Below are 112,147 nucleotides of genomic sequence, written 5' to 3' on the forward strand. Positions count from 1 at the left end.
AGAAACCGCGCTGCGTGCCGAGTCATTGGGCGTGCGTGTGGTGCTGATACGTACCGGGCTGGTGCTGTCGGACCGGGCCGGTTTCCTGCAACGCCTGTTGCCGCCCTTCAGGTTCGGCATGGGCGGGCCTATCGGCAACGGCAGGCAGTGGATGCCGTGGGTTCACATCGATGATCAAATTGCGGCGATTGATTTTCTGTTGAATCTGAATGAAGCAAAGGGTCCTTATAATGTCTGTGCGCCGTCACCGGTGCGCAACCAGCAGTTTGCCAAGACACTGGCAGGCATTCTGCACAGGCCAGCGTTCATGCCCATGCCTGCACTGGCCTTGAAAGTGTTGCTGGGTGAGCTCTCGGTGTTGCTTCTCGGCGGCCAGCGCGCCAGGCCGGAGCGTTTGCAGGAAGCCGGTTTCACGTTTAGATACACCGAACTCGACACTGCCCTGCAGGAATTGCTGGGCCGCCACTGAAAGCCTTTGAAATAGGATGTTGCATGACTGATCACGCTTTGTTGCTGGTCAACCTGGGTTCGCCTGCCTCTACTCAAGTGGCCGACGTGCGCAGTTACCTAAACCAGTTCCTGATGGACCCGTATGTGATCGATCTGCCATGGCCGGTGCGCCGGCTGCTGGTGTCGCTGATTCTGATCAAACGCCCCGAACAGTCCGCTCACGCCTACGCCTCCATCTGGTGGGATGAAGGTTCGCCACTGGTGGTGCTGAGCAAGCGGCTGCAAGCGGCCGTGAAGAAAGAGTGGTCGCATGGCCCGGTCGAGCTGGCGATGCGTTACGGCGAGCCCTCTATCGAAACCGTGCTGACACGCTTGTCGGAGCAGGGCTTCAAGAAGGTGACGCTGGCCCCGCTTTATCCGCAGTTCGCTGATAGCACGGTGACCACAGTCATCGAAGAGGCCAAGCGCGTGGTGCGGGCCAAATCGCTGAAAATGCAGTTCTCGGTGCTGCAGCCGTTCTACGACCAGCCCGAGTACCTGAGTGCGCTGGTAGAAAGCGTGCGCCCGCACCTGGAGCAGTCTTACGACCACCTGCTGCTGAGCTTTCATGGTTTGCCCGAGAGGCACCTGCACAAGCTTGATCCGACCGGCAAGCACTGCCTGAAAGACGATTGCTGCATGACCGCGCCAGCCGAAGTGCTTGCCACCTGCTACCGCGCTCAGTGCATTCAATCGGCGGCAGCGTTCGCAAAGCGCATGGGCATTCCGGATGGCAAGTGGTCGGTGTCGTTCCAGTCGCGTCTTGGGCGCGCCAAGTGGATCGAACCCTACACCGAAGCACATCTCGATGAGCTGGCGGCGCAAGGCGTGAAGAAGCTGCTGGTCATGTGCCCGGCGTTCGTGGCGGACTGCATCGAGACGCTGGAAGAGATTGGCGATCGCGGGGCAGAGCAGTTCAAGGAAGCGGGAGGCGAGGAGCTGATACTGGTGCCGTGCCTGAACGACGATCCGAACTGGGCAAAAGAACTGAGCAGGCTATGCGAGCGTGCGCCGTTGATGTTGTGACGTGCTGAACATCAAAGGTGGACGCAGAGCGCCCAGAACTGCATGCCCACGCGGAGCATGGGCACGATAGTGTTCTGCAAGCGCCAGGCGTTACGGCAACTGATCATCCAGTTGCTTGTTCTTCCAGCTGTCATTCCCGGGCAATATCAGGTTCAGGACGATCGCGGTCACGGCGCACAGGGCGATGCCTTTCAGGCCGAAATCGTTCGGGCCGTTGCCAGTGCCGATCAGCACGCCGCCGATACCGAACACCAGGGTTACTGAAACGATCACCAGGTTGCGTGCTTCGGCCAGGTCGATCTTGTGGCGGATCAGCGTGTTCATCCCCACTGCGGCAATCGAGCCGAACAGCAGGCACAGAATCCCGCCCATCACTGGTACCGGAATGCTTTGCAGCAGTGCGCCGAACTTGCCGATAAACGCCAGGGTAATCGCGAAAAACGATGCCCAGACCATAATCTGCGGGTTGTAGTTTTTAGTCAGCATCACCGCGCCGGTCACTTCAGCGTACGTGGTGTTGGGTGGTCCGCCAAACAGACCGGCAACAGTTGTCGCCACGCCGTCACCAAACAGGGTGCGATGCAGGCCCGGTTTCTTCAGGTAATCGCGACCGGTCACGCTGCCGACTGCTATAACGCCACCGATGTGTTCGATGGCCGGGGCCAGCGCGACCGGGACGATGAACAGAATCGCCTGCCAGTTGAATTCCGGCGCCGTAAAGTGCGGCAGTGCGAGCCAGGCTGCGTCAGCAATCTTTTTGGTATCGACCACGCCGAAATAGAACGACAGCGCAAACCCCACCAGCACGCCGGAAATGATCGGCACCAGACGGAAGATACCCTTGCCGAATACTGCCACGATCAAGGTCGTCAGCAGCGCAGGCATCGAAATCAGCATGGCGGTCTGATAAGGAATCAGCACTACGCCATCGCCGGTCTTGCCCATCGCCATGTTGGCTGCGATCGGCGCCATGGCGAGGCCGATCGAGATGATCACCGGCCCGATCACTACCGGCGGCAGCATGCGGTCGATGAAACCGGTGCCTTTGATTTTCACCGCCAGACCAAGAAAGGTGTAGACGAAGCCTGCCGCCATGACACCGCCCATGGTCGCGGCCAGACCGAATTGGCCTTTGGCGAGAATGATCGGCGTGATGAACGCAAAGCTCGATGCCAGAAAGACCGGCACCTGGCGCCCGGTGACGATCTGGAACAACAGCGTGCCGAGACCTGCAGTAAACAACGCGACGTTGGGGTCTAGCCCGGTGATCAGCGGCATCAGCACCAGCGCGCCAAATGCCACGAACAGCATTTGCGCGCCTGACAGAATGGTGCGCCACAGTGGATCGTTGAACTCCTGCTGCGTCATCGGGTTACGCGTCCTTCTGTTTTGTGCCGAAAATCTTGTCACCGGCATCGCCCAGACCGGGAATGATGTAGCCGTGTTCGTTGAGGCGCTCGTCGATGGACGCGGTGTAGATCATCACATCCGGGTGAGCCTTCTCGACCGCAGCAATGCCTTCCGGCGCAGCCACCAGCACCATCGCACGGATTTCCTTGCAGCCGGCTTTTTTGAGCAGGTCGATGGTCGCGACCATTGAGCTGCCGGTCGCCAGCATCGGGTCGATGATCATGGCCAGACGCTCGTCGATTTCCGGTACCAGCTTTTCCAGGTACGTATGGGCCTGCAGGGTCTCTTCGTTGCGGGCGACGCCTACAGCGCTGACCTTGGCGCCCGGAATCAGGCTGAGCACGCCGTCGAGCATGCCGATGCCGGCCCGCAGGATGGGCACAACAGTGATTTTCTTGCCAGCGATCTTCTCGACCGACACGGTACCCGCCCAGCCCTGAATATCGTAGTTTTCAAGGGTAAGATCGGCTGTCGCTTCGTAAGTAAGCAGAGCGCCGACTTCCTGAGCCAGCTCACGGAAATTCTTGGTGCTGATATCGGCGCGGCGCATCAGACCGAGCTTGTGGCGGATCAGCGGGTGACGGATTTCACGAATGGGCATGGGGGAAAGCTCCAGCGGGGCAAAAAATCGGCCTAGATTAATCTATTCAGCTGTTACTGTCTTAACGCACGTGCAGTATTGTCCTAAGGCTTCGACGTTCGCTACTTTTAGAAGACACTCGCAACGTTAGTCCAGAATCGCTTGCTCTGGCTTGAACGGATGCGTACCTTTGCCCGCTTTTCTTGAACCGCCATAACTGGAGAGCGTCATGTCCGCTGATCTCGAGCATATCCGTCAAATCATGCGCGAGGCTGACTGCCTGTACACAGAGGCCGAAGTCGACGCTGCCATTGCCCGTGTCGGTGCGCAGATCAACGCCGAACTGGCAGACCGCAACCCGGTCGTGTTCTGCGTCATGAACGGCGGCCTGATCTTTTCCGGCAAGCTGCTGACCCATCTGAATTTCCCGCTGGAAGCGTCCTACCTGCACGCAACGCGCTATCGCAACGAAACCACGGGTGGCGATCTGTTCTGGAAAGCCAAGCCCGAAGTCTCGTTCATTGACCGTGATGTGCTGATCATCGACGACATCCTCGATGAAGGCCACACGCTGGGCGCCATCATCGACTTCTGCAAACACGCCGGTGCCCGCGCTGTACACACCGCGGTGCTGATCGACAAGGACCACGACCGCAAGGCCCGCCCGGACCTGAAAGCTGATTACGTTGGGTTGCCATGCATCGACCGTTACATCTTCGGCTTCGGCATGGACTACAAGGGTTACTGGCGTAATGCTGCCGGCATCTATGCCGTCAAGGGGATGTAAGGCATTCTGACGACCGCTTCTGCGAGAAGGGGCGGTCGTCGATTCGCAATTATCTGGAACTCCCGAATGAAGCTACTGATTCCCGGCGCCGTGGCGCTGGTGCTGTTGTCTGGTGTGACAGTCGCAGCGCCCGCTGCGCCGGTTTCAGTCAGCCCCATGCACGAGCAATATCTGCCGCCTGATGACCTGAGCCTGCGTGACGGTGCGCCGGAGCAGCAGCAATTGATGCAGGTCACCGAGTACACCATTGTTGCCGGTAATCAGCGGCAATCCAGTCAGCAGCCGATCCCGGTGACCTCGCCGTTGTCGCTGCGCCTCAACGGCAAGTCGCTGAACAAGGGCGCGTCGATCTCACAGGTGCTGGTGCATTTCGATGGCGGCGAAAGCAAAAGCCTGAAAAAGCCCACCTATGACGAGCCATCCCGAACCCTGACCCTTTATTACCCGCTGTCTCAGTATCGGGTGCTGGTGGACCTGCTGCGCAACGAAAAGGTTTATTGCCAGTACCTGAGCTACGCCAACGGCCATATCTGGGCCGACCTGCACACCACATCAGCACGTACGCGTTGAGCCCTGCGCTCACCGGGGGGTAAACTGCGCACCCGTGAAAGTGTCCGCGACAAGCTGGAGCCTGCAATGCGTAAAGACAAGAAGCAGTTGATTGGGGATGAGATCGGCGATGAGCAGATCAAGTTGTTCCTGAACTTCGAACCGTACGATGCCACCTCGCCGTCACTGCACAAACTGATCAAGGCCTACCGTGGCCTGCGCATCAATGACTTCGAGCGTTTTCTGGTGTTCTTCAAGGAAGCCGGCCACGACTTTGATGGCAAGGACGAACACGGCAACGACTTCATCGGCCTGATCAAGGATCAGCGCAATGCCGATGAGTACATCGAACTGATCGAAAAAGCCCGCGGCTGATAGTTAGTGAACGCCACAATCTCTAGGAATTGCAGGCGCGGACCGCGCGATGCTTCGCTCGTCCGGTCTGCCTGAATCGTAGGAGCGGACTTGTCCGCGATCTGTCGTGAACCGGCAGTAAAACCAGTGCATAGGATACATCAGGTATAACCGAAGTCACCGGTTTCAGGGGGGGGGCAAAGGCACTTGGCCCCCACACCCCCGCTGGCAGAAGCCTACCTTTGCTTACTTGCGCGCCTGATACGCCTTGCCGTAATGCCTCTCCAGCCTGGACTGCAATAGTTCCAGGCCGATCGACATGATCCAGTAGAGCACCGCAGCGGTGGTCAGCATTTCGATGTAGCGATAGCTGGACCGGCCATACGATTGCGCCAGAAACATCACTTCCCAGACCCCCATCACTGAGATCAGCGACGAGTCTTTGAGCATGGAAATGAACTGGTTGGTGGTCGGCGGGATGATGGTGCGCATCGCCTGAGGCAGGGTTACCCGCCAGAAGATCTGTGCCGGACGCAGGGCCAGGGCCAGTGCAGCTTCACGCTGCCCGGCAGCAACGCCAATGATGCCGGCGCGGAAGATCTCGCTCAGGTAAGCCCCGTAATTGAGTGACAGGGCTATCACCCCGGCCATGATCGCGCCCGGTACGATTCCCACCTGCGGTAACCCCAGGTAAATCAGCAGAATCTGGATCAGCAAGGGTGTACCGCGAAAGAATGACGCGTAAAAGCTGGCGATACCGAATGCTACTGCGCTGCTGGACAGTCTCGCCAGCGCTGTGACAAAGCCCAGCACCACCGACACGATGATCGAACACAGCGACACAAACAGCGTCAGTGCTGCCCCCTGAAGAAACCCGTTGGGCGCAAGATGCAGGCCGATCAGGTTCGGCAGCTTGTCGAGGATGATCGACAGCTTCAGATCGAAGCTCAGGAAAAACCCGGCGAACAGCACAAACATGACCAGCCAGGTCAGGTAAAGCCGTGTGCGGAACCCGAAGATGCGCTTGAGCAGGCTTTGATCGGCCTGCTCGGGTGGACGTTGCGGCTCGAAGGAAGTCATTTGCTGATGTCAGCACCGATCCACTTTTGCGACAGCTTGCTCAAGGTGCCGTCTTTCTTGAGTTCAGCAAAGACTTCACGCACTTTGGCATCCCATTCCGGGTCATCTTTCTCGATGGCCACCGAGTTGGGCTCTTCGTACAGCGACTCGTCCGCCAGCTTGAAACGTTTGTCTTGGTCCAGGCGCGGTTTTGCCGTCACCAGGTTGGTCAGTATCGCGTCCAGACGCTTGCCCGCGCCCAGCCCGAGGTCCTGAAACGCTACGTTGTCGTTGTCGTAAGGGGCGATCTGCACGTCTTCGAACGGGTATTGCAACGGCTTGTCTTCCGCGCCGTCGATCACCAGGTTCTTGTTCAGGTAGCTTTCGTAGCTTGATGCGCTGGTCAGGCCGACCTTTTTACCGCTCAGGTCCTTGGCCGAGTGAATGCGGTCATCCGTAGCGTTGACCACGATCACCGCTGGCGATGCGTAGTACTCGACCGGAAAACTGAAGACTTCAGCGCGGGCCTTGCTTGGGGTCATTGAGCAGACGCAGATGTCATAGCGCCCACTCCAGTGGCCTGCAGCGATCACGTCCCAGGAAGGTGTCTCAAGGCGCAGCTTGACGCCGAGTTTTTGCGCCACGGCCTTGGCGACGTCCACATCGAAGCCGTCCAGTTCGTTCTTGTCATTCAGGAAGGAGAAGGGCGGGTAACTTTCCATGAGGACGTTAACCAGCTCTTTGTTTTTCTGCACGCGGTCCAGCGTAGCGCCAGCCAGGGCTTGAGTCGAGGCAGCCAGAGTCACAAGGCCAATGCCCAGCAGAGCGCGATAGTTCACAGATATCCCCCGAAAAAGTGTTTGTAGTTTGATGTAAGGGCCGTATTAAATACGTTATACAAGACTGACTCATAATGAGTTTTTTTCATATACATATAAGCAGATCACCTATGACCCAAGGCACCACTGTAATTCTCGATGGCGGCATGGGCCGCGAGCTACAGCGTCGCGGCGCGCCTTTTCGTCAGCCCGAATGGTCGGCACTGGCGTTGAGCGAGGCGCCTGAGGCGGTCAGTGCGGTACACACCGCTTATATCGACAGCGGCGCGCAGGTCATCACCAGTAACAGTTACGCGGTTGTTCCGTTTCATATCGGTGAAGAGCGTTTCGCCCGCGAAGGTCAGGCACTGGCTGCGCTGGCCGGGCAACTGGCGCGTGCGGCAGCCGATGCGTCGGGCGGCCGCGCGCGGGTGGCGGGTTCCATTCCACCGCTGTTCGGCTCCTATCGTCCTGACCTCTACAAGCCTGAACAGGCGGCCGACGTGCTCAAGCCGTTGGTGGCAGGGCTCTCGCCCCACGTCGATCTGTGGCTGGCCGAGACCCAGAGCTGCATTCTGGAAGCGCAGACCATTCGTGCCGGTCTGCCTGCCGATGGTAAACCGTTCTGGCTGTCGTTCACCCTTCAGGATGAAGACACCGATGAAGTCCCGCGCCTGCGTTCCGGCGAGCCGGTTGCCGACGCCGCCAAGGCTGCTGTCGAGATGGGTGTTGCAACGTTGTTGTTCAATTGCAGCCAGCCTGAAGTGATCGGTGGCGCGATCGATGCGGCGCGTGAGGTGTTTGAAGCGTTGGGCGTCGATATCGCTATCGGCGCCTACGCCAATGCCTTTCCCCCGCAACCCAAGGACGCCAAGGCGAACGACGGTCTGGATGAATTGCGTGAAGACCTCGACCCTGAGGGTTATCAGCAGTGGGCGGCGGACTGGGTGAAGCGCGGTGCCACGCGCATTGGTGGTTGCTGCGGAATTGGCCCGGAGCACATTGCGGTGCTGTCGCGAAGTCTCTGATCCCGGCAAGCAACCGGCAAACAAAAAGCCCCGTGACTCGCCAGGTGTCACGGGGCTTTTTGTGGGCAGGCCTGGTGATTTACGGCGTATTCAGCTTGTGCCGCTCGTCGATGTGCCCCTCAGTCGTGGAGAAACTCTGCACCTGGCTGCTTTTATCCAACAGTTCCAGGGCTTCGTCGTTCCGGGTGCTGACACGCTCATACAGCTGCGCATCGGTTTCCAGAATCTTTTCCCGGGCCGGGAAAATCTCGTCGAGCTTGCCAGCCCATTCAGTGCGGGTTTTTTCCGGGAAGCAGCGTTCCAGAAGTTCGAGCATGATCGACACGGTCACCGAGGCGCCAGGTGAAGCGCCGAGCAGGGCGGCCAGCGAACCGTCGCTTGCAGAAACCAGCTCTGTACCGAATTGCAGCACACCGCCCTTTTTCGGGTCTTTCTTGATGATCTGCACCCGCTGGCCAGCTACTTCCAGGCGCCAGTCTTCAGCCTTGGCTTCCGGGTAGAAGCGCCGCAGCGATTCGAGGCGTTGCTCCATCGACTGCATCACTTCGCTGACCAGGTATTTGGTCAGGTCCATGTTGTCGCGAGCGACTGCCAGCATCGGCTTGATGTTGGCGATGCGAACCGAGAGCGGCAGGTCGAGGAACGAGCCGTGCTTGAGGAATTTGGTGGTGAAACCGGCATAAGGTCCGAACAACAGGGACTTCTTGCCGTCGACCACGCGAGTGTCCAGATGCGGAACCGACATCGGCGGCGAACCGACGGCTGCCTGGCTGTAGACCTTGGCCTGATGGTGCTTTACCACTTCCGGGTTGTCGCATCGCAGCCACTGGCCGCTGACCGGAAAACCGCCGAAGCCTTTGCTCTCTTCGATGCCTGACATCTGCAGCAAGGGCAGCGCTGCACCGCCGGCACCGAGGAACACGAACTTTGCGTCGATCTCACGCGTGCCGCCGCCGTTCACGTCCTTGACGGTCACTGTCCAGCCAGCACCCTTGCGGGTCAGGTTGGTGACTCGGCTGCGGTACTTGATTTGCGCGTCCGGCGCGCGGGAGAGGTGATCAAGCAACTGGTTGGTCAGCGCGCCGAAATTGACGTCCGTGCCGTTCATCATGCGCGTTGCGGCGACTTTCTCATCTGCCGGGCGGCCGGGCATCATCAGCGGCATCCACTCAGCCAGTTTCGCCTTGTCCTCGGTGTACTCCATCGAAGAAAACGCGTGATGCCTGCTCATCGCTTCAAAACGGGTCTTGAGGAAGGAGATGCCTTTTTCACCCTGTACGAAGCTCAGGTGAGGGACCGGATTGATGAATGATTTTGCCGAACCGAACGTGCCTTTGCGCATCAGGTGAGCCCAGAACTGTTTCGAGACCTCGAACTGGGTATTGATGTGCACCGCTTTCTTGATGTCGATGGAGCCATCTGCCGCAGGTGGCGTGTAGTTCAACTCGCACAGACCAGCGTGACCGGTGCCGGCGTTGTTCCAGGGGTTGGAACTCTCTGCAGCACCGGAATCCATCAGCTCAACGACTTCCAGCTTGAGGCCGGGGTCGAGCTCTTTGAGCAATACCGCCAGAGTGGCACTCATGATGCCGGCTCCGACCAGTACTACGTCGACTGCTTCGTTATGCGCCATTAACGCGTCTCCAAAATCTGCAGCACCAAATTGACGGCATACGATCCTGAGGCTGTTTGCCAGGTGTCGGGGCTTGAATCAAGGTAGTGCCCTCGTTTTCCTGGCCAGGATCGCCTGACCGATTCTTCGCAATTTTTCGCATCTAAAGCGCAGGTCCCGGTCAGGTTCGTTGATGGTTCATTATTAGCTCATGAACGCATTTTCAAGCCTGCAAGGCCATTCGACCAACGTCAGGGAGCCTGTCGCAAGACGGGCCCGCGACTAGGACGTCAGGCGCCGGACATGGAGGCGCAGTCGCGGCCGGTCCCGTTCAAAAAGGCCGGTTCAGACGCTGATGGTGCATGTTCAACCGCATACCTATTCATTTGCTCGCCACACTCTTGTGAAGTAGTGAAACTCGTTTTTCACGTCCTTTTGGGAACGTGAACCAAACCTCAAAATGGCTGCGATGACAGCGCTGGCAGGTCAGGTGCATAAAGAGTGAGGCGCTGGCAGGTGAGAAAGGTTCGATATGATTCGAGCATTCTTCACCTTTCATCGAGCACACTCGTGCGCAAATGACCTGTGTGGGCGGCTCTCTGTGGGCGATACGGAGGTGCTAATACAGTGATTAGCGATGCTGCGAGGCCCGATCAGGAGACGTCCTTATAATCGGGGGAAGATTATAGCGATGAAATGACAGGAATTGATCGGTTTAAATGACTTTTATTCGCCGTCGGGTCAGGCGGTGAGCAACTGACCGCGAGTTGAACGCGCGCTACGCTGCGCAACGCGTGCGCTGGCGGGCAGTGGCTGATTCAGCCAGCTCAGTCGCTGCTCGGTCACTTCGACCCACTCGATGCCGGATGGACGCTGGGCGCAGTGTTTGAACGCGCGGCAGATGCCAGCCTGGTCGATGTGGGCATAGTGGCGATGCTGACGACGGGCAGTGAACAGAGAACGGAACAGATTCATGGCGCAGCTCCTGTGACGTGGATGAACGTCTGTGCGATGAGGGCGAGTCTGCCGCGCGCATGTTACGCCCTGATTACATCGTGAGGCTTCGACCAGCAGCGGCTTGCGGCAATCCGGGCTTACCCGTCAGAGGCCACTGGTGAGTGCAGTGCGCACGCCGCTATACTGCTGCACATTCAGTGTCTGGCCCATGGAGAAATGAGCATGCTGCGTCGCATTTTGTTCGGTTTGCTTGCTGTAAGCAGTTTGACCCTGGTGGGGTGTGCCCACAGTCCGCAACAATTGAGTCCTACCCCCAAGATCAATGCTCAGCTTGCGGCCGTAGGTCGCGGCCAGCCTGTGGTGGTGCGCGTGGTCGACGGCCGTCCAGGTCCGACCCTGGGCACGCGTGGCGGGATGTACCCGGAAACCAGCGCTATCAGCGTCAACGGCGCGGACATCGTGCCCAAGTTGCAGGCCCAGGCCGAAGCAGCCGTACGTCTGCTGGGCTTCACGCCAACCCAGGGCGGCAGTGCTCCGCAGTTGACGGTGACCCTGGCGGACCTGAAATATCAGTCGCCTAAAGAGGGGCTGTACGTGACCGAGGCGACCATCAGTTCGACTTTCCGCGCTGACGTGCGCAACAACGGTCGTACCTACAGCGGTCGCTACGCAGCGTCCCTGGACCAGCGTTTCGGCATGGCGCCGAATCAGGAAACCAACACGAAGCTGGTCAGTGACGTGTTGAGCGACGCGCTGACTCGCGTGTTCCAGGACCCGACCATCGGTTCTACCCTGTCGCAGTAAGCGTCGGCGCTAAAAAGGCGCTAAACAAAAAGCCCGGCCCTTGTAGAAAGGGCCGGGCTTTTTGGTTTCTGGTTCAAGCCGCCTGCTGGTAAAAATCCAGAAAGCTGAAGCCGGTGTCCTGATCCAGATCCGGCAGATCATGATGAACGTGCCCACTCAGAGCGCAATAGACCAGCCAGTGGCGATCCTGAACGTTGAAGGCCAGACCACCGATCAACTCCTGCTGCTCATCGCTCTGGGCAATGAGGTACAGGCGGTCCTGATTGTTTGCATGCAGCATGACAAGCTCCAAAAAGAGTGAAGTCCGTTTCTCGAGGAGCCACACAATGCAGCCGCCGCGTTACGCTTGGGTGACAGCGGCAGAGAATTTTCATGCAGGATATTTCCGAGAGGCCTTCAAGATCGGACGCAGAGCGTCCAGAACAGCATGCCCACGCTGGAGCATGGGCACGATAGGCGATCTTTTGGGCATCTATCTTATGGCAGCGCCAGCCCGGCCTTGACGCGGTACTGGTTGCGGACCGGCGTTGCATATTGCTGGATAAGGTAAGGGCGGTGCTCAGGAGGCACACCTGCCAGTCGGCCGTCCCACTCGTCTCGGGCGCGCTCCAGCTCATCGGCCGGGAATAGAGCCTCTGCCTTTGGCACCTCTATCGCCGGATCGGCATCGTTCCATTGTGCATAAGCCAGGTAATGCACCGGAAAGAGTCGGTAGCCGCCGAGAATTTGCCGGTCCATTTCGATGGCCAATTGCTTGGTGTCCTCGAAATGCTCGGTTATCGGCGGTGCGAAGTTCACGTGTACCCGGCCCTTGTAGCCCGTGATTCCCAGCGCGATGCTGACATCGTCTTCGCCGGGCGTCTTGGCGTAGGAACCCGTCGTCGCCCGAATATAAAGCTCGCGGGCCTTGGCGCTGTCGCACGGATCGTACTCGTAGCTGATCGATACCGGGATCAGTTTAAGAGAGCGAATCACGTCGCCAAATGGTTCTTCCTTGCGGCTCATGTGGAACATCTTGAGGATCGCCGATTCGGTTCGGTCATCTCCGTCCTTCGCCCGCCCCTCAGCCTGAGCGATCCAGATCGACTGGCAATCCTTGGTGATCGAATGGTTGATGTAGGCCGACAACAGCTGGTAGGCCGCCATTTTCTCGCGGCGCCCGATGATTGAGCGATGCACGATGAAACTCTTGTTCAGGCGCATCAGGTCGCTGACAAACGGCTTTTGCAGCAGGTTGTCGCCAATCGCAATACGCGGTGTAGGCAAGCCTGCGTGGTACACGGCATAGTTGACGAACGCCGGGTCCATCACGATATCGCGGTGGTTGGCCAGAAACAGATAGGCACAACCGGACTTGAGCTGCTCCACGCCGGTATAGGTCACGCCGTCGGTAGCGCGTTCGATGGTGTGGTCGACATAGTATTCGACCTTGTCCTGCAGGGAGGCGACCGAGTCGATACCTGCGAACTCACGGCGCAGCTTGCGCGCCAGGGTAGGTTGCAGGATCCAGCCGAGTGCGCCCGCGAGGCGGGGGAAGCGGAATTTGGTCAGAATTGCGAGAAAGGCTTTGTCGCTCAGCAGGCGTGCCAAGACGGCGGGGACTTCTGCATCGTTGTAAGGTCGAATGGCATCGAATTCGCCCATCATGCTCTCTTGTCGGAAACGTGTAGGGTAAAAGAAGACAGTTTTGTTAAAACAGCCGTCTGAAGAATAGGCCAATTATACGCATAACTGATCCCGGAGACCCTGATGCAGGAATTACAGAGCTACGACTGCCCTTATTGCGGCGAACCTGTCGAGGCGGTGCTGGACTTGTCGGGTGGTGATCAGCAGTACATCGAGGACTGCCCGGTGTGTTGCCGCCCGATCATTTTCGATCTGCAGACCGATGGCCAGGACTGGAATCTGGATGTTCGCAGCGAGAACGAATGATGCAGAAAATCTACGAGCCCGAGAACCTGATGGAGGCCGAATTGCTGCAGACAATGCTCGCCAGTGAGGGCATCAGGGCGCATCTGGCCGGCCGTGACCTGCTCGGTGCGATGGGCGAGCTGCCAGGGCTTGGGCTTCTGGCAATCAAGGTGGAAGATGCGCAGGTCGAACGGGCGCGTGAGCTGATCACTGCGTACAATAGCGCTTCGCCCGTGTCTGGCGATGAGCCGGATGATTTTCCCGATGTACTGGTGTGCTGAGCACCCTCAAAAGAGTCTGATTAGCCCCCATGTGTGGACGCTTCGCCCTGTTTCGCTGGACCCCTGCCTTTGCTGCCTTGCCCGGTTTTCCGGCTGACCAGAAGGCGCAATGGAACATTTCGCCAGCGGACTGGGTGTTGATCATGCGCGCTGCCGAAAACGATCAGGGGATAGAACTGGTTCGAGCCCGTTGGGGTTTGACCCCGGCCTGGCTCACCGACTTGTCGAAAACTCCCGCTCATGCGCGTGCCGAAACCGTCGCCGAGCAGCCGATGTTTCGCGACGCATTTGCCCACCGCCGCTGCCTGCTCCCGGCCAATGGTTTTTACGAGTGGCGTGGCACAGTGCGCAAGCGCCCGTTCTGGCTGACGCCGGGCGAGGGCGCCGCGTTGTTTTTTGCTGCTATCTGGGAAGCATATCCGGTGCAGGGGCACACGTATCTGAGTGTGGCTGTGGTCACCCAGGCCGCCGCGACCCAGCGCCGTCCGCTGATCCTGGATGCCAAAGGCCAGAAAGACTGGCTGGCTGCCGACACTCCGCTCCCGACCCTTCAGGCGTTGCTGGCCGCGCCGCAGCTTGCCCTCAGAGAACGTCCCTTGGCGAACCTGGTCAACGACCCCAAGCTCGACGCCCCCGAATGCCTGACTCCCTTGAGTTAGGCGAGCAGGGCTAAAAGCGGCGAATAAAACAAATCCGATATCCGCCTCGAAGCGCATCTGATACAAACGTGCACACACGTCCGGGAACCTTCCACCTCTCTCGAAACCGAACATGCCATTTGGTCTGTATCTGGCGCGGAGGTCTGCCCCGGGAATGACCGTTTCACAAACAAGGAGATTCACCATGCGTCAGTCATTTGCCCTCTGTGCCTTGAGCGCTGCGTTGCTGCTCGGCGGGTGCCAGGCAGTCAATACCACCAGTGGCGACTCGGTCGGTGTGGAGCGCAAACAGTACATGTTCAGCATGCTTTCCACCGATGAAGTCAACAAGATGTACGCTCAGTCCTATCAGCAGACGGTGGGTGAGGCGACCAGCAAAGGTATCCTCGATACCACCAGCGCCAACGCCAAACGTGTCCACGCCATTGCGGATCGGCTGATTGCCCAGGCCCCGAAACTGCGGCCCGACTCGGCGCAATGGAAGTGGGAAGTCAACCTGATCAAAAGTGACGAGCTGAACGCCAACTGCGGCCCTGGTGGCAAGATCTTCGTTTACACCGGTCTTATCGACACCCTGAAACTGACTGACGATGAACTTGCGGCTGTCATGGGCCACGAGATTGCTCATGCCCTGCGCGAGCATGGCCGCGAAGCGATGTCCAAGGCATACGGTGTGGCGATGGCCAAGCAGGGTGCTGGCGCCTTGTTGGGGCTTGGTCAGGACAGCCTGGCGCTGGCCGACACCGTGGTGAACTACAGCCTGACGCTGCCCAACAGCCGCAGTAACGAAAACGAAGCCGACCTGATTGGTCTGGAGCTGGCCGCGCGTGCCGGTTACAACCCTAACGCCGCCATTACCCTGTGGCAGAAAATGACTCAGAACTCAGGCGGTTCGCAGCCCGAATTCATGAGCACTCACCCGGCGTCGGAAAGTCGTATTTCTTCACTGCAGGCGGCGATCCCCAAAGTGATGCCGCTGTATCAGCAGGCTGCCAAGTCCTGATTGAATGATTGTCCTGCGCTGCGGCATTCGCCGCAGCGTCCTTGCAGTGCCGATCAAACCCAGCCGCTGACCTGCATCGCCTTGTAGACAGCCACCAGTGCCAATACGAAAAACGCGCACGCCGCCAGACGGCGGATCAGCGTCAGCGGCAACTTGTCGGCTGCAAAATTACCCGCCAGAACTACCGGGACATTGGCCAGCAGCATGCCGATGGTGGTGCCGAGAATGACCAGCCACAGGTGCGAATATTGCGCCGCCAGCATGACGGTGGCGATCTGCGTCTTGTCGCCTATCTCGGCGATGAAGAACGTTATCAGCGTGGTCATGAACGGGCCGAATTTTCGCGCTGTGCTGGCCTCGTCATCGTCCATCTTGTCCGGGACCAGTGTCCACAGCGCCGTGGCGGTAAAGCTGGCGGCAAGAATCCAGTGCAGGACTGCGTCGGAAAGGAACGTGCTGAACCAGGCGCCCACAGCGCCAGCTGCCGCATGATTGGCCAGTGTCGCGGCGACAATGCCGGCGATGATCGGCCAGGGTTTGCGAAAGCGTGCGGCGAGAACAAGCGCTAGCAGCTGCGTCTTGTCACCGATTTCGGCGAGTGCGACGACAGCGGTGGGGACCAAAAATGATTCCAGCATCAGGATTCCTTGGGGGCGGGTCGACACGGCTATGACACGTACAGCCTTCCCGCCCCGGGTAAGGTGTTCGTGTCATAGGTCTGGTCAAACCACTGATCCGTCTGAGCGGATTCCGGGTCGCACGTACCATGGTCTGAGGACCAAGTATGTTGATACGTGCCGGACGAGCATGGCGCTCGTGGGAGACTACTCCCCTAGGACGGAGCGGATTCTGCCTTCGCGAATACGTTTGGGCAAGCGCTTATTTTCAAGAGCGTTTGGCGCTGTAGATCTTGAAACCATTGCCTTGAGCCTTGACGTGGCAGAACCCTACATGCTCTTCGATCAGTGGCTGATAACGCAGAAAGTTATTCGCAACCACGCGCAGTTCGCCACCTGATTTCAGATGTTGGCGTGCTTTTCTCAGCAGGTTTTCTGTTGCCATGTAGTCGGTATGCACCCCGACATGGAACGGTGGATTGCTCAAAATGGTGTTCAAACCCATCGGTGCGGCATCGATTCCGTCCCCGGTCAGGACTTGTGCTTCCAGGCCATTGGCGGCAAGGGTCAAGCGCACACTGGCGGTGGCGAATGCATCCACGTCGAGCATGATCACTTCGTTGTGCGGGTAGCGGCGCTTGACCGCTGCGCCGAGCACGCCGGCGCCACAACCGAAGTCGAGCAGGTTGCCACTGGGCAGTTTGTCGATGTTTTCCAGCAAGAGCGCCGAGCCACGATCAAGACGACCATGACTGAACACGCCCGGCAGGCTGACGACTGTCAAAGGGCCATCCTGCAGTTCGATATGGTAGGGCTTGGCGAGGCTTTCCAGTGCAACGGCTTGCGGGGCGTGTTCGACGGTGACCTGCCAGAGCTGGCAGTGGCGGGCGCTGTCGAGTTTGCGCGCGCGTCCGAAGGGGCTGAGTTGTTTGGCGGCGGCTTCGATCCCGCCACGTTTTTCACCGACCAGAAACAATTCACGTCCGTCGAGGCGGGCGGCTAGCGCGTTAAGCAGGTAATCGGTCAGGTCACGGGCTTTGGGCAGAAACAGTACGGCGGCATCAAAAGCAGCCTGTGGAACCTCGACGCCGAAATCGACGCGCCCCTCGAAACGCGCGTCCAGCGCAGCTTGATCGCCCGCATGCCAGCACCATCCACGCGCATCCGGCAGTTTTCCGAGCAGGTCGTCGGCGGGCAAGCCGACCAGCAACAGCGGGCCTTGAAACAGCTCGGGCTGACGGAGTAACACTTCACTGCGCGGGTCCATGGACTGGCTCCTGAAAAAGCGCGCAGTCTAACAGGATACGGCGGGGCAAACGCAGAGCGTCCAGAACGGCATGCCGACGCTTAGCGTCACACGACAGGCGTCCGAAATAACGTCGCACGATAGTAGAGGTTATCGTTCCTCACGCTCAGCGGGGGAATACCGTTCACGACGCTCTGCGTCGCAAAAAGGCTGGCACCTTTTAGGCAGGCATCAGACAGCGTAATCTGCCGAGTCAGACTTGAACCCTCCAGGAGGTCCCACATGTATTTGGCAGAATTTCTCACCGTCGCGCTAATCCACCTGCTGGCCGTCGCCAGTCCCGGCCCCGACTTCGCGGTCGTGGTGCGGGAAAGCGTGACGCACGGGCGCAAGGCGGGCACCTGGGCGGCGCTTGGCGTTGGCTCGGCCATCTTCCTGCATGTGGGTTATTCGTTGCTGGGCATCGGGATTATCGTTTCCCAGTCCATCGTGCTGTTCAACGCTCTGAAGTGGGCTGCCGCCGCGTACCTGCTGTACATCGGCATCAAGGCCCTGCGCGCCAAACCGGCTGCGGCGAATGACGAGGCGTTGACCAAGGCCGTCCTTGGCGAGCGCACCGCTCGCGGCGCCTACATCAGTGGCTTTGTCACCAATGGCCTGAACCCCAAGGCGACGCTGTTTTTTCTGTCGCTGTTTACCGTGGTGATCAACCCGCACACGCCGCTGCTGGTGCAGGGCGGCTATGGCGTTTACCTCGCGATAGCAACGGCCTTCTGGTTCTGCCTTGTGGCGCGGCTGTTCAGTCAGGCGCGGGTGCGTGCCGGTTTCGCGCGCATGGGGCACTGGTTCGACCGAATCATGGGCGGTGTACTGGTCGCGCTGGGGATCAAGCTGGCACTCACCGAGGTGCATTGAAACGTACAGGCCAGAGGGCCTTCGTCTCCCGGGGCGCAGGCCGGGCCGCTGCGCCCGAAGGCCCATTCGAGGCAGCATAACGTCAGGTCGATGCTCTTCAAAAAATCATACCTTTGAGCGATTCCGATGGCAGCCGACGGCTCTAGAGTCCATATTTCCAGCCTTGCCCGTGGACTTTGAAAAAGGTACCCATATGTTACAGACTCGCGTTCTTCCGCCAGCCGATGGCGCTTACCAGTACCCTCTGTTGATCAAACGCCTGTTGTTGTCCGGCAGCCGTTATGAAAAGACGCGTGAAATTGTCTACCGTGATTCCGTTCGCTACACCTATGCGACGCTCAACGAGCGCATCTGCCGCCTGGCCAACGCACTGACTGCCGCAGGTGTCAAAGCCGGCGATACGGTGGGCGTCATGGACTGGGACAGCCACCGTTATCTGGAGTGCATGTTCGCGATTCCGATGATTGGTGCGGTGATTCATACCGTCAACGTTCGGCTCTCTGCGGAGCAAATCGCCTACACCATCAATCATGCTGATGACCGCCTGTTGCTGATCAACAGTGAGTTCGTGGGGCTTTACCAGGCGATGTCTGGACACCTGAGCACCGTCGAAAAGACCCTGTTGCTGACCGATCAGCCGGAAAAGACCGCCGAGCTGCCCAATCTGATTGGCGAGTATGAAGCGTTACTGGCTGCAGCCAGCCCCACCTACGAATTCGAGGATTTCGACGAGCATTCGGTCGCGACCACGTTTTATACCACTGGCACCGCCGGCAATCCCAAGGGCGTCTATTTCACCCACCGCCAACTGGTCCTGCACACGCTGGGCGTGGCAACCATCATGGGTTGCATCGACAGCACCCGGCTGCTCGGCACCGATGATGTCTACATGCCCATTACGCCGATGTTCCACGTGCATGCCTGGGGCATTCCGTATGCAGCGACCATGCTGGGCCTCAAACAGGTCTACCCAGGCCGTTATGAGCCTGAGTTGCTGGTAGAGCTGTGGCGCCGAGAGAAGGTCACTTTTTCGCATTGTGTGCCGACCATCCTGCAAATGCTGCTCAACGCCAAGTCTGCTCAGGACGTCGATTTCGGCGGCTGGAAAATCGTCATTGGCGGCAGCTCACTGAACCGCAGCCTGTATCAGGCGGCCAAGGCCAAGGGCATTCAGCTCACTGCCGCCTATGGCATGTCGGAAACCGGCCCCCTGATTTCAGTGGCGCACATCAACGAAGAGCTGAAGGCCGGCAGTGAAGACGAGCAGATAACCTACCGAATCAAGGCTGGCGTTCCGGGGATGCTGGTAGATGCTGCGATCATCGATCAGCAAGGTAATTTTCTCCCGGCCGATGGCGAAACCCAGGGCGAACTGGTGCTGCGCGCACCGTGGCTGACCGAAAGCTATTTCCGTGAACCCGAGAAAGGTGCCGAACTGTGGGCGGGCGGATGGTTGCGCACGGGCGATGTGGCCACGCTGGACGGCATGGGGTTCATCGATATTCGAGATCGTATCAAGGACGTTATCAAGACCGGAGGCGAGTGGATCTCTTCTCTGGAACTCGAGGATTTGTGCAGCCGACATCCTGCGGTTCGCGAGGTCGCGGTGGTGGGAATAGCCGATCCGCAATGGGGCGAACGACCCTTCGCCTTGCTGGTGATTCGTGACGGTCATCAGCTGGATGCCAAGGGGCTGAAAGAGCATCTCAAGCCTTTTGTCGAGCAAGGTCACATCAATAAGTGGGCCATTCCCGGCCAGATCGCGCTTGTTACGGAAATTCCCAAGACCAGCGTCGGCAAGCTTGATAAAAAGCGCATGCGTCTGGATATCGCAGACTGGCAAAATAACAACAGCGCGTTTCTTTCCAGCCTTTGACGCCGGTGTCAGCCGTAGCTGCTGGTGCGGCGCGTGTCTGCGCCGCAGGTTCTGATCGGTGACTTGCCAAATTTTCAATTTCAGCCATCCTCCCCGCCATACGCTTTGCGTGCCTTCCCGGAAACGGGCGGGCCAGACGCGCTGGTCCTGCAAATCACACTTTAGAGTGATCTAGTGGCCAGCCCTGCTGGCTATAGTCGGCACAGGGAACGAGCAAGAGCGGACCTGGCAACGTGAGTTGATTCGATGACCGAGTCGGTTTTGAGTTATCCCACGGCCATAACAATAAAACACACGGAGTAGCGTCGATGACAACCACATACCCCTTCTGGCGCCGGGCAAAACTGCCGCTGGCCGTTAGCCTTGCTTCGTCACTGGCCGGCCCGGCGTTCGGCGTGACATTCAACGTTGGCGAGATCGAAGGCAGCTTTGACTCCTCGCTGTCGGTGGGCGCCAGCTGGTCGACCGAAAACGCCAACAAAAACCTGATTGGTGCCAACAATGGCGGGCGTGGGTTGTCGCAGACCTCCGATGATGGTCACTTGAATTTCAAGCGTGGAGAGACGTTTTCGAAGATATTCAAGGGTATTCATGATCTGGAACTGAAATACGGCGATACCGGTGTTTTTCTGCGCGGTAAGTACTGGTATGACTTCGAGCTTAAGGATGAAAATCGCGAGTTCAAGGACATCAGCGATTCAGGCCGTAAAGAGGGTGCCAAGTCCTCCGGGTTCCAGCTGCTCGACGCTTTTGTGTATCACAACTATTCGATCGCGGATCAACCGGGCGCCGTGCGTTTCGGCAAGCAGGTCATCAGTTGGGGCGAAAGTACCTTCATCCAGGGGGGGATCAACAGCGTCAACCCGGTCGATGTCTCGGCCTTTCGGCGTCCAGGTTCGGAAATCAAGGAAGGCCTGATTCCGGTCAACATGTTCTACCTGTCCCAGAGCTTGACCGACAACCTGTCGGCCGAAGGCTTTTATCAGCTGGAATGGGACCAGACGGTCGTCGACAACTGCGGCACCTTCTTCTCGCAGCCGGACGTGATCGCCGATGGCTGCAACAACAACCTCGCGGTACTGCGCAGCCGCAGCGGCCTGAACAGTTCGTTGAGTGCCGCCGGACTGCCGGCGGGTGCGCGTGGTGCAGTGTTCAACTCGCTGTCGCAGCAGGGCGTGGTGTTCGGCAACCCGGATGAAGGCGCCGTCGTGCGCCGTGGCCCTGACCGCGATGCGCGAGACAGTGGCCAGTTCGGGTTTGCCTTGCGTTATAACTACGAACCGCTGGACACCGAGTTCGGTGCCTACATGATGAACTACCACAGCCGTGCGCCGATTTTCAGTGGACGCGGTGGCTCGGCTGCATCGTTCAGCCCGCAAGGGCTGGTCGGCTCGCTGGTGCGCAACGGTCTGCCTGCAAGCACTGCTGCAGCGCTTGCCCCGACCCTGCTGCCGGTGGTGGTGGCGGGCAACTCCAGCTACTACGTCGAATACCCTGAAGACATCCGTTTGTATGGTTTGAGCTTCTCGACCACCTTGCCTACCGGCACCGCGTGGAGCGGCGAGATCAGCTACCGCCCGAACGCACCGATTCAGGTCAATACAACCGACATCCTGTATTCCGGCATTTCCCCGCTCAACCCGAATGTATCGCTGCTGAACGGGCAACCGAATACCGATCAGCCCGGCTACCGGCGCAAGGAAATCACCCAGCTGCAGACCACGTTCACCCAGTTTTTCGATCAGGTCATGGGCGCAGAGCGTCTGACCCTGGTGGGCGAAGTGGGCTGGACTCACGTCGGTGGCCTCGAAAGCACCTCGAAAATCCGCTACGGCCGCGACCCCGTTTATGGGCCGGGTCCATTGCCGGGCGGCCAGTGCGCAACCCTGAACGCGGGTACGCTGACTGGTGCCGAGCAGAACAACCTGACCCGTTACTGCGAAGACGACGGCTTCACCACGTCCAACTCCTGGGGTTATCGCGGGCGCGCCATCTGGGATTACAACAGCGTTTTTGCCGGGGTCAACCTCAAGCCCAGTGTTGCCTGGTCACATGATGTGAAGGGTTATTCGCCCGGCCCTGGTGGCAACTTCGAAGAAGGACGCAAGGCCGTCAGCCTCGGCCTTGACGCCGAGTACCAGAACACCTACACCGCGAACCTCTCCTACACCAACTTCTTTGACGGCAGATACACCACCGTCGATGACCGGGACTTCGTGGCGCTCAGCTTTGGCATGAACTTCTAAGCACATGTTTTCAGGATGACGACGAACATGAAAATAACAAAAAATCTGTTGCAAGCCGGTGTATTGGGGCTGTCATTGCTGGCCACCGGGGTGATGGCGGCGGTGTCCGCATCGGACGCGGCAAAGCTGGGTACAGCCCTGACACCCATGGGGGCGGAAAAGGCCGGTAACGCCGCCAATACGATTTCAGCCTGGAGCCCGATGCCGAAAAACGCCGGGGCGGTCGATAGCCGCGGTTTTCTTGCCAACCCTTACGCCAGTGAAAAACCGTTGTTCATCATCAAGGCGGCCAACGTCGAGCAATACAAGGACAAGCTGGCGCCTGGCCAATACGCCATGTTCAAACGTTACCCGGACAGCTACCGTATCCCGGTTTATCCGACTCATCGCGGTGCCACAGTGCCGGATGAAGTGTTTGCTGCGATCAAGAGAAACGCCACCACCAGCAAGCTGGTCGGTGGCGGCAGTGGTCTCGAGAATTTCGATACGGCTGTTCCGTTCCCGATTCCTGCCAGCGGTGTCGAAGTCATCTGGAACCACATTACCCGTTACCGCGGCGGCAGCGTGAAGCGTCTGGTTACCCAGGCTACTCCGCAGCCGAACGGCTCCTACAGCCTGGTGTACTTCTCCGACCAGTTCGTGTTCCGCGACAAGATGAGGGATTTCGATCCGAAAAATCCAGGCAACGTATTGTTCTACTTCAAGCAGGAAGTGACTGCCCCGGCACGTCTGGCCGGTGGTGTGCTGCTGGTACACGAAACCCTGGATCAGGTGGCCGAACCTCGCTCGGCTTGGCTGTACAACGCCGGTCAGCGACGTGTGCGCCGCGCGCCGCAGGTGTCCTACGATGGGCCGGGCACGGCGTCCGACGGGTTGCGGACCTCCGATAATCTGGACATGTACAACGGTGCCCCTGACCGCTACGACTGGAAGCTGATTGGCAAGCAGGAAATGTACATCGCAGCCAACAGCCACAAGCTGGACGACCCGACGCTCAAGTATGCCGACATCATCAAGGCCGGCCATATCAACCAGGACCTGACACGCTATGAACTGCGCCGCGTCTGGCACGTGACCGCCACCCTCAAGGAAGGTCAGCGGCATATCTATGCCAAGCGTGACTTCTTCATCGACGAAGACACCTGGCAGGCTGCAGTCATCGACCATTACGACGGGCGAGGTCAGCTATGGCGCGTGGCTGAAGCGCACTCCGAAAACTACTACGACAAGCAGGTGCCGTGGTACGCGATCGAGACCCTGTATGACTTGCAGTCCGGTCGCTACGTGGCGCTGGGCATGAAAAACGAAGAGAAGAAGGCCTATGAGTTCGGCTTCACGGCCGGTACCAGCGACTTCACCCCCAACGCGCTGCGTCAGGAAGGCGTGCGTTGAGCAGAGGGTTGTAACGCAGGTCGATACAGGCCGCAGGCCGATCAGTGACCGATACACAGGAAGGCCCCTTGAATGGGGCTTTTTTGCGCCTGTGTATCGGCCTTATAAGCTGTAGGAATTTTGTTACAGTCTTTTCGGTGATGAACTTTCAAAAGTGCAGATTTAACCGCTAGTCTCCGAACACCGCGATGCCGAAACACTGATCCCCACACGAGCCGGCCATGACTGATCTGTCCCGAATGCAAGGGTTCACAGACAGCGCGATTCCTGCGTTGGAGGGGCGTTTTTTTCGCCCACCACTTCCCGAAGGTTACGTTCCCCGTTCCCGCCTGTGCCAGCGCCTCGACGAGGGGCTGGGCGGTCGGTTGCTGCTGGTGTGCGCCCCGGCCGGTTTCGGCAAGAGTTCGCTGGCAGTCGAGTTCTGTGAGGGGCTGCCGGGTAAATGGCAAAACGTGTGGCTCGGACTGAGCGCACGCGACAGCGACCCTGGCCGTTTTCTGGAGCGGCTTCTGGCTAGCCTTCAGCAGTTGTTTCCACAGTTGGGCGCCCAGGCGATGGGGCTGGTGAAGATGCGTCAGCGTCATCAGCCGTTCGCATTCGAAGAATGGCTCGACAGCCTGCTCGACGAGCTGGCCCTGCATTTGCTGTTGAGCAAACCGCTGTTGCTGGTGCTGGATGATTACCACCTGGCTCAAGGCCCGGTGCTTGACCGCTGTTTGCAGTTCTTCCTCAACCACCTGCCGGTCGGCCTGGTTGTGATGGTCACCAGTCGGCAGCGTCCGGAGTGGCACCTTGCACGTTTGCGTCTGACCCGGCAGTTGCTTGAAATCAATGAACAGGACCTGCGCCTGACCCATGCGGAGTCCGTTGCCGTGCTGGCCCGGCCAGGTCGTTCGCTGGACGGCGAGGCGCTGCAAAGCCTCATTCAGCGCAGCGAAGGCTGGGTGGCCGGTTTGCGATTCTGGTTGCTGGCAGCTTCCGAAGCTGACGACGAAAGCGCCTTGTCGCAGGCGCTGCGTGGCAGTGAGGTATTGATTCGCGAGTACTTGCTTGAAGAAGTGATCGACTGCCTGCCAGCCGATGTTCAGGCTTTTTTGTACGACACTGCCTGTCTGGAGCGTTTTTGCGCCGAGCTGTGCAATGCGGCGCGGGACACCCATGACAGCGGCGAAATACTGCGCTACCTGCAGGCGCATCAAGTGTTTCTCGTGCCGCTGGACGAGCAGGGCCACTGGTTTCGCTATCACCACCTGTTTTCCGATCTTTTGCGCGCGCGACAGGCAGCAGGCCCGCAGCCCACTCGTCTGCACCTGAATGCCTGCCGCTGGTTCAGTGCTCAGGGCCTGCTCGACGAGGCGGTCGAACAGGCCCTGCGCGCAGGGCATCTGGACGTTGCGGCCAATCTGGTGCAGAACCTTTCTGAAGAACAACTGCTGGCCGAGCAGAATGTCGGCATGTTACTGCGTTGGAAAATGGACCTGCCGGATGAGCTGCTGACCAGTACCCCGCGCTTGATCGTCCTTTACGCATGGGCGCTGGGGCTGGCCTGTCAACTGGATGCTGCCGAGGAACTGGCCAATCAACTGAGCCGGTTTCTACCTGCGCCTTCGGCAACTGCTCAAAAATCGATGCTCGCTCAATGGCTGGCCCTCAGCGGTGTCATTGCGCGGGGACGCGGCGACAGTGAGCAGGCCGGACGCTATTGCGCCGAAGCCTTGCTGAGCCTGCCTGAAAAACGTTACGGACAGCGATTGGTCTGTCTTTCGACGTTGGCCAACCTGGCGGTTGCAGAGGGCGACCTGTGGCGAGCGAGGGTGCTGAACCGAGATGCGCTCGAGCTGGCCCAGAGGGTCGCCAATCCGCTGTTCGAAGCCCTGGCGCATTATGACCGCGCCAGAGTCCTGCAGGCCCGGGGCGAGGTACTTCGCGCGCTGGAGGAAGTTCGGCGCGGTCTGCAGCGCCTCAAAGGGCTTTCCACTGTGCGCTTGTATGCCGTGCGTGCACGCCTGACGCTGTATGAAGGCTATTTATCGACACTGCGTCTGCAGGTTAGCGAAGGGCGGGTATTGTTACTGGCCGGGCTGGCCGAAGCGCGTGCCTGTCGAGACATCAGTGTGCTGATAGGGCACTGCGTGATTGCCACAATGGACGGTTGCGATGGCCGGTTTTCCGAAGCGTTCGCCGAACTGGCCGAGGCCGAGCGGCTGATGCACATTTGGGATGTGCCGCCTGTCTACTACCTGGCCATGATCACGCTGGTCAAATGCGAGCTGTGGTTGCTGCAGGGACGTAGTGACTTGGCCGAGGCGTGGCTGCTGCGTCTGACCCAGACCTATAACGGCGGCCTGGGTGTCGCAGCCCCGGAGTGTCATCCGCAGTTGCCGCAACACATTGAACTGCAGCGTTCCGTGCTGGAACGAACGCAGGGCGATAGTGTTACCAGCGAACAGCGCTTGCAGGCACTTGAGCAGCGTGCGCGGTGCGTGGGTGCGCAACTGCTCGAGTTGATCGCCATGACTCAGCAGATCGACCTTTTGCTGGGTCAGTCGCGTCTCGACGAGGCTCGGGGGTTACTGCTGCGCTGCCTGCATGCGGCTGCCGGTGGGGCGCTTTTGCCGTTCAGAACGCTGCTTGGCGAACATGCCCAGTGGCTGCACGAGCAGTTGCTGCAAGCGCCGCCTTGCAAAGTGCGCAATGCGCTGCTGGAAAAATTCCCTGCGTGTTTCATACCGCTGACGCCTGAGCCTGCTCATGGCAGCGACTGCCTCAGCGTGCGTGAACTGGGTGTGCTGCAATTGATTGCAAAAGGTTGCTCGAATCAGGAAATCAGCGAGCAGCTGTTCATTTCCCTGCACACCGTCAAGACTCACGCCAGCCACATCAACAGCAAACTGGGGGTCGAGCGGCGCACACAGGCGGTGGCGCGGGCGAAGATTCTGGGCCTGCTAGGGTAACGGACGGTCGGATCAGCTTGGGCTTCCTGCCCACATTGCATCAATGTTCTTCAGCCCCCAGTCAGCGGGCAACTCGATTTTAACGATCACGTCGTGTTCTGCGGGGTCCTCCAGATCAAGAATCTGTGCCGCAAAAGTCTTGCCGGTATGAGCTGACATGAACACCTTCACGATCGGCTTCAGCAAGGACTGGCCGCTCTGGTCGATCACTATGCCCAGACGTCCGCTTTCCAGTCTCACCAGCGTGCCGACAGGGTAGATACCCACGGTCTTGACGAAGCTTTGAAATACCGCTTCATCAAAGTGGCCTTTCCAGGTGGCCATCTGGCGAATCGAATGGGCAACGCCCCAGCCTTTTTTGTACGGGCGTTCTGAGGTGATGGCGTCATACACATCGCAAACCGCGCCCATACGCGCAAAAATGCTGATCTGATCGCCTTGCAGGCCGTGTGGGTAACCTGTGCCGTCGACTTTTTCATGGTGATGCAGGCACACATCCACCACCGCTTCCGCGACCGGTTGACTGTTGTTGAGGATGCCCACACCCAGTTCCGGGTGAGCCTTGATAAGCTCGAATTCTTCATGGGTCAGTCGCCCGGGTTTGTTGAGCACGTCCGGGTCAATCATCATCTTGCCGACATCGTGCATCAGACCGGCCACGCCCGCCTGACGTATCTGTTCGTCCGGCATGCCCATGCGCCTGGCCAGTGCGACCATCAGCGCGCAAACGGCCACTGAATGCATGTAGGTGTATTCGTCGGCCGTCTTCAGGCGCGACAGGCTGATCAGCGCATGGGGGTGACGCAAGATGGAGCTGGATATTTCTTCGACCAGCAATTGCATGTTTTCTGCGTTCATCGCCTTGCCCATGCGGGCTTCGGTGAACATGTGCATGACCGCGTCTCTTGCCTTTGCGCAGATCATCCGGGCGCGCAGCACCTCCTTGTCGAGGCTGACCGGGTCGGTATCAGACACAAATGTCTCAAGCTCGGAAGAACCGCCGGCGGCAGGTGGCTCGATGACGCGACATTTACCGGTTTCTATCCAGACTTCCTTGGTGCCCGAGGCTTTAATGCGCTTCAACACCTCGGGATCATCGAGCATGACGTCGACCAGACTCGTCCAGAAAGGGTCATTGGTCAATCGACGGCAGAATTTGTGAATGTGCATGCCCAGAACAAGCTGGCTAACGGGAATTTTTTTCAACATGATCAGGGACCCGCGTGCAGAGGCATGAGCGTGCAAGGTGCGACACAGCGTGTATGCAACCGACCGCCGGAGGGTGTGCGCAGTGTGTGCCCGTTATGGATAGACATGATTTCACCTCACCGAGTGCACTGATCATGACGATCTCAAACTGCCAGTATACGGGGCGGTCAGGTAAAAAATCATGTCTATTTACGGCCTGCCGATCACTCCTCGAAAGCTTCACATTCTGCGCAATGTAACGCCACGCGCGCACGTCTCTGAGATGGCATGCTTGCGCAAATGTCCTGGTCTCTGACTGGCGCCCCGATCCCTGATGACCAGCACTTCGCTGCTGCCAATAGGGGCCTGAAAGCCCGTACGGCGGGCGGTTCAGCCGGGGTTAAGGAATTTTTGACAGTTGGCATGCTCTAATCCGGTTACCAGCGTTCGTCAAAACCAGGAGCTCCTGAATGTTTACCTCGCGTCGTTTGATTATTGTTGCCACTGCCGTTGCCATGCTTTCGGGCTGTGCGACATCCAACCCCTATGACAATCAAGGACAGGCGCAAAGCTCCGGTGGCATGAGCAAAACAGCCAAATACGGTGGGCTTGGCGCATTGGCTGGTGCTGTCGCTGGCGCGGCCATCGACCACAACCATCGTGGCAAGGGCGCATTGATCGGCGCCGCTGTTGCGGGCGCTGCTTCCGCAGGTTATGGCTATTACGCAGACAAGCAGGAAGCTGCATTGCGTGAGAGCATGGCCAATACCGGGGTAGAGGTGCAGCGTCAGGGTGACCAGATCAAGCTGATCATGCCGGGTAATATCACTTTCGCGACCGACTCTTCGGCGATTGCCAGCAGCTTCTACTCGCCGTTGAACAACCTGGCGAGCTCGCTGAAGCAGTTCAACCAGAACAACATTGAAATTGTCGGCTACACCGACAGCACCGGTAGCCGTCAGCACAACATGGACCTGTCACAGCAACGTGCCCAGAGCGTGGCTACCTACCTGACATCCCAAGGCGTCGATCAAACTCACCTTTCAGTGCGCGGTGCAGGGCCTGATCAACCGATCGCCAGCAACGCCGACGTCAACGGCCGCGCCCAGAACCGCCGCGTAGAAGTCAACCTCAAGCCGATCCCTGGCCAGCAGTACTGACACGCGCCGCTGCGTTCGCCTCAGAGCGGACGCAGCGCCTCTGTAATTGCAGCCTCTCGCGGAGCACGGGCCGGTTCAGGCCTACACTCAGGGGGCGGAGTGCTCTTGGTGACGCTCTACGTCACACGTCTGCGCCGCGATGCTCTGGGTACTGCTCGTGCAGCCTGTCCAGCAGTCGGTCTTTTTCTTCCCACAATGCATTGATCCACTGCTGGAATTCCAGACGGTACTCGCCATCCTGGTCGTAGTTTTTGCCTAGAAACTCCTGCGGAATTTTGATTTCTTCGAAGTGGGCGACGACTTCCTTCACGTTGCCGCACAGCAGATCCCAGTAACCGGGTTGTCCGCCGGGGTAGTGGATGGTCACGTTGATGATCGATGCCAGCTGTTCGCCCATCGCATCAAGCACAAAGGCAATGCCGCCAGCCTTCGGTTTCAGCAGATGACGGAAGGGCGATTGTTGCTGCGCGTGTTTGCCGGCTGTAAAGCGTGTGCCCTCTGCAAAGTTGAAAATCCCTACCGGGTTATGACGAAACTTCGCGCAGGTGCGGCGGGTGGTTTCCAGGTCTTTGCCTTTCTTTTCCGGGTGCTTGGCCAGATACGCTTTGGAGTAGCGCTTCATGAACGGAAAACCCAGGGCCCACCATGCCAGGCCAATCACCGGCACCCAGATCAGTTCCTGTTTGAGGAAGAATTTCAATGGGCGGATGCGCCGGTTGAGTACGTACTGCAACACCATGATATCCACCCAGCTCTGATGGTTGCTGGTGACCAGATACGAGTGCTGGTAATCCAGCCCTTCCAGGCCGCTCAGGTGCCAGCGGGTGTGGCAAAGCAGTCTGATCCAGGCATTGTTGGTGCCGATCCAGGTTTCATGGATGTGGCTCATCAACCAGTCGGTGAAACGCTGGGCGGCGGAGAAGGGCAGGCAGAGCTTGAAGATGGCGACCACGAACAGCACCGAACAACAGACGATGGTGTTCAGCGCCAACAGCAGCGAAGCAATGACGCCGCGCAGTGGGGCAGGCAGGAAATCCATGACAGGCAGTGCTCCGGAAGTTGTCGAGCGCCGCAGGCTGTCCTGCGGCATCTCGGTGTGTATCAGGAAAGTGTGTCGGCCTGTATGGCCGTCAGTGCGATGGTGTAGACGATGTCATCAACCTGCGCGCCGCGGGGCAGGTCGTTCACCGGTTTGCGCAGCCCCTGCAGCATCGGCCCAAGGCTTACGCAGTCGGCACTGCGCTGAACCGCCTTGTACGTTGTGTTGCCGGTATTCAGATCCGGGAACACGAAGACATTCGCGCGTCCTGCCACCGGGCTGTCCGGCGCCAGTTGCCGGGCGACGTCTTCATTGGCTGCGGCATCATACTGCAGAGGCCCGTCGATCAGTAGATCACGGCGGGTTTCCCGTGCCAGCTGAGTCGCTTCACGGACCTTCTCGACCTCTTCACCGCTGGCCGAGTTGCCGCTGGAGTAGCTGATCATCGCCACGCGCGGCGAGATGCCGAACGCGGTCGCCGAGTCGGCACTTTGCAGGGCAATTTCGGCCAGCTCGCTGGCACTCGGGTGCGGGTTCATGATGCAGTCGCCATACATCAGCACCTGCTCGGGAAACAGCATGAAGAACACCGAGGAAACCAGCGTGCAGCCCGGTGCGGTCTTGATCAGTTGCAGGGCCGGGCGGATGGTGTTTGCGGTGGAATGAACAACGCCTGACACCAGCCCGTCGACCTCGTCGAGCGCGAGCATCACTGTGCCTATCACCACCGGGTCTTCAAGCTGTTGCTCGGCCATCGGCGCGTTCAGGCTCTTGCTCTTGCGCAGTTCCACCATCGGCGCCACATAGCGCTCGCGAATCACCTCGGGGTCCAGAATCTCGAGCCCTGGCGGCAACTCGATACCGTGCGCCCTGGCCACCGCCTGCACTTCCTCGGGCCTGGCCAGCAACACGCAACGAGCGATACCGCGGGCCTGACAGATTGCTGCAGCCTGAATGGTCAGCGGTTCGTTGCCTTCCGGCAGGACGATGCGCTTGTTGGCCGTCTGTGCGCGCTGGATCAACTGATAGCGAAACACAGCAGGCGACAGCCTCAGCTCGCGCGGGGTGCCGCAACGCTGGTGCAGCCAGCCGGCATCCAGATGGCTGGCGACGAAATCGGTGATGTTTTCCGCGCGTTCGCGGTCATCGATAGGGATTTCCTTGTTCAACTGATTGAGGCGGTTCGCCGTGTCATATGAGCCGGTGCTGACAGACAGCACCGGCAGACCGGCCTGGAGCGCGCCCCGACACAGTTCCAGGATGCGCGGGTCGGGCAGGGTATCGCTGGTCAGCAGCAGGCCCGCCAGCGGGACACCGTTGATGGCCGCCAGACTCACGGCCAGAATGATGTCGTCGCGGTCGCCCGGCGTGACCACAAGCACACCTGGCTTAAGCAGCGGGACGGTATTGAGCACGGTGCGCGCGCAGATAATGATTCTGGACATGCGTCGCTGGTCGTAGTCACCCGCGTTCAGTACCTGCGCGCCGAGCAGTTCGGCCACGTCGCGGGTGCGCGGTGCATTCAGTTCGGCGCGATAGGGGATGCAGCCCAGCAGCCGGAAATCGCCATTACGCAGCAGCGGCGAGTGGTCTTTCAGGCGCGCGGCGAAAACTGCCATGCTCTCGTCCGTGCGGACTTTGTTGAGGATCACGCCAAGCACCTTCGGGTCCTTGGGACCACCAAACAGCTGGGCCTGCAGTTCGACCCGCCCCGAAAGCTCGGTCAGCACTTCGTTTTCCGGTGCCGAAACCAGAATGACTTCGGCATCCAGGCTCTTGGCCAGGTGCAGGTTGACCCGAGCGGCGTAACTGGCGCTGCGAGTCGGCACCATGCCTTCGACGACCAGCACATCCTTGCCGACAGCTGCCTGTTGATAAAGATTGATTATTTCTTCGAGTAGCTCGTCCAGTTGACCGTCACCCAGCATGCGCTCGACATGCGACAGTGCCAGAGGCTTGGGCGGCTTGAGCCCATGCGTTCGGGCCATCAGTTCGGTCGAGCGCTCTGGCCCCAAGTCACCGGGGTGCGGTTGGGCAATCGGTTTGAAAAAGCCCACTTTCAGGCCTGCGCGCTCCAGGGTGCGCACCAGGCCGAGGCTGATGGAGGTCAACCCCACACCAAAATCCGTGGGGGCGATAAAAAACGTCTGCATACGGGCTTCTCGATTGGGCAGTGCAAGGGGCGCAGCAGATATGGAACAGCGGCTGGCCAAAAAAGTCTGGAAATCGTCTGGTGCGAATTCTCGTCGGCAAGATTATCGTTATCTGCGGCATTCGCACACTGCCGCATCGCAAGGCCTGCCAGTCACCTGTCGCTGCGCACCGGGTACTGGATCGGAGCAGGCACCTGCCAGCGTTGCGACTGAAGTTGGCGCTGCATATGGCAGCAGGACAGTAGCGCATTTCAGCAGGCTTGCTCGTCCTGTCTCCAATCGAAAACAGTTGAACTTTCCAATCCGGGCCGTCCGTCAGAGTTGCGTTCGCTTTCGGGCGATGGCTTGGTTAAACTTGATCATTCTTCAATCTTAAGCAAAAGGTCTTGTCCCCATGCCGATCGCCGCCAATAAGGCTGTCTCCATTGACTATACCCTGACCAACGACGCTGGTGAGGTCATCGACAGCTCTGCCGGTGGTGCGCCGCTGGTTTACCTGCAAGGTGCAGGCAACATCATCCCGGGCCTCGAAAAAGCCCTTGAAGGCAAGGACGTCGGTGACGAACTGAAAGTTGCCGTCGAACCAGAAGATGCCTACGGTGAATATTCCGCCGAACTGGTCAGCACCCTGAGCAGCAGCATGTTCGAAGGTGTCGACAAACTGGAAGTCGGCATGCAGTTCCATGCATCGGCACCCGATGGCCAGATGCAGATCGTGACCATTCGTGATCTGGACGGTGATGATGTTACCGTTGACGGCAACCACCCGCTCGCTGGTCAGCGCCTGAACTTCGACGTGAAGGTCGTGGCCATTCGCGACGCCAGTGAAGAAGAAATGGCTCATGGCCACGTTCACGGTGAAGGCGGCCATCAGCACTGATTTTTGCTGTCAGGCTCAGGTCACTGAAAAGGCGCCCTGGCTGTTCTGCGATGACGATTTCGTTACGCGTTCGGCCAGGGTGCCTTTTAAAGTTGTGGCCGAGGGCTACTTGTTTCAAAAGAGGTTCTCATGAGTGCTTTTCACGACATCAAATTGAAGGCGCTGGGTGGTCAGGAACTGCCACTGGCTGATTTCAAGAACAAAGTTGTTCTGGTGGTCAACGTTGCCTCCAAATGCGGGCTTACACCTCAGTACGCGGCGCTTGAAAACCTGTATCAGCAGTACAAGGACAAGGGGCTGGTGATATTGGGGCTGCCCTGCAACCAGTTCGCCGGACAGGAACCGGGTACCGAGCAGGAAATTGCCGAATTCTGCCAGCTCAACTATGGCGTGACCTTCCCGTTGGGCGAAAAGCTCGAAGTCAACGGGCCAAATCGGCATTCGCTTTACCGTTTGCTGGCAGGCGAGGGGGCCGAATTTCCAGGGGATATCACCTGGAACTTCGAAAAGTTTCTGGTTGGCAAGAATGGTGGTGTCAGCGCACGTTTCTCGCCACGCACACCACCAGACGATGCTGCCGTGATCCAGGCGATCGAAAAGGCCTTGGCGCACAGCTGAATACCTGGTCGGGAAGGCAATCCTGCTCGCCCGACTGACCTACTCATACCGGTCATACCGGCTTCTGAACCAAAATCATCTAAATCAATAGTACTGGGCCACTGCATACGCCCAGCGATACCCTGCGCGTCTTACTCTGGCGCGTTCCGCTGGTAGTCATAGACTCTTTTCCCCTTGGAGTTCCGCATGTCGGCAGAAGCCTTGTTCACACCTTTTCGTCTGGGCAGTCTTGAGTTGTCTTCAAGGGTGGTGATGGCGCCGATGACCCGGTCGTTCTCGCCGGGGCATGTGCCCAATTCCGATGTGGTCGAATACTACCGGCGTCGAGCGGCGGCAGGGGTTGGCCTGATCGTGACCGAAGGCACGACGATCAATCACAAGGCTTCCAACGGCTACCCGAACGTTCCGCAGTTTTTCGGTGAGGCGCCCTTGGCCGGCTGGAAAAAAGTGGTCGACGCTGTCCATGCCGAGGGCGGCAAGATCGTACCGCAGCTCTGGCATGTGGGCGCGGTTCGTCGTCTCGGCACAGAGCCGGATGGCAGCGTGCCTGCTTATGGACCGATGGAGAAAATCAAGGACGGTCAGGTACTGGTGCATGGCATGAGCAAACAGGACATCGATGAAGTTGTCTCTGCTTTCGCCCAGGCGGCAGCCGATGCCAAGGCTATTGGCATGGATGGTGTGGAGATCCATGGCGCTCATGGTTATCTGGTTGATCAGTTCTTCTGGGAGGGCAGCAATCAGCGCGCTGATGAGTACGGCGGCAGCCTGGGCGACCGTTCGCGTTTCGCCATCGAGCTGATCAAGGCCGTGCGCGCGGCTGTAGGGCCTGATTATCCGATCATCTTCCGTTTCTCACAGTGGAAGCAGCAGGACTACACCGCGCGTCTGGTGCAGACACCTGAAGCGTTGGGCGAATTTCTTCAGCCATTGTCTGAGGCAGGCGTGGATATCTTCCATTGTTCTACCCGACGTTTCTGGGAGCCTGAATTCGAAGGCTCCGAATTGAATCTGGCAGGCTGGACACGCAAGCTGACCGGCAAGCCGACCATCACCGTTGGTAGCGTAGGGCTGGATGGCGAATTTCTGCAGTTTATGGTCAACACTGACAAGGTCGCCCAGCCAGCCAGTCTCGAAAACCTGCTTGAGCGGCTGGGCAACGACGAGTTCGACCTGGTGGCGGTAGGGCGGGCGCTGCTGGTCGACCCGGACTGGGCCGTCAAAGTCCGCGACGGGCGTGAGCAGGACATTCTGCCGTTCAGTCGAGAGGCACTGACGACACTGGTCTGATACTTTTCCCGCGCACCGGTCTGATCTCTTTGGTATTTGCGCTTGGGCATGCCTCGCGCAATTGTCGTTCGAACTGATCGATGATAGCCGTCCAGCCTTGGCGGCTAGCATGCTGCCGTGCATTCAGGCGCACTCGGCGCAGGGTTTCGCTGTCTTCAAGCATCCAGCGGGCGGCGTCTATGAATGCGGCCTCGTCGCCCGGCATCGCCAACGCGCCGTTATGCCCATGACGAATGTGCTGCCCGGCAGCCGCTTCGTCATAAGCCACGACACCCAGCCCTGACGCCAGCGCTTCGAGCACCACATTGCCGAACGTTTCGGTCAGGCTCGGAAACAGAAACATATCACCCGAGGCATAGTGCGTCGCCAATACTTCTGCGCGTTGAGTCCCGCAGAAAATCGCGTCGGGTATCTGTTGTTCGAGCTGGGCACGCTGTGGTCCATCGCCGACCACGATCAGCTTGAGAGTGCGCTGCGGGTAGCTTTCCTTGAGCGCTTCGAAGCTGGCCTTGAGCAAGCCCAGGTTCTTTTCCGGCGCAAGACGCCCGACATGCAGGACTCCCACATCGTTCGCTTGCAGCCCCCAACTGTCGCGCAGCGTCTGCGAACGCCTCGACGGGCTGAACAGCTGGCTGTCCACGCCGCGAGATAACAGCTCTATCCGCTCGAAGCCGCGACGCTCAAGCTCGACTTTCTGGCTGATACTCGGCACCAGCGTGACGCGCGAACGGTTGTGGAACCAGCGAAGGTAGTGCGTCAGCAGGCGGGTTATGAAACCCATGCCGTACTGTTGAGTGTATTGCGGGAAGTTGGTGTGAAAACCGCTGATTACCGCAATCCCCAGACGCCGCGCAGCCCTCAGCGCCGATAGCCCCAGCGGGCCTTCAGTGGCGATATACAACACGTCAGGCCGACGCCGCTGCCAGCGCCGCAAGAGCTTGTGCATCGAAGACTGACCCCATTGCAGCCCTGGGTAGCCGGGTATCGGCCAGCCCCGGCACAACATCAGGTCGTCGGCCGCGCCAGAAAGAAGCTCTTCACTCTGGCGTGGGCGAACCAGCTCGACCCGGTGCCCGCGCAACCGCAACCCGTCACAAAGCCGCCCCAGTGTATTGGCAACGCCGTTGATCTCGGGAGTGAAGGTTTCAGTGATAAGGGTGACATTAAGAAATTGGCTCATGAGAGCAGTTTCGGCTGGTTATATTTCGGTTATGTGGCGGTTGTGTGATGGATTGGTGATGGGGCGTTGGCAAGAGGGTTAAGCTGGTTTAAAACTGCGCTGAATAGCTAACAGGGAAAAATAGTGGCTGTAAATGGCTTTCTATAAAGTCCACGATTGGTTTTGGTGGTGTCCTACAAATATTTAAATGCTTTCCTAAAGGTATGTAGTTCGCTTGAACAGGTGTTGATATTATCCGTCTCCCTAGTAATGTCTGGTCATCGAACTTTGTGGTTCGTTACTTTCGAACTGGAAAGACTGATTTTTCAGTTGCTCTTGCGTACCAAAAAATTTGGGAAAATAAAATAAAATTCAACACTAAAAAGTTGGAGCGGGTTCGTTCGGCCTCAGGAATGGCTTTGGCGCTTTTAGCCTGTTCAAATCTTGCATTGGCTGGGAACTATCAATCATCGGTCGCTCTGCCGGTTATTCATTCAAAGGGCTACCTTCACACTGCCGAGCTGCCAGTGAGCAGGCATGCGCCTGCGGCGGCAGCGATCAAAAATGTCAGTTGGAACTGGAACGTGGCGGGTTGGCCTCAGCGGCTTGAGGTCCATTTGTGTCAAGGGGACAGCTTGTGCTTGAACGTCTCACGCCAGCGAACGGGCTCCACAGCGTTTTTCGATAATCAGTTGGCAAGTCGCAAGTTTTATTACACGATGAAGATTGGAAATGCAGGAAGGGTCCCTGTAGCTGGACAACAAGGACGAATCACTGTCGATTGGTGATTCTTCAAAGTTGCCCTCCCCTCAGGAGGGGAGGGCACTCATGCTACCAATTTGCCATGTCTCGGAATGCTTCAGGAAGAGCGTCATTAAAGTTTAATATTTTCTCAAGAATTTTAGCAGCAGGCGTACCTTTCAAGTATTCCTCTTCATAAAGAGTTGTTCTCTCTCTCTGCATCCAGCGCTCTGTTTTCTGGAAGTAAGCGCTTGACTCGGGTGTCACGATTTCTCCAGTGGCACAGTAACGAATGACAGGATAATCAGATAGATCCACACCTTCACCATTCAATGAGTTGTGAGCATATTGCTTGGCAAGGAAGCTTGCTTCATTTGGGTTGTTTTCAGCTTGTGCCATCAGTTTGTGCCTGAGCTCTCCCCCTCGGAAAATTGTCTTTCCGCAATGGGGCGTCTCTTTATCGTGGATGGCTTTTTGGAGCGCGTTAGCGAAGATTCCAGGTGTCGATGTGGTGGTAAGTGATGTTGTTTTTTGGCGTATCCCCAACGGTGTAACATTCAGAAACGGCGTGGGACTACTGCAGGTCATTTCAGCGTTCCTCTTTTGCTTTCCATTGCTGCGGGCATAGGAAAGAAGTCTTTGTCCTCCACAGCGGATCTGCGTTGGCTGATATCCATGGTATTCATGAAGCGAGTCGAGCGCGGCGTCGCTGGCTTGCCGAGTGCTGCGGGATCTGCAACCGAAGATTTTTCCTCTTCCTGAGCGTGTCTATCTCTCAATATCTGAGCAAACCTATCTGATCGCGATTGCGGGATGGTCTCGAGACCGGCAGGTCGGGTGGTGTTGATTGTGTTGATTGTGTTGGCTGTTGCAATATTTACGGTGTTTTCCATTGTTCTACAGCTCCTGTTGTTTAGAGGCAATAGAGCAAGCGCAATGCCAATATAGATAATTGGTTGAGTACTACACACTTGAGTCAAGCGGGAGGGATGCTGATTTAGTTAGCCTACAGAAACGGACTACATAACACTTTTTGAAACGCTGGCAACGTTTGGTCTTTAGCGGCAACAGTTTGCCGGCAGCCATTTATTAGCTTTTGGCTTTGATTGTGAGACTTGGAGTTTTCTTTTGTAGGAAACGTCTTTATGTTTATCTTTTTTGCAGGGTTTCTGTTGGTCTGATAGAGTCGGCCCCTTTTCAGAAGGACATAAAATGTCGGATTTAATGTATGCACCCCCCAAAGCCAGTCTGGATAAGGATGAATCGGACAGTGCCGGCCCAGAGTTTTATGTCGTGTCGTTACAGAAATTTCTCATTCTGTATTTTTTGACATCCGGTTTTTACGCGACTTACTGGTTTTATAAAAACTGGTCGCTGAACAAGAAGTTTTTGGGCAGTAATGTGTGGCCCGTGGCGCGTGTTATGTTCGCCGCTATTTACGCTTTTCCACTGTTTCGTAATGTGGATAGAAGTCTGCGGCGACAGGGGCTTGGTCACATGGCGTACTGGCCGGTTAGCGCTTCGGTGTTGCTTGCCTTGACTATTGCGGGAATCCTGCTGGCGCAGGGTGTGTCAGGGAACTTGCGATTTGAGCTGGTCGGTGGCTGGCTGGTATGGGTCGTTCTGTTGGCCACTGCGCAGACGCTTAATATGATGCTGGTGCAGTCAAAGATAAATCTCGCCGCGCATGATCCGGATGGGAGCAGCAACTCAAGATTGACACTTGCCAATGGATTGTGGATTGTTATCGGATGTGCCATATGGTTGGTCAGTATACCGACCTATCTTTCCGCTTCTACTTTAGGTTAGACAGTTTTGATACCAGAAGAAGTACCGGACAGCTAATCCATTAGCTGTCCGGTGCTCTTTCAGGCGTTGTCGTCACTCGGCCTGTCAATCAGAACGATCAGCCCAGGTCGTTGACCAGTTGGCCGATCAATTCGCCTACCTTGGCCAGATCCGGTGCAGCCAGGCGATGTTCGTCAGCATACGAATAAGCGACGCTGAACAGACCTGCTGTGCGGGTGGAATAAGACGGAGCGTCTTTTTCGAAAACGCGAGCGATTGCTTCGGCAGTCAGGGAATTGGAGCTGATGACAATGCGCTCTTCGGGGTCGTTTACGCCGTTGATGTAAACGTTGTCCGGATTGATCGACCATTCGGCCAGTTCAATTACCAGAAAAGCACGAATCTTTTCTTCGACTGTTGCGTTTTCGGCGGCAAATGCAGCGGGGTTTACCGGGGTGTTCATGATTTAACTTCCTTGTTAAGTTCATGTGTCGCATGTTCTATGGAAGCGAGCTTCACATGAACGGGTTGGTTGAGGCCCTATTTAGCCCCGGTCGCCAGTGCTGTGTGCGGTAAATAGTTATAGCGCATGAATTTTTTTGCCCTTCAGTCAAGCCGGGCGCGCGGTGCACGCCTCGGCAAGTCTGCATTCAGCCGCGTGCGTGTGTCACCGGCAGTGCATCGGCGCCGCGTTCACGCACCCAGAACAACGTGGCGCCTGCCACTGCGGCGGGCATCATCAGCAGGTTGACCACCGGGATAAGCAAAGCGACGTAGACGATGCCGCCGAAGCTCAGGCTCTGCCAGCGTTTGCTTTTCAGCCAGCCGAGCATCTCGTTCCAGCCCAGTTTGTGGTTGTCGGCCGGGTAGTCGATATACTGGATCGCCATCATCCATACGCCGAACAGCAGCCACAGCGGTGCGGCGATAATGTTGGCCACCGGAATAAATGACAGGATGAACAGCCCGAGCATGCGCGGCAGCATATAGCCCAGCTTGCGCGCTTCGCGGGCCAGTGTGCGTGGGACCATTGCGACCAGTTCGGCCCAGCTGAAGTCCGGCGATTCATCCACGCCGCGAATCACGGCTTCGACTTTTTCAGACAAAAATCCGTTGAAAGGCGCGGCTATTATATTGGCGACCATGGTGAAAGTGAAAAACACCATCAGCAGTACCAGCGCCACGAACAGTGGCCAGAGGATATAGCTGAGAAAACTCAGCCAGTGAGGCAGGGTGGGCATGAATGTATCGACCCACAGCTCGAACTGATGCACCGCCAGGTAGATCAGGCCGCAGAACAGCACCAGGTTGATGCTCAGCGGCAGCAGGACAAACAGGCGCAGGCCGGGACTGAGAACCAGTTTCAGGCCTTCCCTAAGGTATTGCGGGCCGGACAGGGCAGGAGCGGGCATGGCAGCCTCCGAATGCTGAAAGGCGTGACCTTACCGGCTTTGTGATAGCCGTGAAAGAGCTGATAGATGTTGACGGTCAAGACCGTTCGCCGCGTGTAGCGCGCGTCGCGAGTACGAGTGCCCACGCGAGTACACTCTTGTCTGCCGGTCGCTCTATAGAAGTGACCTATGGGGTGGATTGTGAAACGATATTTCCTTAACCTCTGCTACCCCGATAGGCTTGGCAGCAATTTCAAGACTTGTCTCAGGAGTCAGAACTTTCAGGACCTGCCGGGTTGATGCACTTCCCCAAGTGTTTCGGCAGTCCTTTTTTATCCAGCGGTACGACCGCGGCGTTATACAGCCGGTCGACAGGAGTGTGTCATGTCAGACGTACGTCATTCCCGAGTGATTATTCTCGGCTCCGGCCCTGCCGGTTACAGCGCGGCGGTTTATGCTGCCCGCGCCAATTTGAAGCCACTGCTGATCACCGGCATGCAGGCTGGCGGTCAATTGACCACGACCACTGAAGTCGACAACTGGCCGGGTGACCCCCATGGCCTGACCGGCCCCGCGCTGATGGAGCGCATGCGCGAACATGCCGAGCGTTTCGAGACCGAAATCGTCTTTGATCACATCAATTCCGTGGACCTGGCCGGCAAGCCCTTCAGCCTGCAAGGTGATAGCGCAACCTATACCTGCGACGCACTGATCATCGCCACAGGCGCAAGCGCTCGTTATCTGGGCCTGCCTTCGGAAGAAGCGTTCATGGGCAAAGGCGTTTCCGCCTGTGCGACCTGTGACGGTTTCTTCTATCGCAACCGTGAAGTGGCCGTTGTCGGCGGCGGCAATACCGCCGTGGAAGAGGCCCTGTATCTGGCCAACATCGCCAGCAAAGTAACGCTGGTTCACCGTCGTGAGACGTTCCGTGCCGAGAAGATCCTGATCGACAAGCTGCACGCGCGTGTTGCCGAAGGCAAGATCGAACTCAAGCTCAATGCCACGCTGGATGAGGTGCTGGGCGATAACATGGGCGTGACTGGTGCGCGTCTGAAAAACAATGACGGTAGCAGCGACGAATTGAAAGTCGACGGTGTATTCATTGCAATCGGCCACACGCCGAACACCTCGTTGTTTGAGGGGCAGTTGGCCTTGAAAGATGGCTACATGGTTGTGCAGGGTGGCCGTGAAGGCAATGCAACTGCAACCAGTGTCGAGGGTGTATTCGCGGCAGGCGACGTGGCTGACCACGTTTATCGCCAGGCGATCACCTCTGCCGGTGCCGGTTGCATGGCTGCACTGGACGTCGAACGTTACCTGGACGGCTTGGCCAACGTTTCGTTTTAATCAGCCATACTTGCCGCACATGACTCGCATGCCAATGCTCTGCATTGGCATGCATCTGGTTGGGCTGCGTGTCACAGATCTACGTCGCGTCGCGCGTCCCAGTCTGGACATTCCCACCCTGAGGGTGAGGAACGATAGCCATGGGGCTCCGATCAAACCTTGCGCTTGAGCGGCTCGCCTGCAAATTGCACACCCGCCAAACCCTTCGCGATCAGCGCACGGATGTTGCCGTGATCGCTGTCTTCCGGCGTCGCTTGTACCGAGCGATAGTGTTCGCCAAATGCCAACAGCGCTTCCTCATCACTCAAGCCTTCCAGTAACGCCAGGCCCAGTGTCTTGCATGAACCTTCGTTCTGCCCGGCAGCGTTTTCAACGTCGCCATTTTTGAAAGGCTGAGGCTGGTAATCGTAGCCTGCTGAAATAAATGCCAGCGTGTCAGCAAACATGTGTTCGCCGCTGTGCAGGCTGGCACGCAGGGTGTTCAGATCAGTCATGTCTGGTTTCCTTGGCAAACGCGGCCTGCTGTTCGGTGCTGGCTTCTTTCTGGTACTGGGCTTTCCATTCGCTGTACGGCATGCCGTAGACCACTTCGCGAGCATCGTCGAGGCTGATGTCGATGTGTTTTTCATCGGCAGCGGCCTTGTACCATTTGGACAGGCAGTTACGGCAGAAGCCGGACAGGTTCATCAGGTCGATGTTCTGGACATCCTTGCGGCTGTCCAGATGTGCGACCAGTCGGCGAAAGGCTGCGGCTTCGAGTTCGAGGCGTTCTTGTTCGGTCATGACGGGCTCTGTTCAGTCAGTAAGTCGCGTCATGATAAGAGTTTCAGCGTTGACCGGCGAGCGTGATCGACACCGATTCGGCGAAACGCAGGGCATGTGGCTTGTCGACTTCCACTTCGGCGTAGATAACCGCCTGGTGGGTCATCACCAGGTCCAGCACTTCCTGCGTCAGTCGTTCCAGCAATGCAAAGCGATTGCCCTCGACATGCTGAATGATGGCTTTGGTGATCGTGCGGTAGTTGAGCGCATGCTCGATATCGTTATCGCGAACAGCTTCCTGTGCCGCGTAAAGAATCGTCAGGTTGATCAGCACGTCCTGCTTGTTGACGATCTCGTCCTCGTTTATACCGATATAGGTACGCAGGCGCAGGTCCTTGACGCGGATGCGGGCGGTGCCGGGCTCGAGTCTTGCCATTATTGTCTGCTCCGTCCGATCAGTTGCAGAAACTCCATACGGGTGGTGCTCGACTCGCGGAAGGCGCCCAGCATGACCGAAGTGTTCATGGTCGAATTCTGTTTTTCCACGCCGCGCATCATCATGCACATGTGCTGGGCTTCAATGACCACCCCTACACCTGCTGCGCCTGTGACGTTCTGAATGGCATCGGCAATCTGCTTGGTGAGGTTTTCCTGGATCTGCAGGCGCCTTGCAAACATGTCAACGATACGAGCGATCTTCGACAGGCCCAGTACCTTGCCGGTCGGAATATAGGCCACATGCGCCTTGCCGATGAAGGGCAGCAGATGGTGTTCGCACAGTGAATAAAGCTCGATGTTCTGGACGATGACCATTTCATCGTTGTCGGAGGCGAACAGCGCACCGTTGACGATTTCTTCGACGCTCTGGTTGTAGCCGTGACACAGGTATTGCATCGCCTTGGAAGCGCGCTTAGGTGTGTCCAGAAGACCTTCGCGGTCCGGGTTTTCACCCAGTCCGAGCAGAATGTCCCGGTAATGCTGTGGCAGTGATGAACTCATCAGAAGGTCCTCGGGGCGGCTTACTTTACGTGCCGTCCGCCGTTTACGGTCAGTGTTGTGCCGGTGACATAAGTGCTGTCCAGAAGGTAGCGCAGGCTCTGGTAGATCACTTCTGCACCAGGCTCTATGCCCATGGCCGATTTGGCCAGGGCGTTGGCGCGGTAGGCCGCATCGTCCTTGGGTTGGAACATCAACAGCGCCGGAGCTATGCCGTTGACTTTGACAAGCGGGGCGAACCGGGCGGCGAAGGACAGCGTGAGGCTTTCCAGCCCTGCCTTGGTTGCGCAATAGGCAATGTGCTTGCTGCTGCCCTTGCGAGTCACGTCATCGCTGATATGCACGATGTCGGCAACTTCGCTCGCGGTGAGCAGTGCCTCGCAATGAAGATTGATCAGATAGGGCGCCAGCATGTGAACACTGAACATCCGGGTAAAGTTCTCGGCTTCGTCGCCCGGTGCCTCTGCCAGCCACTCTGACGCGTTGTGCACGATCGCGCGCAGGCTGGAGGTGTGCGCCTTAAGCAACTCGATGAAGGCCATGACCCCGGCTTCGCTCGAAAAGTCGCCATGGATCGCCACTGCACCTGCCTGACGCAACTCGGTCACGCTTGCGTGCTCGGTGCGATAGCTGATGATCACCCGATGCCCATGCTCCAGAAGTCGCAGCGCACAGTGCTGGCCGACACGCTGGCTGGCGCCGGTAATCAGGATGGGTGCAGAAGATAATGGCATCGACAGCTCACGTATCAGAGGTCCGGGAAGGACGCGGGTTTTACGGTCGATTGTGTCTTCCGGTTGAGAGGCAAAGTTATACCAGAGAATTTTTTTGTACAACCCTGCCCAACATTAAACTCGCCCACAACGCTGTCCAGACCTGCTTGCCGTCCGCTTATCGAGTGGGGAGAGCCTGTTCTGAGCAGATCAAGACCTGTACCTGAGCACGGAGCGTGTACAGGTCTTGAAGGGGGGCTATCGAGGGGAGGGTGACTGCGTTGACTGTGCAGGCGATGCAGGCGTGGTGTGCAACCAGGAGGCGAGCAGGCGTGTGGACAATGGAATAAACAGATAGACCATCAGCGGGGTGAGCACCGCCGTGCTGATCATGATTCGCGGCAACAGGTCCAGATGGTTGAGCAGCGGACCCAGCAGAAAGTTGAAGATCAACGACACCGGAAAGAACGCCAGCCAGATAGCCACGGCCTGCTTCCAGCGTGGCGGGCGCTGATCGACCGCGCCGAACCAGCCATCGATCCCGCTGACCCGGTGCTCGGAAGGTTGTGCAAACAGGCCGCTGCCGCGCACCAGCCAGGAGCGCCGAGAGGCTGAATGCTCCCAGGCGTGCATGGTGTGCTGATCGGTGAAGCGGAAAATGATCTGAAATTCGTCATCTCCGGGCGGCGGCGCTAACACGCCTGACCCCAGGTAGCCTGGAAAATCCGTAGCTAAAAGCTCGCCTTCATGCAGCCAGGCCATCATTTCCTGGTAACGACCGTGCGCGACCCGGCGGGCAACCATCAAGGTGACGGGTGAGGTAGACATCGTGTATCTCCGGTAGAGGCGTGAGGTTCCCGGGTAGGGAGGTCACATGCCGCGATCCGGGGTGGTGGGTCGCGACAGCTTCACTGAAAAGCAAGCAAGGATTATTCCTGAAACCACGCTGTACCGGTAGCGCTTCGACACATTGACGTTTACTTGTGCAGAGAGGGGTGTTTACGGCGATGCTCTTGCAAGATGTACTGGCGCAGACGCTCGCCATCTTCCTTGCCATGTTTGCTGAAGTGATACGCGCCGAAATTCGTGTCGATCATTCGTTCAAGCTTGCCGCGCATCGGAATCGGCGACTCACCCTCAGGGTTGAACCAGGCCGAAAAATTCCTCGGCAGCTTGCCGTCTTTCCGGTACTCGAGAAGAACCCCCTTGAATGACAGCTCGTGAACCCAGAGTGCCGTCTGCGAGCCCTTTGCTGTTTCAAGCGGTACAGGTTCCGACAGCACGAGGCGCCAAGGACGAATCTTCGGGCCTTCCTCGAAAATGCTGGGCGCACCCAGTTCGAGGTGCAGCGCATGAAACTCGTCTTCCACCAGATGCAGCGGAAAATTCATCTGCTGGTTTTCGAACTGTGCGTGAATCGTGACCTGTTCATGTGCTGCGAGCCGGGTCAGCAGATCCTGGATCTGCACGCCGCCATTGACCAGCAGGCTGCGCGTGCTGTCTCGCACGTTTAACTGCGGGTTACGCTGCATGCTCTGAATGAAATCCAGTTCAGCCTGGGTGAGAAGTGAATCGGGTTGCATGACGGTGCTCGGTCTAACCGGTTATTGAGAACAAAGACCATTGTTTCCGCAAAGTGTTTCAACCGCTGGTCATTTTTTCGAATTTCAGCATTTCTGTTGCTGGGCGATAGCTTCGGGGCAACAGAAAAATCAGACGGCATTCTAAGGCATAATGTTTCAATTTTTTAAGCTGCAAAGGAATAGCCATGAAAATCGCCGTCGTGTGTGGATCCGTCTACGGGTCGTCCGAGGAAGTCGCCAGGCATGCAGCCACGCTGTTGCGGGCCGCTGGGCACGAGACGCTGGTAAACCCCCGGCTTGCGCTGCCGGACTTGCTGACGTTCGGACCGCAGGCTGTGCTGGCCGTGACCTCGACCACTGGTATGGGAGAGTTGCCCGATAACCTCATGCCCCTTTACGTGCAACTGCGTGATCTGTTGCCTGCCGCTTTGCGTGGCTTGCCAGGCGGCGTGATCGCGTTGGGTGATGCCAGTTATGGCGACACTTTCTGTGCCGGCGGCGAGCAGATGCGAGAATTGTTCGCTGAACTGGGCATTGTCGAGTTGCAGGACATGCTGCGTCTGGACGGCAGCGAGAGCGTCACCCCTGAAACCGACGCTGAACCCTGGCTGGCAGCGTTCATTGAGCTTCTTGGCTGAAGCCATCCCGCTCCGTTAGCAAAGATGATTCAGTACAGCGTGTGTTGATTGTGGCGTGCCCTATGGGAGCTGTGCGGGATATATCTGTCAGCCTGCCGTCCATGATCAATACGTGCCTGTTTTCTGACTGCCTGTGTTAAATGAACACTGTTTATAGGAAGCTTTACTTATCCATGTAAGAAGTGTCCTATGGCTATGTAGTCTTTGTATGGATTTGTCTTTGGCTATCAACTAAGTTCGCCCCACTCCGATATGAGTCTTGTATGCATTCATATCGGAGTTATCACATGACAAGATCAATCTGGGGTGAGTTTCCACAGCTGACCTTTGCGGAGCCGCCTGCGAGGATCACGCTGAAGAAGGCGGAGGCACAGGTAGGGAAAGTACTGCAGGACATAGGCGAGAACTCGTTAGCGCTTAACGCTCTGGCCATGGAAAAACGCAAGATGAAGCCTTTGTTCAAGGGCTTTAACCCCGAGCAGATAACCCCTAAAGACCTGAACAGAGCCGGCATGATTCTGTACAAGTTTGGCATGATCGACAATCATACCGCTGAACTCTTTAGCCGAACCGGCGACGAGTTCGACAAGAGTGGCAAGCTGGTCGACGCCAGTAAAGAGATCAACGCCGTGGAGTTTTTTGCCAAGCAGATTATCGAAATGAAAGAGCGGGTATTGGGCGGCGACCCCTACGCCAAGCTATTACTGCCCGATTACATCAAGGCCATTCATATCATGCAAAACCTTCAGGCTTTCGCTGAATCAGGGGACAGTCGTGAAATGCTCAAGATAAAGGATATGGAAAAGAATGGGCTGGTGAAAAAGACCCCTAATGCCAAAGGGTAAGTGATGATCAAAACCCGCAGCCATAAAAAAGGCCGCTGCATGGATACGCAGCGGCCAAACAAAACGCAGGATCAAGGGAGCTTGCAAATCCACGTCTATTTCAACGTGCGCAGGGTAACTGCCTGCATGCTTTAGAAAAATCCCTGCGCAGGATATGCAGCGTTACTGCGCAGGTAACAATCGTCGGCGGGCTGCACCCTTGGGCATCAACTAGCCGCCATGCTCAGGCTGGAGGAGGTGCCAGTTGTTCTGAAAACTCTTGATCCAGCACACCGATGCGCTGCTCATCCGGCCAGAACAACGCGGCTTGTCCGCAGACCTGCCCCTGTGTGTCCAACAGGGTCCACACCACGCCGGCGTAGATCATGAACGGTTTATTATCCGCATCCACTCGCCAGCCGCTGTAGCCATCGGCGATGCCGTTGGCGGTCACTTGCTCCAGCAATACCTGTCGCGCAGCGCGATCGAGCTCCGAAGCGCTGAAGCGTGAGGGCATGCCGATGAAGCTCTCGCGCGGGTACTTGAAGCATTGCAGTGCGCATTCGTTCACGTAGGTAAAACGCGGGTCTGCGGCGCCGTCATGGGCCAACAGGCTGTAGGGCGCCTGGGTATGCAGCCAATTCAGGCGTTGTTGCGGGTCCAGTTGCCCAGGCGAAGGCAGTCCTTGGCCGGTCCAGTGTCGGTAGCTTTCATCGATCACGTTTATGAAATGTTCTTGCAGGGACACACATCACCTCGCATCGTCAGTCGGAAACGTTTGCCCGTCAGCAGCGCACCCCGGCCACCGCGCCTATTTAGGCCAACGGCGGGATGGTCATCATGGGCTTCGGGCGGCAATTCTACTCGCGCCGACTTTTCAGACCAATCTAATGAACGCTGCGCCTCGACGGCAACTGGCTGAGACGCTCTGTCAGCCTGAGCCGCTGGATCGGATCTTCGCTGAGCATCAATGCGTGTTCCAGATCGAAACGCTCGGCCTGCGGGCACTCGAGGAGATTGTAGAGGGTGGCGCGGGCCAGATGATCACTGCTGGTTGCCTGCCCCAGTTCGATGATTCTGTCAGCGTCCTTGAGCGCCGCGACAGGGTTGTCATTGATCTGGTGCAAGTGCCGCAGATTGCGCGATAGCCGCTGCAACATGTTGACCGGCGTGGCGCGCACCATGTGTTCGGCACGCAGATGCATGGTCGGACCGAATTGTCGAATGAGCAGTTCGCGACAGTCTGCGGGGTAGAGCCTGCGTCCACCACAGGGGTCAAGCAGATGGTCGGCGCCGGGCACGCGCAACAGGAAATGTCCCGGGAAGTTGACCCCTTCCAGCGGGATCTCGAGCCGTCGTGCTATTTCCAGAGTGATGAGTGCCAGCCCGAGCGGCTGGCCTCGTTTGCGCAGCACGATTGCATGCAGCAACGCCGCTTCCGGCCTGGGCGGGTTCCAGTCGTCCTGTTGAAAACCCAGCGCGGCGAGCTGTCTCAGCAGTGGTTGCGCCAGTTCAGATGCCGGCAATACCGGCAGTGCCGCACCGGCCTGGCGCTGCAGATGGTCCAGCTCGCCCATCACGTCTTGCCGTGCAAACTGCGCGTCATGTTCTGCCGAGACCCACAGCGCGGCATCAAACACCGCAGGCGGCGTTCGTTGCAGACAAGCCAGGCAATGCTGACGTGGAGTCATCGACCACTCCGTAACCGACGTTCGAGCGTTGAGTTCAGAGACTCTTTTTAGCCCTGTATGCAGTTTTCGTCCAGCGCCGCCTGTACCTACCGGCTCAGTGCCTCCACCAGTTCAGGCGTCACGTAATGCGGGCCGTCGAACAGGTACAGCGGATAGCCGTCATAGGCGTCGATTTGCGGTTGCAGTTCGGCGGCGGTCGCCGAGCGAAAACCGCCACCGACCTGTGGGCGAAACGCTTCGACGATGATCCTTACCCGGTTTTTGCCCAGCCGTTTGCGCAAGGCATCGGCATAGTTTCGGGCGACTGGTGCGGTTCGGGCATAGACACCCACGCCGTCCTGAAAGAACACTCCGATGTCATCCGGCAGCCAGGTTTTCAGCCAGTCGGCAGTGGCGGCAGGGCCGATGTTGGCACCATCGTAAACACTGATCCACAACGGTCTTGGCAGTTTTGCCAGCAGGGCAGGTAACTCCTTGGCGCGGCTCCAGCTGGGGTCGACCTCGGCCGGAAAGTACCAGCCCGTGACATTGAGCGGGGTTTTGGCCTTGGCCATTTGGGCGGAGAGCAACGCCAGCTGTTCGATATTGTCCCGCGAGCGATTCTCGCTGAAGTACCCAGCCAGGCCCAGAATCACTTCCTGCGCCCAAGGCTGTTTGCCGATGCGCGACCAGTCCGGCACTACCGGCACGGTCGGCAGGCCTGCGCCGGGTATGAAGGATTGATCATCGACCGCCGTCCACTGTACGAGCAATTGTCGTGCGCCGAGCTTGTCCCAATCGCCGCTGATACCTACCGTCGCATTATCCGGTTGCCAGACAATGCCGACGATTCCAGGCCCCTTGGGCTGTATCAACTGGTACAGCTCGCTGGAAACAAAGGTCAGCGCACTTATCAGCACGGCCGCCAGCGAGGTCTTGACCAGCGTTGTCTGGCGTAGCAGTGCGGTCAAAACCTTCAAACATTACTCCCTGATAGATGATTCGCGATGGTCACCACGAAAATGTCATGCGTGCGAAGACGCCTTCTGCACGATCATCACCGAAGATTTTCTCGCGGTATTGCACCGAGAAATCGACATACGACTGCGGTGCCTTGTACGTATCCTCGCGGAACCAGTAGCGTACGCCGGTCCCCACGCCCAAACCGCCGGCGTTGCCTGATGACGTGCTGCTGCGGCCGAGGGTGTCGACCTCGCTGCGCATCTTCGAATCGTAGTCCACTGCTGCGACCACATGCGGAAACACCACCAGCCGCGGGCTGATGCTGTCCAGGCGGAAGCTGCGGCCGACCTGCCATTCGCTGTTGAAATAGTTGCGTTTGTCCTGCAGATAACGCCCACCTTCGGCGTAAAGCTGCGAGGTCCACCAGCTCGGTACATCGACCCGCAGGTCGGTGCCGATGCTGGAACCATAACCCAGGCGCACCAGCCAGTCGCCATCGGCATTGGAGTTACCCAGAGGGAACGTGCGTTCGAACGCGCCGATAATGTTGACTTCGCTGAACGGCTTGGCCCGTATCCCGAGTGCGCCTTGCAGGGCATCGGCGCCGGTATCGGACTCGCCGCTCTTGCTCCAGAGGGTATCGGTCACACGTCCATAAAGCTCGACGAAGCGCGCATTGCGATAACCGAACGGGCGCCAGAACACTTCGGTGCTGTTCTGCACGCTGTCGGTGTTGCTGGTCGGCGCGCCGTTGAGCCCGCTGCTGGTGCTGGCACCGCGATAGGTCGTGGTATTGGTCAGGCCCCAGACGCGAGACAGGTCGGAAACGGCGCGGCGAGTGTCGAACACTTGCTGGGCCGGCATCTGCAAATCGCCGGCCCGCTGATAGTCGAGCACTCGTTTGAACCAGGCGATGGCCTGAGCATCTTCCGATGTGCGCATGGCGGTGTAGGCCGCATCTTGAACTTCACGAGGCTTCAGGCCTGCCTGGCGATCAACGCGCTTGAACGTGTCCAGCGCGCCCTGATCATCGCCTGCCTGGCTTAGGAAATACGCAATCTGTACCTCGTCGCCCGGTTGCAGCTCCCCGGCATCGCGGGCTTGCTGCAGACGTTGCAGGGCCTCTCTCGGCTGGCCCATCGTGGCATACAGCGAGGCTTGTTCGCGCAGCGGCAGGTTGCCGACGGCCAGTGCCTGAGCAAAGTCCTGACGCGCACCGTTCTGGTCGCCGAGGCGTTGACGCAGTTGCCCGCGCTGGGCGAGCAGGGTGGCATCGTTGCCATTGAGCGCCAGGGCTTCGGTGGCGGCAGAGCGCGCCTCTTCGTATTGCCCTTGCGCCATCAGCGCGCTGACCAGAAGTTTCCGGTAAGCCATCTGTTTCGGAAAGCTGCGGACCGCATCCCGTGCCTCGCTGACAGCTGTTTCGTTGTCGCCGCGTGCCAGGGCTTTATAGCCTCTGGCCGCCTTGTCGACCGCGACCTGTTCCTGAATAGCCTGCAGACGTCGGGTCAAAGCCGGTTGCGGCCCCAGTGTCTGTTCTGTTTCCCGGATGGCTGTCTGTGCATCGTCGAGACGCTGCTGACGTTGCAGGGCCTCGATCAGCATCATGCGGTAATCCAGGTTTTTCGGGGCCTGCGCAATGGCATTGCGGGCATGCCTTGCAGAGCCCCCGTAATCACGATTGGTGTATGCGCGCAGCGCCTGATTGCCTTCCAGGTAGCCGGGCTTCGGGCGTGCCTTGGGGAAGCGTTGCGGATGATCGCGACGGTATTTGTCGCGCTCGGCCAGAGCAATCAGATCGCGCAACTGTGCAGCATCGGCCCGCTGACGCAACGCTTCGTTGGCCTTGGCGATAGCAAGGTCGTAGTCCTTGCGGTTGTAGGCCATGTAGGCTTCGTTGGCAATGGCGTACGCAGGACCGGTCAATGGCAACGGCAGAGTTTCTGCTTGGCTGAACGGTGAAGAAAGGCTCAGGCCGGTCACCAGCAGCGACAGGATGAAGGGGCGCTTCATAGTGGCTGCTCCGTTTGAGCATCAGATTGGTAATGGTTGTGCTGACGTGCCACAGCTTCTTCGATAGTTGCGCGTGGCAGCACGCCGATATCGACCAGGTAATCGCCGATTCGGCCATGTACATGCGGTCGGTAGCCGAGCATGGCTTTGCGGAATACTTCGCGGTCCAACAAGCCTTGTTCGACCAGCAGATCGCCCAGCAACGGAGCTGCCGATGGCAATGGCAGCCCGTCAACTGCGTTGAGCTGACGCAACTGCGTGACGATATCGCTTTCGCGTGCAATCAACTGCACCGGTTCGGCGCCCAGTTGCTCGGTAATCTGTTGCAGCCCCTCTTCTGAAAGCGGGCTCGCCACAGCGATTTCCTGGCGACCCAGCGCATTGATCTGCAACGGCACGACACGCCAGCGCACGCAGAACTCATCGGCCAGCGGGTTGTTCGCGGAGCGTTTGCCGGCAATGTCGAACACCCGCGGCAGATCGTTTTGAAAGGCGATGGCTTCTGCCAGGGTTTCATCGTCAAGCCAGCCGTGGCTGAGCAGAATACGGCCCAGCGGCATCTGGCGAGTCTGTTGCTCGGCCAACGCGGTCTGAAGCCTTTCATCGTTGATGGCTTGCCAGGACAGCAGCACGCTGCCCAGACGCCGGGGTGCGACGGCTACCAGGTCGGTGGACGGGAAGTCGTGCATGGTCTTGTCCCAGACCAGTTTGCGATTGAGCACCTTGCCAACCAGAAACATTCGCCAGGCCCGTGCCGCAGCCATGAAATTGACGAAGTTGCCGACCACCATGCGCGGTATGGACAGCAAGCCGTGCTGCCAGCCATACAGCGCAGTGGTGAAGTAGCAGCGATGTGCAATCCGCCACAACAGTGCAATGCCGTTGGCCACCAGCAGGTATTGAATCAGCCCGGTGGTTTCGAACGGTGTCGGGAAACTGGTGTTCCAGACGCCACTGGAGCGCAGAACGATCAGCGCCAGCAACTGAATGAGGATCAGGTACGCGATGATGCTGATAAACGACGTCACTACGCCCTTGCGGTCGCGAAACAGCAGGTAACGGTTTGCCAGCGAGCCGGTCCATCCCATCTGCTCCCAGCCTTGCAGGCCGATGCCCAAGGTCCAGCGCGCTTTCTGACGAAACGCAGTGCGAAACGTGTCCGGAAAGAACTCGCGGACACAAAGCGGCATTTCCAGCGTTGATTCATATGGCTTGCGGAACCACGACTTGCGCAACACCCGAAACTGCACCGGGAAACGCACAAAGATCGCCTGCATGCCGTACTTCGCCAGTCGGGCGCCTACATCGTAGTCCTCGGTAAGGCTTTCGGTGTTGAACGGCTGATTCTGGTTTTCTTCGGCCAGCACCATCAGTGCACGCCGCGAGAAGCACGTACCGACACCGGCCGACGGCACGGTATCGGTCATGCTTTCGCGGACCACCAGGTCCTTGCCGTGCCATTCGGCAAACTCGTCCATGTAGGTGCCGGCTACCCATTCGTACCAGTTGCGCTCAAGCGATACCACCGGCAACTGGATCATGTCCTTGCGCGGCAACAGGTAATTGAACAGGCGCAACTCAAGCGGGTGCAATACGTCTTCGCTGTCGTGCAGGATGGTCCCGGCGAATTGCACGGCATGCGTCTTCTCGTACAGGAAGATCGCCTGAATTACCCAGTTCAGGCAATCAGCCTTGCAGGTCGGACCGTCATGCGGCACTTCCACACGGTGCAACTGCTTATAGCGACGGCGCATGCGCTCCACTTCATCTATGGTGCGCTGGTCGTTGATGTAAGTGCCGACGAAAACCACGTAGTTCTGGTAATCGAGCGTCGACACCATGTTCTCGATCATCGGCGCGATGACGTCGTATTCCAGCCATGCCGGGACCATGATTGCCAGCGGCTGTTCGTCGCGGGCAATCAGTTGTTCGGCGGTCAGCGGCCGGTAGCGGCGTTCGGCGGTGAACTTGCGGTACAGCCGCCTGGCCCAGTACCAGATGTCGATGATCAGGTCGTCAATACTCGAGACGAGAATGATCAGCCCGACGATGATCGTCGCGACTTCCAGCACGCTGTAGTAATGGGCCAGCCAGTAAGGCCAATAAAGCGACGTCATTGAGGCGACCCGTTACGAGCGATTGCGACGGGCGCTACGGCCAGCCAGCAACAGAATGAGAAAGAGCACGATGCCGGCCGGAATCAGCCACAGCAGCGACGGTTTGCGCCAGGCTTCAATGCCGGTGACTTCTTCGTCCTCGATCATCTGGCTGCCAGTCGGATCCTTGGCGTCAAAGGTGGCGAGCGAGCCGCTGTCGGACAGCAGTGCAGCATTGCCGCGCTCCAGCAATACCGGACGCTCGAAGACCGGTGCCTGACCGCCCAGGGTGCGATAGACCATGCCGTGCTGACCGCCAGCTTCGATCACTTGCAACGAGGCCACATGATTCAGGGACTTGAGGTCGAGCAGCGTTTGCTCTTTGTGATTGATCAGCAGGTGCCCATCGCTGCTTGCCTTGACTGACTCGGCGCCGTCTTTGATCGGCAACTCAAACGCCAGGAAGGATTTGCCCGGTGCTACCGCAACGCTTGCATCGTCGCTGACACTGAGTTGCGCACGCAGTGGCGAGACCCCTGAGGCACTGGCGATACGAATGACCTGCGGCAGGCTGCTGGCCGGGCGCTCGAGATAACCTTTAGGCACCATCACCTGAGTGTCGGTCGCAAACCGCGCCGCCATGCCCGAGAAATTCTCGTCGGGGGTGATCTTGTCCAACACTACGTGGCTGGTCGGCAGTACCGAAATCGGAAAGGCCTGAGGCGTTTCCAGGCACTGGTTGCTGACCGGCTGACGCTGGAAGGAGACCCGCAGGGTGTTCTGCGCTGCCAGCGCGTATTGCGGAATTCTGGCTTCGATGCGTTCCTTTTTGCCGTCGGCAGTCAGTTGCATGGCGCCGATCAGGTAATCGTTGAGGAACAGCGTCGCAACCGGCGGTGTTCCCGACGCGCCGGGTGCCGCGGCGACGTCTATCATCGCGGTCACCGGTACGCGACCGTCATAGGCCACACTGCCCAGCGGGAACGAGGCGCTCCAGTCGGTTTTCGCCAGTACATCGACCGTACCGGGCTTGCCGCCGAGACGGGTCAGCGCAACACGACCGTCTTCGCTGAGGGGCATGGCTGCCTCTTCGCCAATGGTCAACTGGCGATTGCGTGCCAGTTTGTTCCACGCCGAGCTGAACAGGCCGATGGCCTTGCTGGCCGACTCAGGCTTGATCATCAACAGCGCACGATTGCCCAGCAGGGCCAGGCTTACATCCTCGGAGCTGTTGGCGAGCGGTTGCTTGATATGACGCTCGCGCCACTGGCCCAGCGCGCTGGCAGCCGATGCATCGAGGCCCTGCACCTGTGCCTGAAGGGCGTTCAGTGCATCATCGATTGCCTTGAGCAATTGCGGATCGCTGATGGCCATGTCCGCCTGCAACGCAGGGGTTTGACCGAGCATCAGCAAGGCGCCGATTTCTGCCGGGTCGCGCAACGTGTACTGGCCTTTGCCGTCGAGGCTGGCAAACGCGGGTATTTGCTTGAGTTCTGCAGGGATGTTCAGGTTGCTCAGGTCCACGCTGTCCTGAACTGCCGGGAATGGCAGGATGCGCGCCTGTTTGCCGATTCTTTCCAGCGCCACACCCAGACGCCATGCGGCATCGTAGCTGGCACTGGACAACGTGCCGGGTGCGACCATCAGGCCCGGCTTGCCCGGCATGGCATTCCATGCCGCACCTACATCCTGCAACTGGCTTGCGTCGTAGCTGTAAGTCAAGCGCGTGTGCGGATCGATGCGCAGTACGTTACCGATGGCGCGCTGGTCTTCGCAGAGCACCTTCGAAATGACCGAGGACCAGGCAATGCCCAACCGGACCGAGCCGTTTTCCCGCACCGCCTTGTCAACACCCAAAACCGTACTGGCATTGCCCTGTTCTTCGTTGAGGCCCATTGCACGAACCGGATAACCGTCCAGCGACAGCAACAATGTGTTGCGGCCAGCTTCACCGTTCAGGTAGCTGGCGTCGAAGTTCAGCGTTGCATCGGTCAGCGGCACATTGGCTGGCACCGGCAGGTAAAGCTCCCGGCGCGCGTCAGTGGCTCCGAGGATGATCGGGCGATCAATACCCAGCTCGCTCAGCTCGATCACTCGTTCCTGACGATTGTCGGCAGTGATCCTGTTGATCGCCTGGGTCAGAGGGCTTTCTGCAGCCAGGGCGAATGCAGGCATCAGCGCCAGCAGGGTCATCCCGCAGGCAAGGACGTTCAACGCGCCCGTGTTTACGGTAACGGAAGATTTCATCGGACAGATCTCGCTAAGGGCTCAAGGCCCTGGGTCTTGATGCAGGCTACTGATCCGCATAAACGTTTTCGGGTACCTGACCAAAGTCAGATACCCGTTACGCTTGCCGACTGCATCCTGCGAATTCGTTAGGTGTTGGTGTGTGCTGAATGCGCAATGCGCAGTTTTTATCTAGCCGGCCATCGAGCGCATCTGGACGTGCTGGTGCTGAGGCTTGATATGGGTGTCAGGCTGAGCACTGTGCAGGTCGAGACGTTGACGCGGCAACTCAGCGACAAATTCTTCTACCGGACGGCCCATCAGCGCGTCGACGATGCGCGCACTGGCTCTGCCGTCTCCGTACGGGTTGGCTGCACGTGACGCGTTCTGCCAGAGAATCTGGTCATCAAACAGCGCATTCACGCCGCGAATAATCGCGTCCGGCTCTGTGCCTACCAAGCGCACGGTGCCTGCAGCAACGGCTTCCGGGCGCTCGGTGACGTCGCGCATGACCAGCACCGGCTTGCCCAGTGACGGTGCTTCTTCCTGCACGCCGCCGGAGTCGGTGAGAATCACGTGGGCGCGCTGCATCAGACGCACGAACGACAGGTAATCAAGCGGCTTGATCAGATGAACGTTGGGCAGATCACCCAGATGTTCGGTCACCGGACCCAGAACATTGGGGTTCAGGTGTACCGGGTAAACGATCTGGATATCGTCGCGCCGGGCCAGCTCAGCCAGGGCTTTGCAGATATTAAGGAAGCCATCACCGAAGTTCTCGCGACGATGTCCGGTGACCACCAGGACCTTGCGTTCAGGCACCAGAAACGAGAATTGGCGATCAAGCGCATGGCGCAACTGGCGGTTGCTGTCGATCCGCTCGGCCGTCAGATGCAATGCGTCGATGACCGTATTACCTGTCATAAAGGACACACCTTGCAGGCGCTCGCCCAGCACGTTGCGGCGCGACTCGGCAGTGGGGGCAAACAGATGATCGGAGATCAGGTCGATGCAGCGACGATTCATCTCTTCAGGCCAAGGCTGACGAATGTCGCCCGTACGCAAGCCGGCTTCGACGTGACCAATGGGAATGCGGCGGTGAAACGCCGACATGGCAGCCACCATTGCTGAGGTCGTGTCGCCGTGTACCAGAACCTTGTCTGGCTTCAACTCGTCAAGAATCGGGTCGATGGCCGCGTAAAGCGCAGCGGTCAGGGAATTCAGAGTCTGCTCAGGGCGCATCACATCAAGGCTGTAATCAGCCTTGAGCTCGAACATGTCCAGTACCTGCTGCAGCATGCTTTGATGCTGGCCAGTGATGCAGATTCTCGAATCGATACCTGGCTCGGCGGCCAGAGCTCTGACCAGAGGAGCCATCTTGATGGCCTCTGGACGAGTGCCAAAGATTGAAAGAACCTTCATTCTGGGGTGCTGACCAGCCATTGATTTCCTCCAGCGCTGTCTAGCGCTCTGCACAGCAATGAGTCCGGGCTGCGGACAGCTCGTTGGGTGTGCGAGTTGATGAATTTCTCGGGCGGGAAAAATCGGAGTTAATACTCGATGTTCACTTCAGTGTGATGTAGCCATTTGCCTTGTTACCCGGATTTGGTCGGATTATTAGCAGAAGAAATTAACAAAGCCAAACTTTTTATTAACTATTTTTCAATGTGTTGATTGGTCTGAACTTTCATTTTTAAGCACGGTCAGTGGAAGGTTTAATGGCCATGGTCGAGCGTTTCGGCCAATGATTGCAGGGGTTTCGCTCCGCGGTGGCGCGGGCTTGATGAGTTTTAAAGTCTGACTAGGTGCGATGCAAAGTGTCGGTGATGGCAAAAAGCTCAAATAAAAAATGGCGCACTGTGAAGTCCCTCGCTACAGCAAAATCCTGACGCCTGTTTAATGACATTTACAGAGATGCGGTTCACAAAAATGGCGCTGCTATTATGACGGTGAGGAACTTTAATATGTAACGTTGCCGAAGCGAAGGGGCGAAGCGAGGAGTGCATATGTCGCGTTACATACTGTTGGAGTGAAACTATTCATTTGAATGTATGAGGGGTGGAGTTGTAGCAGGTGCCACGCCTCTGAGCAATCTATAAATGAGAATGATTAGCGACCCCCCCTGCGAAAGGCCGCTATCCACGGTGGCTGTCAGCTCTGCGCAGCGGAAGGCTCCGACAGCTCGTTGAGCGCCGTGGCGTTGTTTTTGAACGCCGCTGCGAAGACAGCCCGGTTTTTCGCCATGTAAATGCTCGCGTCCTCTGCGTGCTTCTCGGAAATCCCCGGTACGTTCTTGACCAGGACGTCAGTGAGAAGCTCGGCCAGCTCGAGCATTTGATCGTGCGCATCGGCGAGTTTACGGTCCACGAAAGTAGTCTCCAGATCGCGGGTACTGCGGTAAAGGGTTTCAACAGCCATTTTGGCCTCGTCGTCTTATCCAGTGTTGAAAGGGCTAGACCCGGACGTTCAGCGCTTCACGCTCTGACCAGCGGGTGATGCAACAGCAGTGATCGTGCATGACCAGCGTGCCGGTCAGGTAGAGCAGGGCACCCCGTTGAAGGCTGTTCACCGACGCGTATGCATGTGAATTCCTGAGTACTGTGTTTTTATACAGTAAAAACAGGATTGCAATCAAGCACTGTATGAATGATGGCCTTTGACTACCTTTTTTCCGCTGCAAATGTGCCTTGCGACATCCCGTCACGCTCTCAACCATAGCCTATGGCCCTGTTCCTGCTTTAGAAAGCAGGCTACAAAAGGTCATCAGTCCTCGGCATCATCCGATCGGCATAAACGAAGGTTCAGAGGTAGAGCGTCATGGGAAACAAATGGGCAGTAAAGATAAGGCACCGTGTGCATGGCCAGGCCGAGTCACTGGGCAACCTGTGTGTCGAAAGCTTTCACTTTCTGGCGCTGTTCGCGATCGGCGCAATCACCGCCTGGGCATCAGTAGTCGCTTTTTTGGGAATGATCGAGAAAGGCAACGTCACCGTTGATGACATTCTGCTGCTGTTCATCTACCTGGAGCTGGGGGCGATGACCGGGATTTATTTCAAGACCAACCACATGCCCGTGCGTTTTCTGATCTACGTCGCGATCACCGCACTGACTCGCCTGTTGATTTCCGACGTGTCCCACCACAACCCGCCCGACATCGGCATCATCTACCTGTGCGGCGGTATTCTGCTGCTGGCGTTCGCGATTCTGGTTGTACGCTATGCATCGTACAAATACCCTTCGGCAAAAATCCCCGACTCATCCAGCGCGGTCAAAGGTGCCGTGACGGAAGAGAAAGGCGAGGTCTGATCGACGCACTGGCGGCATCCATGAAAGATGTCGCCAAGCGCCTGTCACCGATAAGAGATGCCTAGTTGAGCCAGGCTCCGGCATGCCAGTGCCAGCCATCACCCGCGCTTTCCCAGTGCGGATGCACATAGCGATAACCGGGACGTTCCGCTTCCCAGTGACCGTGAACCGGCACGTATCGCTCACCGTTCCAGTGCCAGTAACCGCGTGCCCATACATAGCCGGCGCGAGGCGCAGGCTCCACTTCGATCACGCGTTCTGGTGGCGCTTGCGGCGCAATCACTTCCTCGACGTATTCATGATGTACGTGTGATCGTTCATGCACGACCCGCTCCTCGACACAACCTGACGCTATCGCAAGCGATGCGATCAATACCCCGTAACGTAAGAACATGTTGCCTCCTCGGAATCATCCGCAGGTGCAGTGGCGCTGAACGTCATGCCCAGTCGCTCGAATGTTTCTGCAAGGATTGTTTTAGCAGGTCGTATCTGTACTTTTGCTGAACCTGAGGGAGGGCACGTGGTGGCGCAAGGCCTTGATTATGTTCACTTCCGAGATGGTTTGCTGCTTCAGGGGCGGGTTACATCAACTTGCAAAACGGCAATATGCTTGGACATTTCAAGCTAAGCGATGCGGAGCATCCAGCCACCCAAGCACTCCGAAGCGTTGATCGAGCAACTGGCCAAGGCCATGATGCTCGACCCCAAAACAGGCAAGCCAATGCCAGGCTCACCTGTTTACAGCAAGAAAGACTGATGGTCAGGGTGAGTGCGCATCAAGCCCCGGCGGTCACCGTTGCCTGATTTCGTGACCACGGACCATTCGCAGGCATTGTTGTTTTCTGCAGTGTCGCGTTATCGGTCATCGCCGCGAGGAACTTGATCGCACTCTCGCCGCGCTCGATGGCGATGCCGAACTGCACGCTTTCGATAAGCTTGCGCAGGCGTTGTGGGTCGTTTCGCTGTGCGGCGCTGATCAGGCGCTTGGCAACAACTCCGCACTCGTTGGAAAGAGTCAGCATGATGCTGCCGTCCAGCCCTTGAATGCTCAGATTCACCCGATAATCGGGGTGAAAAGTGTCCGTGATCATCTGAAAAGGATTGTCCATATCATTCACCTGCTCAATGGTTCTGCGTAAGTTGACCGGGTATTCGTCCTTTTGGTTCTCGATGACAGATCAGCGGTTGCGTTACTCCTGCGCTTGCTGCTGATGGGTTTTGATGTCATCTTTCGCGTTAATGATAATTTTTCGTGTTTGAGAAGCGTTGACGTATGCGTGACTTTTCCGCCGTTGATGACGATTTGCGTCGTCGCCAGCAAATGACCGAGCTCTATAGCGATCACCATGCGTGGTTGCACGGCTGGCTGCGGAAAAAGCTGGGCTGCTCGCACCGGGCCGCTGACCTCGCGCATGATGCTTTTGTGCGAATTCTTGCTCTGACCGAACCGCTCAATTTCAAGGAGCCGCGCGCTTTCCTGGCGACGACCGCCACGCGGCTGCTGATTGACGGGACCCGGCGACGCAAGGTCGAGCGTGCTTACCTGGACGCACTGGCGTTGCATGCCGACGAAGCCAGCATTCCTAGCCCTGAAGCGATCCACGTCGCACTGCAGATACTGGAGCGGGTCGCCCGGATGCTCGAAGGCTTGCCCGAGAAACCGCGGCAGGCCTTTTTGCTCCATCGCCTTGATGGACTGACGTACAGCGAAATCGCCACTCACTTGGGTGTGTCCTCCAGCATGGTGAAGCAGTACATGGCAAGCGTCATGGTGCACTGCTACAAGACACTGCACGGTTCGGGCCATTTTGCATGAGCGACACGCGTGAACCCTCCGAGCTGATGATCACCGAGGCCGCTTCCTGGTTGGCTTTGATGCATGACGAACCGGTAAGCGCGGCTGACAGAACGGCCTTCGAACAATGGCGCCAGGCTGACCCCGCACACGAGCTGGCGCTGTCGCGGATGCAGTCGCTGTGGGGCAGTTTCGATGAGTTGTCCGACCCTCCGAAGCGTGCTGCACTGCGTCAGACTTTCGTGTCTGCGGGACCGAAACCGACCTCCCGCATTGTCCGGGCAGTGGCATTGATCGGTGTTCTGGTGTGTGGCTGGATGGGCGCTGAACAACTGCCGGTATGGATGGCCGATCAACACACTGAGGTTGGCGAAAGACGACAATTCGCTCTCGCCGATGGCAGCCAGGTGCAGCTCAACAGCGGTTCGGCACTGAATGTAAAATTCGATGGACGGCAACGCGTGGTCGAGTTGCTGCAAGGCGAACTGTGGGTTGAGGTGGCCAAAGATGTGCAGCGACCGTTTGTGGTGCGCACCGATCAAGGCACGATCACCGCACTGGGCACACGCTTTCTGGTGCAGCGGGGAGAGGAGGGCACCACTGTCAGCGTGCTGGAATCGGCTATTGCCGCTCAAGCCAACACGGCAGACGTGGTGAATGTGGCCACCGGTCAGCAGGCTTTGCTCAAGGATGGGCGAGTGCAGGTGCCGCATCCCCTGGACAACCAGGATCCTGCGGCCTGGACACGTGGCTTGCTCAAGGTGGATGACCGTCCTTTGAGTGAGGTGTTGCGAGCCCTGGCGGTTTACCGCCACGGTATGTTGCGTTTTGATGCACAGGCGCTGGAAGGCCTGCGCGTATCAGGCGTATTCCGCCTTGATGACACCGACGCTGCGTTGGCTACTCTGGCCGATAATCTGCCGATCACGGTCGAGCGCTTCACCGACCTGCTGGTAATCGTCAAACCGACGAATCGATAAGCCGCGGGTCAACGGCGCCGACAATGAAAAAGGGCGAACCCTCGCAGGTTCGCCCTTTTATTTGCAAAACGTGTCAGCCATACCTCAGCTCAGACGAGCAGCTTCTTTCTCCTGCTCTTTTTCCAGAAATTCTTCTTCAAGCAATGCATCCGGGCTGACCGGATCGTCGTCCTGCTCGGCCAGAGCAGGCGCGGCACTGCGCTTGCCGCGCAGCTTGCCAAACAGGTGCTCCAGAGCGTGATCAAGCTTCACGGCAGCACCGTCCACGGCCTGATCTACCGTATCGGCCTTGTGGGAAACAGAAATGGGCTGGTGACCTTTGGGCCGGGCTTCCATCTGGCACTTGATGTCGTGCGGGCCGGGCTTGTCGCCGTTTTCATCGCGGATATGGACTTCCACGCGAGTCAGGTTTTCATCGTAATGTGCGAGCGTGCTTTCAACGGTGGTACGAACCCACTCCTCCAGTCGGATACTGCTTTCGATGTGATTATCGCTATTGACCTGGATTTGCATAGTTAATCCTTATTAGGGCTTGCTCGTGTGAGGCTGGACAGTGCGATCCCGTGCGGAATCGATTTCGTTTGCGCTCATTCACAGTGTTGGCGCCAATGGACAGACAATTCAACCCCAATGTGTAAGAAATATTTCGACGTAAAATTTCTGACGATCATTTGAATGTAAATCCCTCTCATTCCCTGTCCGTTTTGCGACCGTGTGCGTCATGGCTAAGGAAACCCAATCGATACCAAGGATCTGTCATGCCCCGTCCCGCCAGTTCGCTGCACCCCTTGGCACTTGCCGTTCTGATGGCCTGTGCGGCGATGCCGTTGCACGCAGCCGAATCCTCAGTACCGAATCAGGACGTCACTGCGGCGCGCAGCTTTTCGATACCGGCCGGGGATCTGGGCCAGGTGCTCAATAGCTTTTCGGAGCAGGCGGGCCTTGCGCTGGCATTCGACCCGGCGCTTACGCGGGGTAAGCGCAGCACCGGGCTGCAGGGTACGTACAGCACCGACGAAGCGATTGCCCGGTTGCTCGGCGGCAGTGGCTTGCGCGCGAGGGCATTGTCGGCCAATCGCTATCGCATCGAGGCGGCGCCGGAGGCTATCGAGGGTTCGATGGAGTTGCAGGCCACCAACATCAGCGGCGCGTCTCAATTCGAGACCGCCACCGGGCCCGTGACCGGTTATGTGGCTACACGCGGGCTGTCGGCGACCAAGACCGACACAGCGCTGATCGAAACCCCGCAATCGATTTCGGTCGTGACCAAGGATCAGATGAAAGCTCAAGGGGCGGAGAATCTCAGTCAGATGTTGCGTTACAGCGCCGCTGTGGTGCCTGAGACACGTGGCTCTACGGCGTCGCGTCTGGACATGCTGAGCATCCGTGGCTTCTCGCCCGAGTTGTATCTGGACGGCCTGCGCATGCCAGGCAATCGCGACGCCGCGCCGCAAAAGGACGCGTTCGATCTGGAACGGGTGGAAGTGCTGCGCGGTCCTGCATCTGTGCTGTACGGTCAGGCCAGCCCCAGCGGGGTGGTGAACATGGTCAGTAAGTTGCCTACCGACACGCCATTTCATGAGATCGGCCTGACCTACGGCACCTTCAACAAGAAACGCACCACCTTCGATTTTGGCGGCCCTGTCGATGATCAGGGCGTTTACTCTTATCGTCTGTCCGGTCTGTACGATGATGCCGACGGCCAGATCGAACACACCGAGACGCGTCGTCAGTCTATCGCCTCGGCATTCACCTGGCGGCCTGATGACGCCACTTCGCTGACCTTGCTGGCCAATTATCAGAGCGACCCCAAGGGCGCTTCTTATGGCTCCATGCCTGCTTACGGCTCAGTCGTGAACAGTCCGACCGGGCGGCACATCGACTTCGATTTCTATGATGGCGAGAAAGACTTCGAAAAGAGTGACCGTGAATATCACGCAGTGGGTTACATGTTCGAACATCATCTGAACAACGTCTGGACCTTCCGCCAGAACGCCCGCTATATGCGCAGCGAAGGGCTTTATCGAAGTATCTATAACGGCTGGGGCACTCTGGAGACCGACTATCGCACCTCCCGGCGGGCCACCATCGCCACTGACGTGAACCTGGATTCGTACACGCTCGATAATCAGATGCAGGCCAGTTTTGACACCGGCCCGCTGCAGCACACGCTGTTGCTGGGTGCGGATTACCAGAACACCAGCACCGACACCAAGGCCGGCTACGGCACAGGGCCGACGCTGGATATCTTCGATCCGGTCTATGGTTCGCCCGTCGAGGTGCCTGCCTATACCGAGTCCGGCACGCAGCGTGATCAGCAGAAAGGCTTGTATCTGCAGGAGCAGTTGAAGTGGGACAAGTGGGTGCTGTTGATGGGCGGTCGCTACGACTGGGCAGAGAGCAGCAACAGTTCCAGCAACCTGACGTCGCGCGTAAAAACCCGGTCTTCTGCCGACAGCGAAGCATTCACCGGGCGCATGGGCCTGGTTTACCTGTTCGATAACGGGTTAGCGCCTTACGTCAGTTATTCGGAATCCTTCGAGCCGCAGAGCGGTACAGGGCTGGATGGCTCATTGTTCGATCCGACCGAAGGCACGCAATACGAACTGGGCGTCAAATACCAGCCGCCTGGCAGCAACAGTTTTATCACTGCCGCGATTTTCGACCTGCGCCGATCCAACGTGCTGACCCAGGACCCGGAAGGCAACATGTGCAATGGCTCGGTGTGCCAGGTGCAGACCGGCGAGGTGCAGTCTCGTGGTTTCGAACTGGAAGGCAAGGCCAGTCTGAACGACAACCTGGACATCACCGCTGCTTATGCCTACTTGGACAACCGGGTGACCAAGTCCAATAACGCGGTCAACGTGACGTCAGGCATCATCGATGACGCGCCGGGACGTGAAGTGGCGGTCAAGGGCACCACCGCGCCTGCGATCCCCCGCCACACGGCATCGGCATGGGCTGATTACACGTTTCATGACGGGCAACTGAAAGGTGCTGGCGTGGGCGGCGGGGCGCGTTATGTGGGCGCAAGCTGGGGCGATGAAGCCAACACCTTGAAAGTGCCGGGTTACACCTTGTTCGACGCTGTCGTGCATTACGACATTCCAAACATCAGCAACACGATGGACAACCTGCGACTGGCGCTGAACGTCACCAACCTGACCAACAAGGAATACGTCGCGTCCTGCTACACGTACTCATGGTGCTGGTACGGCTCGCAACGCACCGTGCAGGCGAGTGCTACCTATCGCTGGTAACAGGAGTTTGCTTCTCGTTACTCACGCTTCAGCGTGGTACTGCATTTCGTGACGCCCCGCGTCTGCGCGGCGCCACTTGCTGAGGATCGGACGCAGAGCGTCCGGAAATGCATGCCCACGCGGAGCATGGGCACGATTGTTTCTCCAGACCGTAAGTGTTTCTCCAGGCCGCATGGTACTGCTCTTGAGCCCTGTGTTTTTCTGAAAACTAGAATGCGACCGAGGTCTGCACATACACGGTGCGTGGTTCGCCGACGTATTTGCCGCGGTTGTTGTCGTCAAACGAGCGGGTGTAATACTGGCGGTTGAAGATGTTTTTCATCCCGACTGCGACGTTGAGGTCCGACAGCTGCGGACCGAAATCGTAGTTGGCGCGGGTACTGAACAGCATGTAGCCAGGGATCTTCCCGGTGCTGCCATCGGTGCTTTCCGCTGCCGTGTTGGCGTTGTCGGCAAACTGGTCGCTCTGGAATGAACTGTCGAAATTCAGCTTCCACGGCCCTTCGGTATAGCTGACGCCCATCGTGCCTTTATGCTTTGACGAGAACGGCACACGATTGCCCTTGTTCGGCCCGTCTTCGCGAATAGTCGCGTCAACGAACGCATAAGTTGCGTAGACATCGTAGCCCGCCAGTATCGGGCTCAGGCCTTCCAGTGCGTAGTTGACGCTGGTTTCGATCCCTTGATGACGTGTCTCGCCGCGTGCAATCACCGTGTCGTTGGTCTGGTTGCTGTCGTACTGGTTGTCGAAGTTGATCAGGAACGCGCCGATTTCAGCCCGCAGGTTGCCGTTGTCGTAGCGTGTGCCCAGCTCCCAGGTGCGTGCTTTTTCCGGTTTGACCTCATCCCCGGTAACGCGATTGGGCATCTGGCTGTACTGCACGCTGCCGAACGAGCCCTCGGTGTTGGCGTACAGGTTCCAGGTGTCGGTCAGGTGATACAGCACGTTCAATGCAGGCAGCGCGGTGCTGTAGTCGCCTTGGTATCGGGCGTTGGTCAGGTTGTTGTTCTGCGCAGTGTCGATCATCTCGTAGCGCACGCCCGGCGTGATGGTCCACTTGCCGATGTCGATCCGGTCATCGATATAGAATGCATGCGCTTCGGTGGCGCCCCGAGTATCGCGGTCGTTGCGGCTGGCGGTGGTCGGCAGGTCGCCCGTCACAGGTTCGCGATAGCGCAGTTCATGACCGGCTTCGTTGATGTAGCGATAGCCAACGCCCACTTCATGCCAGGTTTCACCCAATGCGAAGCCTTGCGAAAAGCGTGTTTCCAGACCGCGCACCCAGTATTCACGGGGCGACAGGGACACAAAGCTGCCTTGGTCAAGGTAGCCGCTGCGCAAGGTCTTGGTGAAAAACGTGTTGGCGGTGAACACGCGTGCATCCTGTTCGTAGCGATAGCCTAAATTGAACATCGTGCGACGGCCCCAGAATTTGTCTTTGAGACGCGTCGACTGGTACGGGTCTGCATCGTAGTCAGCCACGTTCAGTCCGCCGGGCATCTGCGCTTCGCCGTCGTAATACTGAGCCATTGCATTGAGGCTATTAGCCTCGTCGATCTGGTACTTGCCTTTGAGGATCAAGTCGTCGATCTGGGTATCGCTGTGCTCGCGCCAGTCACCGCCACGTACGCCGGAATACAGAATCGCGCCGCCCAGGCCATTGTCTGCCGTGCCGCCTGCCAGCAAGTTACCGGTGGTCTTGAAGCCGTCATGGCTGGACGACGGGCTGGTTTCGGTCTGTATGCCGCCTTTGAGCGTGGGTGCGTCGGGGATGGCGCGGGTCACGAAGTTGACGATGCCGCCCACGTTCTGTGGGCCGTAGCGCACTGCGCCACCGCCACGCACCACGTCCACTGCGTCCATGTTGCCCATGCTGATCGGCGCGAACGACAGCTGTGGCTGACCATAGGGCGCGAACGGCACCGGGATACCGTCCATCAATACCGTGGAGCGTGACGCCAGGCGCGGGTTGAGGCCGCGGATGCCGAAGTTCAGCGCCATGTCATGGCTGCCGGTGCCGTTATTGTCCGGGGCATTGACGCCGGGAATGCGATTGAGCACCTCGCGCGCCGACGTCGCCCCGACACGCTCGAACTCCTCACGGCGGATCACGTCACGCGCCCCCGGGTGTTCGAAAACATTGGTCTGCTGCGCCTCGCCCAGCCAGTCACCGACCACTGTGGAAACGCCCAGCTCAATCGGTGCGCCAGCTGCACTGGCCGATTGCAGCGTGAAACCGTTGTTGCCATCACCCACCGCCTGCAGACCGGTCCCTTCAAGCAAGGCATTGAGACCTTGTTCTGGCGTGTATTGACCTTCCAGCCCACGACTTTTCAAACCGCTGGTGACCTGCGAACCATAGGAAATCAGCACGCCCGACTCTCGGCCGAACTGGCTCAGCGCAGCTTCAAGCTCGCTCGGCGCAATGTGATACACCTTGGGCGCCACTTCCGCAGCGTATGCCATGGATAAGCTGCCGACCGACAGGCTGGCGCCAAAAATGACATGGCGCAACGTGCGCACCAGCGGTGAAAGTTGGGTAGGGCGGGCTGACATGCAAGAGTCCTTTGACCGGAAGGTTGAGAGATGCTTTCCCTGTCTGTCACGCGAGCAACAGAAAACGGCTCACGGTTTTTGAAATTATTTTTCAAGGTCCAACTTTCGTTTCTCGCGCACGTAAAAGCGCTTTTTTATCGCGAAGGAATCTGACGAAGTCGGGCTGGAAACTGGAGTGAGGCGCTTCTGCGCGTAGGGCGTGGGAACCAGCAATTACTATCAAGCCCGCGCCTGCACGTTCACCCAGTACCGGGTGAAACGCTGCACGCGCACGGGGAGGGCGAGCTGGAGCATGTCGAGGATGCGCTCGCTGTCGGCCAGCGGATAGCTGCCGGAGATCAACAGGTCGGCCACCTTCGCGTCGCAGTTCAGACGGCCGCGCCGATAACGACTCAGCTCTGCGAGGAAGTTGGACAGCTTCATGCGCGACGCCACCAGCATGCCGTCGGCCCACGCACCGTTGCTCGCATCCACCGTCTGCACGCTGGTCCAGGCATCTCGGCTGAACGTCACCTGTTGACTGGCGCGCAGTATCAGGCTCGGGCCGCTTCTGTTGGCCGGGGCGATTTCAAGCGTTCCGGCAAACACCGCCAACTGCGTCTGGCCGTCCAGTTGACGCAGATTGAAACGGCTATTGGCTGTCGAAGCCCTGATTGTGCCCTCGGCGCTCAGCAGGTTCAGCGGACGCGCGTCTGCCGACGCGGTCATGAGGATTTCGCCCTGCAAGAGTTTGATCAGACGCTGCTGTTCATCGAACCGCACATCGACCGCGCTCGCTGTATTCAATTGCACCTGACTGCCATCGCCCAACGCCACTTTGCGTTGTTCGCCAACAGCACTGCTGTAGTCGGCCAGCATCGGTTGCAGGGCAATCTGCTCGCGCAGACTCCAGCCTGCCACCGAACCCGCGCCGAGCAGCAACAGGAGTTTCAATGCATGCCGGCGGCCCGCGGATTTCGGTGCGCCGAGCGCCGCATGGGCCAGCGGCGAGGACAGACCGCTCAGGCGCTGATTGACCCGCTGCATGTGCGCCCAGGCCCGCTGATGTTCAGCGTTGCCGTTGAGCCACGACTGCCAGGCGTGCTGGCGTCGGGCATCCAGCGCACCCTCCTGCATTTCCAGCAGCCAGCCGACTGCCTGCTGCGCGACGGCAGGCGAAATGTCGGATTTGTTCAGGGAGTCGTTGCTCAGGCTCATAGGGCGAAGTAGCAGCGCAGCGCGGCCTTGTTCAGGTGACGTTTGACCGTGGCGATGGAAATATCCAGCTCGGCGGCGATCTGGCCGTGGCTCAGGCCATCGACCTGCGACATCAGAAACGCGCGCTTGACCACTGTCGGCAGGCCATCCAGCAACTGGTCCAGCTCCACCAGGGTTTCGAGGATGATTGCTCGTTCTTCTTCCGAAGGCGCCACGCTTTGCGGCAGCTCGCACAGCGCCTGATAGTAGGCGCGCTCCAGATCCTGGCGGCGGTAGTGATTGCTCAATACGCGTTTGGCGATTGTGGTCAGGAATGCACGAGGCTCTATGATCTGCGCGCTGTCTCGTGCGCCGAGCACCTTGATGAAGGTGTCCTGGGCAAGGTCCGCAGCGTTGTGAGGGCAGCCGAGCCTGCGCCGCAACCAGGTCGTCAGCCAGGTGTTATGTGCCTGATACAGGCTTGCGACAGAGTGATTGAGGGCAGAATGGGCGGTGTGCATCTCGGAGAACAATCCACGCGATTCGATAATGGCGACGATTCTGGCAGACTCTTTTGCGTATGAGAATATTTATCATTCATATTGCGCTTCATTTTTCCAGGCCGTGATGGACAGCGCCCAGCACCTGCCGGTATTCGCCGGGCGTTGCCCCCACGGTTTGACGAAAGCGGTTGCTGAAATGGCTGGCGCTTGCGAAACCACAGGCCAGTGCTATTTCGCCAAGGGGGCTGACGGTGTGTCGCAGCAACTGGCGAGCCTGTTCGATGCGCCGTGCCAGCAGGTATTGATGCGGCGGCAGGCCGAAGCTTTCACGAAACATGCGAGCGAAGTGGTATTCCGAGAGCGCACACATGCCCGCCAGTTGACCAAGGCTTAGCGGGTCGGCCAGGTGCATTTCGATGAAGTCCACCAGATGACGGCGCAGGTGCGGAGCCAGCCCGCCTTTCAGGCGCAGCCCCTCCCGCATGCCCGCCTGACTGAGCAACGCATGGCTGACCATCTCGTGCGCCAGGCTGCTGGTCAGCAAGCGCTCAGCGGGTTCTGTCCAGTTCAGGCGGATCAGTTGCTGGAAGCGATCAGCCTGTACTTCATCGTCGAGAAACGTGTGCTCGCGCAGTTGCATCTCACGGGGCTCGCGATCCAGCAACGTCACGCAGCCAAGGGCGAAGTGTTCCGGGCTGAAATACAAATGCGCCAGGCGGATCTCTCCATTCACCACCCAGGCCGACTCATGGCCTGCAGGCAATACACAGAGTTTTCCCGGTGAGCCTTTCTGATCAGGCTGGTCGCGGCGGAAAGTGCCGGTGCCGTCTGCGACGTAACACGACAATGTATGGTGAGTCGGTGCGTGATATTCCTGCGAGTCATGCCGATTGTTCCACTGCGCAGCCATCAACCCGTCGCCCAGCGGCGCGCTCTGCTCCAGACGGGCATGGGGGGAGCTGCTCAAGGCCTGAAAGACCTGAATGGAGTCGATGGCTGACATAGTGATTCCTCTAGGCTTCGTATCCTACCCGCAGCCCATGCCGCTGCCATTACCTGTTGAATCAAAAGCGCAAGATTATGCAAACGGGTTGCATGCCCGACGCAGCAGACTGATGGCTCATTGAGGAGCCTGCATCATGAACATTTCGCTTTATCTGCTGACAGTGCTGATCTGGGGCACGACCTGGATTGCACTGAAACTTCAGCTCGGTGATGTCGCCATTCCGGTCTCAATCGTGTATCGCTTCGCACTGGCGGCGCTGGTGCTGTTCGCGTTTTTGTTGCTGAGCAAACGTCTGCAACCGGTCAATCGTCGTGGTCAGTTGATCTGTCTGGCGCAAGGCGTGTGCCTGTTCTGTGTCAACTTCATGTGCTTCTACACCGCCAGCCAATGGATACCCAGCGGCCTGATCGCTGTGGTGTTCTCGACCTCAACCTTGTGGAATGCACTGAATGCGCGAGTATTCTTTCGCCAGAAAATCGCTGGCAATGTGCTGGCTGGTGGCGCGATGGGCTTGCTGGGGCTGGCGTGCCTGTTCTGGCCCGAGCTGTCCGGGCACAGCGCCAGCCGCGAGACCCTTGTAGGTCTGGGCCTGGCCCTGCTGGGCACGCTGTGCTTCTCGGCAGGCAATATGCTGTCGAGCCTGCAACAGAAAGCAGGGCTGCGCCCGCTGACCACCAATGCCTGGGGAATGTTCTACGGGGCAAGCATTCTGGCCGTTTACTGCCTGCTCAGCGGCACACCGTTCACGTTTGAGTGGAACACGCGCTACTTAGGCTCAATGCTGTTTCTGGTAATACCCGGCTCGGTGATTGCCTTCACCGCCTACCTGACCCTGGTCGGGCGTATGGGCCCGGAACGCGCTGCTTACTGCACCGTGCTGTTCCCGATAGTGGCGTTGAATATTTCGATGTGGGTCGAAGGTTATCAATGGACGCCGGCGGCCCTGCTGGGGCTTGTGCTGGTAATGGCGGGGAATGTGCTGGTGTTCAGAAAACCGCGTGTCAAACCTGTCGTTGCCGTGAGGCTGGCTGCCGGAGGCGTGTCCTGAAAGACGGAGATGTGGGCGTGATGCCTAGTACTTCTGCTAGTTGAGCGACGGCAATGCTCGTCCGATTATGAGCGGGTATCTGCCGTCATCACCGGCTCGTGGCCATGGAATGGCAACAGGACTGAGGGCAGCTTTCAATGTGCGCTCACTCCTGAAAGGACTCGTTAATGGACGGGGTATTCTTGCGTGTAGGTTCGCTGGCATTTTTAATCAGTTGTTCTTTGGTCTATTCGTCATTGCAGGCAGAGGTTATTGCCGAGACTGCTACCGAGGCGACTCCGGCCTTGGCAGAGTGGCGCAACGATCTTCATGGCCCGGTGAGCGGGCAGATAGATTTCGCGCAAACGCACGTGGTCAGCGCACAGCGCAAAGTGTTTGATCCACTTCTGGTCCCTGATCGCGAGGCGCTGGTAGTACTTACACCGCCTCCGCAGGTGTGGTACACGGCGGTGAACATGGTATTGAGCCATCGGGGCAGGAAAACCGTAATTCCCATGGCTCCGTATCAATGGATGCCTGAGAGCGCTGTGTACGACCAAAGCAACACTTTTTCGGGAAAGCCCATCGTGGGGATGTATCCGAAGTTCAAAAAATGGACATTCACCGCGACGATTCCGTACGACCAGTTTTCTGCTGACACAAGCCTGAGCTTTTATAACGTCGACTTTCCGAATGACGTGGCGACGTTGGCCAAGAGCAAAATGATATTTCTGAACAGCGAAAGCGATGGCCTGGTGTTGATGAACATCAAAGGCTGTATTTTCAAAAGTGAGAGCGCCTGCAAGACCACACTCGATCAATACGATATCGAAAAAAATCCGCAACTGGCGAAAATCGCGGCCCGGGAAATGTTCTCCGAACTACCGATCAGGCAGTTGGTTTTGGGTATGGGCCAGAGTTACTGGCCCTATATCATTGCCCGGGGTAAGGATAGCAGGCCTCATCGTTATTCTACGTCAGACACCGACTACCGAGAGTGGGCCGAGCTTGGCGGCAAGACATTGCCTGCTGACGTCGGCATGGGTGCTTACTGGAGAGCAGCCTCCGACCTTGGATACAAGCAGCCCGGCAAGTTTGTAGCGATCTCCGGACAATTACTGGATGTGCCAGACGACATCCCTGTTTTCCCGCTTGGCGTCGTGGCAAGTTGTGGAGGAAACAGCTGCAATTACCCTTCGAGGCCCGAGGGCTTCTGGCACGAAACCGGCCACGGCCTTGGGCTACCCCATTACACACCGCCGCGTTATGAAAAGTGGGCCTATCGTTCCTACGATCGGAAGTTATTGCCTAATTATCATGTTGATCCGAAGAAATATGGACTCGGAGTAGACTACCTTGGCTACCACTATTTCGGTCATGTCATGGGTGCGCTGGAACTGCCTGACTGGCCATCCGCTACAGCATCAGCCCCACAAGTAGATGAGTTTGAAGCGTTGCGCAGTAAAAATCCTCCTGCGACTGCTGACTGGCTTCACTACATTGCGCCTTACACGCATCAACAGATGTTGCGTGTGCAGCAGCGTTTTGGCAGTTTTCCGGCGAACCTGAAGTATGCCGGGCTATGGGATGATCATCGGCAGCCTCCGAACGCTGCGCAGGCTCAAGGCCTGAAAACGCAGGTGGCTCCAGAGCAGTTGATCGATCCGGGCATTGATGAGTCGGCTCATGACATTGGAACGCAGTTGAAAATGATGCAACCGCGGCAGGTCCCTCTGCTGAAAGGCGTCCCTGTACAGACCTTGGTGATGACACTGGCCGACGCGCAGCATGACAGTCAGACGCTGAGCCAGATATACCCGCCTATCATCTCCAACTATGGCAACGTGTTTTCGCCTACAGTCCAGCCTTTATCCGTGAGTGACGTACCCAAGGCAAATGCCATTGTGAATGCGGAAACTCAGCCCTCCCAGGCAAGCCTGAAGGATGGAAATGTTTCAATGGTTCGTGACATAGCTCTTTCAAAGACCTTTAAGAGTGAAAGAATCCAATCTGCGTCGACAGGCCTGTGTCTCTCGTTGTTGACTAACAACATACCTGGTTTTGAACGGTGTTCGGTAACGTCGTATCAGCAGCGCTGGACTGCCGTTAAAACCGTTAATGAGCAATTGGTTAACCTTGTCAATGACGTAACTGACAAATGCCTTGACGGTAATTTGATGATGGTCAGTTGTAGGCAGAACCGGGCTCATCTCTGGACATTTCGCGAGGATATTACCCACAGCAAAACGATACTCAGACTGCAGAATGAGCAGAACGGCAAGTTTATAACGCCGGGTGATGGAAGCACGGCGTACATGACAGGTTATAGTGGCAAAGAGCAGGAGTTCTACACGACGCCAAGCAATACTGCACCGGACAACTATACGTTACGCGTTCAGTATGCCAGCGGTCTTACCGACACTTGGTCGCTTTACTCAGGAAACGTGGATGCTGGGGATGTTGTTTCGGTTGCCATCAATGTGTCTTCCGCGCGCAAGCCGGTTTCTGCCGAGCTGCGGAGAAACAACCTTAGTCTCAACAAGAGAATGCTCGACACTCAGCCCGAATTGCCGCCTGCCATCGTGGTGGGCGCTGAGGCAGGCTACCCTGTCATTACACCTCAGTATCTGCGCTCCAGACTTAACAAGCTGTGCCTGTCCCGTGCAGCGACCGGTTTGACTCAGGAGACCTGCAATGTGGGTGACGCCAGACAGCAGTGGGCCATGTCCAGCTTTTTCAACGGTTCAGGGGAAGCGTTTATATTGACCGGCCCCACGTCAGCAGCGTGTCTGGGCAAAACGTTGACCCTGTCTGCGTGCGATATCAATACACTGCAATTTCAATGGAGGGTGCGCCCGGATATAGCACCGTCTGGGGCGGTAGTACTTCAAGGAGGGGAGGACGGTAAGTTCATCACCGCAGAGCAGAGCGGTAGAGTAGTGATGCAAGGCGTTACGTACGGTGCGGAGCAAAACTTTGACCGTCTCGGGCCCGATGATATTTCGCCTTTAATAACGATTAATTCAATCGGCCAAAAATGTCTGACGCGTCTTGGGGAGGGGGTCATTACACAGCCTTGCGTCAATAACATTAACCAGCAATGGCGAACTGGCGGACTCAAGGATTATGACGCACGCGGGCCGCACTTCAATCTCGTCACCCCTGATGGCAGTCGTTGCTTGGTGGAGGGTTTGAAAATGAGGGAATGTCAGGTCAGTCTTGATACTCATCAATGGACTCGGCGAGCGGACTTTCCGGGTCTGCCATGGTCCCAAGTGCAAAATATTACTACGGGCACTTTCATAACGGCATCGCCCACTAACTCAACCGTGACGCAAGCACCCTTAAACAATGATTCAACGCAGAAATTTTTATTCGGGTCAGTGGCGTTATCCGGGACAACTGCCGAGGAGCAAACACCTGCTGACCCTGCTTCCAGGTAATTGAATGTCAGGCAGCCTGTGGCCATAAGGATGGCCACAGGCTTCCTGAATCAACCTTTCCAGACCTGCGGGTTGACCAGATCCTGCGGGCGCTCTCCCAGCAGTGCGCTGCGCAGGTTGTGGTAGGCGCGGTCGGCCATGGCCTGACGGGTTTCGGTGGTGGCCGAGCCGACGTGGGGCAGGGTGACGGCGTTCTTGAGCTGGAAGAGTGGCGATGCGCTCAGCGGTTCTTTTTCGTAAACGTCCAGACCAGCGCCGCGAATGGTGCCGTTCTGCAAGGCTTCGATCAGTGCCGGCTCGTCGACAATCGGGCCGCGGGCGATGTTGATCAGGATGGCGCCGGGCTTCATCAGGCTCAACTCGCGACGGCCGATCAGATGTTTGGTCTTTTCGCTCAATGGTACGACCAGGCAGACGAAGTCCGCTTCGGCCAACAATTGGTCCAGGCTGCGAAACTGTGCGCCCAGTTCCTGCTCCAGCTCGGTTTTGCGGCTGTTGCCGCTGTACAGGATCGGCATGTTGAAGCCCAGACGACCTCTTCGCGCAATGGCCGCGCCGATATTGCCCATGCCGACAATGCCCAGTGTCTTGCCATACACGTCTGTACCGAAGTGTGGCGCTTCGATGCTGCGCGTCCATTGACCGGCCTTGGTGTAGGCGTCCAGCTCGGCGACACGGCGAGCGCTGCTCATGATCAGCGAAAAGCCAAGGTCTGCGGTGGTTTCGGTCAGTACGTCCGGAGTGTTGGTCAGCAGAATGCCGCGCTCGCTGAGGTAGCCGACATCGTAGTTGTCGTAGCCCACTGAAATGCTGGAAACCACTTCCAGTTTTGCTGCGTTCTTGAGCTGGTCAGGGCCCAGTTTTCGGCCTGCGCCGATCAGACCGTGTGACTCGGGCAGGGCTTCTTCAAACTGAGCGTTGATGTCGCCCTTTTTGGAGTCGGGCACGATCACGTTGAAATCTTGCGCAAGGCGCTCGGCCATTTCCGGTGAAACACGGCTGAAGGCGAGTACGGTTTTTTTCATTGGACTGTCACTCTTGAGCGGTTGAATGAGTAGCACGCTAACATTCCTGCCTGCTCTTTGGCAGCCGCTTTTTGCAGTTGTACGATGTCAGGACGATGCTTTCAGGGCTTGCACATGCAGGTCGGCCTCATCGGCTGCGAGGATTTCAGGCAGCGAGCCTCGCAGGTATTCGACCCAGGTTCTGATCTTCGCATCGAGATACTGGCGTGACGGGTAGATGGCGTACAGGTTCAGCTCCTGCGAGCGGTAGTCAGACAGCACGCGCACCAGCGTGCCGTTGCGCAGCCCGTCGATGGCCGAATAGATCGGCAAAATACCGATGCCCATGCCACTGGAAATCGCGGTTTTCATTGCGTCCGCCGAATTGACCAGCAATGGCGAGCTGTTGATGGTGACCATTTCCTGGCCATCCGGGCCGTCGAACAGCCACTTTTCCAGCGGAAACACCGGGCTCACCAGGCGCAGGCACGCGTGATTCAGCAGGTCGGCGGGTTTGTGCGCCATGCCGAAGGTCCTGACGTATTCGGGGGATGCGCAGACGATGCTGTAAGTGATGCCTAGGCGTTGCGACACGAAACCCGAGTCTGCCAGTTCGCTGGCCAGCACGATCGACACGTCAAAACCCTCTTCGAGCAAGTCCGGCACCCGATGAGTCATGGTCAGGTCGAACGCGACGTCCGGGTGATTGCGTCGATAGCGGGCGATGGCGTCGATCACGTAATGCTGGCCGACACCTGGCATCGAATGCATCTTGAGCTGTCCGGCGGGGCGTGCATGGGCATCGCTGGCTTCGGCTTCTGCTTCTTCGACCGACGCGAGAATCTGCTCGCAGCGCAGTAAATAGCGTTTGCCTGCTTCAGTGAGGGCGATGCGGCGGGTGGTGCGGTTGAGCAGTCGGGTCTGCAGATGCGCTTCAAGGTTGGAGACTGCGCGCGAGACGTTGGCCGTCGTGGTGTCCAGCACTGCGGCGGCGGCGGTGAAGCTGCCCGCCTGGGCCACGCAACTGAAGGCACGCATGTTTTGCAGGGTGTCCATGAGTACTTCTCTAGTGGGTACTTCTTTGAAGTGATGGCAAATTGTGACATGAAGTAACGAGCGCATGTCAGCCAGACCAAAGCATTATCACCGTTTCTGTAACAAAGATTCACATAACTCCCTGCTTATCGCCGTGCAGAGCGCCGCCTAGAATCGCCGCCATTCAAGGTGTATCACCTCCTGTCGGGAACTCGCAGCTGTGCCGTCGCGCATCATCAGAGGGCTCAAGCCCCTCGGTAGTCTGGCTTTGACGCTGATTGTCAGCGGTTGTATCGGGACTCACGGAATCAAACCGCACGAAAGGCTGCTGCCCGCCGCCACTTTGGCGACTGACCAGGCTATCCAGCACGCTGCACTCGACGCACGTTGGCCCACAGCGCAATGGTGGCGTGCTTATGGGGACGCACAACTTGATCGCTGGGTCGAACTTGCAACGCTCGGCAGCCCGAGTCTGGCAATGGCTGCGGCACGAGTCAGGCAGGCGAAGGCGATGGCGGGCATTGCCGAGTCGGACGAATCGCTGCACATCCAGAGCAATGCCAGCCTGCAACGTCACGACTGGCCGAACGATCAGTTTTATGGTCCAGGCGCGCTGGCCGATACTCGCACCTGGGACAACAATGCGTCGCTGGGCCTGAGTTACTCACTGGATATATGGGGGCGTGAGCAAAACGCCAGTGAGCGGGCGCTCGACATGGCGCATGTGAGTGCTGCCGAGTTGCGCCAGGCACAACTCGAATTACAGGAAAATATCGTTCGCGCCTATATTCAACTGGCGCTGAATTACGCGCGCCTGGACATCGCCAAGGCCGCGCTGGACCAGCAGCAACAGATACTCGAGCTGGCGCAACGTCGTCTGAAGGGCGGGCTTGGTACGCATTTCGATGTCAGTCAGGCCGAAACGTCGTTGCCTGAAGCCCACCGGCAGATCGATGCGCTGCAAGAGGCCATCGCGCTAAACCGCAATCAACTGGCAGCGCTGGCTGGCAAGGGGCCTGGGCTGGGCGCCGGTCTGCAACGGCCCGCGCTATCGTTGCACAGCGCATTGAGCCTGCCTTCCGCGTTGCCGGCCGAGCTGCTTGGGCAGCGCCCTGACGTGGTAGCTGCGCGCTGGCAGGTCGAGGCGCAAACGCGGGGTATTGATGTGGCCCGCGCAAGCTTTTATCCCGACATCGATCTGGTTGGCAGCCTGAGCTTTATGGCCACGGGCGGCGGCATGCTGGAGTTTCTGACTGGCAGCAAGCTGGGTTACAAGGTTGGCCCGGCGATCAGCCTGCCTATCTTCGATGGTGGACGTTTGCGAGCGGAGCTGGGCGAGGCGTCGGCCGGGTACGACCTGGCGGTGGCGCGTTACAACCAGACGCTGGTGACAGCGCTGCAGAGCATTTCCGATCAGTTGATTCGGCGCGCATCGATGGGCAAACAGCAGGTGTTCGCGGCCCGCTCGGTGGCCTCGGCGCAGAAGACCTATGACATTGCGCTTATTGCCTGGCAACGCGGTTTGACCGATTACCTGAACGTGCTCAACGCACGCACGCGACTCTTCCATCAACAGGAAATCCAGCAGCAGGTCGAGGCGGCGCGATTGAATGCGTATGCCGGTCTGGTGGTGGCGCTGGGAGGCGGGTTGTCGGCAGGCGATGATCGCGGGACTGCGCTGCAATGATCGCCACCCTGCAACGCCTTCACGTTTTGCCCTGGCGCCGAGAATTCAATAGCTGGGCGCGCAGTGACGGGGTGACATGGATATACATCTTCAAGGTGTTGATCGCTGCATTTCTGACCTACTGGCTGGCACTGCGGCTGGAGTTGCCGCAACCGCACACTGCGATAATTACGGTGTTCATCGTCATGCAGTCGCAGAGCGGGCAGGTGTTCGCCAAGAGTTTCTATAGACTGCTGGGCACATTGGCCGGGTCGGCCATGATGGTGCTGTTGATGGCCCTGTTTGCCCAGGACCCGGTGCCGTTTCTCGGCTGTCTGGCATTGTGGGTCGGCACCTGCTCTGCGGGCGCTGCGCGTTATCGTAACTTTCGTGCTTACGGTTTTGTGCTCGCCGGGTATACCGCCGCCATGGTCGGCCTGCCTGCGCTGGCGCACCCTGAAGGGGCATTCATGGCCGCCGTCTGGCGCGTACTGGAAATTACACTGGGGATTCTCTGCGCCACGGCGGTGAGTGCTGCCATATTGCCGCAAAGCGCCAGTGCCGCCATGCGTAACGCGCTGTATCTGCGCTTCGGGGTATTTGCGCGTTTCGTGACAGAAGGCTTGCGCGGCGATACATCACGCGCTGCGTTTGAAACCGGCAACGTACGCTTCGTTGCGGAGGCTATCGGTTTGGAGGGCATGCGCAGCGTCACGGTATTCGAAGACCCGCACATGCGGCGGCGCAATGGGCGGCTTAATCGGCTGAACAGCGAATTCATGGCTGTCACCACGCGCTTCAACGCGCTGCATCAACTGCTTGAACGGCTTCGCAACGGGCAGTCCGGGGCCGTGTTGACGCATATCGATCCTGGTCTTGAACACTTGGCCGGCCTGCTGGACAGGTTCGCTGGCCTCGCCCTGATCCCTGATGATGCCTGCGTACTGGTCAGTCAGCTGGAGTATTGCAAAGCGCAATGGCCCGACCTCGTCAGACGCTTGCGTGCCGAGCTTGAGCAAGCGGCACCGAGTGATGCCGAGCGGCTCGATTTCCATACGGCATTCGAGCTGCTGTACCGGCTGATCAGCGAATTGCTTGATTACGCGCGCACCCATGCATCGCTGGCCGAGCACACGCATGTTCGCGAGCAATGGAAAGAGTCGTTCGTGCCGCGTACCCATTGGTTGACTGCACTGGCCGCGGGTGCGCGCGCAACCAGCGTGGTCGGGCTGATGAGTGCCTGGTGGGTGCTGACCGCCTGGCCCAGCGGCGCAAGCATGACCCTGGCTTCGGCGGCGACGGTTGCGCTGTCATCGACCACCAATAACCCGAAGCGCATGTCGTTTCAGATGGCCTGCGGCACGCTGCTCGGTGCGTTGCTGGGGTTTGTCGAAACCTTCTTTCTGTTCCCGCTTATCGATGGCTTTGCGCTGTTGTGCATGCTGCTGGCACCGGTATTCATGTTCGGCGCGTTCCTCGGTTCGCGCCCGCAGTGGGCGGGTTATGGGTTGGGACTGCTGATCTTTTTCAGCCTCGGCTCGGTGCCGGATAACCTGACCCGCTACAACCCCTATACCTTCATCAACGATTACCTCGCGATGGTCATCGGCATGCTGGTCTGTGCAGCGGCGGGGGCGATCATTCTGCCGCCCGATAGCCACTGGATGTGGCGGCGACTGGAGCAGGCGCTGCGCAATCAAGTGGTGTTCGCCATCAGCGCACCGCTGAATCGCCTCGGTTCAAGCTTTGAAAGCCAGACTCGCGACCTGATGCACCAAGCCTATGGTCTGGCCGTCAGCAGGCCGCTGGTGCAACGCGAATTGCTGCGCTGGATGTTCGTGGTGCTGGAAAACGGTCACGCGATCATCGAACTGCGTCGTGAACAGGCCACGCTGCCTGTTCATCCCGCTTACGCTGAATATCAGCCTTGGCGTGTCGCATTACGGGTGATGGGGCGGGCCTTGATCCGGCTGTTCATTAAGCCCGATGCCGTCAATCTGCAGCGCGGCCTGCTGGCTGTCGATCAGGCGATCAAACGCGTGCAGGAAGCGGATGAGCCATTTGCCTCGCACTTCGATACATCCGTGTTGCGTCGAGTGAAGAGCTACCTGCACTTCATTCGCACCTCGCTGCTGGACACACAGTCACCGCTGGCCGTCTACGGCGTGCACCCAGCGGCTTCAGGACAGGCCCATGCCACGTGAAATAGCGTTCCACGGGGTATACATGCCGTCCCTGACACTGATGTTTCTGCTCGCGATGGTCCTGGGCTGGACGCTGGACCGGCTGTTGGCCGGCTTCGATCTGTATCGGTATTTCTGGCACCCGGCTTTGCTGCGGCTGAGCCTGTTCGTCTGCATTTTCGGCGCTTTGGCGCTGCCCCTTTATCGTTGATGCCTGGGTCGAGAACTCCCTGATGAAAAAGCTTTTCAGCCTGATTGCCACCTTGCTGGTGCTCGCCTTGGCACTGTGGGTCGGTCGGGCGCTGTGGGTCGATTACATGGATACACCGTGGACGCGTGATGGTCGGGTGCGTGCCGATGTTATCAACGTGGCCGCCGATGTGTCCGGCAGGGTGGTGGAGGTGCCGGTACGCGACAATCAGCAGGTGAAACGCGGCGATCTGTTGATGCAGATCGATCCCGAGCATTACCAGATCGCCGTCAGGCAGGCGCAGGCCTTGCTGGCGTCTCGCAAGGCAACCTGGGAGATGCGCAAGCTCAACGCCAAGCGCCGCGCCGATATGGATGAGCTGGTGATTTCAGCGGAAAATCGTGACGACGCCAGCAATGTGGCCACCTCGGCGCTGGCCGATTACCAGCTGGCGCAAGCGCAACTGGAGGCCGCTCAACTGAACCTGTCACGCACCCGGGTAGTGGCCGCGGTGGACGGTTATGTCACCAACCTGAACGTTCATCGCGGTGACTACGCACGCATTGGCGAAGCGAAAATGGCGGTGGTCGACATGAACTCGTTCTGGGTTTACGGTTTTTTCGAGGAAACCAAATTGCCGCACCTGAAACCGGGTGATCCGGCGGATATGCAACTGATGAGCGGCGAAGTGCTCGCGGGCCATGTCGAAAGCATCGCGCGCGGTATCTATGATCGCGATAATCCGCAAAGCCGCGAGCTGATCGCTGATGTGAACCCGACCTTCAACTGGGTACGCCTGGCCCAGCGCGTGCCGGTGCGCATTCATCTTGATCACGTGCCTGAAGGTGTACTGCTGGCAGCGGGGATGACCTGCACCGTGATCGTCCGGCCAACAGGTGGCTGATCATCAAGGATGCGGAGCGTGCAGAAAACTGCCTGTCGTGAAGCTCTACGCTACAAATCAGTATCCAGACCAAAGCGCTTTCTCAAGCCTTTTTCCAGCAGCCCCTTGGGCAACAGCCACGCCATCAGCGGCAGGATGCGCGAGCCGTTGCCTATGCGCAGCAGGCGTGGCGGGTTGGCCTGTTGCACCGCTTTGAGCAGTTCGCTAGCCAGAACGGTGGCGGGTGTCGGGTTGTCCAGCGACGCCTTGGCACGTGCGCGGATACCTTCGCGGATCGGCCACCAGGGTGACTGCTCGCTGATCGACTGTTCTGCTTCGTGGCTGGCGTTTTTCGCGAAACTGGAGGCAATCGCGCCCGGTTGTACTTCCATCACTTGCACGCCAAACGGCGCCAGCTCCAGACGCAGCGCATCACTGAGGGCGTGAACGGCTGCTTTGGACGCGCAGTAAGCCCCCGCAAACGGCGTGACCAACACACCTGACACGCTGCCTATATTCACCACCAGCCCTTTGTTGCGACGCAGCGCCGGAAACAGCGCCCGGGTAACACCGATAACCGAAAACACATTGGTTTCGAACTGCCGCCGCATGGCATCCACGCCGCCGTCCATCAAAGGCCCCATCGCACCGTAGCCCGCATTGTTGATAAGCACGTCCAGCCCGCTGTGTTCAAGCCCTGCGGCGAGTTGCGCCAGCGCCAGCGCGTCGTTGACGTCCAGCTGCACCGCAATAAACCCGGCAGCACTCAGCGCTGCAACATCCTCGGTCTTGCGTGCCGTCGCCCAGACTTCATAGCCCGTGGCCTTGAACGCGTCGGCCAGGGCGCGGCCGATTCCACTCGAGCAGCCGGTGATCAGAGCAATGGGCATATGTGAAGTCCTTGAGGGTCAGTCCGAGAAACTGCCTTGCAGATGTTCGGCGCGAAATTCCAGGGTTTGTGGACGATAGCCGCTGCGCAATACAGGCAACGGCACGCAATCCTTCCACGCGCCCTTTGCCTGAAGTTCGCCGGGGCCGCGATAGCGGGCGGTTGTGTAAGTATTGTCCGCCAGATTCACCGAGTCCCCCGGCGCATAGGCAGCGATCCGCCAGCGCAGTTCCTGCAGAGCGACCTGGTTGGTGTTAGTGATGCTGACCTGTAACGGGCGATCTGCCGGGCAGCCTTGCGGATCGTAACTCAGGCGCATTTCCAGATGCTCGAGCTGGCGCGCCTCGCGGCTGTCCTGCCAGATCACGATGGCCGCCACGATCCCCAGCCCGGCCGCCGCTGCCAGCGAGACCTGCAAGGCCTTGGCCGGGTAACGGAGCAGCAGGATTAGCCAGGTCAGGATCAAAAGGATGCCGATAAACATACGAGTCTCCAGCAGGGGCAGTGCTGGATATCCTACAGACATTGAGGATGGGTTGACCAATGGGGCGGCGAGGCAGAACGACAAAAAAGACGCCTGGGGAGGCGTCATTGAAGTCCTGATGTATTAAAACGGTTTTAGTCGATAAACGTGTAAGTAACAGACTCAGGCGTTTCAATCCACTGGCCGTTACCGGCGTCTACGGAACCTGAAATTTTAGCCTTATGCGACGATTCGAAGATCTTTTTCCCATCCTTGAGATTGGACACGGTCACAACAGTATCTTTATCTTGCATTATCTCAACCAGTTGATTGATCTGACGGTTGAAGTCTTCCGGCTCACTTATCAAAGTCAGCATTACCTGCGTACAGGTGGGCCCAGTAAATGCTGGAAGTACCAACGTGATATCTGCGTTCGACGGAACTTCGTTTTTTGCTGAGGCGCCTTTTATAAAGGGGACTGGAAGGCTTGGTGCAGATTGCGTAGTCATATCTGATAGCTCCTGTTTGAACGTGTAGCTTTGGCTGGAGAGGGACTGGCCGTTACGTTCAAGCAATCCTAAAGATGATGAGGAGCGGTTTCTACTGACAGAAATGACAGTGGCTATTCGCCGCGTATTTCAGGTTGCAGTGACTTGAAATTCACAGCGCTGTCAGTACCGAGCCGTTTACAAATATGTGTAGGCACGCAAAAAAAAGCCCCCGGCAACAATGAGTCGCTGGAGGCTGTGTAGCTTGTAGCTTGTAGCTTGTAGCTTGTAGCTTGTAGCTTGTAGCTTGTAGCTAAAACCCTATCAACGAGCGATAGTCTGTGTCTTGACACCCGCTTCCAGTACATTCGAGCGACCATAGATATCTTCGAAACGCTCGATATCGTCTTCACCCAGGTAGCTGCCCGATTGCACTTCGATGATTTCCAACGGGATCTTGCCTGGGTTCTTCAGGCGATGTACCGAGGCAATCGGGATGTAGGTGGACTGGTTTTCGGTGAGCAGGAACACGTTATCGTCGCAGGTCACTTGCGCAGTGCCCGATACCACGATCCAGTGCTCGGCACGGTGGTGGTGCATCTGCAGCGACAGGCAGGCGCCTGGCTTGACCGAGATACGCTTGACCTGGAAACGGCCACCCATGTCTACCGAGTCGTACGAGCCCCACGGACGGTACACTTCAAGGTGGTTCTGGGTCTCGGTGCGGCCCTGTTCATTCAGGGTGGCGACCATCTGCTTGACGCCTTGGACCTTGTCCTTGTGGGCAATCATCATGGCGTCCTTGGTTTCGACAACGACAATGTTGTCCAGACCGATGACCGACACCAGCTTGCCGTTGCCGTGGATCATGCAGTTGCGGCTGTCCTGAATAACCACGTCACCCTTGGTCACGTTGCCGTTGGCATCCTTGGCATTGACTTCCCACAGCGACGACCAGCAGCCGACATCGCTCCAGCCAGCCGACAGCGGCACAACGCAGGCGCGCTGGGTTTTTTCCATGACGGCGTAGTCGATGGAGTTGTCCGGGCAGCAGGCGAAGGTGGAGGCATCGATTTCAAGAGCATCGTCATCCAGCACGCTGCGCTCGAGCGTCAGCAGGCAAGTGTCGTAGATGTCCGGATCGTGCTTTTTCAGCTCTTCGAGGAAACGGCTGGCACGGAACAGGAACATGCCGCTGTTCCAGTAATAGCCACCGGCGTCGACAAACTCTTTAGCGCGTTTCTCGTCAGGCTTTTCGACGAACTGCGACACGCGGCTGACGCCTTCCGGCAGCAGGGCATCGGCAGTGGACTTAATATAGCCATAGCCGGTTTCCGGTTTGTTGGCCGGTACGCCGAACAAGACCATTTCGCCACGTTCTGCAGCGACGGTCGCCAGTGCCAGCGCGCGTTGCAGGGCTTTCTGGTCTTCGATGACGTGGTCGGCAGGCAGCACCAGCATCAGGCCGTCGTTGCCTTCGTTGACCAGTTTCATGGCGGTCAGCGCAACGGCGGGCGCCGTGTTGCGGCCGAAAGGCTCCAGCAAAATGGACTGGGTCTTCAGGTTAAGTGCGGCGAGTTGCTCGTTGACGATGAAGCGGTGGTCCTTGTTGCAGACCACTATAGGCTCCTGCATGCCCTCGAACACCAGACGCTCCAGTGTTTGCTGGAACAGGGTGTGGTCGCCGGTCAGTGCAAGGAACTGTTTAGGAAATTGTTTACGCGAAAGCGGCCAGAGTCGTGAACCACTACCGCCTGACAAGATAACTGGAATCATTTTGTTTCTCCAAAAGCATTCAATTAGGGCTGTACGAGGTGTCTGTCGTTTCAGTCTTGTTCTTGTTCCGCGCGGGCCGGTTCAACGCTGATGCCTTGAACCGACCGGCATAATCCGTATTAGCGGGTTGCGACCGGTGGCTTGACCCACACTGGCGAGAGGCTGCTGCCACTGCCGGTGATGTAGAGCACGGCGGCTTCGCCACGCTCCAGCGCCACTGGTTTCACATCGGTGACTTTCTTGTCGCCGTCGTACAGCGCCAGGCTGACCTTGACCGGGTTGATTTCACGCTCGCCGGTGCCTTTGGCCGCTACAGCCTTGACCACATCGGTCTTGCCATCTGCGGTTTTCAAGGTCAGTGACTTGTCGCTCAGGTTCTGAACGCGAACCAAGGATTTCTGCTTGTTCTTGAACGGAGGTTCTTCAACCAGTTGTGGCTTGCCGCTGGCGTTGTTGACCAGGGTGTAATAGTGATCACCCGCCAGCTTGACCGGCAGGCTCTGGCTGCCCAGCTTGGCTGTGTAGTCGCCCTGTGGCATGAAGCTGAACGCAGTACTGCCCAGTGGCGCCACTTCGTTGAGGTTGGTGTTGCCGACGCTGGCGCTGATTTCTGCGCTGCTGGCGTTGTAGACACGCACGAACGTCGAGCCTTTAGGGGCAGTCGGGCCGTAGAGGGCGGAGTCGCCAGCAAATGCTTGCAGGGACATCAGGCCCAGACCGGCAGCCATTGCGCAGGTCTTGAAAAGGCGTTTTGCGGTCGAACGGTTAGCAGTAGTGTTAAAAGTCATGAGTCAGTCCTCTCAGTTTTGCGCCCGGTTGGGCGACTCGGATTGTTTGGCGTTGAGTGCCACATTTTCTTGGGTGTCACGCGACTTCTTGAGCTCTGCGATCCACTTGGGATCGAACTCGCCAAGGTCGTTGTGGGCCGGCAGGTAGCGCTCCGGGAATTCCCAGATCACGACTTGCGGCGGGGTGTTCTTGAACGCATCGGTCTGCAGGTACTTGAGCATCGGCAGAATCGGACCGTGGCCGTCTTCGGCGTAGTTGACGACGTCACTGCGCAGCGCCTGCTTCAACGCACCGACAAAGTTCCAGTTAGGGTTTGCGCTGTAGCTGGTGCCCACCAGACCCACCGGGATATCACTGTCTGCAAACAGGGCGTCATCGCCTGCCGCAGCGCCTTCTACCGGATCAGTGCTGCGTTTCTGCAGCTCGTCGGGCTTGGGCAGCAGATTGCTGAACAGCGGATCGAGTGGCAGGAATGTAGTCAGGTCGCCTTTGTAAGCTTCAGTTCCCTTTGCTTGTGTGACGAACTGCTCAGGTTCGCCTTCCAGCGGGGTTTGCCGGGCAATTGCAGCGCTCAGTTGCTGCGCGGCAACTTCGGCACCCATCGGCGTCCAGTGGGTATCGGTACGCAGGAAGACCTGACCTTGCTGTTTGGCCGCCTGCAGCGGTGCCAGCAGGTCCGGGGCAAAGATGCCGGCCTTGGCCACCTGATCGTGGAACTGTTGATACAGATCGACATGCAGGCTGGCAGGTTTGGTGTCACCGATGTGTTCCGGGTACAGACGGGTTTTTGCCGGAACGATTGCCAGGACCAGTTTAGTGCCATGCTTTTCCAGTGCGTCGCGAACACCCTGGATCAGCGCCAGGTTGTCGGCTTCGTTCTGCTCACCATTGGCAACCGCATCGAACTCTTCATCGGTGTACAACCACTGGTCCTTGCCGAGCACTACGCCCGGACGACCTTCGTTGAACAGTTTGAAGTCCAGCGCCGCCCAGAGGTTGGTGCCCAGACGCTTGATCGGGAACTCATCGTCATAATGGGTTTCCGCCGCCTTGGTCCATTTGCCGTTAAGCACGGTGGTCTCGGCCGAGGTCGAGAACGTGCTGAAACTGCGCAGCGACCAGACGCCCAGGACCAGCAGAATGGCCAGGAAGATGGCGATATAGAGGATTCGTAATGAACGTGTCATGTCAGGCTCCTCAGAACTGGAAGTAAAGGAACGGCGAGAAGCTTTGCGCCGAGAGTTTGAGAATCGAAGCCACGAACAACAGCAGAATCAGCGCGCGCATGGCGTAACGTGGCCAGTCGGCTTCCCAATAAGCCGGTTGCACCTGGGCTTCGCTGCCCACGGTGTAACCAGGCATGTGCAGACTGCCGGGAGCATCACCAGGAACCGCCTTGATGGTGCCCGGTTGCGCCGTCGCAGGGCCGTCGGCCTTGCTGTTCTTGCCGCTGTCGGCTTCACGGTTCTGGTAGAAGTCACGCAGACCGAAGAACGCCAGAGTGAGGTAGGCCACCACCAGAGTTGCTACTTGCAGCCCGGTCAGGCTGGCGCGGTTGAGTTCGGACAGCTGCCATTCGCCGAAGCTGAACATGGCGCCGTACATACGGCCGGCAACGTGCAGGTTTTCTGCGCGGAAGATGACCCAGCCCACGATCACCAGCAGGAAGGTCAGTGCCCAGCGAATGACATTGAAGCTGTAAGGCTTGGTGTTGATGCCTACCGCTTTTTCGATCGCCAGCCACATGCCGTGCCAGGCACCCCAGATGATGTAGGTGACATTGGCACCGTGCCACAGACCGCCCAGCAGCATGGTCAGGAACAGGTTGCGATAGGTCGCGACCTTGCCGCCGCGGTTGCCACCCAGGGTGATGTACAGGTAGTCACGCAGCCAAGTCGACAGGCTGATGTGCCAGCGCCGCCAGAACTCGGTGATCGACTGGCTGATGTAAGGCTGTTTGAAGTTTTCCATGAAGCGAAAACCCATCATCAGGCCCAGACCGATAGCCATGTCGCTATAACCGGAGAAGTCGAAATACAGCTGTGCGGTGTAAGCCAGAGCACCGAGCCAGGCATCGCCAGTGGTCGGGTTCTGCAGGGCGAAGCAGTGGTCGGCGACCACGGCCAGGGTGTCGGCAATGAACACTTTCTTGATGAAACCCTGCATGAATCGCGTGGCGCCTTCGGAGAACTTGTCCAGCGTGTGGGTACGGTTGTTGAACTGGTCGGCCAGATCGCGGAAGCGCAGTACCGGCCCGGCAATCAAGTGCGGGAAGATTGCAACGAACGCAGCAAAGTCGATCAGGTTGCGTGTCGCCGGCGTGTCGCCGCGATAAACGTCGATGATGTAGCTGATGGACTCGAAGACATAGAACGAGATACCGATCGGCAACAGCACGTGGGTCAGGATGAACGGTTCCAGACCCATTGAGGTCATGGCCGCGTTGATGCTGTCCACGCCGAAATTGGCGTATTTGAAGTAGCCCAGAATGCACAGGTCCACTATGACGCCGAGCAGCAGCCAGCGCTGCGCCGGTTTGGTCCGCACACCTGCTGCGCCCACCTTCAGGCCGATCCAGTAGTTCCAGACCGTCACGCCGACGAAAAGCGCCAGAAAGTCCACACGCCACCAGGCGTAGAAGACATAGCTGGCAATCAGCAGCAGCAGGTTGCGATAGCGTTGCCCGCTCAGGTAGTACAAGCCGAGAAAGATCGGCAAGAACAGGAACAGGAACACGTTGGATGAGAAAACCATCCTTATCTCTCCGTTGGTCCAACATTCAAGGGCTCAAAGCCCCCCCAAACCCCCCGTAAAAAAGGGGGGTAAATTACGTCACTTCACGGCTTGTCGGCGAAGCTGCCCGAACGAGACCTGATCTCGTTCAGGCGTCGTCTGGTGCTACGTCTTCGCCGACAGGCCCGCACCTGCAATCAACGGCGCATCACTCACCGATGTTGTCGCCCTTGTCGCCTTTTTCATGCGAAGGGTCGTAGACCTTGGTCAGGTCGCCGCCCAAGCGGAAAGTCTTGAAGGGCTGCTTTTCGTGTTTCTCTTCCAGCACATCCGGGCTGCAGTTGTAGAGCGAGCAGTACGGTTCGAGCCAGGCGAATTTCGGGTCTTTCTTGAGGTCCGTCATGTCCTGTTTCTCGCCGTTGTGGTCAGCGAAAATCGAAGGATCCTTGACGCCAGCCAGCACCCGGTCGCCCAGACGCTTCAAGGCACCGTTGTTTTCCGGACGCAGGTCCACGCCGTTGGCCTGAGCGAAACTGGCAATCATCGCCAGCGGCGGCAGGGCATAGTTGTGATACGACAATGCGCGTTGGCGGCGCTTCATCTCGTTGGGCAGGAAGCCGTCCTTGTCGACTTGATTGGCGGCAACCTTGAACTCTTTGACTGCCCAGTCGAACAGGTCCTGGCGGTTGGTCGCGACGGCTGTTGCCATCACCGACCAAGCGGCCCAGTACGAGTGATTGTTAATTTTTTCCATCGGCAGGTTGCTCCAGTCGCTGACCACTTGATCGGCCAGCTTGCTGAACCAGCCTTCAATGATCTTTGCTTCCTGCTGACGATTGGCCAGCGGGTGCGAATCAGAGAACTTCAGGCGCAGATAAGCCGAGGACATGCTGCCCAGTGCCCATTTGCGCATCGACTTGCCGGTATGGTTGAACTCGCGGGACTCCAGCGCATCGGCTTTGGCCCACGTGGTCATCATGTTCAGCGCGCAATCGAGCTGCTCAGGACGGCCGTCGCGCATGTACTGCATCACGACTTTGCTGACGCCACGCTCAAGGTCGGTGATGTCCTTGGTTGCGTCGCGAAAGGCTTCTTCCGACACCGCATTGAGAGTTGCACGCGCCTTGTCAGAACCTTCGTACTTGCTGCGGAAAACCAGTTTGTCGGTGTACGGCTTGGGAACGGCGGCACAACTGAAGTTGTGATCGCCAGTCTTCATTTTTTCGATCGGGGCGTCGTAGCCCTTGGGTGGAACCAGCGCGGCGGACGCGCCCGTCGCCCAGGCCATCGATGACAGGATTGCCAGCGACAGCAGGGTAGGGCGGATCAGTTTAGGAGTCTGCATAATTCACCTCATAGTCCAGCTTGAGCGTTGTGTTTCGCATCGCTCGGGAACACGTTGCGTTTGCATACTTTGGCTTCGACTTTCTGTGGTGCTGCGCCTGCTTCCGGTCCCTGGATTTCCAGTGCCAGCAATTGCTGGTCGGCCCAGTCCTCGTCTTCGCGTAGTTCGAAGGCGAAGCGTCCGTCTGTATCAGACGTTTCCGGTTTTTCGATTTTCAGGTCCTCGTGGCGGCCGTTCATGTACCAGAGTCTGGCTTGAAGGGTTTTGACCGAGGTGTCATCGAACTTGATATCGATCTGGTTGCTGCCGTTGCGGATGTTCTTGATACCGTTCTTGCCGTTGACCAGTACTTCGTTGGTGCCCGGCTTGAGGGTGGTGCTGGCGCTCATCACTGCAGGTTTGCCTTCGCAACCGTTGTCCAGCAGAGACATCATCTGGCGGTAGATGGTTTCCTGGTCCAGGCGGTACAGCGGCGAAAACTCCCAGATGAGGATCTTCGGTGGACGCTTCTGGAAGTCTTCACTGCCCAGGTACTGCAGCATCGAACCTTCCAGACCGCCGCCGGGGAAGGCCACGTTCAGTACGTCGGCGCTTAGGTCTTCCTGCAGGAAGCCGCCGAAGTTGTAGTTCTTGCCACTGTGGCTGGTGCCGACCAGAGTGATTTCCGGGTTGCCGGAATCGCCGAACAGGTCACCGTCAGCCGCCTCGCCTTTGGGTTCGGTGCTGAACTGGTCCATGTACTGCACGGCGTAACTGGTCCCGCACAGTTGGCCGGCCATGTTGTGCAGCGTGCCGTTCTTGCCCATGCGGCCAGAGATGTGGCTTTCGAATTCGCGTTTCGGAATGTCGGAATACGCAGGGATTTTCTTGACCGTCTCGGCGACGATTTTCGCGGTGCGTTGAGCGCCATACGGCGTCCAGTGCTGGTCACCGCGGAAATAGAAGTCGTGCGCCTGTTGTTCGTTTGTCAACGGCGCCAGGTCAGGTACCCAATAGCCCATTTTGCTGAACCGACCGAGCATGGCCTGATAGTTTCTCAGTGCCTTGTCGTAGTCGAACTTGTCGCGGTCTGCCGGGAACAGCTTGTTGCGATCTACCAGACCGCGAGTCGGCTGATAGACCACAACCAGTTCAACACCTTTGCTCTTGAACGCATCGTGCAGTTCTTTCATGCGACGGTAGCCGGAAGGCGACGTGTCGAATTCTGTACGCAGGTCTTCTTGGGTACGAAACAGCCAGTCACCTTGCGCCTGGATCAGCGTGGTGAAGTTCTGCTGATAGCGCGAGACGTAGTTTTTTGCGTCGTGCGCGGCCGGGCACAGGCTGCAGCATGGCTCGGCCTTGAAGGTCGGCGCTTGCGAGTCGTCCGCGCGAGCGACACCGGCGGCGGCCATCAGCGCGGCGGTGAGGCTGGACAGGCTCAACAGCTTGATCAGATGTGCGTGCATAACAATACCCTTCCTCATTCCCGCAGCTCGGTCTGGCTTTCGACGGGGTCGATCAATACGGCTTTCTTCTGGCGTACCAGCAGGTCGAGGATTTCGTCCTGGCGATCACCGAGGATGCCGTTGAGGCTGATGCCCACTTCTTTGGTCGGCATCAGCATCGAGACGCGATACAGCTCGACGCTCAGTGGCGAGTCGATGGACAGCGGGCCAGAGCCGTTGCCGGCCAGTTCGCCGCCCACCATGATCAGCGACACCTGGGCGTCGAACGGGTCGAGCTCGATGTCGCGGTCGGTGTCGCTCAGGTCCTTGATGTGGCCATACACGCCCATCAGGCCGTTGCCGGTGGCAACGTTTTCGTACAACTTGATGTTCACACTGTTGCGCACGCGAATGCCGTGGCGGCGGTTGGCGATGACGCGGTTGCCCCACAACAGGTTGTTGCCGCTTTCGTACAGGGTGATGCCATCAGTGTGGTTCTGATAGATCTCGTTGTAGGCCACGATGTTGCCGACGCTGTTACGGTCCAGAACCACGCCGGACAATTTGTTGCCGTGGCTCTTGTTGCGGAAGATGAAGCTGTTGTCCACTTCCCGGGAAATAATGATCCCGTGCTTCTTCTTGGTCCCGTAAACGTCGTTCTCGGCGATGATCAGACCGTGTGAACGGTCATGCGGGTCAATGCCGTACACGATGTTGTCGCGGTAGGTATTGCCCTTGACCACGAAGTCGCGGGTTTCGTAGCAGTAGAAGCCGTACCACATGTCCGAGAACTCGGAGTCGACGATCCAGCCAGTTGGCTCGGGACGCTTGAGCACCTTCGCAGTGTTAGGCGTGTACTGGGAAATACTAATGCCGTACGACTTGCTCTGGTTGTAACCCATGCTCGCCATTTTGGTGTTGGCGATCCAGGTTTCCGAGCCGCCCCAAGTCAACAGGAACGGGCGAAACTCGTCGGGCTTGCGATAGGTCGCCAGGCCGTTGCGGGTTTCACTCCAGGCGTTGACCTGAGTGTGGGTGATCAGCATCTTGCCTTCGCTGACAATGAACGAACCCTTTTCCTGAGACAGACGCAATTCCTTGGTCTTGCTGTCGATCTCGAAAATCCCGGTCTCTTTGACGAGAATCGGCAGGCGCGCCACGTAGACACCCGGCGACACTTCGTTGAGGAACTGTTTCGGGACCTTTTTCGCCAGGTCCTGCAGGCTCACGTAGCCGTCGGAAATCATGATGGCCTGCGGGATACCCTTCTGGCGGGCCACCCATTCAGTCATCTTGTTGTCACCGCCGATGAATTCCTTCAGGCCGGTTTCTTCCATCATCCGCGAGACAGTGACCTTGCCCGGCTTGTTGCGCACGATCTTCTTCAGTGCCGCCTCGGCGGTGTAGCCGCTGAGGTCCGGCAGCATCGGTTTGGCCATTTCCAGCGGCGCGGTGGGCGGGCTGGTGATGGTGTAGGTTTTGGCCTGTTGCAGCCCTTTGACCAGCTTCGGGGTCTCGGGTACGACAGGCGCATTGGCCAGCGCCAGACTGCTGGCCATCAGCAGGGCGCTGGTCAGCACTGCGCTTTCGAGCAGGGCGTGTGACCAGTTGCGGCTGCGCCCGTTGCTAGCTTGACTGTTCATCTCTGGCACTCCTTTGGCGGTTCGCATCAGAAGCGCCAGATGACGTCGACGACAGCGCGGTGCATGTAGCTGTCCACGTTGTTCTGATAGGCGTCGCCGGGCTTGAAGACACCTGCGCGCAAACGCACCAGGGCCGAAGGTTCATCGAACGACTGGCTGAGCGACGCTGGCAACAGACCTTGCTTGAAGTACTTGGTCACAACCAGGTCCATCTCCTGACCCAGGTCCTTGCTTCCGTCTTCCAGTGGCAGCGAACTGAACGTGCCGTCCTGATTGTCGTTTACCGCGTTGATGCCCGAACCGCCGATACCGGTGTTGCCGTCCACACGACGGAACTTGTGGTAGATCAGCGACGCGTCGTATTCCTCGTTCATCTGCCAGGAAGCGAACAGCGAACCGGTTTCCACGTTGGCCATTTCGCCCTGGAAGGCTTCACCGAAGCGATGGATGCGCGAGCGTGTGCCGGTCCAGTTGGAGCGGTTACTTTCCAGACCGTTCTGGACGTAATCCCTGCTGGCGCGCGAATAGGCCGCGCCGACTTGCCACTGCGGGTCAAGACGCAGGCGCAGGCCCAGGTCAGTGGCCCAGCCGTTCATGTCGCGGCTGTTCTTCTGGCCCGCGATGAACTGGTCGTTGGCTGCGGAAGTCACGCCGATTTCGTCGCGAGTGCCGTCCAGCCAGGTCAGGCTGCCCCAATAGTTGAGCTGATGGGTGTTGTTGCGATAGTTGTAGGCATCGCTGTCGGCTTGCAGGCCGACCCAGGTCAGATCGCCATTCGAGGTCTTGTCCAGGTCGTCGAGCACCTGGCCTTGCGACTTGAGCTTGCCGTCGTCAGCGCTGTGATGCGCGCGGATACCGGCCCAATGGCCAGGTGTCCACTGGTAGCTCACCGAGCCGAACAGGTGCTTGCGGTCTTCATCGTCAGGCGCCAGCTCGGTCAGGTCGGTGCGGTATTCGCTGAAACGCTGGGCAGCACCCAGTTCAGCGCGCAGCAGCGTGGTGTCGAACGACCAATTGATGGCTTCGATGTTGGTGTCGTGCCACTGGCCGTCATCATTGCGCAGGCGCTGGCGACCGACTTTCAGGATCTCGCCAGGGTAGGGCGTGAAGCCGCTGTAGCCAATCCAGAATTCACGCAGTGCGGCGTAGGTCTTGTCGGTCTCACGCTCGCTGGCAGTGCCGCGCGAGGTTTGCGTACCGCTACCGTCGGCGTTGCTCTGCTCCAGCGGGTCGGTCTGAATGATGTCGGTAGCAGTCACCACTTGGCCCATGGCATAACCGCTCCAGTCGCCGCGTTCGCCATATACCCAGGGACGCAGGTCCAGACCCACACCGTTGACGTCGCCGCCCGAACGGGTGCCCAGATCGCGATCATCCTCGGCCTGTGCCGTGGCCTTGATTTCGATACCGAAATTCTGTTGTTCGGTCAGCGCTGCCAGCGTCGGGCAGGCCCACAACAGGGTGAAGCCAAGGCCCATGCCGGCGGCCATCAGGGGATTCAACTTCATAATGCTTCCTCACCGTCTTTTTCTTCTTGCAGGGCTTGCGCTGCCATCGCGTTCTGAGTGGCGGTAGCGCCCCGGACTTTTTGCTCGCGCGCCAACAGATCTTTGGCGGTGGCAAGCTTTTCAGGCGGCAGTTGGGTGTTGAGGGCTTCGGCAAGCTCGGTGGCTTGCGGGGTCTGGCTGGCCAGTGCCATCTGGGCGAATACCCAGGCATTGACGGGGTCAGGTTTGGTGCCTTTACCCTGCGAGAACAGCTGCGCAAGGGCGAAGTCAGCGCTGTTCTGGCCACCGCGTGCGGCGGTCAGCAGTTCGTCCACAGCTTTTTGTGGATAGACCTGGCCCAGGTAACCGCGGCGATAGATCTGACCCAGGTAGTAATGGGCGGAGATCTCAGTCGCTGTGGCTTTCTTGAGGTGTTCTTCGGCCTTGAATGCGTCAGGTGTGACCCATTTGCCTTCGTAATACAGGCGACCCAGCAGCAGTTCGGCGCGGGGCTGATCTGCGGCACGGCCGTTGTTCAGGTATTCCATCATCTTGTTGACGTCGCCCAGTTCGGGGAAGTCGTAAAGCAGTTTGGCCAGCGTCACCCAGGAAATCGGGTAGCCCGGCGCGATGCCTTCCAGCAATTGCTGGGCGGTTTTCTCGTCCGGTGTACCGATGGTGGAGTCGCCCAGTACGCGCGCGACACTGTCCACTCGTTGAGCGTTGACGCGGCCTGCCGCATGTTCGCTCTTGAGTTTTTCGATCAGTGCAGCCTGCTGTTCGGCCTGGCCGCGCGTCTGATAGACCGTGGCCAGCTCGACGTAACAAATGTCAGTCGCCGACAGCGCCTGCTTGCAGATGCTCTCGACTTCATCCAGATGCTGCGCATAGGTGCCTTGAGTGCGGTACAGCAGTACCTGAGCCAGACCGGCCTCCGGGTAACCTGCCGCGCGCCACTCGCTGATTTTCTGCTGCGCATTCACTTCCGGGAACGTGTGCGGGTATTGCAGGTACAGCATGGCCAACGGGATCAGGGTGCCGGACTCACCATTGGCGAATGCTTTTTTCAGCAGGCCTTCGGCTTCGCGGTGTTCAGCTTCAGTTGCATCGGGCTTGGCCGCCAGCAATCGGCCAAGGCGCGACTGCGCACGAGGCGAAGTCTCTGCCGCAGCGCGGTAAGTGGCCTCGGCCTGCTTGAGCAGGGCCGGGTCGCGAGTGTTCACCTGAATGTCGGCCAGACCGACCTGTGCATCGCTGTAGCCCAGGTCCGCCAGCTGCCGATAGTTCTGCTCCGCCAGCGCAGTGTCACCGTTTTTCAGGGCTTCATTGGCAAGGCGTTGATCAGGCAGGCCGGCACAGCCGCTCAGGCCGAGCGCGACGGCGAGGCTCAATAGCGTGGGGGTCGACAGGCGTCGTAGTGGGCTGTTCATGGTTACAGACCCGCAGCCATGGCTTTGTCGAGCAGCCAGTTCACGGATGGGCCGCGATCGCTGACAACTTCTACAGGACGACCGGCCAGCGCGCTGCTCAGGGTTTCGTCAGGCTGGATCTGCACACGAATGTCGGTAGACAGGTCGGCATCGCTCAGGTTGGTGCTGCTGATGATCTTGCCGGTACGAAGCTTGTCTTCGCCCGCGATCTGGAAGCTCACACGGGTGCCTGGCTTGACGTCGTTGAACTGACGATAGGTAAAGCGTGCTTCCACTGTGGCCGGTGCGTTGCGTGGGACCAGTTGGAAGATGACCTGACCCTTGGAAGCGAACTGACCATCGGCAACCAGCTGGCGACCGACAACGCAATCACATGGGCTGGTGAGGGTGCCGCTCATTTGCTTGCCGTAAAGCTCTTCGATCTTGGCTGGCTGCAGGTCTTCACCGGTCAGGCTGCCCTTGAGCATTTCCAGCATGCTGGTGTTGAAGGTTGCGAGTGGCGCGCCTTTGGTGGCTTCGCCATTCGGACCGACCAGGCTCTGCACGGTGCCTTCACGTGGCATGGTTACATCCATGCTTGGAATCGACACCAGACCGGCCGAAGCGTGGCTGACGAAATACAGGCCGTAGACGGTTTTGAAGATAAAGCCGAAAGCAGCCAGACCGACAATGAACACGCCAAGGCTGAAGGTGACTGCGCGCAGACGTCCCATTGTCGACATGCCGCCGTCCTTGCCCTTGACCTTGCGCGCCTTGGTGAAGTTGTCGCGCTGCAGCGTAGCGAGTACTTCGCCCAGAGTAACGACTTCGCCTGAGAGGTGCGAAGTGATCAGGTGACGCAGGGTAGCGATGTCCTGAGGCTCCAGGTTCTGGAACTGGCAACCGATACGATTGCTGGCGTTGTCTATGGAGCGAACCTGTAGATCGACGTCCATGGCCAGGCCAAGGTTGTCGATGATGAACTGCAGGCGTCCTTTTACAATTTGACCTTCAGTGAATTTCTGCCCTGCTGGAGCAACGAAGCTCAGGCCACCGGCTGACAGGTCTTCGATGCGCACCAGCGGCGCGTTCGGCTGATCATTTAGCAGGCGCAGCTTGGCAGGAATCTTGATCCGGGCGTGTTGGCGCTGTGCTTCGGATTCATGTACGACGTTCGCATTCACGGCTGTATTCATGGCTATTTTTCCTACTTAAGCAATTAATCCGTTGGCCCGGTCAAACCATCGTCAACAGCACGGCGACGAAGATGGTGCCAGCCGAGAAAGTCATGGTTCGGGACGACCACGTGTTGAACCAGCCCTGAAAGCTGGCCATGTCGCGGCTGAGTTTTGTGTCCTGGCGCGTCCAGGACTGGCGGTCCAGGCGGAAGAAGACGTAAATCTTCATCAGGGCGCCGACGATCTGGTTGTAATAGAGAATTATCGGGTAGGCAGGCCCGATCCTGTGTCCTGAAAGGGACAGCAGCAGGGTCAGGATCAGACGGGTCATGCCGATCCAGAGCAGGTACATCAGCAGGAACGCGCCGCCGTATTTGAAACTGGCGATGATGGCGACGGTCAGGCCGAGAATGGAGGTCCACATCGACACACGCTGGTCGAACAGCACGATGCTGGTGAAAATCCCCAGACGACGAACGCCCAGGCCCAGTGCGCGCGAGTTCTGACGCAGGTTGTTGCCGTACCAGCGATACATCAGTTTGCGGCTGGCTTTCAGGAAGCTCTTCTCGGGCGGGTGCTCGACCGTGTTTATCGCCGCATCCGGCACGTAGAAGGTGTCGTAGCCCAGACGCATCAGGCTGAACCAGCTGGACTTGTCGTCACCGGTCAGAAACCTGAACGTGCCCAGACGCCAGTGGTTGAGCGAATCGCTTTCCACGTCGGCGATGAACTCCGGGTCGGTGACCACCGTGGCGCGGAATACCGACATGCGGCCAGTCATGGTCAACACGCGCTTGGACAGGGCCATCGAGCACATGTTGATGTGACGCTGAGCGAAACGCAGCTTGTGCCACTCGCTCATGATGTAGCCGCCACGCACTTCGCAGAACTCGTTGGTGGTCAGACCGCCGACGTTGTCGAACAGCTGGAACCAGGGCACGGTCTTGGCAACCACACCTTCGTTGAGCACGGTGTCACCGTCGATCACTGCAACAACCGCGCGGCTGTCGGGCAAGTGACGCGAAATGGCGCGGAAGCCGTAGGCAAGGCCATCGCGCTTGCCGGTGCCCGGAATTCGTACGAAGTCCAGTTTGACGCGTTCCGGCGGGTTGAACTTCGCCCACATGCTCTTGACCAGCAGCTCATCGGACATTTCCACCAGCGAGCAGACGATGGTGGTCGGCAGTCCGCAGTCGATGGCTTCACGGATTACCGAGTTGTACACCTGAGCGGTGGTCAGTGCGTCGATACGAAAGCTGGTGACCATCAGAAACACGTGCGAGGGGTCTGCAGCGCTGCCCAGCTTGCGTACCTTGCGGCGCAAGTGAGGGTAGACGATGTACAGAAAGATCATCCCGCGCACGAAGTGTGTGATCCCCATCGAGTAGCGCCAGATGCCGACGGCGCCAATCAGGAAGATAAAGTTCTTCGACTGTGAGTCGAAGATACTGGTGGGCAATGCAGTTGCAATGCCCATTAATAAACTCAGATAGAACAGCCAACCGGCGGCCTGTAACAGGCCGTGCTTGAGCCTCTGCATAATCTGTATCCCTAAGTCAGTTGCAAGCCTCAAGCCCCAGGCTGCAAGCAGTTGGCTTGAGCTTGTGGCCTGGAGCTTGGCGCTTGTGGCTTGCGGCTGATTTACCAGCAGATACCTTCGGCACGACCGTCTTCGGTGGTGGCATTGGACATGAAGCCCACCAGGTCGATCACACGCTTGCCTTCAGGGGTCTTGTTGGCGAGGGCGCGGAAACGCTCGTCGCGGTTGCCCAGGATGATGACGTCAGAGTCATTGATGACTTGATCGAAGTCCGAATTCAGCAGCGACGAAACGTGCGGAATCTTGGATTCGATGTAGTCCTTGTTGGCGCCGTGAACGCGTGCATATTCAACGTTGCTGTCGAAGATGCTCAGGTCGAAGCCCTTGCCGATCAGCATTTCGGCCAGCTCTACCAGCGGGCTTTCACGCAGATCGTCGGTACCGGCCTTGAAGCTCAGGCCCAGCAGTGCAACCTTGCGCGAATCGTGGCTTGCAACCATGTCGAAAGCGTTCTGCACTTGCGACGTGTTGCTGCGCATCAGCGAGTTGAGCAGAGGGGCTTCAACGTCCAGGCTACCGGCACGGTAGGTGAGGGCGCGAACGTCTTTCGGCAGGCAGGAACCGCCGAATGCGAAGCCTGGGCGCATGTAGTACTGGGACAGGTTCAGAGCCTTGTCCTGGCAGACCACGTCCATTACTTCACGGCCATCGACGCCTACGGCTTTGGCAATGTTGCCGATTTCATTGGCGAAGGTCACTTTGGTGGCGTGCCATACGTTGCAGGTGTACTTGATCATTTCGGCAACGGCGATGTCCTTGCGGATGATCGGCGCGTCGAGTTCTTCGTACAGCGATTGCAGGACGTCGCCCGAGGCTTTGTCAAATTCGCCGATGACGGTCATTGGCGGCAGATCGTAGTCCTTGATGGCGGTACTTTCGCGCAGGAACTCAGGGTTTACCGCCACGCCGAAATCAACGCCGGCTTTCTTGCCAGAGCAGTCTTCGAGGATAGGGATAACCACATTGGCGACAGTGCCCGGCAGTACAGTACTGCGAACAACGATGGTGTGACGCGTGGATTTGTCGCGCAGGACATAACCGATTTCGCGGCACACGGATTCAATGTAATCCAGTTCCAGGTCGCCGTTCTTCTTGCTAGGCGTGCCGACGCAGATCATCGACAGGTCGGTGGCGCGAATGGCTTCTGCGAAGTCGGTAGTACCGCGCAGCTTGCCGGTAGCAAGGCCTTTTTGCAGCAGTTCTTCCAAGCCTGGTTCAACGATAGGCGACTTGCCGTTATTGATCAGGTCGATCTTGGTGCTGGAGATATCCACGCCCACTACATCGTGACCGCGTGCAGAAAGGCAACCGGCACAGACGGCACCGACATAACCCAAACCAAATATGCTGATACGCATCGTATTCTCCTCGATTTTTCACGCCATTAAGTGGCTGGATATAAATTTTTGCCAGCAGGTATCACGCGTCAGTGCACACGGCTTATAAACCGTTCAACTAACACAGGCAGAGTTAATGAGTGAGTGCCCAAACAAACGAGGCGAACTCAAATGACACTAAGTGCAAGCGGCAAGTGTCCTGTCCGGCGGGCAGGGCCCTGCTCTCCTTGGATGCAGTAAACCACTCCTTGTCTGACGATCGATGGCGGACCTCGCTTGGAAAGCCCCGGCCAGAGCCGTAGCGTCCCTCTCGGATCCTGCGCATGCCACCCGTTCGGCGTCGCCTGTCTACCAACATCAACTAGTGATGTGAGTCTGATTCCAGATACCGGGTACCCGGAAGATCATGCGTCCCTGTCAGTAACTTTCCGATTTTCTGCCCACCTGTAAGTGATCTCTTACAGGTTAGCCCTGAATTGTTACGGGATGTAGGAGCGCATGAATTCGTATTTAGTTCCGGGCCACTCGTCCTGATTTGCAGATTTTGATGTATCAACCCCGTGACAAAGACGTAGGCAAGGCGTGGTGAATTTTTACCAAGGCCTTATTTTGCAGGGGGCGCAGCGGGCAGAGGGCGTAAGTGCTACTACAGCAAAAAGCTAAAAGGCCACTACTTAAAAAAATTGATTATTTTTTCACGAAAAAAAGACACGTTGCATGAAGGCGTTGTTTTGACGATTCCTTGGCGTCACTAACTTGTCGTCAGCGGGCGCGGAACAGCAGATCAAGGCTGTGTAACAGTAACCTGTTACACATTTTTGACGGCGTTAGTGGTCAGCAGTGTCTCGCAGAAACACCAACTTGTCGGGGGTTGACTGTTCGCTGCTATAACGATAGCCCTGCACGTCAAACTCCTTTAGTGCAGCCGGCGTACTGATCCGTTCTTCGATAACAAAGCGGCTCATCATGCCGCGTGCTTTCTTGGCGTAGAAGCTGATGATCTTGTACTGGCCGTTTTTCAGATCCTTGAACTCGGTGTCAATGATCCGCGCCTTCAGCGCCGCACGTTTGATGGCCGAGAAGTATTCAGTGGACGCCAGGTTCAGCAGCAGGTCATCGCCCTGATCGGCAAGTGCCTCGTTGAGCCATTCGCTGATCCTTGTTCCCCAGAACGCATAAAGATCCTTGCCCCGGGCGTTGGCCAGCTTTGTTCCCATCTCCAGGCGATAGGGCTGCATCAGGTCCAGCGGGCGCAGCAGGCCATAAAGGCCTGACAGCATTCGCAAGTGATGCTGGGCATAGTCCAGTTGCGCATCGCTCAGTGTTTCGGCCTGCAGACCGGTATAGACGTCACCCTTGAACGCCAGCAGCGCCTGTTTGGCATTGTCGAGGGTGAAGGCCGGGTCCCAACTGCCAAAGCGTGCTGCGTTCAGCCCGGACAACTTGTCGGACAGGTGCATCAGTTCACCGATCTGCGCGGGGGTCAGCTCTCGCAATTGAGTGATCAGCTCTTGAGAGTGCTCCAGATACTGTGGCTGAGTGAAGCGTGCGGTAGTGGGTGGCGTCTCGAAATCGAGGGTTTTCGCTGGGGAAATCACCATCAGCATGAAGTCGTCTCCTTTGATCGTCCTGCGATTCTAGGGGTTGACGACCCATGACTCCAGCGATGGCGATGGCGATGGTCGATGATGCATTGTCAGTGATGTCATGCAGGTGCGCGTTGTATGGATCTCGACATAAGAAGCCGTGGCTATATCGGCTATAGTGGCACGCCGGTCATCGGCCAGGGCTCATCAAGAGGGCGTCGGGTTTGCGTATTGTTTTAGCTGTGTGTGCGAGTCTGCTGTGGCTTCAGGCTCAGGCGGCCGCGCCAGTCATTGCCACCATCGACCGTAGTGTTTGGCCCGAGCGGCTGAAGACGCCGGGCTTGTTCGACGTGGCGTCGCGTGCAGAGATCCTCTCCTTCGCCCATGAGTTGTATCTGAGTGAGAAGCTCGACGAAGAGGGGCTCAAACAACGGCTGGGTCTGCGATTTGTCAATGTGCCTTCACTGAACGTCGTCCGCCATCGCCTGTGGCTGCGCCTGCTCGAGAACTATCAGGCTGCTCAGAAGAGCTGTGAAGAAGATGCCAACTTCTGTGTGCTGGTCGAGGACATGGACCAACTTCGCCTGCGCGCCGAGGAGTATCAGGTATCGAACGATTCGTTCTATGCCGGCTGGGCTGGCCCCGGTGCGGCGTTTCATCGCCGCTACCTGAATGAGTTGCTGTTCATGGCCGCGCTGTTTCCGCAGACCAGCAGCGAGATCGAGCGTTATAACTCCGATGAGATGAGCGGCGACGAGCTGCCTGATCGCACGTTCATGCTCAATTTCGAAGGCGGCCCTAGCCCGTTGGATGGCGGAACCGACTGGCTGGCCGACTTCATGCGTCAACAAAAGATGACTGCCACCTTCTTTGTGCTCGGCAAGAGCCTTCAGGAGCGCCTCGACACCAGCTCGGCTGTCGGCCTGCAGGCGCTTTACCGCCAGCAGTGTGTCGGCCTGCAGGGCTGGGAGTACCGTTCGCACAGTCAGTGGCTGGACTGGCAGGATTCCATCCTGCGCAGTGAGGCGCTGGTTCAGCAGGTGCTGCCGGATAACTTCGTGCCTTTGTTTCGCCCGCCTTATGGTCACCGTCGGGCCGACAGTGGCGACTTCTTTCGTGACCGGCACCTGCGTGTATCGCTATGGAACATCGACGCGCAGGATGACACCGGGCGGCTCACCGCAGAGCAGGTCAGCGACCGCGTGCTGACCCTGATGCTGCTTTGGCGCAAAGGCACGGTCGTGTTTCATGACGTCGCCAACAAGGCGCAGTCTGCGCTGCCGTTGCTGCTGGCCAATACGGCGCAAAGCGAGCTGATTTGGGATGACTGTCGAAATATCTCTGAAACGACCGTGGAGCAAGGGCCGGAGAGTAGCGAGGAGGCTGCGCCGGAGGGGGAATGAAGGCTGATTCGGCGTGGGCGGACTTCCGACTTTAAACGTGCTGCGGACGCCCGCCAAGTCCTATTCGTCATCCTGTGAAATAAACTTCAAAAAACTGTCAAAACGCTTTTTTCTGTCATCCCTTTTGCTGTATTACGAATACAGACCGCCGAAACCTGCAACACAGGTGGCGTCTTCCAAGACCCACCTTGAGCGACATTTCTACCCTGCCTCAAGGGAAGAATCCGGCGGCCTTTTCGTGGCGCAGTACTGTCTTGGTTCTGCGTCGCCCGGCTTTTGAAAAGGTGAGCGAGTATGGATGATCACGGACGCACCCCCTCCACTAACCAGCCAATCCTTTACGTGCTCGATACCAACGTATTGATCCATGATCCAAACGCTTTGTTGAACTTCGAAGAACACCACGTCGCCATTCCCATGACGGTCCTGGAGGAACTGGACAAACTGAAAGCCGGTAAACATTCCGTTGCCGCCGAGTGCCGCCAGGCCATTCGTCTGATCGACAAGACCCTGGGTGAAGCCTGCCCTGCAGATGTCGAAAAGGGAGTGCCCATTGATCGCGGGACCGGTGTTTTCAAAGGCTTTTTGTCTATTCTGATGAGCAAGCGCGAGGAACCCAACAGTCTGTTGCCCGAGCACCTCAATGACAACATCATCATCAACCAATTGATCGACCTGCACGCGCGCAACAAGGACTTGAGCGTCGTACTGGTGACCAAAGACATCAACATGCGCCTCAAGGCGCGTGCCTGCGGCATTGCAGCAGAGGATTACAGCACCGACCAGCTGGTGGACGACGTTTCACTGTTGTCGCGTGGCTACCATGACATGACCGGCTCGTTCTGGGACCGGGTCAACAAGGTCGATACCCGCCAGGAACGAGGCCGTACCTGGCACCGAGTGCAGCTCAATGAAATGCTGCCGGCTGTTCATATCAACGAATTCATTGTCGACGAACAGGGTTTCGTGGGCTGGATCAAGGGCGTCAAAAACGACGAGTTGCTGATTCTCGATATGCACCAGGAGCCTTTGCTGCATCAGGAAGCCTGGGGTTTGAAGCCGCGTGACATCTATCAGGGGCTGGCGCTGTTCGCCCTGCTTGATCCGGATATTCATCTGGTCAACCTGTCAGGCGCGGCGGGTTCGGGTAAAACCATCCTTGCCTTGGCGGCTGCCATCGAACAGACGATGGTCACCAAGCGCTATCGCCGCATCATAGCGACGCGCAGCGTTCAGGGTCTGGATCAGGAGATCGGCTTTCTGCCGGGTACCGAGGCCGAGAAAATGGAGCCGTGGCTCGGCGCGATTACCGATAACCTCGAAGCCCTGCACATGGATGACGAGAATACTCACGGCAGTGTCGATTACATCCTGAGCAAAGTGCCACTTCAGTTCAAATCCCTTAACTACATCCGGGGTCGCAGCTTCCAGCAAAGCCTGATCCTGATCGATGAATGCCAGAACCTGACCCCGCACCAGATGAAAACCATCATCACCCGCGCCGGTGCCGGTTCCAAAGTGGTCTGCCTGGGCAACCTGGCGCAGATCGATACCCCTTACCTGTCAGCCACCAGCTCTGGTCTGACCTATCTCACGGAGCGCTTCAAAGACTTCCCGAACGGCGTACACATCGCCCTGCAAGGCGTGCCACGCTCAATACTGGCCGAATACGCAGAGAGTCATCTGTAGAGCGAAAGCTTCAAGCGGGGGAGCCTCGTTTTACGAGATCCCTTTGCTTGCATGCTCCAGCTCACACGTATAACAAGTTCGCTCCTGGCCGAAGGCTATAGGAGCGAACTTGCTCGCGAAGAGTGTTGTGCATTCAAAAATTCTTTATCACCCGAAACATAGCCTTCGCTCCTACGCCCTCCGAGCTTGCTGCCGGTAGCCTGTAACTGCCACACCCTCTACACTTCTTGCATCTGCCAAGGAGTAACGCTGTGCTCACTCATCTCGATTCCCAGGGTCGCGCCAATATGGTCGATGTCACTGATAAAGCCGTGACGTCCCGTGAGGCTGTGGCTGAAGCGTATGTGCGTATGCTGCCCGCGACGCTGCAAATGATTGTCAGCGGTGGTCATCCAAAGGGTGATGTGTTTGCTGTCGCGCGTATTGCAGGTATCCAGGCCGCCAAGAAAACCAGCGACCTTATCCCGCTGTGCCATCCGCTGATGTTGACCAGTATCAAAGTGCATCTCGCCGCCGAAGGCGATGCTGCAGTGCGCATCACCGCAAGCTGCAAACTGTCCGGACAGACCGGCGTGGAGATGGAAGCGCTGACTGCGGCCAGCGTCGCGGCGCTGACCATTTACGACATGTGCAAGGCGGTCGACCGCGGCATGGTTATCGAGTCGGTTCGTCTGCTGGAAAAGCTTGGTGGCAAAAGTGGTCATTTCACTGCCGATCAGGCACAGGTTTCGTCATGAAGATTCAGGTCCAGTACTTTGCCCGCTATCGTGAATCGTTGGGCCTGGACGGCGAGTCTGTCGAAGGCCGGTTCGCCACTATTGAAACACTTAGGCAGGCGCTGTTGCAGCGCGGTGAGGCCTGGCAGGTTCTGGCCGAGCAGAACCTTATGTGCGCTCGCAATCAGGAATTGTGCAAGCCGACCGAGCCGTTGGCTGACGGCGATGAAGTCGCGTTCTTTCCGCCCGTGACCGGAGGCTGATCATGGCGATTCGTGTACAGGCAGCCGCCTTTGATCCTGGCGCTGAAGTCAACGCGCTGCACGCCGCCAATCGTGGCATCGGTGCGGTGGTCAGTTTTGTCGGCTACGTGCGTGATTTCAACGACGGCCGCGAGGTGTCCGGCATGTTCCTGGAGCATTATCCGGGCATGACCGAGAAGGCGCTGGCTTCGATCGCCGAAGAGGCGGGGCAGCGCTGGCCGTTGCTCAGGGTTGATGTGCTGCACCGGGTAGGTGCGCTGGAGCCGGGCGAGCCCATCGTTTTCGTCGGCGTTGCCAGTGCTCATCGGCAGGCCGCATTCGAGGCCTGCGATTTTGTCATGGACTACCTCAAGACCCGGGCGCCGTTCTGGAAGCGTGAAAACACACCTGAAGGTCCGCGTTGGGTAGAAGGCCGCCACAGCGATCACCAAGCGGCTGATCGCTGGAAATAACCGTCAGGCGTTGTTGCGCACCACGGCCCTCAGCAAGTGAGTCGGCGGTGTTTCACAGCTGATCTTGCGGCCCAGTTTTTCCTCGATGGCGGGTAGCTGATACGAATCGTCTTCGCCGGCAAAGCTGATCGAGACGCCGTCGGCACCTGCACGACCGGTACGGCCTATGCGGTGGACGTAATCGTCCGGCACTTCCGGCAGGGTGAAGTTGATCACGTGGCTGATGCCATCGATGTGGATGCCTCGACCTGCTACATCCGTGGCGACCAGCACGCGAATCTTGCCTTCGCGGAAGCCTTCGAGGGTCTTGATGCGCTTGTGCTGCGGCACGTCGCCTGACAATTGCGCAGCGTTGACGCCGTCGCGCACCAGGCGTTCTTCGATGCGGCGTACTTCGTCCTTGCGATTGGCAAAGACCATGACCCGTTCCCAGCCGTTGTCGGTCACCAGGTTGTACAGCAACTTGTATTTGTCGGCACCGGCCACGGCGTAGATATGCTGCTCGACGTTATCGCTGGCAACGTTCAGCGACTCGATCTCGACGATGGAAGGCTCGGTGGTCCACTGTTTGGCGAGGTTCATCACATCTTCGGTGAATGTCGCGGAAAACAGCAGGGTCTGGCGTTCGCCCTTGTGCGGGGTCTGGCGAATGATCTGCCGTACCTGCGGGATGAAACCCATGTCCAGCATGCGGTCGGCTTCGTCGAGGACCATCACTTCGACCATGTCCAGATGCACTTCGCCGCGCTGGTTGAAGTCCAGCAGGCGGCCAGGTGTGGCTACCAGAATGTCGCAGTGGCGCGCTTCAAGCTGCTTGAGCTGCTTGTCAAAGTCCATTCCGCCGACGAAGGTCATGACGTTCAGGTTGGTGTACTTGGTCAGGTCGGCGGCGTCCTTGGCGATCTGCACCACCAGTTCGCGGGTCGGCGCGATGATCAGCGCGCGGGGCTCACCCATGTAGCGCTCGGCCGGTGGTGGCGTCTGGGTCAGTTGCTCGATGATCGAGATCAGGAATGCAGCGGTCTTGCCGGTGCCGGTCTGGGCGCGGCCGATTGCGTCCTTGCCCTTGAGGGTGAAGCCCAGCACGCCTGCCTGGATGGGCGTGCAATACGGAAAGCCCAGGTCCTGAATAGCGTGCATCAGCTCGGGAGCCAGGTTGAAATCGTGGAAACGGGTTTTTCCTTCCTGCGGTTCTACGGCAAAATCTTCGAGTTTCCATTCCGGCGCAGGCGGCTTGGTCACACGTTCGCGACGTGGGCGCTCGGCCCTTGGCTTGTCGGCACGCGGCGCTGTGACTTTGGAGTGCTCGGCGACGGTGTCCAGAGCCTGAGTCTGGACAGCATGATCCGGTGGGGCGCCGTTGTCAGGCGAAGGGGAAGCAGGGATGGAGGCTGTCGGTATAGGCGCGCGTTGCTCAGCGTCACTCTTACCGAACATCTTTTTAAGTGCTTTGAGCACGGTCATCTCGTCAATTGGTTAAGGAATGTACGCCGGGGAGTGTAAAGCAAGAACCGTGCTCGGCGTAGTGCCATCCTTGGCGAGCTACAGAAGCGGTCCGTCCCGAGAGGAAAAACCGGTCTTAGCGAAGCTTTTCAGCGAGCCAGACACCGATGTCATGAATTTCCTGCGGTAACACTTGATGGCCCATTGGGTATTCCTGCCATTGTGCGGTTACACCCTGAGTCAGCAGATGCTCGTAAGCGGTGCGTCCCATCGCATTGGGGACCACCTCGTCGTGCTGACCGTGCAGGCAATACGCCGGTGTGCGTTGCTGGCTGGCCGACAATTGCATCTGGGCGCTGAATGTCGGGGCATAAGTGGAGAGGGCAAGCACGCCACCCAGTGGACCCTGCCAGCGCTTGTAGCCGGTATGCAGCACTACTGCGCCGCCTTGGGAAAACCCTGCGAGAAATATCTGCGCCGGGTCTATGCCGCTGTCCCGCTGTTGCTCGATCAGCTCCAGAACACTCTGCGCCGAGGCGTCCATTTGGTCGTGATCAATGGCGCGAGCCTCGCTGCTCATGGCCTTGATGTCGTACCAGCTAGGCATTTCATAGCCGCCGTTGACCGTCACGGCGCGTGTCGGCGCCTGTGGCAGAACGAAGCGGGTAGTCAGCAGCGTTTCCTGCAGGGCTTCAGCGACCGGCAGAAAATCGTACCGGTCGGCGCCCAGTCCATGCAGCCAGATGACGCACGCATCTGCGGTGCCGGAGGGTTGGATGACTAGTGGCTCACTCATGACTGCTCCATTTGTGTGCGCGGGCGCGTTTATAGCGCTTTAATAAGGTGCGCAGATAGATTAAAAATGAAAGAAGATGTCGCAAGGTTACAAGTTTTTGTCTTGACCTGTCGCTAATTCGACATCGCCAGCATGCTGGTACGGGCTTTGCTACAGCAGAGCTGGAGTCCAGGCATTCTCATCGTTCGGTAACACTATAAGGCTATTACTTGTAGCGATCGAAAAGCGGCCCGGGAGTTCCTGCGTCAGGATTCGCGGCACGGTTCGACCCGTACCTCTCTGGTTCGGGAAATCATGAGGCTTCAGTCCACGGGGTCGATTCTGAATGACGAAAAGCAATGGCAGGGCGATCCTGCGGCAGACTCGATATTCATACTCGGTACCGCATGACCCAAAAATAAGCCAGCACGGGTTATAAGCGCCTCACAAAGGTGCGATGCGGCTGAAGCTTCCACACAACAAAGAGCAAACTGGAGTTTTTGAATGAAGATGTTGAAATCCACCCTTGCTGTTGTCACGGCGCTTGCCGCATTCGGTGTGGCCGGGGCTGCCAATGCAGGCGCCACCCTTGACGCAATCCAGAAGAAAGGCTTTGTACAGTGCGGCGTCAGCGACGGCCTGCCGGGCTTTTCCGTTCCGGACTCTACCGGCAAGATCACCGGTATCGATGCTGACGTCTGCCGCGCAGTAGCCGCTGCTGTATTCGGCGACGCTACCAAGGTCAAGTTCAGCCAGTTGAACGCCAAGGAACGCTTCACTGCGCTGCAATCCGGCGAGATCGACATCCTTTCGCGTAACACCACCTGGACCAGCTCCCGCGACGCGGGCATGGGCCTGGTCTTCACCGGCGTGACTTATTACGACGGTATCGGCTTCCTGGTGAACAACAAGCTGGGCGTCAAAAGCGCCAAGGAACTGGACGGTGCGACCATCTGCATCCAGGCCGGTACCACTACCGAGCTGAACGTTTCCGACTACTTCCGCTCGAACGGCCTGAAATACACCCCGATCACCTTCGACACCTCCGATGAAAGCGCCAAGTCGCTGGAAGGCGGCCGTTGCGACGTACTGACCTCCGACCAGTCGCAGCTCTACGCACAGCGCAGCAAGCTGGCCAAGCCAGACGATTACGTTGTTCTGCCTGAAGTGATTTCCAAGGAGCCTCTGGGCCCTGTCGTACGTAAAGGCGACGAAGAGTGGTTCTCGATCGTTCGTTGGACCCTGTTCGCAATGCTCAACGCCGAGGAAGCAAAGATCACTTCCAAGAACGTCGAAGCTGAAGCCAAGTCGACCAAGAACCCTGACGTAGCCCGTATGCTGGGTGCCGACGGTACTTACGGCAAGGACCTCAAACTGCCGAAGGACTGGGTCGTACAGATCGTCAAGCAAGTCGGCAACTACGGCGAAGTGTTCGAACGCAACCTGGGCGAAAACACCCCGCTGAAAATCAAGCGTGGCCAGAATGCTCTGTGGAATGCCGGCGGCATCCAGTACGCTCCACCGATTCGTTGATTGACCCGGCGCCCGACAGGCTTTCCAGCCTGTCGGGCGTTGTTCTGTTGGATTTTTCCTGGGGCCTTTCATGGAAAAGCAAATCGTCGCACCCAAGCAAAAGCTCACGCTGAGCGATCCGAAAGTGCGCGCGTGGTTATTTCAGATCATCACTGTCGTGGCGGTGATCTCGTTGGGCTGGTTCATATTCGATAATACCCAGACCAACCTGCAACACCGTGGTATTACCTCGGGTTTCGGTTTTCTAGAGAACAGTGCCGGTTTTGGTATTGCTCAACACCTGATCGACTACACCGAATCGGACACGTATGCACGTGTGTTCGTCATCGGCCTGCTGAACACCCTGCTGGTGTCGGTTATCGGTATTGTCCTGGCGACCTTGCTGGGCTTCATCATCGGCGTCGCTCGTCTGTCTCCGAACTGGATGATCAGCAAGCTGGCAACCGTTTATGTAGAAGTCTTCCGCAACATCCCGCCATTGCTGCAAATTCTGTTCTGGTACACCGCTGTATTCCTGACGCTGCCCGGTCCGCGTCAGGCGCATGGTTATCTGGACATGTTCTTCGTCAGCAGCCGCGGGCTCAACATGCCCAGAGCCTTGCCTGCCGAAGGTGCCTGGGCATTTCTGATCAGTCTGGTGGTCGCAGTGATCGCGATCGTGATGATGGTGCGCTGGGCCAACAAGCGTTTCGAAGCCACTGGCCAGCCGTTCCACAAGTTCTGGGTCGGCCTGGCGTTATTGCTGGTCATTCCCGGCCTGAGCATGCTGATTTTCGGCAGCCCGGTGCATTGGGAGTTGCCGCAGCTCAAAGGCTTCAACTTCACGGGCGGCTGGGTGCTGATCCCGGAATTGATTTCCCTGACCCTGGCACTGACCATCTACACCGCAGCGTTCATTGCTGAAATCGTGCGGTCGGGTATCAAGTCGGTCAGCCACGGTCAGACCGAAGCTGCCCGTTCACTGGGGCTTCGCCCTGGGCCGACGTTGCGCAAGGTCATCATTCCGCAGGCTCTGCGGGTGATCATTCCGCCGTTGACCAGTCAGTTCCTGAACCTGGCGAAAAACTCTTCGCTGGCAGCGGCCATCGGTTACCCGGAAATGGTTTCCCTGTTCGCCGGTACGGTGCTCAACCAGACCGGCCAAGCCATTGAAGTCATTGCCATCACCATGAGCGTGTACCTGGCGATCAGTATCAGCATTTCCATGCTGATGAACTGGTACAACAAGCGCATTGCGCTGATCGAGCGGTGAGGAAACGCGCATGACAACTCATACTTTCAAACCTGATATGCCACCACCGGGCAAAGTGTTCGGCCCGGTGGCGTGGATGCGGCAGAACCTGTTCTCCAGCTGGCTCAACACCCTGCTGACCCTGCTCTCGCTGTACCTGATCTATCTGATCGTGCCGCCGATTCTCAGTTGGGCCTTGCTGGATGCCAACTGGGTCGGCACCACCAAGGAGGACTGCACCAAGGCTGGCGCCTGCTGGGTGTTCATCGAGCAGCGATTCGGCCAGTTCATGTACGGATACTTTCCCAATGAACTGCGCTGGAGGGTCGATCTGACTGCAATCCTGGCGATTGTCGGTGCTGCGCCGCTGTTCATTTCGAAGTTTCAGCGCAAGGCTGTCTACGGCATCTGCTTCCTGGTGATCTACCCGGTCGTCGCGTTTTACCTGCTGCACGGCGGCGTGTTCGGTCTGACCAACGTACCGACCAGCCAGTGGGGCGGCCTGATGCTGACCCTGGTGATTGCCACCGTGGGTATCGTCGGTGCCTTGCCGTTGGGTATCCTGCTGGCGCTCGGCCGTCGCTCCAACATGCCGGCTGTGCGTGTGGTGTGCGTGACGTTCATCGAGTTCTGGCGCGGCGTGCCGTTGATTACCGTGCTGTTCATG

Annotated in this window: 105 protein-coding genes, 1 pseudogene and 1 riboswitch (2 of these 107 running past the window's edge); of the genes and pseudogenes, 45 read left to right on the plus strand and 61 right to left on the minus strand. The window is 58.1% G+C overall.

Annotated features, from left to right (window positions below):
* Positions 1-469, plus strand: the 3' portion of a protein-coding gene (locus I9H09_RS04630) for a TIGR01777 family oxidoreductase (RefSeq protein ID WP_024670458.1). It extends 434 nt beyond the left edge of the window; only the last 469 of its 903 coding nucleotides appear in the window; the start codon falls outside the window, past its left edge; the stop codon is at positions 467-469.
* 23 nt (positions 470-492) lie between these two features.
* Positions 493-1,515 (plus strand): ferrochelatase, encoded by a 1,023-nt coding sequence (gene hemH / locus I9H09_RS04635; RefSeq protein WP_005891208.1) that lies wholly within the window; start codon positions 493-495, stop codon positions 1,513-1,515.
* A gap of 90 nt (positions 1,516-1,605) precedes the next feature.
* Here hemH and I9H09_RS04640 read toward each other — a convergent pair whose 3' ends face one another.
* Both I9H09_RS04640 and upp read right to left on the minus strand, forming a co-directional pair.
* The gene (locus tag I9H09_RS04640; protein ID WP_005891209.1) at positions 1,606-2,883 is read right to left on the minus strand and encodes a uracil-xanthine permease family protein; all 1,278 of its coding nucleotides are present in this window, start codon (positions 2,881-2,883) and stop codon (positions 1,606-1,608) included.
* Positions 2,884-2,887: 4 nt separating this feature from the next.
* Positions 2,888-3,526 carry a uracil phosphoribosyltransferase gene (upp, locus tag I9H09_RS04645; RefSeq protein ID WP_002552170.1) on the minus strand — a complete coding sequence of 213 codons (639 nt, stop codon included), beginning with the start codon at positions 3,524-3,526 and terminating at the stop codon, positions 2,888-2,890.
* A 208-nt stretch (positions 3,527-3,734) separates the two neighbouring features.
* Between upp and I9H09_RS04650 the strand changes: the two genes are divergently transcribed.
* The 3 genes from I9H09_RS04650 (at position 3,735) to I9H09_RS04660 (ending at position 5,216) form a co-directional block, all read left to right on the plus strand.
* Entirely contained in the window at positions 3,735-4,292 is a 558-nt protein-coding gene (locus I9H09_RS04650; protein ID WP_005615224.1) for a hypoxanthine-guanine phosphoribosyltransferase, read from the plus strand.
* 66 nt (positions 4,293-4,358) lie between these two features.
* Complete coding sequence (locus I9H09_RS04655) at positions 4,359-4,862, plus strand: hypothetical protein (protein ID WP_005891214.1); 504 nt, start codon at positions 4,359-4,361, stop codon at positions 4,860-4,862.
* 66 nt (positions 4,863-4,928) lie between these two features.
* On the plus strand, positions 4,929-5,216 hold the full coding sequence (locus I9H09_RS04660) for a PA4642 family protein (RefSeq protein ID WP_024670455.1): 288 nt from the start codon (positions 4,929-4,931) through the stop codon (positions 5,214-5,216).
* A 225-nt stretch (positions 5,217-5,441) separates the two neighbouring features.
* Here the strand turns inward: I9H09_RS04660 and I9H09_RS04665 are convergent, their stop codons facing one another.
* Positions 5,442-6,275, minus strand: coding sequence for an amino acid ABC transporter permease (locus I9H09_RS04665; protein ID WP_024670454.1), 834 nt, complete (start codon positions 6,273-6,275; stop codon positions 5,442-5,444).
* Complete coding sequence (locus I9H09_RS04670; protein WP_005891219.1) at positions 6,272-7,093, minus strand: ABC transporter substrate-binding protein; 822 nt, start codon at positions 7,091-7,093, stop codon at positions 6,272-6,274. Before I9H09_RS04670 ends, I9H09_RS04665 begins: the two co-directional genes overlap by 4 nt.
* Positions 7,094-7,203: 110 nt before the next feature.
* Between I9H09_RS04670 and I9H09_RS04675 the strand changes: the two genes are divergently transcribed.
* Positions 7,204-8,100, plus strand: a complete 897-nt coding sequence (locus I9H09_RS04675; RefSeq protein ID WP_183142443.1) for a homocysteine S-methyltransferase family protein — start codon at positions 7,204-7,206, stop codon at positions 8,098-8,100.
* Between the two features lie 79 nt (positions 8,101-8,179).
* Here I9H09_RS04675 and mqo read toward each other — a convergent pair whose 3' ends face one another.
* Both mqo and I9H09_RS04685 read right to left on the minus strand, forming a co-directional pair.
* Positions 8,180-9,733 carry a malate dehydrogenase (quinone) gene (gene mqo, locus I9H09_RS04680; RefSeq protein WP_005891221.1) on the minus strand — a complete coding sequence of 518 codons (1,554 nt, stop codon included), beginning with the start codon at positions 9,731-9,733 and terminating at the stop codon, positions 8,180-8,182.
* Positions 9,734-10,453: 720 nt separating this feature from the next.
* Positions 10,454-10,687 (minus strand): hypothetical protein, encoded by a 234-nt coding sequence (locus tag I9H09_RS04685; RefSeq protein WP_005891223.1) that lies wholly within the window; start codon positions 10,685-10,687, stop codon positions 10,454-10,456.
* A 204-nt stretch (positions 10,688-10,891) separates the two neighbouring features.
* Here I9H09_RS04685 and I9H09_RS04690 point away from each other — a divergent pair, with 204 nt between their 5' ends.
* Positions 10,892-11,473, plus strand: coding sequence for a YajG family lipoprotein (locus I9H09_RS04690; protein WP_005891224.1), 582 nt, complete (start codon positions 10,892-10,894; stop codon positions 11,471-11,473).
* A 73-nt stretch (positions 11,474-11,546) separates the two neighbouring features.
* Here I9H09_RS04690 and I9H09_RS04695 read toward each other — a convergent pair whose 3' ends face one another.
* Both I9H09_RS04695 and I9H09_RS04700 read right to left on the minus strand, forming a co-directional pair.
* The gene (locus tag I9H09_RS04695) at positions 11,547-11,753 is read right to left on the minus strand and encodes a hypothetical protein (protein WP_024690445.1); all 207 of its coding nucleotides are present in this window, start codon (positions 11,751-11,753) and stop codon (positions 11,547-11,549) included.
* A 197-nt stretch (positions 11,754-11,950) separates the two neighbouring features.
* Complete coding sequence (locus tag I9H09_RS04700) at positions 11,951-13,117, minus strand: 1-acyl-sn-glycerol-3-phosphate acyltransferase (RefSeq protein ID WP_236502214.1); 1,167 nt, start codon at positions 13,115-13,117, stop codon at positions 11,951-11,953.
* Between the two features lie 105 nt (positions 13,118-13,222).
* On the opposite strand from I9H09_RS04700, the gene I9H09_RS04705 reads away from it, so the two are divergent.
* The 4 genes from I9H09_RS04705 to I9H09_RS04720 all read left to right on the plus strand — a co-directional run bounded on the left by I9H09_RS04705 (position 13,223) and on the right by I9H09_RS04720 (position 15,327).
* Positions 13,223-13,405: a CPXCG motif-containing cysteine-rich protein gene (locus I9H09_RS04705; RefSeq protein ID WP_005891229.1), complete on the plus strand. Its 183-nt coding sequence runs from the start codon at positions 13,223-13,225 to the stop codon at positions 13,403-13,405.
* Positions 13,405-13,665: a putative signal transducing protein gene (locus I9H09_RS04710; protein WP_005891231.1), complete on the plus strand. Its 261-nt coding sequence runs from the start codon at positions 13,405-13,407 to the stop codon at positions 13,663-13,665. Before I9H09_RS04705 ends, I9H09_RS04710 begins: the two co-directional genes overlap by 1 nt.
* Before the next feature lie 29 nt (positions 13,666-13,694).
* Positions 13,695-14,324 (plus strand): SOS response-associated peptidase, encoded by a 630-nt coding sequence (locus I9H09_RS04715; RefSeq protein ID WP_005891232.1) that lies wholly within the window; start codon positions 13,695-13,697, stop codon positions 14,322-14,324.
* Between the two features lie 184 nt (positions 14,325-14,508).
* Positions 14,509-15,327, plus strand: a complete 819-nt coding sequence (locus I9H09_RS04720) for a M48 family metallopeptidase (protein ID WP_005891233.1) — start codon at positions 14,509-14,511, stop codon at positions 15,325-15,327.
* 53 nt (positions 15,328-15,380) lie between these two features.
* On the opposite strand, the gene I9H09_RS04725 is transcribed toward I9H09_RS04720, so the two are convergent.
* On the minus strand, positions 15,381-15,965 hold the full coding sequence (locus I9H09_RS04725) for a TMEM165/GDT1 family protein (protein WP_005891234.1): 585 nt from the start codon (positions 15,963-15,965) through the stop codon (positions 15,381-15,383).
* Between the two features lie 69 nt (positions 15,966-16,034).
* Positions 16,035-16,173, minus strand: a riboswitch (yybP-ykoY riboswitch).
* Positions 16,174-16,212: 39 nt separating this feature from the next.
* The gene (locus I9H09_RS04730) at positions 16,213-17,211 is read right to left on the minus strand and encodes a methyltransferase (RefSeq protein ID WP_024670451.1); all 999 of its coding nucleotides are present in this window, start codon (positions 17,209-17,211) and stop codon (positions 16,213-16,215) included.
* Positions 17,212-17,472: 261 nt separating this feature from the next.
* On the opposite strand from I9H09_RS04730, the gene I9H09_RS04735 reads away from it, so the two are divergent.
* The 5 genes from I9H09_RS04735 to I9H09_RS04755 all read left to right on the plus strand — a co-directional run bounded on the left by I9H09_RS04735 (position 17,473) and on the right by I9H09_RS04755 (position 26,573).
* Positions 17,473-18,105 carry a LysE family translocator gene (locus I9H09_RS04735; RefSeq protein WP_005891236.1) on the plus strand — a complete coding sequence of 211 codons (633 nt, stop codon included), beginning with the start codon at positions 17,473-17,475 and terminating at the stop codon, positions 18,103-18,105.
* Positions 18,106-18,298: 193 nt separating this feature from the next.
* Complete coding sequence (locus tag I9H09_RS04740) at positions 18,299-19,981, plus strand: fatty acid--CoA ligase (RefSeq protein WP_122346323.1); 1,683 nt, start codon at positions 18,299-18,301, stop codon at positions 19,979-19,981.
* Positions 19,982-20,289: 308 nt separating this feature from the next.
* Entirely contained in the window at positions 20,290-22,227 is a 1,938-nt protein-coding gene (locus I9H09_RS04745; RefSeq protein WP_054997684.1) for a DUF1302 domain-containing protein, read from the plus strand.
* A gap of 27 nt (positions 22,228-22,254) precedes the next feature.
* Complete coding sequence (locus I9H09_RS04750) at positions 22,255-23,619, plus strand: DUF1329 domain-containing protein (protein WP_054997685.1); 1,365 nt, start codon at positions 22,255-22,257, stop codon at positions 23,617-23,619.
* Positions 23,620-23,840: 221 nt separating this feature from the next.
* Positions 23,841-26,573 (plus strand): winged helix-turn-helix domain-containing protein, encoded by a 2,733-nt coding sequence (locus tag I9H09_RS04755; protein ID WP_122329481.1) that lies wholly within the window; start codon positions 23,841-23,843, stop codon positions 26,571-26,573.
* Positions 26,574-26,585: 12 nt separating this feature from the next.
* On the opposite strand, the gene I9H09_RS04760 is transcribed toward I9H09_RS04755, so the two are convergent.
* Positions 26,586-27,782: a cyclic di-GMP phosphodiesterase gene (locus I9H09_RS04760; RefSeq protein ID WP_053931902.1), complete on the minus strand. Its 1,197-nt coding sequence runs from the start codon at positions 27,780-27,782 to the stop codon at positions 26,586-26,588.
* Positions 27,783-28,231: 449 nt separating this feature from the next.
* Here I9H09_RS04760 and I9H09_RS04765 point away from each other — a divergent pair, with 449 nt between their 5' ends.
* On the plus strand, positions 28,232-28,921 hold the full coding sequence (locus I9H09_RS04765) for a YiaD family glycine zipper/OmpA-like lipoprotein (RefSeq protein WP_024670446.1): 690 nt from the start codon (positions 28,232-28,234) through the stop codon (positions 28,919-28,921).
* 121 nt (positions 28,922-29,042) lie between these two features.
* Here I9H09_RS04765 and yihG read toward each other — a convergent pair whose 3' ends face one another.
* Both yihG and pta read right to left on the minus strand, forming a co-directional pair.
* On the minus strand, positions 29,043-29,960 hold the full coding sequence (yihG, locus tag I9H09_RS04770; protein ID WP_024670445.1) for a 1-acylglycerol-3-phosphate O-acyltransferase, YihG family: 918 nt from the start codon (positions 29,958-29,960) through the stop codon (positions 29,043-29,045).
* Positions 29,961-30,022: 62 nt separating this feature from the next.
* Entirely contained in the window at positions 30,023-32,113 is a 2,091-nt protein-coding gene (gene pta, locus I9H09_RS04775) for a phosphate acetyltransferase (RefSeq protein ID WP_005891247.1), read from the minus strand.
* An 80-nt stretch (positions 32,114-32,193) separates the two neighbouring features.
* Here pta and I9H09_RS04780 point away from each other — a divergent pair, with 80 nt between their 5' ends.
* The 4 genes from I9H09_RS04780 (at position 32,194) to I9H09_RS04795 (ending at position 34,901) form a co-directional block, all read left to right on the plus strand.
* Positions 32,194-32,358 (plus strand): hypothetical protein, encoded by a 165-nt coding sequence (locus I9H09_RS04780; RefSeq protein ID WP_155495993.1) that lies wholly within the window; start codon positions 32,194-32,196, stop codon positions 32,356-32,358.
* Positions 32,359-32,507: 149 nt separating this feature from the next.
* Positions 32,508-32,993: an FKBP-type peptidyl-prolyl cis-trans isomerase gene (locus tag I9H09_RS04785; RefSeq protein ID WP_005891250.1), complete on the plus strand. Its 486-nt coding sequence runs from the start codon at positions 32,508-32,510 to the stop codon at positions 32,991-32,993.
* 129 nt (positions 32,994-33,122) lie between these two features.
* A complete protein-coding gene (locus tag I9H09_RS04790; RefSeq protein WP_024670443.1) occupies positions 33,123-33,611 on the plus strand; it encodes a glutathione peroxidase in 489 nt (162 codons plus the stop codon).
* 186 nt (positions 33,612-33,797) lie between these two features.
* Positions 33,798-34,901 (plus strand): NADH:flavin oxidoreductase, encoded by a 1,104-nt coding sequence (locus I9H09_RS04795; protein WP_005891256.1) that lies wholly within the window; start codon positions 33,798-33,800, stop codon positions 34,899-34,901.
* Here the strand turns inward: I9H09_RS04795 and I9H09_RS04800 are convergent.
* Positions 34,870-36,081: a glycosyltransferase family 4 protein gene (locus I9H09_RS04800; protein WP_005891257.1), complete on the minus strand. Its 1,212-nt coding sequence runs from the start codon at positions 36,079-36,081 to the stop codon at positions 34,870-34,872. The genes I9H09_RS04795 and I9H09_RS04800 overlap by 32 nt on opposite strands.
* Before the next feature lie 269 nt (positions 36,082-36,350).
* Between I9H09_RS04800 and I9H09_RS04805 the strand changes: the two genes are divergently transcribed.
* Positions 36,351-36,848: a flagellar protein FlhE gene (locus tag I9H09_RS04805; protein WP_235662935.1), complete on the plus strand. Its 498-nt coding sequence runs from the start codon at positions 36,351-36,353 to the stop codon at positions 36,846-36,848.
* A 43-nt stretch (positions 36,849-36,891) separates the two neighbouring features.
* On the opposite strand, the gene I9H09_RS04810 is transcribed toward I9H09_RS04805, so the two are convergent.
* Both I9H09_RS04810 and I9H09_RS04815 read right to left on the minus strand, forming a co-directional pair.
* Positions 36,892-37,389 (minus strand): hypothetical protein, encoded by a 498-nt coding sequence (locus tag I9H09_RS04810; protein ID WP_054998059.1) that lies wholly within the window; start codon positions 37,387-37,389, stop codon positions 36,892-36,894.
* Positions 37,386-37,694 (minus strand): hypothetical protein, encoded by a 309-nt coding sequence (locus I9H09_RS04815; protein ID WP_005891262.1) that lies wholly within the window; start codon positions 37,692-37,694, stop codon positions 37,386-37,388. Before I9H09_RS04815 ends, I9H09_RS04810 begins: the two co-directional genes overlap by 4 nt.
* Before the next feature lie 319 nt (positions 37,695-38,013).
* Here I9H09_RS04815 and I9H09_RS04820 point away from each other — a divergent pair, with 319 nt between their 5' ends.
* Positions 38,014-38,610, plus strand: a complete 597-nt coding sequence (locus I9H09_RS04820; protein WP_053931905.1) for a hypothetical protein — start codon at positions 38,014-38,016, stop codon at positions 38,608-38,610.
* A 97-nt stretch (positions 38,611-38,707) separates the two neighbouring features.
* Here the strand turns inward: I9H09_RS04820 and I9H09_RS04825 are convergent, their stop codons facing one another.
* Complete coding sequence (locus I9H09_RS04825; RefSeq protein WP_024670440.1) at positions 38,708-39,052, minus strand: hypothetical protein; 345 nt, start codon at positions 39,050-39,052, stop codon at positions 38,708-38,710.
* Between the two features lie 187 nt (positions 39,053-39,239).
* A complete protein-coding gene (gene cysZ, locus I9H09_RS04830; protein ID WP_005891265.1) occupies positions 39,240-40,001 on the minus strand; it encodes a sulfate transporter CysZ in 762 nt (253 codons plus the stop codon).
* 363 nt (positions 40,002-40,364) lie between these two features.
* Between cysZ and trxB the strand changes: the two genes are divergently transcribed.
* Positions 40,365-41,327, plus strand: a complete 963-nt coding sequence (trxB, locus tag I9H09_RS04835; protein WP_005891266.1) for a thioredoxin-disulfide reductase — start codon at positions 40,365-40,367, stop codon at positions 41,325-41,327.
* Positions 41,328-41,479: 152 nt separating this feature from the next.
* Here the strand turns inward: trxB and I9H09_RS04840 are convergent, their stop codons facing one another.
* From I9H09_RS04840 to I9H09_RS26870, 8 genes are all read right to left on the minus strand, one after another.
* Positions 41,480-41,821: a HopJ type III effector protein gene (locus tag I9H09_RS04840; RefSeq protein ID WP_024671369.1), complete on the minus strand. Its 342-nt coding sequence runs from the start codon at positions 41,819-41,821 to the stop codon at positions 41,480-41,482.
* On the minus strand, positions 41,814-42,110 hold the full coding sequence (locus I9H09_RS04845; RefSeq protein WP_005891268.1) for a DUF1244 domain-containing protein: 297 nt from the start codon (positions 42,108-42,110) through the stop codon (positions 41,814-41,816). Before I9H09_RS04845 ends, I9H09_RS04840 begins: the two co-directional genes overlap by 8 nt.
* A gap of 43 nt (positions 42,111-42,153) precedes the next feature.
* A complete protein-coding gene (gene folX, locus I9H09_RS04850; RefSeq protein WP_005891269.1) occupies positions 42,154-42,525 on the minus strand; it encodes a dihydroneopterin triphosphate 2'-epimerase in 372 nt (123 codons plus the stop codon).
* Positions 42,525-43,088, minus strand: coding sequence for a GTP cyclohydrolase I FolE (gene folE, locus I9H09_RS04855; RefSeq protein WP_005891270.1), 564 nt, complete (start codon positions 43,086-43,088; stop codon positions 42,525-42,527). The genes folX and folE overlap by 1 nt, the downstream gene beginning before the upstream one ends.
* 20 nt (positions 43,089-43,108) lie before the next feature.
* A complete protein-coding gene (folM, locus tag I9H09_RS04860) occupies positions 43,109-43,819 on the minus strand; it encodes a dihydromonapterin reductase (protein ID WP_005891271.1) in 711 nt (236 codons plus the stop codon).
* A 237-nt stretch (positions 43,820-44,056) separates the two neighbouring features.
* Positions 44,057-44,626 (minus strand): putative antibiotic biosynthesis monooxygenase, encoded by a 570-nt coding sequence (locus tag I9H09_RS04865; protein WP_024671368.1) that lies wholly within the window; start codon positions 44,624-44,626, stop codon positions 44,057-44,059.
* 149 nt (positions 44,627-44,775) lie between these two features.
* The gene (locus I9H09_RS04870) at positions 44,776-45,381 is read right to left on the minus strand and encodes a hypothetical protein (protein ID WP_024671367.1); all 606 of its coding nucleotides are present in this window, start codon (positions 45,379-45,381) and stop codon (positions 44,776-44,778) included.
* 58 nt (positions 45,382-45,439) lie between these two features.
* Entirely contained in the window at positions 45,440-45,568 is a 129-nt protein-coding gene (locus tag I9H09_RS26870) for a hypothetical protein (RefSeq protein ID WP_268811973.1), read from the minus strand.
* Between I9H09_RS26870 and I9H09_RS04875 the strand changes: the two genes are divergently transcribed.
* A complete protein-coding gene (locus I9H09_RS04875; RefSeq protein ID WP_054998056.1) occupies positions 45,567-46,019 on the plus strand; it encodes a flavodoxin in 453 nt (150 codons plus the stop codon). The genes I9H09_RS26870 and I9H09_RS04875 overlap by 2 nt on opposite strands.
* Positions 46,020-46,306: 287 nt before the next feature.
* On the plus strand, positions 46,307-46,864 hold the full coding sequence (locus I9H09_RS04880; protein WP_054998055.1) for a hypothetical protein: 558 nt from the start codon (positions 46,307-46,309) through the stop codon (positions 46,862-46,864).
* A 223-nt stretch (positions 46,865-47,087) separates the two neighbouring features.
* Here I9H09_RS04880 and I9H09_RS04885 read toward each other — a convergent pair whose 3' ends face one another.
* The 8 genes from I9H09_RS04885 to I9H09_RS04920 form a co-directional block, all read right to left on the minus strand.
* Positions 47,088-47,591, minus strand: coding sequence for an MEKHLA domain-containing protein (locus I9H09_RS04885; protein ID WP_005891283.1), 504 nt, complete (start codon positions 47,589-47,591; stop codon positions 47,088-47,090).
* A 139-nt stretch (positions 47,592-47,730) separates the two neighbouring features.
* The gene (locus tag I9H09_RS04890; RefSeq protein WP_005891285.1) at positions 47,731-48,534 is read right to left on the minus strand and encodes a SirB1 family protein; all 804 of its coding nucleotides are present in this window, start codon (positions 48,532-48,534) and stop codon (positions 47,731-47,733) included.
* Positions 48,535-48,620: 86 nt separating this feature from the next.
* On the minus strand, positions 48,621-49,493 hold the full coding sequence (locus I9H09_RS04895) for an alpha-amylase family protein (protein ID WP_005891287.1): 873 nt from the start codon (positions 49,491-49,493) through the stop codon (positions 48,621-48,623).
* A gap of 31 nt (positions 49,494-49,524) precedes the next feature.
* Complete coding sequence (locus I9H09_RS04900; RefSeq protein ID WP_054998054.1) at positions 49,525-51,489, minus strand: bacteriophage N4 adsorption protein A; 1,965 nt, start codon at positions 51,487-51,489, stop codon at positions 49,525-49,527.
* Complete coding sequence (locus I9H09_RS04905) at positions 51,486-53,606, minus strand: glycosyl transferase family protein (RefSeq protein WP_024671363.1); 2,121 nt, start codon at positions 53,604-53,606, stop codon at positions 51,486-51,488. The genes I9H09_RS04900 and I9H09_RS04905 overlap by 4 nt, the downstream gene beginning before the upstream one ends.
* A 12-nt stretch (positions 53,607-53,618) precedes the next feature.
* A complete protein-coding gene (locus tag I9H09_RS04910) occupies positions 53,619-55,832 on the minus strand; it encodes a cellulose biosynthesis cyclic di-GMP-binding regulatory protein BcsB (RefSeq protein WP_122347009.1) in 2,214 nt (737 codons plus the stop codon).
* A gap of 171 nt (positions 55,833-56,003) precedes the next feature.
* Entirely contained in the window at positions 56,004-57,254 is a 1,251-nt protein-coding gene (wecB, locus tag I9H09_RS04915) for a non-hydrolyzing UDP-N-acetylglucosamine 2-epimerase (protein ID WP_122347010.1), read from the minus strand.
* Positions 57,255-57,962: 708 nt separating this feature from the next.
* Positions 57,963-58,229 carry a YebG family protein gene (locus I9H09_RS04920; protein WP_005891294.1) on the minus strand — a complete coding sequence of 89 codons (267 nt, stop codon included), beginning with the start codon at positions 58,227-58,229 and terminating at the stop codon, positions 57,963-57,965.
* A gap of 399 nt (positions 58,230-58,628) precedes the next feature.
* Here I9H09_RS04920 and I9H09_RS04925 point away from each other — a divergent pair, with 399 nt between their 5' ends.
* Positions 58,629-59,117 (plus strand): phosphate-starvation-inducible protein PsiE, encoded by a 489-nt coding sequence (locus I9H09_RS04925; RefSeq protein WP_005891296.1) that lies wholly within the window; start codon positions 58,629-58,631, stop codon positions 59,115-59,117.
* 61 nt (positions 59,118-59,178) lie between these two features.
* Here the strand turns inward: I9H09_RS04925 and I9H09_RS04930 are convergent, their stop codons facing one another.
* Positions 59,179-59,511 (minus strand): YXWGXW repeat-containing protein, encoded by a 333-nt coding sequence (locus I9H09_RS04930; RefSeq protein WP_024671361.1) that lies wholly within the window; start codon positions 59,509-59,511, stop codon positions 59,179-59,181.
* 243 nt (positions 59,512-59,754) lie between these two features.
* Between I9H09_RS04930 and I9H09_RS04935 the strand changes: the two are divergent.
* Positions 59,755-59,874: pseudogene (locus I9H09_RS04935) on the plus strand (sel1 repeat family protein); the annotation flags it as partial.
* Between the two features lie 19 nt (positions 59,875-59,893).
* Here the strand turns inward: I9H09_RS04935 and I9H09_RS04940 are convergent.
* On the minus strand, positions 59,894-60,226 hold the full coding sequence (locus tag I9H09_RS04940) for a DUF3509 domain-containing protein (protein ID WP_005891299.1): 333 nt from the start codon (positions 60,224-60,226) through the stop codon (positions 59,894-59,896).
* A gap of 164 nt (positions 60,227-60,390) precedes the next feature.
* On the opposite strand from I9H09_RS04940, the gene I9H09_RS04945 reads away from it, so the two are divergent.
* Positions 60,391-60,933, plus strand: a complete 543-nt coding sequence (locus I9H09_RS04945) for a sigma-70 family RNA polymerase sigma factor (RefSeq protein ID WP_005891300.1) — start codon at positions 60,391-60,393, stop codon at positions 60,931-60,933.
* Entirely contained in the window at positions 60,930-61,892 is a 963-nt protein-coding gene (locus I9H09_RS04950) for a FecR family protein (protein WP_122311879.1), read from the plus strand. The genes I9H09_RS04945 and I9H09_RS04950 overlap by 4 nt, the downstream gene beginning before the upstream one ends.
* 84 nt (positions 61,893-61,976) lie before the next feature.
* On the opposite strand, the gene I9H09_RS04955 is transcribed toward I9H09_RS04950, so the two are convergent.
* Positions 61,977-62,405: an HPF/RaiA family ribosome-associated protein gene (locus I9H09_RS04955; RefSeq protein ID WP_005891304.1), complete on the minus strand. Its 429-nt coding sequence runs from the start codon at positions 62,403-62,405 to the stop codon at positions 61,977-61,979.
* Between the two features lie 245 nt (positions 62,406-62,650).
* Here I9H09_RS04955 and I9H09_RS04960 point away from each other — a divergent pair, with 245 nt between their 5' ends.
* The gene (locus I9H09_RS04960; RefSeq protein WP_122347011.1) at positions 62,651-65,152 is read left to right on the plus strand and encodes a TonB-dependent siderophore receptor; all 2,502 of its coding nucleotides are present in this window, start codon (positions 62,651-62,653) and stop codon (positions 65,150-65,152) included.
* A gap of 208 nt (positions 65,153-65,360) precedes the next feature.
* Here the strand turns inward: I9H09_RS04960 and fecA are convergent, their stop codons facing one another.
* The 4 genes from fecA to I9H09_RS04980 form a co-directional block, all read right to left on the minus strand.
* Entirely contained in the window at positions 65,361-67,709 is a 2,349-nt protein-coding gene (fecA, locus tag I9H09_RS04965; protein ID WP_122311881.1) for a TonB-dependent Fe(3+) dicitrate receptor FecA, read from the minus strand.
* Positions 67,710-67,928: 219 nt separating this feature from the next.
* Positions 67,929-68,906: a FecR domain-containing protein gene (locus I9H09_RS04970; RefSeq protein WP_122324580.1), complete on the minus strand. Its 978-nt coding sequence runs from the start codon at positions 68,904-68,906 to the stop codon at positions 67,929-67,931.
* Positions 68,903-69,406 (minus strand): sigma-70 family RNA polymerase sigma factor, encoded by a 504-nt coding sequence (locus I9H09_RS04975; protein ID WP_005891311.1) that lies wholly within the window; start codon positions 69,404-69,406, stop codon positions 68,903-68,905. The genes I9H09_RS04970 and I9H09_RS04975 overlap by 4 nt, the downstream gene beginning before the upstream one ends.
* A gap of 88 nt (positions 69,407-69,494) precedes the next feature.
* Entirely contained in the window at positions 69,495-70,391 is an 897-nt protein-coding gene (locus I9H09_RS04980; protein ID WP_024671357.1) for a helix-turn-helix domain-containing protein, read from the minus strand.
* A gap of 136 nt (positions 70,392-70,527) precedes the next feature.
* On the opposite strand from I9H09_RS04980, the gene I9H09_RS04985 reads away from it, so the two are divergent.
* Positions 70,528-71,442 (plus strand): DMT family transporter, encoded by a 915-nt coding sequence (locus I9H09_RS04985; RefSeq protein WP_122311883.1) that lies wholly within the window; start codon positions 70,528-70,530, stop codon positions 71,440-71,442.
* Between the two features lie 167 nt (positions 71,443-71,609).
* Positions 71,610-74,864: a TagA domain-containing protein gene (locus I9H09_RS04990; protein ID WP_223810569.1), complete on the plus strand. Its 3,255-nt coding sequence runs from the start codon at positions 71,610-71,612 to the stop codon at positions 74,862-74,864.
* Positions 74,865-74,914: 50 nt separating this feature from the next.
* Here I9H09_RS04990 and I9H09_RS04995 read toward each other — a convergent pair whose 3' ends face one another.
* On the minus strand, positions 74,915-75,889 hold the full coding sequence (locus tag I9H09_RS04995; protein ID WP_122347012.1) for a 2-hydroxyacid dehydrogenase: 975 nt from the start codon (positions 75,887-75,889) through the stop codon (positions 74,915-74,917).
* Between the two features lie 87 nt (positions 75,890-75,976).
* Positions 75,977-76,924 carry a LysR family transcriptional regulator gene (locus I9H09_RS05000; protein ID WP_005891316.1) on the minus strand — a complete coding sequence of 316 codons (948 nt, stop codon included), beginning with the start codon at positions 76,922-76,924 and terminating at the stop codon, positions 75,977-75,979.
* A 199-nt stretch (positions 76,925-77,123) separates the two neighbouring features.
* Between I9H09_RS05000 and I9H09_RS05005 the strand changes: the two genes are divergently transcribed.
* Genes I9H09_RS05005 through I9H09_RS05020 form a run of 4 tightly spaced genes read left to right on the plus strand, consistent with a single transcriptional unit; the run spans position 77,124 to position 81,846 of the window.
* On the plus strand, positions 77,124-78,590 hold the full coding sequence (locus I9H09_RS05005) for an efflux transporter outer membrane subunit (RefSeq protein WP_053480734.1): 1,467 nt from the start codon (positions 77,124-77,126) through the stop codon (positions 78,588-78,590).
* A complete protein-coding gene (locus I9H09_RS05010; protein ID WP_122347013.1) occupies positions 78,587-80,773 on the plus strand; it encodes an FUSC family protein in 2,187 nt (728 codons plus the stop codon). The genes I9H09_RS05005 and I9H09_RS05010 overlap by 4 nt, the downstream gene beginning before the upstream one ends.
* Entirely contained in the window at positions 80,763-80,963 is a 201-nt protein-coding gene (locus I9H09_RS05015) for a DUF1656 domain-containing protein (RefSeq protein WP_005891319.1), read from the plus strand. The genes I9H09_RS05010 and I9H09_RS05015 overlap by 11 nt, the downstream gene beginning before the upstream one ends.
* Before the next feature lie 22 nt (positions 80,964-80,985).
* Entirely contained in the window at positions 80,986-81,846 is an 861-nt protein-coding gene (locus I9H09_RS05020; RefSeq protein WP_024690118.1) for an efflux RND transporter periplasmic adaptor subunit, read from the plus strand.
* Between the two features lie 50 nt (positions 81,847-81,896).
* Here I9H09_RS05020 and I9H09_RS05025 read toward each other — a convergent pair whose 3' ends face one another.
* The 16 genes from I9H09_RS05025 to yaaA all read right to left on the minus strand — a co-directional run bounded on the left by I9H09_RS05025 (position 81,897) and on the right by yaaA (position 101,996).
* Positions 81,897-82,715 (minus strand): SDR family oxidoreductase, encoded by an 819-nt coding sequence (locus I9H09_RS05025; protein ID WP_054998047.1) that lies wholly within the window; start codon positions 82,713-82,715, stop codon positions 81,897-81,899.
* A gap of 18 nt (positions 82,716-82,733) precedes the next feature.
* Positions 82,734-83,198, minus strand: coding sequence for a hypothetical protein (locus I9H09_RS05030; RefSeq protein WP_024671352.1), 465 nt, complete (start codon positions 83,196-83,198; stop codon positions 82,734-82,736).
* 134 nt (positions 83,199-83,332) lie between these two features.
* Positions 83,333-83,686 carry a hypothetical protein gene (locus I9H09_RS05035; protein WP_005891328.1) on the minus strand — a complete coding sequence of 118 codons (354 nt, stop codon included), beginning with the start codon at positions 83,684-83,686 and terminating at the stop codon, positions 83,333-83,335.
* Positions 83,687-83,989: 303 nt separating this feature from the next.
* Positions 83,990-85,441: a mannose-1-phosphate guanylyltransferase/mannose-6-phosphate isomerase gene (locus I9H09_RS05040; protein ID WP_024671351.1), complete on the minus strand. Its 1,452-nt coding sequence runs from the start codon at positions 85,439-85,441 to the stop codon at positions 83,990-83,992.
* Between the two features lie 119 nt (positions 85,442-85,560).
* Positions 85,561-86,229 (minus strand): alginate O-acetyltransferase AlgF, encoded by a 669-nt coding sequence (locus tag I9H09_RS05045; protein ID WP_005891331.1) that lies wholly within the window; start codon positions 86,227-86,229, stop codon positions 85,561-85,563.
* 12 nt (positions 86,230-86,241) lie between these two features.
* Positions 86,242-87,417: an alginate O-acetyltransferase gene (locus I9H09_RS05050; protein WP_005891333.1), complete on the minus strand. Its 1,176-nt coding sequence runs from the start codon at positions 87,415-87,417 to the stop codon at positions 86,242-86,244.
* A gap of 10 nt (positions 87,418-87,427) precedes the next feature.
* Complete coding sequence (locus I9H09_RS05055; RefSeq protein WP_005891335.1) at positions 87,428-88,984, minus strand: MBOAT family O-acyltransferase; 1,557 nt, start codon at positions 88,982-88,984, stop codon at positions 87,428-87,430.
* A gap of 187 nt (positions 88,985-89,171) precedes the next feature.
* Positions 89,172-90,308 carry a mannuronate-specific alginate lyase gene (locus I9H09_RS05060; protein ID WP_005891336.1) on the minus strand — a complete coding sequence of 379 codons (1,137 nt, stop codon included), beginning with the start codon at positions 90,306-90,308 and terminating at the stop codon, positions 89,172-89,174.
* 8 nt (positions 90,309-90,316) lie between these two features.
* Positions 90,317-91,756, minus strand: a complete 1,440-nt coding sequence (locus I9H09_RS05065; protein ID WP_005891338.1) for an alginate O-acetyltransferase AlgX-related protein — start codon at positions 91,754-91,756, stop codon at positions 90,317-90,319.
* Between the two features lie 14 nt (positions 91,757-91,770).
* Entirely contained in the window at positions 91,771-93,378 is a 1,608-nt protein-coding gene (gene algG / locus I9H09_RS05070) for a mannuronan 5-epimerase AlgG (RefSeq protein WP_024671349.1), read from the minus strand.
* Between the two features lie 26 nt (positions 93,379-93,404).
* Positions 93,405-94,886: an alginate export family protein gene (locus tag I9H09_RS05075; protein ID WP_024690122.1), complete on the minus strand. Its 1,482-nt coding sequence runs from the start codon at positions 94,884-94,886 to the stop codon at positions 93,405-93,407.
* Positions 94,883-96,295, minus strand: a complete 1,413-nt coding sequence (gene algK, locus I9H09_RS05080; RefSeq protein ID WP_024671348.1) for an alginate biosynthesis TPR repeat lipoprotein AlgK — start codon at positions 96,293-96,295, stop codon at positions 94,883-94,885. Before algK ends, I9H09_RS05075 begins: the two co-directional genes overlap by 4 nt.
* Positions 96,296-96,297: 2 nt before the next feature.
* Positions 96,298-97,470 (minus strand): alginate biosynthesis protein Alg44, encoded by a 1,173-nt coding sequence (locus tag I9H09_RS05085; RefSeq protein ID WP_005891344.1) that lies wholly within the window; start codon positions 97,468-97,470, stop codon positions 96,298-96,300.
* 40 nt (positions 97,471-97,510) lie between these two features.
* Positions 97,511-98,992: a mannuronan synthase gene (alg8, locus tag I9H09_RS05090; protein ID WP_024671347.1), complete on the minus strand. Its 1,482-nt coding sequence runs from the start codon at positions 98,990-98,992 to the stop codon at positions 97,511-97,513.
* 101 nt (positions 98,993-99,093) lie between these two features.
* Positions 99,094-100,410, minus strand: coding sequence for a nucleotide sugar dehydrogenase (locus I9H09_RS05095; protein WP_005891346.1), 1,317 nt, complete (start codon positions 100,408-100,410; stop codon positions 99,094-99,096).
* An 806-nt stretch (positions 100,411-101,216) separates the two neighbouring features.
* The gene (yaaA, locus tag I9H09_RS05100) at positions 101,217-101,996 is read right to left on the minus strand and encodes a peroxide stress protein YaaA (protein WP_053480728.1); all 780 of its coding nucleotides are present in this window, start codon (positions 101,994-101,996) and stop codon (positions 101,217-101,219) included.
* Between the two features lie 203 nt (positions 101,997-102,199).
* Here yaaA and I9H09_RS05105 point away from each other — a divergent pair, with 203 nt between their 5' ends.
* From I9H09_RS05105 to moaE, 5 genes are all read left to right on the plus strand, one after another.
* Positions 102,200-103,378, plus strand: coding sequence for a polysaccharide deacetylase family protein (locus tag I9H09_RS05105; RefSeq protein ID WP_236502213.1), 1,179 nt, complete (start codon positions 102,200-102,202; stop codon positions 103,376-103,378).
* A 294-nt stretch (positions 103,379-103,672) separates the two neighbouring features.
* Positions 103,673-105,067: a PhoH family protein gene (locus I9H09_RS05110; protein WP_024671344.1), complete on the plus strand. Its 1,395-nt coding sequence runs from the start codon at positions 103,673-103,675 to the stop codon at positions 105,065-105,067.
* A gap of 251 nt (positions 105,068-105,318) precedes the next feature.
* Entirely contained in the window at positions 105,319-105,804 is a 486-nt protein-coding gene (moaC, locus tag I9H09_RS05115) for a cyclic pyranopterin monophosphate synthase MoaC (protein ID WP_024671343.1), read from the plus strand.
* Positions 105,801-106,046, plus strand: a complete 246-nt coding sequence (gene moaD, locus I9H09_RS05120; protein WP_005891353.1) for a molybdopterin converting factor subunit 1 — start codon at positions 105,801-105,803, stop codon at positions 106,044-106,046. The genes moaC and moaD overlap by 4 nt, the downstream gene beginning before the upstream one ends.
* 2 nt (positions 106,047-106,048) lie before the next feature.
* Positions 106,049-106,498 (plus strand): molybdopterin synthase catalytic subunit MoaE, encoded by a 450-nt coding sequence (gene moaE / locus I9H09_RS05125; RefSeq protein ID WP_024671342.1) that lies wholly within the window; start codon positions 106,049-106,051, stop codon positions 106,496-106,498.
* Between the two features lie 3 nt (positions 106,499-106,501).
* On the opposite strand, the gene rhlB is transcribed toward moaE, so the two are convergent.
* Positions 106,502-107,962 (minus strand): ATP-dependent RNA helicase RhlB, encoded by a 1,461-nt coding sequence (rhlB, locus tag I9H09_RS05130; protein ID WP_162234310.1) that lies wholly within the window; start codon positions 107,960-107,962, stop codon positions 106,502-106,504.
* A 115-nt stretch (positions 107,963-108,077) separates the two neighbouring features.
* Entirely contained in the window at positions 108,078-108,737 is a 660-nt protein-coding gene (locus I9H09_RS05135) for an alpha/beta hydrolase (protein ID WP_236502212.1), read from the minus strand.
* 483 nt (positions 108,738-109,220) lie between these two features.
* On the opposite strand from I9H09_RS05135, the gene I9H09_RS05140 reads away from it, so the two are divergent.
* The 3 genes from I9H09_RS05140 to I9H09_RS05150 form a co-directional block, all read left to right on the plus strand.
* Complete coding sequence (locus tag I9H09_RS05140) at positions 109,221-110,249, plus strand: amino acid ABC transporter substrate-binding protein (protein WP_024671340.1); 1,029 nt, start codon at positions 109,221-109,223, stop codon at positions 110,247-110,249.
* 70 nt (positions 110,250-110,319) lie between these two features.
* Positions 110,320-111,501 (plus strand): amino acid ABC transporter permease, encoded by a 1,182-nt coding sequence (locus I9H09_RS05145; RefSeq protein ID WP_005891358.1) that lies wholly within the window; start codon positions 110,320-110,322, stop codon positions 111,499-111,501.
* Positions 111,502-111,511: 10 nt separating this feature from the next.
* Positions 111,512-112,147: the 5' portion of an amino acid ABC transporter permease gene (locus I9H09_RS05150; protein WP_005891360.1), read on the plus strand. It continues 462 nt past the right edge of the window; the window shows 636 of its 1,098 coding nt (coding positions 1-636); the start codon lies at positions 111,512-111,514; its stop codon lies off the right edge, out of view.

The sequence above is a fragment of the Pseudomonas tremae genome (assembly GCF_023278125.1).
In the GTDB taxonomy this organism is placed as follows: domain Bacteria; phylum Pseudomonadota; class Gammaproteobacteria; order Pseudomonadales; family Pseudomonadaceae; genus Aquipseudomonas; species Aquipseudomonas tremae.

What these genes read in the sequence shown, in the direction of transcription:
- I9H09_RS05015 (WP_005891319.1), top strand. Translation starts at nt 80,763, where the DNA reads ATGCCACGTGAAATAGCGTTCCACGGGGTATACATGCCGTCCCTGACA.
- I9H09_RS05045 (WP_005891331.1), bottom strand. Translation starts at nt 86,229, where the DNA reads ATGACTTTTAACACTACTGCTAACCGTTCGACCGCAAAACGCCTTTTC.
- I9H09_RS05135 (WP_236502212.1), bottom strand. Translation starts at nt 108,737, where the DNA reads ATGAGTGAGCCACTAGTCATCCAACCCTCCGGCACCGCAGATGCGTGC.
- I9H09_RS04675 (WP_183142443.1), top strand. Translation starts at nt 7,204, where the DNA reads ATGACCCAAGGCACCACTGTAATTCTCGATGGCGGCATGGGCCGCGAG.
- I9H09_RS04745 (WP_054997684.1), top strand. Translation starts at nt 20,290, where the DNA reads ATGACAACCACATACCCCTTCTGGCGCCGGGCAAAACTGCCGCTGGCC.
- I9H09_RS04735 (WP_005891236.1), top strand. Translation starts at nt 17,473, where the DNA reads ATGTATTTGGCAGAATTTCTCACCGTCGCGCTAATCCACCTGCTGGCC.
- I9H09_RS04940 (WP_005891299.1), bottom strand. Translation starts at nt 60,226, where the DNA reads ATGGACAATCCTTTTCAGATGATCACGGACACTTTTCACCCCGATTAT.
- I9H09_RS04960 (WP_122347011.1), top strand. Translation starts at nt 62,651, where the DNA reads ATGCCCCGTCCCGCCAGTTCGCTGCACCCCTTGGCACTTGCCGTTCTG.
- I9H09_RS04950 (WP_122311879.1), top strand. Translation starts at nt 60,930, where the DNA reads ATGAGCGACACGCGTGAACCCTCCGAGCTGATGATCACCGAGGCCGCT.
- I9H09_RS04975 (WP_005891311.1), bottom strand. Translation starts at nt 69,406, where the DNA reads ATGCACACCGCCCATTCTGCCCTCAATCACTCTGTCGCAAGCCTGTAT.
- I9H09_RS04845 (WP_005891268.1), bottom strand. Translation starts at nt 42,110, where the DNA reads ATGACCGAACAAGAACGCCTCGAACTCGAAGCCGCAGCCTTTCGCCGA.
- I9H09_RS05065 (WP_005891338.1), bottom strand. Translation starts at nt 91,756, where the DNA reads ATGCACGCACATCTGATCAAGCTGTTGAGCCTGTCCAGCCTCACCGCC.
- moaE (WP_024671342.1), top strand. Translation starts at nt 106,049, where the DNA reads ATGGCGATTCGTGTACAGGCAGCCGCCTTTGATCCTGGCGCTGAAGTC.
- I9H09_RS04700 (WP_236502214.1), bottom strand. Translation starts at nt 13,117, where the DNA reads ATGGGCGAATTCGATGCCATTCGACCTTACAACGATGCAGAAGTCCCC.
- folX (WP_005891269.1), bottom strand. Translation starts at nt 42,525, where the DNA reads ATGGCAAGACTCGAGCCCGGCACCGCCCGCATCCGCGTCAAGGACCTG.
- I9H09_RS04660 (WP_024670455.1), top strand. Translation starts at nt 4,929, where the DNA reads ATGCGTAAAGACAAGAAGCAGTTGATTGGGGATGAGATCGGCGATGAG.
- folM (WP_005891271.1), bottom strand. Translation starts at nt 43,819, where the DNA reads ATGCCATTATCTTCTGCACCCATCCTGATTACCGGCGCCAGCCAGCGT.
- I9H09_RS05075 (WP_024690122.1), bottom strand. Translation starts at nt 94,886, where the DNA reads ATGAAGTTGAATCCCCTGATGGCCGCCGGCATGGGCCTTGGCTTCACC.
- alg8 (WP_024671347.1), bottom strand. Translation starts at nt 98,992, where the DNA reads ATGCAGAGGCTCAAGCACGGCCTGTTACAGGCCGCCGGTTGGCTGTTC.
- I9H09_RS04685 (WP_005891223.1), bottom strand. Translation starts at nt 10,687, where the DNA reads ATGAATCTGTTCCGTTCTCTGTTCACTGCCCGTCGTCAGCATCGCCAC.
- trxB (WP_005891266.1), top strand. Translation starts at nt 40,365, where the DNA reads ATGTCAGACGTACGTCATTCCCGAGTGATTATTCTCGGCTCCGGCCCT.
- fecA (WP_122311881.1), bottom strand. Translation starts at nt 67,709, where the DNA reads ATGTCAGCCCGCCCTACCCAACTTTCACCGCTGGTGCGCACGTTGCGC.
- I9H09_RS04795 (WP_005891256.1), top strand. Translation starts at nt 33,798, where the DNA reads ATGTCGGCAGAAGCCTTGTTCACACCTTTTCGTCTGGGCAGTCTTGAG.
- algG (WP_024671349.1), bottom strand. Translation starts at nt 93,378, where the DNA reads ATGAACAGTCAAGCTAGCAACGGGCGCAGCCGCAACTGGTCACACGCC.
- I9H09_RS04740 (WP_122346323.1), top strand. Translation starts at nt 18,299, where the DNA reads ATGTTACAGACTCGCGTTCTTCCGCCAGCCGATGGCGCTTACCAGTAC.
- cysZ (WP_005891265.1), bottom strand. Translation starts at nt 40,001, where the DNA reads ATGCCCGCTCCTGCCCTGTCCGGCCCGCAATACCTTAGGGAAGGCCTG.
- I9H09_RS05040 (WP_024671351.1), bottom strand. Translation starts at nt 85,441, where the DNA reads ATGATTCCAGTTATCTTGTCAGGCGGTAGTGGTTCACGACTCTGGCCG.
- yaaA (WP_053480728.1), bottom strand. Translation starts at nt 101,996, where the DNA reads ATGCTGATGGTGATTTCCCCAGCGAAAACCCTCGATTTCGAGACGCCA.
- I9H09_RS05095 (WP_005891346.1), bottom strand. Translation starts at nt 100,410, where the DNA reads ATGCGTATCAGCATATTTGGTTTGGGTTATGTCGGTGCCGTCTGTGCC.
- I9H09_RS05020 (WP_024690118.1), top strand. Translation starts at nt 80,986, where the DNA reads ATGAAAAAGCTTTTCAGCCTGATTGCCACCTTGCTGGTGCTCGCCTTG.
- I9H09_RS04790 (WP_024670443.1), top strand. Translation starts at nt 33,123, where the DNA reads ATGAGTGCTTTTCACGACATCAAATTGAAGGCGCTGGGTGGTCAGGAA.
- I9H09_RS04815 (WP_005891262.1), bottom strand. Translation starts at nt 37,694, where the DNA reads ATGGAAAACACCGTAAATATTGCAACAGCCAACACAATCAACACAATC.
- I9H09_RS04765 (WP_024670446.1), top strand. Translation starts at nt 28,232, where the DNA reads ATGTTTACCTCGCGTCGTTTGATTATTGTTGCCACTGCCGTTGCCATG.
- I9H09_RS04995 (WP_122347012.1), bottom strand. Translation starts at nt 75,889, where the DNA reads ATGAAAAAAACCGTACTCGCCTTCAGCCGTGTTTCACCGGAAATGGCC.
- I9H09_RS04955 (WP_005891304.1), bottom strand. Translation starts at nt 62,405, where the DNA reads ATGCAAATCCAGGTCAATAGCGATAATCACATCGAAAGCAGTATCCGA.
- I9H09_RS04990 (WP_223810569.1), top strand. Translation starts at nt 71,610, where the DNA reads ATGGACGGGGTATTCTTGCGTGTAGGTTCGCTGGCATTTTTAATCAGT.
- I9H09_RS04650 (WP_005615224.1), top strand. Translation starts at nt 3,735, where the DNA reads ATGTCCGCTGATCTCGAGCATATCCGTCAAATCATGCGCGAGGCTGAC.
- I9H09_RS04760 (WP_053931902.1), bottom strand. Translation starts at nt 27,782, where the DNA reads ATGTTGAAAAAAATTCCCGTTAGCCAGCTTGTTCTGGGCATGCACATT.
- mqo (WP_005891221.1), bottom strand. Translation starts at nt 9,733, where the DNA reads ATGGCGCATAACGAAGCAGTCGACGTAGTACTGGTCGGAGCCGGCATC.
- I9H09_RS04730 (WP_024670451.1), bottom strand. Translation starts at nt 17,211, where the DNA reads ATGGACCCGCGCAGTGAAGTGTTACTCCGTCAGCCCGAGCTGTTTCAA.
- rhlB (WP_162234310.1), bottom strand. Translation starts at nt 107,962, where the DNA reads ATGACCGTGCTCAAAGCACTTAAAAAGATGTTCGGTAAGAGTGACGCT.
- I9H09_RS04710 (WP_005891231.1), top strand. Translation starts at nt 13,405, where the DNA reads ATGCAGAAAATCTACGAGCCCGAGAACCTGATGGAGGCCGAATTGCTG.
- I9H09_RS04900 (WP_054998054.1), bottom strand. Translation starts at nt 51,489, where the DNA reads ATGAAGCGCCCCTTCATCCTGTCGCTGCTGGTGACCGGCCTGAGCCTT.
- yihG (WP_024670445.1), bottom strand. Translation starts at nt 29,960, where the DNA reads ATGGATTTCCTGCCTGCCCCACTGCGCGGCGTCATTGCTTCGCTGCTG.
- I9H09_RS05000 (WP_005891316.1), bottom strand. Translation starts at nt 76,924, where the DNA reads ATGGACACCCTGCAAAACATGCGTGCCTTCAGTTGCGTGGCCCAGGCG.
- moaD (WP_005891353.1), top strand. Translation starts at nt 105,801, where the DNA reads ATGAAGATTCAGGTCCAGTACTTTGCCCGCTATCGTGAATCGTTGGGC.
- I9H09_RS04690 (WP_005891224.1), top strand. Translation starts at nt 10,892, where the DNA reads ATGCTGCGTCGCATTTTGTTCGGTTTGCTTGCTGTAAGCAGTTTGACC.
- I9H09_RS04665 (WP_024670454.1), bottom strand. Translation starts at nt 6,275, where the DNA reads ATGACTTCCTTCGAGCCGCAACGTCCACCCGAGCAGGCCGATCAAAGC.
- I9H09_RS04985 (WP_122311883.1), top strand. Translation starts at nt 70,528, where the DNA reads ATGAACATTTCGCTTTATCTGCTGACAGTGCTGATCTGGGGCACGACC.
- I9H09_RS04640 (WP_005891209.1), bottom strand. Translation starts at nt 2,883, where the DNA reads ATGACGCAGCAGGAGTTCAACGATCCACTGTGGCGCACCATTCTGTCA.
- algK (WP_024671348.1), bottom strand. Translation starts at nt 96,295, where the DNA reads ATGAACAGCCCACTACGACGCCTGTCGACCCCCACGCTATTGAGCCTC.
- upp (WP_002552170.1), bottom strand. Translation starts at nt 3,526, where the DNA reads ATGCCCATTCGTGAAATCCGTCACCCGCTGATCCGCCACAAGCTCGGT.
- I9H09_RS05030 (WP_024671352.1), bottom strand. Translation starts at nt 83,198, where the DNA reads ATGTTTATCGGCATCCTTTTGATCCTGACCTGGCTAATCCTGCTGCTC.
- I9H09_RS05055 (WP_005891335.1), bottom strand. Translation starts at nt 88,984, where the DNA reads ATGGTTTTCTCATCCAACGTGTTCCTGTTCCTGTTCTTGCCGATCTTT.
- I9H09_RS04825 (WP_024670440.1), bottom strand. Translation starts at nt 39,052, where the DNA reads ATGAACACCCCGGTAAACCCCGCTGCATTTGCCGCCGAAAACGCAACA.
- I9H09_RS04920 (WP_005891294.1), bottom strand. Translation starts at nt 58,229, where the DNA reads ATGGCTGTTGAAACCCTTTACCGCAGTACCCGCGATCTGGAGACTACT.
- I9H09_RS04890 (WP_005891285.1), bottom strand. Translation starts at nt 48,534, where the DNA reads ATGACTCCACGTCAGCATTGCCTGGCTTGTCTGCAACGAACGCCGCCT.
- I9H09_RS04865 (WP_024671368.1), bottom strand. Translation starts at nt 44,626, where the DNA reads ATGTCTACCTCACCCGTCACCTTGATGGTTGCCCGCCGGGTCGCGCAC.
- I9H09_RS04945 (WP_005891300.1), top strand. Translation starts at nt 60,391, where the DNA reads ATGCGTGACTTTTCCGCCGTTGATGACGATTTGCGTCGTCGCCAGCAA.
- I9H09_RS04910 (WP_122347009.1), bottom strand. Translation starts at nt 55,832, where the DNA reads ATGAAATCTTCCGTTACCGTAAACACGGGCGCGTTGAACGTCCTTGCC.
- I9H09_RS26870 (WP_268811973.1), bottom strand. Translation starts at nt 45,568, where the DNA reads ATGGCTATTCCTTTGCAGCTTAAAAAATTGAAACATTATGCCTTAGAA.
- I9H09_RS05110 (WP_024671344.1), top strand. Translation starts at nt 103,673, where the DNA reads ATGGATGATCACGGACGCACCCCCTCCACTAACCAGCCAATCCTTTAC.
- I9H09_RS05010 (WP_122347013.1), top strand. Translation starts at nt 78,587, where the DNA reads ATGATCGCCACCCTGCAACGCCTTCACGTTTTGCCCTGGCGCCGAGAA.
- I9H09_RS05025 (WP_054998047.1), bottom strand. Translation starts at nt 82,715, where the DNA reads ATGCCCATTGCTCTGATCACCGGCTGCTCGAGTGGAATCGGCCGCGCC.
- pta (WP_005891247.1), bottom strand. Translation starts at nt 32,113, where the DNA reads ATGCAGACGTTTTTTATCGCCCCCACGGATTTTGGTGTGGGGTTGACC.
- hemH (WP_005891208.1), top strand. Translation starts at nt 493, where the DNA reads ATGACTGATCACGCTTTGTTGCTGGTCAACCTGGGTTCGCCTGCCTCT.
- folE (WP_005891270.1), bottom strand. Translation starts at nt 43,088, where the DNA reads ATGAGTTCATCACTGCCACAGCATTACCGGGACATTCTGCTCGGACTG.
- I9H09_RS05050 (WP_005891333.1), bottom strand. Translation starts at nt 87,417, where the DNA reads ATGACACGTTCATTACGAATCCTCTATATCGCCATCTTCCTGGCCATT.
- I9H09_RS04820 (WP_053931905.1), top strand. Translation starts at nt 38,014, where the DNA reads ATGTCGGATTTAATGTATGCACCCCCCAAAGCCAGTCTGGATAAGGAT.
- I9H09_RS04720 (WP_005891233.1), top strand. Translation starts at nt 14,509, where the DNA reads ATGCGTCAGTCATTTGCCCTCTGTGCCTTGAGCGCTGCGTTGCTGCTC.
- I9H09_RS04705 (WP_005891229.1), top strand. Translation starts at nt 13,223, where the DNA reads ATGCAGGAATTACAGAGCTACGACTGCCCTTATTGCGGCGAACCTGTC.
- I9H09_RS04785 (WP_005891250.1), top strand. Translation starts at nt 32,508, where the DNA reads ATGCCGATCGCCGCCAATAAGGCTGTCTCCATTGACTATACCCTGACC.
- I9H09_RS04905 (WP_024671363.1), bottom strand. Translation starts at nt 53,606, where the DNA reads ATGACGTCGCTTTATTGGCCTTACTGGCTGGCCCATTACTACAGCGTG.
- I9H09_RS04715 (WP_005891232.1), top strand. Translation starts at nt 13,695, where the DNA reads ATGTGTGGACGCTTCGCCCTGTTTCGCTGGACCCCTGCCTTTGCTGCC.
- I9H09_RS05085 (WP_005891344.1), bottom strand. Translation starts at nt 97,470, where the DNA reads ATGAATACAGCCGTGAATGCGAACGTCGTACATGAATCCGAAGCACAG.
- I9H09_RS05035 (WP_005891328.1), bottom strand. Translation starts at nt 83,686, where the DNA reads ATGACTACGCAATCTGCACCAAGCCTTCCAGTCCCCTTTATAAAAGGC.
- I9H09_RS04880 (WP_054998055.1), top strand. Translation starts at nt 46,307, where the DNA reads ATGACAAGATCAATCTGGGGTGAGTTTCCACAGCTGACCTTTGCGGAG.
- I9H09_RS04925 (WP_005891296.1), top strand. Translation starts at nt 58,629, where the DNA reads ATGGGAAACAAATGGGCAGTAAAGATAAGGCACCGTGTGCATGGCCAG.
- I9H09_RS04750 (WP_054997685.1), top strand. Translation starts at nt 22,255, where the DNA reads ATGAAAATAACAAAAAATCTGTTGCAAGCCGGTGTATTGGGGCTGTCA.
- I9H09_RS04980 (WP_024671357.1), bottom strand. Translation starts at nt 70,391, where the DNA reads ATGTCAGCCATCGACTCCATTCAGGTCTTTCAGGCCTTGAGCAGCTCC.
- I9H09_RS04875 (WP_054998056.1), top strand. Translation starts at nt 45,567, where the DNA reads ATGAAAATCGCCGTCGTGTGTGGATCCGTCTACGGGTCGTCCGAGGAA.
- I9H09_RS04840 (WP_024671369.1), bottom strand. Translation starts at nt 41,821, where the DNA reads ATGACTGATCTGAACACCCTGCGTGCCAGCCTGCACAGCGGCGAACAC.
- I9H09_RS04930 (WP_024671361.1), bottom strand. Translation starts at nt 59,511, where the DNA reads ATGTTCTTACGTTACGGGGTATTGATCGCATCGCTTGCGATAGCGTCA.
- I9H09_RS04695 (WP_024690445.1), bottom strand. Translation starts at nt 11,753, where the DNA reads ATGCTGCATGCAAACAATCAGGACCGCCTGTACCTCATTGCCCAGAGC.
- I9H09_RS05145 (WP_005891358.1), top strand. Translation starts at nt 110,320, where the DNA reads ATGGAAAAGCAAATCGTCGCACCCAAGCAAAAGCTCACGCTGAGCGAT.
- I9H09_RS04970 (WP_122324580.1), bottom strand. Translation starts at nt 68,906, where the DNA reads ATGAGCCTGAGCAACGACTCCCTGAACAAATCCGACATTTCGCCTGCC.
- I9H09_RS04755 (WP_122329481.1), top strand. Translation starts at nt 23,841, where the DNA reads ATGACTGATCTGTCCCGAATGCAAGGGTTCACAGACAGCGCGATTCCT.
- I9H09_RS04800 (WP_005891257.1), bottom strand. Translation starts at nt 36,081, where the DNA reads ATGAGCCAATTTCTTAATGTCACCCTTATCACTGAAACCTTCACTCCC.
- I9H09_RS05140 (WP_024671340.1), top strand. Translation starts at nt 109,221, where the DNA reads ATGAAGATGTTGAAATCCACCCTTGCTGTTGTCACGGCGCTTGCCGCA.
- wecB (WP_122347010.1), bottom strand. Translation starts at nt 57,254, where the DNA reads ATGGCTGGTCAGCACCCCAGAATGAAGGTTCTTTCAATCTTTGGCACT.
- I9H09_RS05060 (WP_005891336.1), bottom strand. Translation starts at nt 90,308, where the DNA reads ATGCAGACTCCTAAACTGATCCGCCCTACCCTGCTGTCGCTGGCAATC.
- I9H09_RS04655 (WP_005891214.1), top strand. Translation starts at nt 4,359, where the DNA reads ATGAAGCTACTGATTCCCGGCGCCGTGGCGCTGGTGCTGTTGTCTGGT.
- I9H09_RS04870 (WP_024671367.1), bottom strand. Translation starts at nt 45,381, where the DNA reads ATGCAACCCGATTCACTTCTCACCCAGGCTGAACTGGATTTCATTCAG.
- I9H09_RS04810 (WP_054998059.1), bottom strand. Translation starts at nt 37,389, where the DNA reads ATGACCTGCAGTAGTCCCACGCCGTTTCTGAATGTTACACCGTTGGGG.
- I9H09_RS04725 (WP_005891234.1), bottom strand. Translation starts at nt 15,965, where the DNA reads ATGCTGGAATCATTTTTGGTCCCCACCGCTGTCGTCGCACTCGCCGAA.